The organism is Frankia torreyi, assembly GCF_000948395.1.
GTDB lineage: Bacteria > Actinomycetota > Actinomycetes > Frankiales > Frankiaceae > Frankia > Frankia torreyi.
The window spans coordinates 1-115,343 of sequence record NZ_JYFN01000008.1; the positions used below are offsets into that span (position 1 = coordinate 1).

Sequence of the window (115,343 nt, forward strand, 5' to 3'; positions counted from 1 at the left end):
CGGCATGACTTGTCCTGACCGGCAGAGGGGACGAGGAAGATCTGCCAACACCAGCCTGCCACACCCCAGAACTAAACAGCGACGGTCTACTAGGACACATCGACCCCTCCGTCGATGGGTCGGCTCATCAGGTTCGTGGTGGGATACTTCACGACGCAGTCCGTCCGGCCCGTCCACCGACGCGCTGCGGCCAGGTGCGCCACGGCATCCGGGCCTGCCGCGGACGCCGAGATCGGAGCCTTGATGCCGCTGAACCAGGACTTCGTGGGACGCAGTTTCGTCTCGCCCGTTCCCTTCCAGGTCGGACGCGAGCAGATCCGGCAGTTCGCCCAGGCGATCGGGGACGACAACCCGCTCTACCACGACGTGGAGGCGGCCAAGGCCGCCGGCCACCCCGATCTCGTCGCGCCGCCGACGTTCCTGATCACCGCGATCCCCGGGGCCCTGGGGCTCCCCACCGACGATCCAGCGCTCGGGCTGGACTACGCCCTGGTCGTGCACGGTGAGCAGCGCTTCGCCCTGCGCCGGCCGGTGGTGGCGGGCGACGAGCTGATCACCACCTCGACGCTGACCAGCATCCGCGCGGTGGGCCGCAACGAGGTGCTCGTCACCACCTACCGTTACGACACCACGAGTGGCGAGGAGGTCGCGGTCGGCACGTGCACCCTGGTCTCCCGCGGCACGGCACCGCCGCGGGCATGAGCGCGCGTCCCATGGCGCCCGGTGAGAACCGGGCCGCCGGTCCGGCCGCACCCCCGAAGCCCATCGGGAGTGCCTCACCCTGGGGAGAACAACGATGACGGCGACCGTCGGCTATGACGACGTCGAGGTCGGCACCGAGCTGCCGGAGCGGCTGTTCCCGCTGCGGCGGGTCGATCTCGTCCGCTACGCGGGAGCATCCGGGGACTTCAACCCCATCCACTGGAGCGAGCGGGCCGCCGCGGACGCGGGCCTGCCCGGCGTGCTCGCGCACGGGATGCTGACGATGGCGACCGCCACCCGGCTCGTCACGGACTGGGCCGGGGACCCGGGCGCCGTCCTCGAGGTCGGCGTGAAGTTCTCCGCGCCGGTGGTGGTCCCGGACGACGACGAGGGCGCCTCGGTGTCGGTGCGCGGTGTCGTGGAGAAGAAGCTCGACGACAACCGGGTGGTCGTGAACCTCACCACCCGGTGTCGCGGCGAGAAGGTGCTGATGGCCGCGCGCGCCACCGTCCGACTGAGCTGAGCCGTCAGGCCCGGGTCTCGCTCAGGCGGCCTCGCTGAGCAGGGCGGACAGCCGGCTGACGCCCTTGACCAGGTCCTCATCGCTGAGCGCGTAGGACAGCCGGGCGAAGCCCGGGGTGCCGAACGCCTCACCGGGGACGATGGCGACCCCGGCCTCCTCCAGGATGAGCTGGCACAGCTCGGCGCTGGTCGTGGGCGTCCGGCCGCGAAGGCCGCGGCCGAGCACGCCCTGCAGCGAGGGGTAGCAGTAGAACGCGCCCTCGGGCAGCGGGCAGCTCACTCCCGGGGTCTCGGTGAGCATGCGGTGCATCGTCAGCCGGCGGCGATCGAAGGCGGTGCGCATCGTGGCGACGGCGTCGAGGGGCCCGGCGACGGCGGCGAGCGCCGCGGCCTGGGAGACGTTGGCGACGTTCGAGGTCGCGTGCGACTGCAGGTTCGCCGCCGCGGCGACGACGTCCGTCGGCCCGATCAGCCAGCCGACCCGCCAGCCCGTCATCGCGTAGGTCTTCGCGACGCCGTTGACGATGACGCAGCGCTCGGCGAGCTCCGGCACCTGCGCCAGGATCGAGGCGAACCGCGCCTCGCCGTAGACGAGATGCTCGTAGATCTCGTCGGCGAGCACCCAGATGCCGGCCTGCTCGGCCCAGCGACCGATCTCGCGGACCTCCTCCGGCGTGTGCACGGCGCCGGTCGGGTTCGACGGCGAGTTGAACAGCAGAATCTTGGTGCGTTCGGTGCGGGCCGCCTCGAGCTGCTCGACGGTCACCCGGTAGCCGGCCTCCGGCCCGGTGACGACGTCGACCGGCACACCGCCGGCGAGGCGGATCGACTCGGGGTAGGTCGTCCAGTACGGCGCGGGCAACAGCACCTCGTCACCGGGGTCGAGCAGCGTCGCGAAGGCCTCGTAGACGGCCTGCTTGCCGCCGTTGGTCACCAGGACCTGGCCCGCGGAGACGGTGACACCGGAGTCCCGGGCCGTCTTCTCGGCGATGGCCTGCCGCAGCTCCGGCAGTCCGCCCGCCGGGGTGTAGCGGTGCATGCGGGGTTCGCGGCAAGCCTTCTCCGCGGCGGCGACGATGTGGTCCGGAGTTGGGAAGTCCGGCTCGCCGGCGCCGAAGCCGACCACGTCCTGGCCCGCGGCGCGCATCGCCTTCGCGGTGGCGTCGACGGCCAGCGTCGCGGATGGGGCGATGCCGCCGATGCGGCTTGAGATCCTGCTCATAGTGCCATGCTGCCATGGCGTCCGGATGGGCGTCGTGCGCAGGCGGCCGGGATCCGGCGTCCGTGCGGACCGGTTCCGGGGTGGCCGGTTGACCCCGTCCCGCGGGTCCCATGGACGGCGCGCCGTGGGTCCTGCGGACGTTGCCGCGCGGGTCCTGCGGATGGTGCTCCGAGGGTCCTGCGGACGGTGTCCGGAGGGTGCTCCGTGGGTCCTGGGGACGGTGCCCGGCGGCGCCCACGGACGGTCCGTGGCGGAGTCGGGGCGATGAAGGGGTATGCTCGATCCGCTCGGGTACCCATTCCGGTAACCGGCTCACAGGCTGGACTGTGCGCTATGGTGCAGAAGCGCAGCGTGTGGGTTCGATGCGGTGGCGGGGATCCGGGCGTGTCCAAGGGGCGTGGCTCAATTGGTAGAGCACCGGTCTCCAAAACCGGCGGTTGCAGGTTCGAGTCCTGTCGCCCCTGCGCTGTTCGACGGTTGGCTGGTTCGGCGACGGAGTTGGGTGGAGTTGAGTGGCGACCGATACCCGTGACGCGGCACCGCGTCCCAGGCGGGCCACGCGTACCGCGGGTCGGCGTCGGTATCGGCCGGTTCAGTTCATCCGCGAGGTCATGGCGGAGCTCCGGAAGGTCGTCTACCCCGGCCGGAGCGAGCTGATCACCTACGTGCTGGTCGTGCTCGTGTTCGTCAGCGTGATGACAGCCTTCGTGGCTAGTCTCGACTTCGGGCTCACGAAGGCGGTCCTCGCGATCTTCGGCTGACGGGCCCGCCAGTCGGCGGGGTCGGGCAGTACGGACGGACGGGTCCGGGCGGGTGATCGATGCCGGTACGCCGGCCGGTCGGCTGCCGCCCGTCCGGCACCACGCCCGCGCAGCGCCCGCTCCGCGGAGTCCACAGCAGCAGAAGCGTCCACGAAAGAAGGAACGTCCGCGTGTCCCAGTCGCCCGAGCACGCCTCCTCCGAGCAGGGGGAGGCCCTCGCCCGTCTCGATCTCCTTGCGGCGTTCGAGCACGACGAGGTGGCGAGTACGGACGCCGGCGCCGAGCTCGACGACCCCCACGCCGACTCCGACGACGCCGACGAGTCGAGTGCCGAGGCCACCCCCAGCACCGAGGCCGAGGCCGACGAGGCCGGTTCCGTGACCGACGCGGGCTCCGAGCCCGCCGCGGAGGACGAACCCGCCGCGGCCGCCGAGCCCGCGAGCGCCGCGCCGGTCGCCGCCGCCGACGACACCGATGACGATGACGACGACCTGCGTCGCGCCATCGAGGACGCGCCGGGCGAGTGGTACGTCGTGCACTCGTACGCGGGCTACGAGAACAAGGTCAAGACCAACCTCGAGACCCGTATCTCCAGCCTCAACATGGAGGATTACATCTTCCAGATCGAGGTGCCCACCGAGGAGGTCCCGGTGGTCAAGAACGGCAAGAGGCAGTTGGTCCAGCAGAAGAAGTACCCGGGTTACATCTACGTCCGGATGGACCTGACGGACCAGTCCTGGTCCGCGGTCCGTAACACGCCGGGTGTGACCGGGTTCGTGGGGCTCACCAACCGGCCCTCACCGCTGCGGCGCGAGGAAGTCCTGTCCATCCTCGCCCCGGCGGCGCCGAAGGAGAAGAAGGTCGAGACCGTCCGGGTCCAGGAGTTCGAGGTCGGGGAGTCGGTCACTGTCATGGACGGCCCCTTTGCCACGCTTCCGGCGACCATCAGCGAGATCAACCTCGACGCCCAGCGGTTGAAGGTGCTGGTCTCGATCTTCGGTCGGGAGACGCCCGTCGAGCTGCAGTTCAATCAGGTCGCGAAGATCTGATTCGGTCCGTGGAACTCCGGTAGGAAGACGAGCACATGCCGCCCAAGAAGAAGAAGATCACCGCGATCATCAAGCTCCAGATCAACGCCGGCAAGGCCACGCCGGCGCCGCCGGTCGGCCCCGCGCTGGGCCAGCACGGCGTGAACATCATGGAGTTCTGCAAGCAGTACAACGCGGCGACGGAGTCGCAGGCCGGCAACGTCGTGCCGGTCGAGATCACCGTGTACGAGGACCGGTCGTTCACCTTCGTCACGAAGACCCCGCCGGCCGCGCGGCTCATCCTCAAGGCCGCGGGCGTGGAGAAGGGCAGCGGGACCCCGCACCGGGACAAGGTCGCCAAGCTGACCCCGGCCCAGGTGCGCGAGATCGCCCAGACCAAGCTTCCCGACCTCAACGCCACGACGATCGAGGCGGCCGAGAAGATCATTGCGGGGACTGCCCGCTCGATGGGGATCACGGTCGGCGACTAGCCTTCCGTACCCGCCACACCGAACCGACGCCGTGGGAGGGCGGTCGGTGCCAGCCTCCGCGGCCCGGACGAGATCCGCACCGTGGCGAGCCTGGCCGACCGTCCGCCGGCACCACGAGGAGACAGCATGAAGCGCAGCAAGGCCTACCGGGCCGCCGCCGAAAAGATCAACCCCGAGAACCTCTACAGCCCGCTGGACGCCGTCCGGCTCGCCCAGGAGACCTCGACCACGAAGTACGACGCGACCGTCGAGGTCGCGATCCGCCTCGGGGTCGACCCGCGCAAGGCCGACCAGATGGTCCGCGGCACCGTCAACCTGCCGCACGGCACCGGCAAGTCGCCGCGCGTCGCCGTCTTCGCCGCCGGTGAGAAGGCCGCCGAGGCCACCGCCGCCGGCGCCGACATCGTCGGCAGCGACGACCTGGTCGCCCGCATCCAGGAGGGCTTCCTGGACTTCGACGCGACGGTGGCGACGCCGGACCAGATGGCCAAGGTCGGGCGGATCGCCCGCATCCTCGGCCCCCGCGGGCTGATGCCGAACCCGAAGACCGGCACCGTGACGCTGGACATCGGCAAGGCCGTCGCCGACATCAAGGGCGGAAAGATCAACTTCCGGGTCGACAAGCAGGGCAACCTGCACATCGTCATCGGGAAGACGAACTTCACCGACGCCCAGCTCATCGAGAACTACACGGCCGCCCTGGACGAGATCGTCCGGGTGAAGCCCTCGGCGGCGAAGGGTCGTTACCTGAAGAAGGTCACCTTCGCCACCACCATGGGCCCGGGCATCCCGGTCGACCCGAACCGCACCCGCAACCTGCTCGAAGAGGGCGTCCCCGCCTGAGGTCGCCGTCGCGGGGCCTCGGGCCACGCGCCTGCGCCTGATGTTCGGCGTTCTTGCCTTCTTGCCTTTCCAGAGGTCTCCGTGTCCGTTTCGTCCCTCTGGAAAGGCAAGGTAAGGCGGGTAGGCCGGGNAGGCCGGTGAACGTGTACGCGGGATCATCGCGTACACTTCGTACGAACACGTTTTACGCCGAAGACCGCTGGTCGCCGTCGTCGCCCAGGTGGGGGAGATCCCGCCCGGACATAGCGACGGCCGAAGGCCCGACTTCCCCGGGCGGCCCGCGCAGGTGACGGATGCAAAGGACCGCGGCACTTCCGAGGCGGTCGGCGCAGGTGCGCCGTCCTCCCCGCCCGATGTCGCTCTTCACGCCCCGTGCGCCTGCGCCGGGGCGTTTGTCGTCTCCCGGGGTTGAACGGATGGCCGGCCGACACCCCGAAGGAGCCCCATGGCGAAACCTGAGAAGACCGCCGCGGTGGCGGAGATCGCCGAGGAGTTCCGTGGCGCGACCGCCGCGGTCCTCACGGAGTACCGCGGTCTGACGGTGAGCCAGCTCACCGAGCTGCGGCGCACCCTCGGCGAGGGCGCACGTTACGCGGTGGTCAAGAACACGCTGACCAAGATCGCGGCCGAGCAGGCCGGCGTCACCGGGCTCGACGATCTGTTCGTCGGCCCGACCGCCGTCGCCTTCGTCACCGGCGACCCGGTCGAGGCGGCCAAGGGCCTGCGCGACTTCGCCCGTGCCAACCCGGCCCTCGTGGTCAAGGGCGGCGTCGTCGAGGGCAAGGCGATGACGGCCGACGAGATCCGCAAGCTTGCGGATCTGGAGTCCCGCGAGATCCTGCTGGCGAAGCTCGCCGGCGCGATGAAGGGTTCACTGTCCGGCGCGGTCGGCCTGTTCGCCGCCCCGCTGTCGCAGGTCGCCCGGCTGGCCGAGGCGCTGCGCGAGCAGCGGGCGAGCCAGTCCGCCGCGGAGACGCCCGCCGCGGAGACGCCCGCCGCCGAGGCCGCCGAGGCCCCCGCGGAGTAAGCCTGCGCGCCGCGGGATGACGGTCGCCGGTCCGGCGGCCGCCGCCCGCGGAGCACCCGCGCCGGCCGGGCCACCGCGCCCAGCCGGCACCACCCACGAGCCACCCCGATCACCGGTCGCCCACCCGGCCGGCCGAGATCATCGGCATGACGAGGAAGGAAACGCCATCATGGCGAAGCTGTCGACCGAAGAGCTGCTCGACGCGTTCAAGGAACTGACCCTGCTGGAGCTCTCGGAGTTCGTGAAGCAGTTCGAGGAGACCTTCGGCGTGACCGCCGCGGCGCCCGTCGCCGTGGCTGCGGCGCCGGCCGCCGGCGGCGCGGGCGGCGAGGCTCCGGCCGCCGAGGAGCAGGACGAGTTCGACGTCATCCTCGAGTCCGTGGGTGACAAGAAGATCCAGGTCATCAAGGAGGTCCGGGCGCTGACCAGCCTCGGGCTGAAGGAGGCCAAGGACCTCGTCGACGGGGCGCCCAAGCCCGTCCTGGAGAAGGTCGCCAAGGAGGCCGCGGAGAAGGCCAAGGCGGCCCTCGAGGGCGCTGGCGCGTCGGTCACCGTCAAGTAACACCGCCCGTCTTTCGGGCCCGGCCCGGGCGGCGTTTCCGCGCCGCCGCGGGCCGGTGCGGCCGCTCGACGCGGCCGTGGCGCATCCCGCGTGCCGGGGCACCTCCGAGGTGTCCCGGCACGCGGCGTCTGTGCCTGGCGAATCGCCGAGACACGCTGCAACGTAAGCGGATGAGCAGGTCGGGTCGTTCGTGACGTTTTCCGAAGGGGGTTGACGGCCCCTGTAGATCGGAGTTCCATCATGTCGCGAACGCTCGTCGGGAAGCAGATGCGGTGCTCTACGTTCCCCCCGCGTGGTCCTGCCACGCACGCCCTTGCCAGCGGTGTGCCCTTCGGCTACACTGCTAGTTTGCGCTGCCCTTTTCGTCGCATCGGCTCCGCCGACACCGGTTCTCCGGTGAGGTCGGGCTCTCTGTGGGGGTCCGGTACGCGCCGCCGGGCGGTCTCGACCATGGTGTCGGGGCCGCGCACGCGGTGGGTTCCGGTTCGACGTGAAGGCGCGCTGGCCGTGCTGGTGCGTGGCACGGCTGTATGGCAGCCACACCGAGGACTCTGAGCAGACCTTTGCCCGTGCACCGACCCGTTGTTCTCAGCGGACACCGGCGTTGCCGCGCGCTTGCGCCGCGACGGCGCTTTGGCGTGCCCGCAGTCAGCCGAACGCCTGCCGCGACGGATTTTTGCGGTTCTGCGGACCGACGGACGCCGGATCGGCGGACTTGCTGCGGGACGAGGGCCGACTCCGGCCGCGCGACCGGCCGCCGGAACACCCGGCACCGCCGCACCGATGCGCCTCGCGGTCATCCTCTCACCGACGGGGCACCCCCCGTCGCTGTTCCCGACAACCGTAGCGAGACACTGATCACCTGACCACCCCCCCGACGGATCCTTGACGTCCGCGACGCCAGCCCGACGATCAGGCCACCCGGAAGGACCACCTTGGCCGCCTCGCGCTCTTCCTCCCGCATCTCGTTCGCTAAGATCATCGAGCCCCTCGAGGTCCCGGATCTCCTTGCTCTTCAGACGCAGTCCTTCGATTGGCTGATCGGTAGTGACGCCTGGGCGGAGCGGGTTCAGGAGGCCATCGACTCGGGCCGGGACGATGTTCCGATCACCTCAGGTCTGGAGGAGGTCTTCGAGGAGATCTCCCCGATCGAGGACTTCTCCGGCTCCATGTCCCTGTCCTTCCGGGACCACCGGTTCGAGCCGCCCAAGTACTCCGTGGAGGAGTGCAAGGACAAGGACATGACCTTCTCGGCCCCGCTGTTCGTCACGGCCGAGTTCACCAACAACACCACCGGTGAGATCAAGAGCCAGACGGTCTTCATGGGCGACTTCCCGCTCATGACCCCCAAGGGCACCTTCGTCATCAACGGGACCGAGCGTGTGGTGGTCAGCCAGCTCGTCCGGTCGCCGGGGGTGTACTTCGAACGCAGCCTGGACAAGGCGTCGGACAAGGACCTGTACTCCTGCAAGGTGATCCCGTCGCGCGGGGCCTGGCTCGAGTTCGAGATCGACAAGCGGGACACCGTCGGGGTTCGGATCGACCGCAAGCGCCGTCAGTCGGTGACGGTCCTGCTCAAGGCGCTGGGCTGGGACGAGGCGCGCATCCTGGAGCGGTTCGGCGACTTCCCGTCGATGCGCATCACCCTGGAGAAGGACCACACGGCCAGCCAGGACGACGCGCTGCTGGACATCTACCGCAAGCTGCGCCCGGGCGAGCCGCCGACGCGGGAGTCGGCGCAGACCCTGCTCGAGAACCTCTTCTTCAACCCCAAGCGCTACGACCTGGCGAAGGTCGGCCGCTACAAGGTGAACAAGAAGCTCACTCTGGAGATCGCCCACGACGTCGGCGTCCTCACTGAGGATGACATCGTGCGCACGATCGAGTACGTCGTCAAGTTGCACGCGGGCGCCGACCCGGCCGAGTACGAGGTCGACGACATCGACCACTTCGGCAACCGGCGGCTGCGCACGGTCGGCGAGCTGATCCAGAACCAGGTCCGGCTGGGGCTCGCCCGGATGGAGCGGGTCGTCCGCGAGCGGATGACCACCCAGGACGTCGAGGCGATCACGCCGCAGACCCTGATCAACATCCGGCCGGTCGTCGCCTCCATCAAGGAGTTCTTCGGCACCAGCCAGTTGTCGCAGTTCATGGACCAGACCAACCCGCTGGCCGGCCTGACCCACAAGCGCCGCCTGTCGGCGCTGGGTCCCGGTGGTCTGTCCCGGGAGCGGGCCGGCTTCGAGGTCCGCGACGTGCACCCCAGCCACTACGGCCGGATGTGCCCGATCGAGACGCCGGAAGGCCCGAACATCGGCCTCATCGGCTCGCTGTCGACGTTCGCGCGGGTCAACCCGTTCGGCTTCGTCGAGACGCCGTACCGCAAGGTCGTCAACGGCCGGGTCACCGACCAGATCGACTACCTCACCGCGGACGAGGAGGACCGGCACGTCAAGGCGCAGGCCAACACGCCGCTGAGCCCCGACGGCACGTTCGCCGAGGACCGCGTGCTGGTCCGCCGCAAGGGCGGTGAGGTCGAGTTCATCCCGCCGGACGAGGTCGACTACATGGACGTCTCGCCGCGGCAGATGGTGTCCGTGGCCACGGCCATGATCCCGTTCCTCGAGCACGACGACGCCAACCGCGCGCTCATGGGCTCCAACATGCAGCGCCAGTCGGTGCCACTGCTGCGTTCCGAGGCGCCGCTGGTCGGCACCGGGATGGAGGCCCGCGCGGCCAAGGACGCCGGCGACGTGGTCGTCTGCGTCCAGGCCGGCGTCGTCGAGGACCTCTCGGCGGACTACATCACCGTCATGCACGACGACGGCACCCGGCGTACCTACCGGCTGGCGAAGTTCCGCCGGTCGAACCAGGGCACCTGCATCAACCAGAAGCCGATCGTGTTCGAGGGGGACCGGGTCGAGGCCGGCCAGGTCATCGCGGACGGCCCGTGCACCGACAACGGCGAGATGGCGCTCGGCAAGAACCTGCTGGTCGCCTTCATGCCGTGGGAGGGGCACAACTACGAGGACGCGATCATCCTGTCGCAGCGCCTCGTGCAGGACGACGTGCTGTCCTCGATCCACATCGAGGAGCACGAGGTCGACGCCCGGGACACCAAGCTCGGCCCGGAGGAGATCACCCGCGACATCCCCAACGTCGCCGAGGAGGTCCTCGCCGACCTCGACGAGCGCGGGATCATCCGGATCGGCGCCGAGGTCTCGCCCGGTGACGTCCTGGTCGGCAAGGTCACCCCGAAGGGCGAGACCGAGCTGACCCCCGAGGAGCGGCTGCTGCGGGCGATCTTCGGGGAGAAGGCCCGGGAGGTCCGCGACACCTCGCTGAAGGTGCCGCACGGCGAGTCCGGCAAGGTCATCGGCGTGCGGGTGTTCTCCCGCGAGGACGGCGACGAGCTGCCGCCCGGCGTCAACGAGCTGGTCCGGGTCTACGTCGCCCAGAAGCGGAAGATCACCGACGGCGACAAGCTCGCCGGCCGGCACGGCAACAAGGGCGTCATCGCCAAGATCCTCCCGCAGGAGGACATGCCGTTCCTCGAGGACGGCACGCCGGTGGACATCGTGCTCAACCCGCACGGCGTCCCCCGCCGGATGAACATCGGCCAGATCCTGGAGACCCACCTCGGGTGGGTGGCCAAGACCGGCTGGCAGGTGGACGCCGGCACCGAGGACTGGAAGGAGCGGCTGCGCGGGATCGGGGCGGACTCGTCCACCCCCGGGACCAACGTGGCCACGCCGGTCTTCGACGGCGCCCGCGAGGAGGAGATCACCGGTCTGCTCGACTCCACCCTCCCGAACCGGGACGGGGTCCAGCTCATCGGCTCCTCCGGCAAGGCCACGCTGTTCGACGGCCGCACCGGCGAGCCGTACCCCTACCCGGTGGCGGTCGGCTACATCTACATCCTCAAGCTGCTTCACCTGGTCGACGACAAGATCCACGCTCGGTCGACCGGTCCCTACTCGATGATCACCCAGCAGCCCCTGGGTGGTAAGGCGCAGTTCGGTGGCCAGCGGTTCGGCGAGATGGAGGTGTGGGCGCTGGAGGCGTACGGCGCCGCCTACGCCCTGCAGGAGCTGCTGACCATCAAGTCCGACGACGTCGTGGGCCGAGTCAAGGTCTACGAGGCGATCGTCAAGGGCGAGAACATTCCGGAGCCCGGCATCCCGGAGTCGTTCAAGGTGCTCATCAAGGAGATGCAGTCGCTGTGCCTCAACGTCGAGGTCCTCTCCAGCGACGGTGTGCAGATCGAGATGCGTGACACCGACGAGGACGTCTTCCGTGCGGCGGAGGAACTCGGGATCGACCTGTCCCGGCGGGAGCCGAGCAGCGTCGAGGAGGTCTGAGCGGGCGCCGGGGGCCCGATCCGCCCGCCGTGAGGCGGCGGCGGACCCCCGGCGGTCCATCCGACTCCAGCGTCCCGACCGAGAAAGAGAGAGCAGGCGACAGTCTTGCTGGACGTCAACTTCTTCGACGAACTGCGCATCGGTCTTGCCACCGCGGACGACATCCGTCAGTGGTCGCACGGTGAGGTCAAGAAGCCGGAGACGATCAACTACCGCACCCTGAAGCCGGAGAAGGACGGGCTCTTCTGCGAGAAGATCTTCGGTCCGACCCGGGACTGGGAGTGCTACTGCGGCAAGTACAAGCGGGTCCGGTTCAAGGGCATCATCTGCGAGCGCTGTGGCGTCGAGGTCACCCGCGCCAAGGTGCGCCGTGAGCGCATGGGGCACATCGAGCTGGCCGCCCCGGTCACCCACATCTGGTACTTCAAGGGTGTCCCGAGCCGGCTCGGCTACCTGCTGGACCTGGCGCCGAAGGACCTCGAGAAGGTCATCTACTTCGCCGCCTACATGATCACCAAGGTCGACGCCGAGGCGCGCCACCGCGACCTGCCCACCCTCGAGGCCCGCATGGGCGTCGAGAAGCAGCAGCTCGAGGACAAGAAGAACGCCGACGTCGAGACCCGGCAGAAGCGGCTCGAAACCGACCTCGCGCAGCTCGAGGCCGAGGGCGCCAAGGGCGACGCGCGGCGCAAGGTCCGCGAGTCGGCCGAGCGCGAGATGCGCCAGATCCGCGACCGCGCGCAGCGCAAGATCGATGATCTGGACCGGGTCTTCGACCGCTTCAAGAACATGAAGGTCCAGGACCTGGAGCCGGACGAGCTGCTCTACCGCGAGCTGCGCGACCGGTTCGGCCAGTACTTCGACGGCGGCATGGGCGCCGAGGCGCTGCAGCGCCGGCTCGCCGACTTCGACCTGGCCGCGGAGGCGGAGTCGCTGCGCGAGACCATCCGCAGCGGCAAGGGGCAGAAGAAGGCCCGCGCGCTCAAGCGGCTCAAGGTCGTCTCGGCGTTCCTGAACACCCGCAACTCCCCGATGGGGATGGTGCTCGACTGCGTCCCGGTGATCCCGCCGGACCTGCGGCCGATGGTGCAGCTCGACGGCGGCCGGTTCGCCACGTCCGACCTCAACGACCTGTACCGCCGGGTGATCAACCGGAACAACCGGCTCAAGCGGCTGCTCGACCTCGGCGCGCCCGAGATCATCGTCAACAACGAGAAGCGGATGCTGCAGGAGGCCGTCGACGCACTGTTCGACAACGGCCGCCGCGGCCGGCCGGTCACCGGCCCGGGTAACCGCCCGCTGAAGTCGTTGTCCGACATGCTCAAGGGCAAGCAGGGCCGGTTCCGCCAGAACCTGCTCGGCAAGCGGGTCGACTACTCCGGCCGGTCGGTCATCGTCGTCGGTCCGCAGCTCAAGCTGCACCAGTGCGGTCTGCCCAAGCAGATGGCGCTGGAGCTGTTCAAGCCGTTCGTGATGAAGCGCCTGGTGGACCTCAACCACGCGCAGAACATCAAGTCGGCGAAGCGGATGGTGGAGCGGGCCCGCCCGGTCGTCTGGGACGTGCTCGAGGAGGTCATCACCGAGCACCCGGTGCTGCTCAACCGGGCGCCGACCCTGCACCGCCTCGGCATCCAGGCCTTCGAGCCGCAGCTCGTCGAGGGCAAGGCCATCCAGATCCACCCGCTGGTCTGCACGGCCTTCAACGCCGACTTCGACGGTGACCAGATGGCGGTGCACCTGCCGCTGTCCGCCGAGGCGCAGGCCGAGGCACGGATCCTGATGCTGTCGAGCAACAACATCCTCTCGCCGGCGTCCGGCCGGCCGCTGGCGATGCCCAGCCTCGACATGGTGACCGGCGTGTTCCACCTGTCGACGCTGGCCGAGGGCGCCGTCGGGGAGGGGCGGGCGTTCTCCTCGGTCGCCGAGGCGCAGATGGCCTTCGACGCCCGGGAGATCGCGCTGCAGGCGCGGATCAGCGTCCGGCTGCGCGACACCACCCCGCCGTCGGACTGGGTGCCGCCGGCCGACTGGGTCACCGGGGACGTGTTCACCCTGGAGACCACGTTCGGCCGCTGCCTGCTCAACGAGGCGCTGCCGGAGGGCTACCCCTTCATCAACGCCCAGCTCAACAAGAAGGCCCAGGCCGCGATCGTCAACGACCTGGCCGAGCGGTACCCGAAGATCCAGGTCGCGGCGACCCTGGACGCCCTGAAGAGCGCCGGTTTCTACTGGGCCACCCGGTCCGGGGTCACCGTCGCGATCGAGGACGTCGTCGCGCCGCCGAACAAGGCCGAGATCCTCGACGACTACGAGCAGCGCGCCGACCGGGTGCAGAAGCAGTTCGACCGCGGCTTCCTGTCCGACGAGGAGCGCCGCAGCGAGCTGGTGCAGATCTGGACCGAGGCGACGAACAAGATCGCCGAGGCGATGGAGAAGAACTTCCCGCAGACCAACCCGGTCTACGTGCTGGTCAACTCCGGAGCCGCCGGAAACATGATGCAGATCCGGCAGCTCGCCGGCATGCGTGGCCTGGTCTCCAACCCGAAGGGTGAGATCATCCCGCGGCCGATCAAGGCGAACTTCCGCGAGGGCCTCACCGTGCTCGAGTACTTCATCTCGACCCACGGTGCCCGCAAGGGTCTCGCCGACACCGCGCTGCGGACCGCCGACTCCGGCTACCTGACCCGCCGGCTCGTCGACGTCAGCCAGGACGTCATCGTCCGCGAGGAGGACTGCGGCACCGAGCGGGGCATCCTGACCCGGATCGCCCGGCGCGGCGCGGACGGCGTGCTCGTGCGCGACCGCTACGCCGAGACCTCGGCGTACGCGCGGACGCTGGCCTCCGACGCCGTCGACGAGCACGGCGAGATCATCGTGCCCGCCGGCACCGACGCCGGGGACGTGGCGATCGGCCAGATCATCGAGGCCGGCATCGAGTCGGTCCGGGTGCGTTCGGCGCTGACCTGCGAGTCCCGGATGGGGGTGTGCGCCCAGTGCTACGGGCGTTCGCTGGCCACCGGCAAGCTGGTCGACGTCGGCGAGGCCGTCGGGATCGTCGCCGCCCAGTCCATCGGCGAGCCCGGCACCCAGCTGACGATGCGTACCTTCCACAGCGGTGGTGTCGCCGGCGATGACATCACCCAGGGTCTGCCGCGTGTCGTCGAGCTGTTCGAGGCCCGTAGCCCGAAGGGCAAGGCGCCCATCACCGAGGTCTCCGGTCGGGTGAAGATCGAGGAAACCGAGAAGACCTTCAAGGTCGTGGTGGTGCCGGACGACGGCAGCGAGGAGATCGCCTACCCGGTCTCGCGGCGCTCGCGCCTGCGGGTCCGCGAGGGCGACCGCATCGAGGTCGGCAACCAGGTGGTCGACGGTGCCGTCGACCCGCACGAGGTGCTGCGCATCCTCGGCCCGCGCCAGGTCCAGCTCCACCTGGTCGACCAGGTCCAGGAGGTGTACCGGTCGCAGGGTGTGTCGATCCACGACAAGCACATCGAGATCATCATCCGCCAGATGCTCAAGCGGGTGAACGTGCTGGAGTCCGGCGAGACCAACCTGCTGCCCGGCGAGCTGTGTGAGCGGGCCCGGTTCGAGTCGGAGAACCGCCGGGTGGTGGAGTCCGGCGGCCAGCCGGCCTCGGCTCGCCCGGTGCTGATGGGGATCACCAAGGCGTCGCTGGCCACCGAGTCGTGGCTGTCGGCGGCCTCCTTCCAGGAGACGACCCGAGTGCTCACCGACGCGGCGATCAACGCCCGGTCGGACTCGCTCGTCGGCCTGAAGGAGAACGTCATCATCGGCAAGCTCATCCCGGCCGGTACCGGCATCTCCCGGTACCGCAACATCCGGGTCGAGCCGACCGAGGAGGCGCGCGCCGCGATGTACTCCGTCGGCGCGTACGAGGACGGCGGCAGCGTGGAGTACGGCGCGTTCGGCACCGGCTCCGGCCAGGCCGTCCCGCTGGACGAGTTCGACTACCGCAGCTCGGGCGACTTCCGCTGACCCGGAACCGCTGAGCCGATCCCGCCGGCCCGGTGCCCCCTGTCCGGGGACACCGGGCCGGCGGCGTTCCACGCCCGACTCCACGCCGGGCCCGCGCGCCCGCGCGCCCGCGCCAGCGATGGCTTCTTGCCGTTCTGGGGGACGTTTCGGGCGCGGAGGCCCCCAGAACGGCAAGGAAGTCGGACCGGGATGGCCGAGATGACGATGGCTGACCGACGAGTGGGGGCTGGTGATGGACTGGGCCGCTATCCGGCGCCTGCACACGATCCACGAGGATGAGGCGGTCCTCGCGCTCGACAAGCCCGCCGGCATCTCGGTCATGGGGGAGCGGCACGACACCGACCTTGTGCGGCTCGCCGCCGACGCCGGCGAAGAGCTGTTCCCCGTGCACCGGATCGACAAGGTCACGTCCGGGATCGTGCTGTTCGCCAAGGAGTTGCGCTTCCACGGCGACCTGACCAGGCAGTTCCAGCGGCGCACGGTCGACAAGCGCTACCTCGCCCTGACCCGCACCCGCGGCCTGCCCGCGACGGGGACCATCGACCTGCCGCTCAGCGTCGGCCGCAAGAGCCGGGTCCGGGTGGCCGCGAACCGCGCCGACATCACCGCGTCCCTGTTCGGGTCCGCCGACGCGCCCGCGTCCGGCCATCCGCTCGCGTCCACCGAGGGGGCGGACGAGGGGCACTGGTCCGTCCCGCCCGAGGCGGTCTTCGGCCACGTACGGACCTATCCCTCGGTCACCACGTTCGCCCGACTCCGGGAGGGCGGCGAGCACACCCTGCTCGCCGCGACGCCGCGGACCGGACGGCGCCATCAGATCCGGGTGCACCTGGCCTGGATCGGCCATCCGATCGACGGCGACCCCCTGTTCGACAAGGCGCCGGCGACCCGCACCTTCCTGCATTCCTGGCGGCTCGCCTTCGACGCCGCCTGGGCCGGCGGCGCGCGCATCGAGGTCGAAGCGCCGCCCGACGCCGACTTCCTCGCCCCCGTCGGCGACCGGCTACCCGCCGACCTGCTCGAGGACGCTCGACGCTAGGGCAGCCCCGCAGGGGTTCCTTCCCGTCCGCTTGTCACATTCCGTGACGTCCAGCGGTGTGACGGAGATGGGCGACGGCTCGGGCGATGGGGGCGGATGCGTGGGAGAGCGCCTTCCTGTCTCTTCCACAGGGTTCGGTGCCCGATCTGTCCCTGTGGAAGAGGCAGGTGGGGCCGCTCCCAGGTCACCGGGCCGGTCGTGGTGTCGGCGCGGCGTGCGTGTTGCGGCGCGAGGACGGCGTCGGACCGACGGCTCCGGGACTCCGGCGTCACTGGTCGGCGTAGGCGGCCTCGCGCAGCTCGCCGTACACCCGGACCAGATCGGGCAGCTGGTAGTGGGCGTTCAGACCGCTGGGGTTGGGTAGCAGCCAGACGCCCGCCGGGCCCAGGGTCTCCGGCTGCCGACCGACCTGCGCACGGCGCCGGCCGAAGCCGACCCGGTAGGCGGCCAGGCCGAGGAAGGCCACCCAGCGCGGCGAGATCCGCTCGACGAGCTCGGTGAGCGGGGCGACGCCGGCCCGCACCTCGTCGTCGCTGATCTCGTCGGCGCGTGCGGTGGACCGGTTGACCAGGTTGGTGATGCTGATGCCGCGGCTGGTCAGCTCTGCGGTCTCGCTGGGGTGCAGCCGGCGCGGGGTGAACCCGGCGAGGTGCAGGACCGGCCACAGCCGGTTGCTCGGCGTGCCGAAGTGGAAGCCGGTCGCCCCGGACTCCAGGGACGGGTTGATCCCGCACAGCAGCACGGTGGTCCGCGGGGCGAGGAGGTCCGGGACCGCGGTGTCGTAGGCGGCGAGCAGCTCGGCCCGGGTCGGCCGGGCGGGCGGGGCGGCCGGCGGCGGCGGCGAGCCAACTGCGTCAAACATGTCCTCGAGGACCTCCGGTGCCGGTATCGTGCTGTCTCGTACAGCGTGCCAGGACCAGGACCGTGGATGTACTACGGCCATGGATCCACCAGAACCATGGATGTGCCAGGGCCGAGGGGTACCAGGGACGCGGAGGTCCCGGGTTCCGGTGTCCGGCCCGCTGCCTTCGGTGCTGATGCCGGAGTCCGGCCGCCCCGCCATGCGGGTAGTGGATTGTCGGCTCCGGTGGGCCCGTTCGACGCGGGTCGGTGGGATGCCCGGGCTGTACCGGGTTCTGGTCGATTGCGAGTTTCTGGGCCGCCGGTGTGCTGTGTCGCGCGCGACGGCCGCGCCCGCCGTCCGAGGTCGCGGGCTTGTGGGGCTGCGGTGTCTGCGTCGGACGTCGGCCGATACCCCGTTCGACACGTGACGCGGCCGTGGAGTACTGTTGATTCCTGTGGCCGGAGTCCACGTGACTCCGGCGTGCGTCTTGCACTTCGATGTGGCGCCGTGGTGCCTGGCAGGCTGACGTAAAGTCACCGCCTGGGTGTCCGTCGGCGACTGTCGGGCTCGGTTCCGCGAAGCGGCCGGGCGGGATGGCGCGCTGTCCACCGCAGTTGGATCAATCGAATTTGTGATCCTCTTCGGGCGAAACGGCGCGACACGCCCGACCGCGTGGGTCGGAGAAGCCGGTCGAGGTCACCGCGGTGGCCCTGGTGCGGTTCGCAAGGAAAGCAGGTAGGCCGGCGTACCGGTCTGGTTGCCCAAGGCAGTACGACGAGGCGTCACAGGAACGGGAGCGGCGTTGCCCACGATCCAGCAGCTGGTCCGCAAGGGCCGGCAGGACAAGGTCGAGAAGACCAAGACCCCGGCACTCAAGGGGAGCCCTCAGCGTCGTGGTGTGTGCACCCGCGTCTACACGACCACCCCCAAGAAGCCGAACTCGGCGCTGCGCAAGGTCGCGCGTGTCCGGCTGAACAGCGGGATCGAGGTCACCGCCTACATTCCCGGCGTCGGCCACAACCTGCAGGAGCACTCGATCGTCCTGGTTCGCGGCGGTCGAGTGAAGGACCTTCCGGGCGTTCGGTACAAGATCGTCCGAGGCGCTCTCGACACGCAGGGCGTCCGTAACCGCAAGCAGGCTCGTAGCCGCTACGGCGCGAAGAAGGAGAAGGGCTGATGCCGCGCAAGGGGCCCGCGCCCAAGCACGCCGTCGTGGTTGACCCGGTGTACGGGTCGCCGCTGGTGACCGCGCTGGTGAACAAGGTGCTGATGAGCGGCAAGAAGTCGGTCGCGGAGCGCATCGTGTACGGCGCGCTGGAAGGCGCGAAGAACAAGACCGGCAACGACCCGGTCGTCACGCTCAAGCGGGCGCTCGACAACGTCAAGCCCACCCTGGAGGTGCGCAGCCGCCGGGTCGGTGGCGCCACCTACCAGGTGCCGGTCGAGGTTCGCGCCGGCCGCAGCACGACTCTCGCTCTGCGCTGGATCGTCGGCTACTCCCGGGCTCGTCGCGAGAAGACGATGACCGAGCGGCTGATGAACGAGCTCATCGACGCGAGCAACGGCCTCGGCGCCAGCGTGAAGCGCCGGGAGGACACCCACAAGATGGCGGAGTCCAACAAGGCCTTCGCCCACTACCGCTGGTAGCTCGACATGCCATCTGACGTACGTTCCTCGCTGGCCAGTACCCGCAACATCGGGATCATGGCCCATATCGACGCGGGCAAGACCACCACGACCGAGCGCATCCTCTTCTACACCGGTGTGAACTACAAGATCGGTGAGGTTCACGAGGGTGGCGCGACGATGGACTGGATGGAGCAGGAGCAGGAGCGGGGGATCACCATCACCTCCGCGGCCACCACCTGTATCTGGCGCGACCACACCATCAACATCATCGACACGCCCGGCCACGTCGACTTCACGGTCGAGGTCGAGCGGTCGCTGCGCGTCCTCGACGGCGCCGTGGCGGTGTTCGACGCCGTCGCCGGTGTCGAACCGCAGAGCGAGACGGTCTGGAAGCAGGCCGACCGGTACAACGTGCCGCGGATCGCCTTCGTCAACAAGATGGACCGTGTCGGCGCCGAGTTCCACCGCTGCGTCGACATGATGGTCGAACGGCTCGACGCGACGCCGGCCGTCATCCAGCTCCCCTGGGGCGTGGAGTCCGACTTCCGCGGCGTCATCGACCTGATCCGGATGAAGGGCCTCCTCTGGCAGAGCGAGGACAAGGGCGCTTCCTACGAGACCGTCGACATCCCGCGCGATCACCTCGAGGCCGCGCAGGAGTGGCGCGACAAGCTCCTGGAGACGGTCGCCGAGAATGACGACGAGCTCATGGAGCTTTACCTCGAGGGTGTCGAGCCCTCCGAGGAGCAGCTCGTGGCCGGCCTGCGGCGCGGAACCCTCGCGAGCAAGCTCAACCCGGTGCTGTGCGGCTCCGCGTTCAAGAACAAGGGCGTCCAGCCGATGCTCGACGCGGTCGTCGAGTTCCTGCCGAACCCGCTGGACATCGGCGCCACCGTCGGCCACGCGGTCAACGACGAGGACACCGAGGTTCGCCGCGAGCCCAGCGAGGACGAGCCGTTCTCGGCGCTTGCCTTCAAGATCATGAGTGACCCGTACGTCGGCAAGCTGACGTACATCCGGGTGTACTCCGGCAGGTTGACCGGCGGCTCGCCGGTGCTGAACTCGACGAAGGACCGCAAGGAGCGCATCGGGCGCATCCTGCAGATGCACGCCAACCACCGGGAGGACCGGGACGGCGTCGGTGCGGGGCAGATCGTCGCCGTGGTGGGGCTGAAGAACACCACCACCGGTGACACGCTCTGCGACCCGAACGCCCCGGTGATCCTGGAGTCGATGACGTTCCCGGCGCCGGTCATCCACGTCGCGATCGAGCCGAAGACGAAGGCCGACCAGCAGAAGCTGGGCACCGCCATCCAGCGGCTCGCCGAGGAGGACCCGACCTTCCAGGTCCGGACCGACGAGGAGACCGGGCAGACGATCATCGCCGGCATGGGCGAGCTGCACCTCGACGTGCTGGTCGACCGCATGCGCCGCGAGTTCGGTGTCGAGGCGAACGTCGGCAAGCCGCAGGTGGCCTACCGGGAGACCATCCGCCGCAAGGTGGAGAAGGTCGACTACACCCACAAGAAGCAGACGGGTGGGTCCGGCCAGTACGCCCGAGTGATCATCAACCTGGAGCCCTCCGGCGGCGACGGCGGCGGCTACGAGTTCGAGAACAAGGTCACCGGCGGCCGCATCCCCAGGGAGTACATCCCGTCGGTGGACGCCGGCTGCCAGGAGGCCATGGAGTTCGGCGTGCTCGCCGGCTACCCGCTGGTCGACGTCAAGGTCACCCTCCTGGACGGCCAGTTCCACGACGTGGACTCGTCCGAGCTCGCCTTCAAGATCGCCGGTTCGATGGCGTTCAAGGACGCGGCCCGCAAGGCCGATCCCGTGCTCCTCGAGCCGCTGATGGCCGTCGAGGTGACCACCCCCGAGGACCACATGGGGGACGTCATCGGCGACCTGAACTCCCGCCGCGGACAGATCCAGGCGATGGAGGAGCGGGGCGGCTCCCGAATCGTGCGGGCGCAGGTGCCGCTGTCGGAGATGTTCGGCTACGTCGGCGACCTGCGGTCGAAGACGTCCGGCCGGGCCAGCTACTCGATGCAGTTCGACTCCTACGCCGAGGTTCCTGCGAACGTCGCCAAGGAGATCATCGCCAAGGCGAGGGGGGAGTGACCGCCCTCGTGGCGTGAGCACCTCCCCGACCTGACTACACAGCACGACACCACCCGTCCTTGGAGGGACACCCGTGGCGAAGCAGAAGTTCGAGCGGACGAAGCCGCACGTCAATATCGGCACCATCGGTCACATCGACCATGGCAAGACCACGCTGACCGCGGCGATCACCAAGGTCCTGCACGACGCGCACCCGGAGCTCAACCCCTTCACGCCGTTCGACCAGATCGACAAGGCGCCGGAGGAGAAGGCCCGCGGTATCACGATCTCGATCGCGCACGTCGAGTACCAGACCGACAAGCGGCACTACGCGCACGTCGACTGCCCGGGGCACGCGGACTACATCAAGAACATGATCACCGGAGCCGCCCAGATGGACGGGGCGATCCTGGTGGTGTCCGCGACCGACGGCCCGATGCCGCAGACGAAGGAGCACGTGCTCCTCGCGCGTCAGGTCGGCGTGCCCTACATCGTCGTCGCGCTGAACAAGGCCGACATGGTCGACGACGAGGAGATCCTCGAGCTCGTCGAGCTCGAGGTTCGCGAGCTGCTCAGCTCGTACGAGTTCCCGGGTGACGACGTCCCGGTCATCCGCGTCTCCGCGCTCAAGGCGCTGGAGGGCGACAAGGAGTGGGGCGCCAAGCTCCTCGAGCTCATGGCCGCGGTCGACGACTCGATCCCCGAGCCGCAGCGTGACATTGACCGGCCGTTCCTCATGCCGATCGAGGACGTCTTCACGATCACCGGTCGTGGCACGGTCGTCACCGGCCGCGTCGAGCGTGGAATCGTCAAGGTCAACGAGACCGTGGAGATCGTCGGCATCAAGCCGGAGACCACCACGACGACCGTGACCGGCGTCGAGATGTTCCGCAAGCTGCTCGACGAGGGGCGTGCCGGCGACAACGTGGGCCTGCTCCTGCGCGGCATCAAGCGCGAGGACGTCGAGCGCGGCCAGGTCATCGTCAAGCCCAAGACGATCACCCCGCACACGGTGTTCGAGGCGCGCGTCTACATCCTGAACAAGGACGAGGGCGGCCGCCACACGCCGTTCTTCAAGAACTACCGGCCGCAGTTCTACTTCCGCACCACCGACGTGACCGGCGTCGTGACCCTCCCCGAGGGCACCGAGATGGTCATGCCGGGCGACAACACCGAGATGACGGTCGAGCTCATCCAGCCGATCGCCATGGAGGAGGGTCTGCGCTTCGCCATCCGCGAGGGTGGCCGGACCGTCGGCGCGGGCCAGGTCACGAAGGTTCTCAAGTAGTAGCGGTGGGCGGTGGGTCCGGAGCCCCCGGGCCCACCGCCCACATTGCTGCTCGGGCGGCGCGATTGCCCGCACCACCCGGGCGGCCCGGCTGCCGGCGCCACCCGGCTGCCGACGTGGCAGGTAATCCGGCCCGAGCGTCGATCGATCGACGCTCAGGCCGGCACGAGACAGCGGTAACCGGCAGATTCCCTTCGCCGGCGGCGGGGCACGGGCCTCGCGCCACCGGCGGCGGCGTGGATCTACGGGCGGTGACCCGGTAGCGGTACCGGCCGGACGAGACAGACAGGACAGGCGAAGCCCACCATGGCGGCACAGAAGATCCGCATTCGGCTCAAGGCCTATGACCACGAGGTCATCGACAGCTCGGCGCGGAAGATCGTCGAGACGGTGACCCGGACGGGTGCGCAGGTCGCGGGACCGGTGCCGCTGCCGACGGAGAAGAACATCTACTGCGTCATCCGGTCGCCGCACAAGTACAAGGACAGCCGCGAGCACTTCGAGATGCGGACGCACAAGCGGCTGATCGACATCCTTGACCCGACGCCGAAGACGGTCGACTCGCTGATGCGTCTCGATCTCCCCGCCGGTGTCGACATCGAGATCAAGCTGTAAGAGGGGCCGGCGCAGTCATGCTCATCCGCAACTACAGAGGGCTCCTGGGCACCAAGCTCGGGATGACCCAGGTATGGGACGCGAACAACCGCGTCGTGCCGGTCACCGTCATCAAGGCCGGACCCAACGTCGTCACGCAGGTCAAGACGCCTGACTCGGACGGATACTCGGCCGTCCAGCTCGGTTACGGCGAGATCGACCCGCGTAAGATCAACAAGCCGACCCGTGGGCACTTCGCCACGAGCGGGGTGACGCCGCGGCGCCACCTCGTCGAGCTGCGCACCGCCGATGCCGCGAACTACCGGCCCGGCCAGGAGCTGACCGGCGAGGTGTTCGTCCCGGGGACCGTCGTCGACGTCACCGGCACCTCCAAGGGCAAGGGCTTCGCCGGTGTCATGAAGCGCCACGGCTTCAAGGGCCTGGGCGCCGGGCACGGCGTCGAGCGCAAGCACCGCTCGCCGGGTTCGGTCGGCGGCTGCGCCACCCCCGGCCGCGTCTTCAAGGGCCTGCGCATGGCGGGCCGGATGGGCCACGCGCGCACCACCACGCCGGGCCTGACCATCCACGCCGTCGACACCGAGCGTGGCTTTCTGCTGGTGAAGGGCGCGATTCCCGGCCCGGACGGCGGTCTCGTCTTCGTGCGCAGCGCGGCCAAGCGCCCGGCGCCCGAGGCGATCGCCCCGGCCGCGACGGTCGGCGCCGGTGAGGAGGTCTCGGCATGAGCCCGGTGGCGACCGCATCCGATCCGGATGCCACCACCACGCGCACCGTCTCGGTGCACGCGCCGAACGGCGGTGACGGTGGCAGCGCTGAGCTGCCCGGTGGCGTGTTCGACGTGCCGCTGAACGTCCCGCTGATCCACCAGGTCGTGGTCGCGCAGCTCGCGGCGGCCCGACAGGGCACCCACGCCACCAAGACCCGCGGCGAGGTCCGCGGCGGTGGTCGCAAGCCGTACCGGCAGAAGGGCACCGGCCGCGCCCGGCAGGGCTCACTGCGCGCTCCGCAGTTCACCGGCGGTGGCGTCGTGCACGGCCCGACCCCGCGCAGCTACGACCAGCGCACCCCGAAGAAGATGAAGGCCGCCGCGCTGCGCGGCGCGCTGTCCGATCGGGCGCGCAACAACCGGGTCCACGTCGTGTCCTCGCTGGTCTCCGGCGAGACGCCGTCGACGAAGGCTGCGGTGACGGCGCTGCGCACGGTCGCGGACACCCGCCGCGTGCTGGTGGTCGCGAGCCGCACTGACGAACTGACCTGGAAGAGCCTGCGCAACGTCGCGGCGGTGCACCTGCTCGATCCGGGCCAGCTCAACACCTACGACGTGCTGGTGAGCGACGACGTCGTCTTCACCGAGGAGGCGCTGGCCGCGTTCCTCGCCCGCGACAGCCGTCCGGCGTCGCCCGCCGCGGCCGGGGCGGAGGAGAACAAGTGATTCCCGACCCGCGTGACGTGATCCTGCGGCCGGTCGTCTCCGAGAAGAGCTACGGCCTGCTCGACGAGAACGTCTACACCTTCATCGTGCACCCGGACGCGAACAAGACCCAGATCAAGCTCGCGGTCCAGCAGATCTTCAGCGTGCGCGTCCTGCGGGTGAACACCATCAACCGGCAGGGCAAGCGCAAGCGGACCAAGCACGGCTGGGGACACCGGTCCGCGACCAAGCGGGCCCTGGTGAGCCTGGCTCCCGGTGACACGATCGAGATCTTCGGAGGCCCCGGTGCCTGAGCGCGTGCGCCGCGCCGCGGCGGCGGCCCACCGGTCGACGGGCCAGGGACGGTAGGAAGCCATGGGAATTCGTAGGTACAAGCCGACGACGCCGGGGCGTCGTGGCGCGAGCGTGGCCGACTTCGTCGAGATCACCCGTGACCACCCGGAGAAGTCGCTGGTCCGCCCGCTGCACTCCAAGGGCGGACGTAACGTCCACGGCCGGATCACCACCCGGCACCAGGGCGGCGGCCACAAGCGGGCCTACCGGATCATCGACTTCCGGCGGGACAAGGACGGCGTGCCGGCGAAGGTCGCGCACATCGAGTACGACCCGAACCGCACGGCCCGCATCGCGCTGCTGCACTACGCCGACGGCGAGAAGCGCTACATCATCGCGCCGGTCAAGCTCAAGCAGGGTGACCAGGTCAGCTCCGGGGTGGGCGCCGACATCAAGCCCGGCAACGCCCTGCCGCTGCGCAACATCCCGACCGGCACCGTGGTGCACGCCATCGAGCTGCGTCCCGGCGGCGGCGCGAAGATCGCCCGCAGCGCCGGCGCCAGCGTGCAGCTCGTCGCGAAGGACGGCCCCTACGCCCAGTTGCGGATGCCCTCGGGCGAGATCCGCAACGTGGACGTCCGCTGCCGCGCCACCGTCGGCGAGGTCGGCAACGCCGAGCAGAGCAACATCAACTGGGGTAAGGCCGGCCGGATGCGCTGGAAGGGCCGCCGGCCCACCGTGCGTGGTGTCGCGATGAACCCGGTCGACCACCCGCACGGTGGTGGTGAGGGCAAGACCTCCGGTGGTCGCCACCCGGTCAACCCGAAGGGCCGTCCGGAGGGGCGGACCCGCGCCAACCACAAGTCGTCCGACGCGCTCATCGTGCGTCGTCGCAAGCAGAACAGGCGGCGGTAGTGACCTCACGCACCCGGACCCCGGCGCCCGTGAGCCCGCCGTCCGCCCCCCGTACCCACCGGATCTGAGCAGGAAGGAGGAGACACAGCCATGCCACGCAGTCTGAAGAAGGGCCCGTTCGTCGACGACCACCTGCTCAAGAAGGTGGACGTGCAGAACTCGAAGGGCACCAAGCACGTCATCAAGACCTGGTCGCGGCGCTCCACCGTGATCCCCGACATGCTGGGGCACACGATCGCCGTGCACGATGGCCGCAAGCACGTCCCGGTCTTCATCACCGAGGGCATGGTCGGGCACAAGCTCGGCGAGTTCGCCCCGACCCGGACGTTCCGCGGCCACGTCAAGGAGGACCGGAGGTCGCGCCGTGGCTGACGATCTCGTCGAGGGCGTGACCCGCGCCGGCCTGCCGGGCGCCAAGGCGTCGGCCCGCTACGTGCGGGTCTCGCCGACGAAGGCTCGCCGGGTCGTCGACCTGGTGCGCGGCCGGTCGGTCAGCGAGGCGCTGGACATCCTCCGGTTCGCCCCCCAGGCGGCCAGCGACGACGTCTACAAGGTCGTCGCCAGCGCCGCGGCGAACGCCGAGAACAACCACAGCCTCGACCCCGCCACCCTGTGGGTGGGTGAGGTCTACGTGGACGAGGGGCCGACGCTCAAGCGCATCCGGCCCCGCGCCCAGGGCCGGGCCTACCGGATCCGCAAGCGCACCAGCCACATCACCGTCGTGGTGGAGAGCCGGGAGCCGGTCTCCGCGGCCGGTCGGGGCGCGAAGACGACTAGGAGGGCCCGGTAGTGGGACAGAAGGTCAACCCGCACGGGTTCCGGCTTGGCATCACCTCGGAGTTCACCTCCCGCTGGTACGCCGACAAGCAGTACAAGGCGTACGTCGGCGAGGACGTGAAGATCCGCAAGATGATGTCGCGGGGCATGGAGCGGGCCGGTATCAGCCGGGTCGACATCGAGCGGACCCAGGGTCGACTGCGGGTGGACATCCACACCGCGCGCCCGGGCATCGTGATCGGACGCCGCGGGGCCGAGGCCGACCGCATCCGCGGCGACCTGGAGAAGCTCACCGGCAAGCAGGTGCAGCTCAACATTCTCGAGGTCAAGAACCCCGAGGTCGACGCGCAGCTCGTCGCCCAGGGCGTGGCCGAGCAGCTCTCCAGCCGCGTCAGCTTCCGCCGCGCCATGCGCAAGGCGATGCAGACGGCGATGAAGGGCGGCGCCAAGGGCATCCGGGTCCAGTGCTCGGGTCGCCTCGGCGGCGCCGAGATGAGCCGGTCGGAGTTCTACCGCGAGGGCCGGGTGCCGCTGCACACCCTGCGGGCGGACATCGACTACGGCTTCTACGAGGCCCGGACGAACTTCGGCCGCATCGGCGTGAAGGTCTGGATCTACAAGGGCGACATTGTCCAGAGCCGGGCCGAGCGCGAGGCGCAGGAGGCGCTGCAGCGTCAGACCCGTCGGGACCGTCCGCGCCGCGGGCCGCGTTCCGGCTCGTCCGGCACCACGCAGGGCGGTACCGACGCCGGTCGCGCCGCGGCGCGCAGCGAGCGCCGGGGGCGCGGCGGGAACGCGCCGGCTCCCGAGACCGCTGCTCCCGAGACCGCTGCACCTGAGACGACCGCACCCGAGTCGACCGCACCCGAGACCACCGCGCCCGAGGCCGCGCCGTCGCAGGCCCCGGCGGCCGAGCCGACCGCGCCCGCCACCGCCGCGACCGAGTCGGCCGCCACGCCGGCCGCCGCCGCGACGACGGGCACTCCGGAGAAGGCGGAGGAATAGATCATGCTGATTCCCCGGAAGGTCGCGCACCGCAAGCAGCACCACCCCGGGCGGACCGGTGCGGCCAAGGGCGGAACCCGCGTCACATTTGGCGAGTACGGGATCCAGGCCCTGGAGTCGGCCTACGTGACGAACCGGCAGATCGAGTCGGCGCGTATCGCGATGACCCGCCACATCCGCCGTGGCGGCAAGGTCTGGATCAACATCTACCCGGACCGCCCGCTGACCAAGAAGCCCGCCGAGACCCGGATGGGTTCCGGCAAGGGCTCGCCCGAGTGGTGGGTCGCGAACGTGAAGCCGGGCCGGGTGCTGTTCGAGCTGTCCGGAGTCGCGGAGCCCGTGGCCCGGGAGGCGATGCGGCGCGCGATCCACAAGCTGCCGATGAAGTGCCGTTTCGTGGTTCGTGAAGGTGGTGCGTGATGGCTGTCGCTACCGCGGACGAGCTGCGGAGCCTGTCGGGCGACGAGCTCGTCGACAAGCTCCGGGAGGCCAAGGAGGAGCTGTTCAACCTCCGGTTCCAGGCGGCGACCGGGCAGCTTTCCAACAACCGGCGGCTGCGTGCCGTGCGGCGTGACATCGCCAAGATCTACACGGTGATGCGCGAACGGGAGCTGGGTATCACCGGCGATCCGGCGCTGGTCGCCGGTGCGGCGGACGATGACGCGACGCAGTCGGAACGGGCGTGAGGGCAGTGGCAGACGAGACGGCCTCCCAGGAGGCTTCGCAGAACACCGAGGCGGCGGTCGCGGACCGCGGCTTCCGCAAGGTCCGCGAGGGCCTCGTGGTCAGCGACAAGATGACCAAGACCGTCGTGGTCGCGGTCGAGGACCGCGTGCAGCACCCGCTGTACGGCAAGACGATCCGCCGGACGAAGAAGGTCAAGGCGCACGATGAGCACGGCACCGTCGGTGTCGGCGACCGCGTGCTGCTGATGGAGACCCGGCCGCTGTCGGCCACCAAGCGGTGGCGGGTCGTGCAGGTCCTGGAGAAGGCCAAGTAGTTCCGGGGCGAGGAAGCCCCAGGGGCAAGTCGGCCCCGTGGGCGAACCAGCCCCCGGCGCCCGGGTGACCGGGTCCGATGCAGTACCGGTTGATCAGCGGTACCGGGTGATCAGGAGCGGAAAGTGATTCAGCAGGAGTCGCGACTTCGGGTCGCCGACAACACCGGAGCGCGGGAGATTCTCTGCATCCGGGTGCTTGGCGGCTCTGGGCGTCGTTACGCGGGGATCGGCGACATCATCGTCGGCACGGTCAAGGATGCCCTGCCCGGCGCCGGCGTGAAGCGCGGCGACGTGGTCAAGGCGGTCGTGGTGCGCACCACCAAGGAGCGCCGGCGGCCGGACGGCTCCTACATCCGTTTCGACGAGAACGCGGCGGTGCTTATCCGGGACGGTGGTGACCCCCGGGGCACCCGCATCTTCGGGCCGGTCGGCCGGGAGCTGCGTGACAAGAAGTTCATGAAGATCATCTCGCTGGCGCCGGAGGTGCTGTGACCGTGGCCACTTTGAAGATCAAGAAGGGTGACACGGTCCAGATCATCACCGGCAAGGACCGCGGACTGAAGGGGAAGGTCATCCGGGCCTACCCCGAGCAGAACAAGGTCCTCGTCGAGGGCGCGAACCGGATCACCCGGCACACCCGCGTCCAGCAGAGCGCGCGGGGCTCGCAGTCCGGGGGCATCGTCACCCAGGAGGCGCCGATCCACGTGAGCAACGTGATGATCGTCGACCCGTCGGACGGACGGCCGACCAGGATCGGGTACCGCATCAACGAGGACGGCACCAAGGTCCGCATCTCCCGGCGCACCGGCGCCGAGCTGTAGGCCGAGCGAGCAGTCGAGCAGTTGGGAATCGAGATCAAATGACTGTGACCACCGAAGACCGGACCACCGGTGCTCGCCCGGTCCCACGGCTCAAGCAGCGGTACCGCGACGAGATCACCACGACGCTGCGGGAGGAGTTCTCCTACCGCAACGTCATGCAGATCCCCGGCGTCGTGAAGGTCGTCGTCAACATGGGCGTCGGCGACGCCGCCCGGGACGCGAAGCTCATCGACGGCGCCGTGCGCGACCTTGCCGCGATCACCGGCCAGAAGCCGGCCGTGCGGCGGGCGAAGAAGTCCATCGCCCAGTTCAAGCTGCGCGAGGGAATGCCGATCGGGGCGAAGGTGACCCTGCGCGGCGACCGGATGTGGGAGTTCCTCGACCGCCTGGTCTCCATCGCGCTGCCGCGCATCCGTGACTTCCGCGGACTGTCGCCGAAGCAGTTCGATGGCGCGGGCAACTACACGTTCGGCGTCACCGAGCAGTCGATCTTCCACGAGATCGACATCGACCGGATCGACCGGGTTCGGGGCATGGACATCACGGTCGTCACCACCGCGACCACCGACGACGAGGGCCGGGCGCTCCTGCGGGCGCTGGGCTTCCCCTTCCGGGAGAACTAGACAGATGGCCAAGAAGGCACTGATCGAGAAGTCGAACCGCAAGCCGAAGTACGCGGTGCGCGGTTACACGCGCTGCCAGCGTTGCGGCCGCTCCCGCTCCGTGTACCGGGTCTTCGGACTCTGCCGGGTCTGCCTGCGGCAGATGGCGCACCGCGGCGAGCTGCCCGGCATCACCAAGAGCTCCTGGTAGACACGGGAGCTTCTCGGTAGACACGGGAGCTTCCCGATAGACCGCTCCACCTCCGCACCTCCCCCCGATCGCGGCAGGCCCACACGACGGCTGCCGGGGACGATCCCCGGCGCCGGCGGGAACCGCCGTGAGAAAGGCGTCAAGCCATGACGATGACCGACCCGATTGCGGACATGCTCACGCGTGTCCGCAACGCCAGCCGGGCCTACCACGACCGAGTGGTGATGCCCCACAGCAAGATCAAGACCCACATCGCCGAGATCCTCCAGCAGGAGGGCTACATCTCCAGCTGGCACGTCGAGGACGCGACCTCGGCTGGCGGCGTCGGCCACTCCCTGGTCATCGATCTGAAGTACGGCCCGAACCGCGAGCGTTCGATCGCCGGGATCAAGCGCATCAGCAAGCCGGGCCTGCGGGTCTACGCCAAGGCGACGAACCTCCCCAGGGTGCTCGGGGGACTGGGCGTTGCCATCATCTCCACCTCGTCGGGGCTGCTGACCGACAAGCAGGCGGGCAAGCGGGGCGTGGGCGGGGAAGTCCTCGCCTACGTCTGGTAAGGAAGGCGAGCGATGTCTCGGATCGGGCGCCTGCCCATTCCCGTCCCCAGCGGTGTCGACATCACCGTCGAGGGGGCGACCGTTACCGTCAAGGGGCCCAAGGGCACCCTGAGCCACGTCGTGGTCGAGCCGATCGGAGTCAACCGGGAGGAGGGTCAGCTCGTCGTGACCCGCCCGGACGACGAACGCCGGTCCCGCTCGCTGCACGGCCTGACCCGCACCCTGGTCTCCAACATGGTCACCGGCGTCACCACCGGGTACTCCAAGACCCTGGAGATCGTCGGCGTCGGTTACCGCGTCCAGGCGAAGGGCTCCGACCTGGAGTTCGCGCTCGGCTACAGCCACCCCGTCCCGGTCAAGGCCCCCGAGGGCATCCGCTTCGAGGTGCAGACCCCGACCCGCTTCGTGGTCCACGGGATCGACAAGCAGTTGGTCGGTGAGGTCTCCGCGAAGATCCGCGGACTGCGCAAGCCCGACCCGTACAAGGGCAAGGGCGTGCGCTACCAGGGCGAGGTCGTCCGCCGCAAGGTCGGGAAGACCGGGAAGTAGGAGATAGATCATGGCAGTGAGCCTCGGCGCCAGCGCGCGTCGGCGGACCGCGAAGCTCCGTCGGCATGTCCGCGTGCGCAAGAAGGTGGCGGGCACCCAGTCCCGCCCCCGGCTCGTCGTCACCCGGTCCTCGCGGCACATCTACGCCCAGGTCATCGACGACGCCGCCGGCCACACGCTCGCCTCGGCGTCCACCCTGGACGTCACCCTGCGCGGTGGCGAGGGCGACAAGTCGGCCCAGGCCCGCAAGGTCGGCGAACTGGTCGCCCAGCGGGCGAAGGCGGCCGGGATCGACGCGGTCGTGTTCGACCGCGGCGGCCGGACCTACGCCGGTCGCATCGCCGCGCTCGCGGATGCGGCGCGGGAAAGCGGGCTGGACTTCTGATGACCGCTCAGCCCCAAGCCACCCAGTACAGCCAGCACAGGGAGATGTTGTAGATGCCAGGCCAGCAGCGCCGCGGCGGCGGGTCCGGCGGCTCGGACCGTCGGGAACGCCGGGACCGGTCGGGCGGCGGCCCGGCCCAGGAGAAGAACGCCTACGTCGAGCGGGTCGTCGCGATCAACCGCGTCGCCAAGGTCGTCAAGGGTGGTCGTCGCTTCAGCTTCACGGCCCTCGTCGTGGTCGGTGACGCCGACGGGACCGTCGGCGTCGGCTACGGCAAGGCCAAGGAGGTCCCCGCCGCCATCGCCAAGGGCGTCGAGGAGGCCAAGAAGCACTTCTTCAAGGTGCCCCGGATCGGCTCGACGATCCCGCACCCGGTGCAGGGTGAGGAGGCGGCGGGCGTCGTCCTGCTCAAGCCGGCCTCGCCCGGTACCGGTGTGATCGCCGGCGGTCCGGTGCGCGCCGTGCTGGAGTGCGCCGGTGTGCACGACGTACTGTCGAAGTCGCTCGGCTCGTCGAACCCGATCAACATCGTGCACGCGACGGTGGCCGCCCTGCGCGGCCTCATGCGGCCCGAGGAGATCGCGGCCCGACGCGGTCTGCCGCTCGAGGACGTCGCCCCGCCGGCCATGCTGCGCGCCCGCGCGGCCGGGGCCGGTGTGTGATGGCCAAGCTGCGCATCACGCAGATCCGTTCGGGGATCGGCGGCACCCACAACCAGCGGGCCACGCTCCGGACCCTCGGCCTGCGGAAGATCAACGCCACAACCGTCCGTGACGACCGTCCCGAGGTTCGCGGGATGATCAGGACTGTGACCCATCTTGTCCGGGTCGAGGAGGTGGACTCCTAGCCATGGCCGAACTGACCAAGACCGACAAGGGCGAGACCCCCAAGGGCGAGACCCCCAACGGTGAGACCGCCAAGGGCGACGCCGGCTCGGCGCAGACCGAGCGTGGCCGTGGCCTGAAGGTGCATCACCTGCGTCCGGCGCCCGGCGCCCACCGCAGCCGGATCCGCGTCGGTCGCGGTGAGGGCTCCAAGGGCAAGACGGCCGGTCGTGGCACCAAGGGCTCCAAGGCCCGCAAGCAGGTGCCCGCCCGGTTCGAGGGTGGCCAGATGCCCCTGCACATGCGGCTGCCCAAGCTCAAGGGCTTCAGCAACCCGGCCCGGGTGGAGTACCAGGTGGTGAACCTGTCCACGCTGGCCGAGCTGTTCCCTGCGGGCGGCGAGGTGGCCAAGGCCGACCTCGTGGCCAAGGGGGCCGTGCGCGCCAAGCTGCCGGTGAAGGTGCTGGGCAACGGCGACATCGACGTCGCGCTGCACGTCAGCGCCGACGCGTTCTCGGCATCCGCGCGGGAGAAGATCGCGGCTGCCGGCGGGAGCGTCACCCAGAGTTGAGACCCCGGGCGAGGGGCGGCCCCACGGCCGTCCCTCGCCCTGCTTGTCCGGGCAGCCCGCGCAACAGGCGGCGCGCACCGGCATCAGACTGGTTCTTCCCGGCCACCGCTGCTTACTGGGCGTGATGTCCGGACGAGTGGACCGGGTGTCCTGTTACAGTCGCCTAACCGACGTCGGCCGCCGGCCGCCGTAGGCGCTCCGCACAGGGCAGGATGTCCACTCCCCGTCGGTCCGCAATCCCAGCAGGAGGAGCCGTGCTCACCGCCTTCACGCGGGCATTCCGCACTCCTGACCTGCGCAAGAAGCTGCTGTTCACCGTCGGGATCGTGGTGCTGTTCCGGTTCGGCAGCGTCATGCCGTCGCCCGGCGTCTCAACCCGCGCGGTCAACACCTGCCTCAACAGCGCGAGCGCGGACAGCAGCAACGTCTACTCGCTGATCAACCTCTTCAGCGGTGGCGCACTGCTCCAGCTCTCCATCTTCGCGCTGGGCATCATGCCCTACATCACCTCGAGCATCATCATCCAGTTGCTCGTCGTCGTGATCCCCCGCCTCGAGCAGCTCAAGAAGGAAGGCAGCTCGGGCGAGCAGAAGCTCACCCAGTACACCCGCTACCTGACGATCGCGCTCGGCGTTCTGCAGGCGACCGGCATCGTGGCGCTGGCCCGCAGCGGACGGCTCTTCCCGAGCTGCTCGGCCGCCATCATCCCGGACACGAGCCTGTTCCGGGTCGCGACGATCGTCATCACGATGACCGCCGGTACCTCGGTCATCATGTGGATGGGCGAGCTGATCACGGCGCGTGGCGTCGGCAACGGCATGTCTCTGCTGATCTTTACCTCGATCGCGGCGCGCCTTCCCTCCGAGGGCAGCCGGATCCTCCAGGTCGCCGGCGGCGTGGTGTTCAGTCTGGTGATTCTGCTGGGGCTCGCGATCATGGTCTTCGTGGTGTTCGTCGAGCAGTCCCAGCGACGGATCCCGGTCCAGTACGCGAAGCGGCTGATCGGCCGGCGGATGTACGGGGGCACCTCCACCTACCTGCCCATCAAGGTCAACCAGGCCGGGATCATCCCCGTTATCTTCGCCTCCTCCCTGCTCCAGCTCCCGCAGCTCGCCGGGCAGGTGTGGAGCAACCAGGGCTTTCAGGACTTCGAGCAGAGGTATCTCTCTCGCGGGGACCATCCGCTCTACCTCGTGACGTACTTCGCACTCATCATCGCCTTCACCTACTTCTATGTTGCGATCACCTTCAACCCAACGGAGGTCGCGGACAACATGAAGAAGTATGGTGGGTTCATCCCCGGGATCAGACCGGGTAACCCGACGGCGGAGTACCTCAAACACGTACTAGACCGGATCACTCTCCCCGGCTCGCTGTTCCTCGGAGTGATCACCGTCCTTCCGTTGGCACTGTTGAACCTGACCAAGGACCAGCCGTTCCCCTTCGCGGGCACCTCGGTCCTGATCATGGTGGGGGTGGGGCTGGAAACCGTGAAGCAGATCGAAAGCCAGCTCATGCTCCGCAATTACGAAGGTTTCCTCCGGTAGTGCGCCTCGTACTGGTGGGACCGCCCGGTGCCGGAAAGGGTACGCAGGCCGCGTTCATTGCCCAGGCGCGGTCCATCCCCAAGATCTCGACTGGGGACATCTTCCGAGCGAACGTGCGACAGGGAACCGAACTGGGCGTCAAGGCCAAGACCTTCATGGATGCCGGTGACCTCGTGCCCGACGAGGTCACCATCGGGATGGTTCGCAACCGGCTCGCCGAGGACGACGCGGTCAAGGGCTTCCTGCTTGACGGGTTCCCCCGCAACGTGCCCCAGGCCGAGGTGCTCGGGCAGATGCTCGACGGGATGGGAACCCGCCTGGACGTGGTCCTGGAGCTCGTTGTCGACGACGACGAGGTGGTGCGGCGGCTCTCCGGCCGGCGGACGTGTCGCGCCTGCGGGCACATCTGGCATCTCGACTTCGACCCGCCGTCGGTCGAGGGCCTGTGCGACCGGTGCGGCGGCGACCTGTTCCAGCGCGACGATGACCAGGCCGCGACCGTGCGCCACCGGCTCGAGGTGTACGCGGACCAGACGTCGCCGCTGGTGGCGTACTACGCCGAGAAGGGCATCCTGATCGGCATCGACGCCACCGGCCCGGTGGACAACGTCACCGATCGGGCGCTCGACGCGCTGCGGCACTACGGGGACTGAGACGCCCGCCGCCCAGCGCCTGCCCGCTCTCGCGGTGGGCGGCGGTTTTGCGTCGGTCCTCGGGGTGGGCGTCGGCGGTTCGGATGATCGTCCGTGCTGCCGCCATCGGGTTGACGGTTAGCATCGGGTATCGGATCAGGACACGGACACAGACCGAGGCGAGAGCGTGGCGCGACGAGAGCACGTCCAGATCAAGACCGCGGCGGAGATCGCCAAGATGCGGGTGGCCGGCCTGCTCGTCGCCAAGACGCTCGCCCGGCTGCGCGAGGCGGTCGCCCCCGGCGTGACGACCGCGGACCTCGACGCGCTCGCGGAGAAGACGATCCGCGGCGACGGCGGAATCCCCTCGTTCAAGGGCTATGCCCAGCCGCCGTACCCGGCGTCGATCTGCAGTTCGGTCAACAACGAGGTCGTCCACGCGATCCCGACGCGCAGGCGGGTGCTGCGCGAGGGCGACATCATCTCGATCGACTGCGGCGCGATCGTGGACGGCTGGCACGGGGACGCGGCGATCACCGTCCCGGTCGGTGAGGTGTCCCGCGAGGCCCTCGACCTGATCGCGGCCTGTGAGGGCTCGCTGTGGGCCGGCCTGGCCGCCGCCCAGCTCGGTGGCAAGCTCACCGACATCAGCGCCGCTGTGGAGCGCCACATCCGCCCGCACGGCTACGGCATCGTCGACCACTACGGCGGCCACGGAATCGGCACCGAGATGCACCAGCCCCCCCACGTGCTCAACTACGGCCGGCCCGGCCGCGGCATCCGCCTGGTCGAAGGACTGGCGCTGGCGATCGAGCCGATGATCACCACGGGCTCGCCGGACACGACCGTGCTCTCCGACGACTGGACCGTCGTGACCCAGGACGGCAGCCTCGCCGCGCACACCGAGCACTCGGTGGCGATCACCTCGCGAGGCCCCTGGGTGCTGACCGAGCCCGACGGTGGGGTCGCTCGACTCGCCGCGCTCGGCGTCGCCTGCGGGCAGCCCGCCGATGCCCCGTCCGGCATCGGCTGAGCCTGTGTTGGCCCTTGACGGATGGGCCACGTACACTCTTCAGTTGGCGGTCTCCTCACGCCGGTGTGCTCCACCGCGTCGATAGCAGTCCTGATACGTGGCAGTTGCGGTCGGTGGCAGTGTGGTTGGCGGTCCGTGGTCCCTTCTGGGGTCCGGGCCTCTGACCTGGGTCTTTCCGGACGAATGTCCGGTCAGCTCGACCGGTCGCGGCCGAACCGCCGATTCAGTCGTCGACGTCAGGACAGCGGAGGACATGCCGAAGAAGGACGGGGCCATCGAGATCGAGGGCCGTGTGGTGGAGCCGCTCCCGAACGCAATGTTCCGGGTCGAGCTCCAGAACGGTCATCGCGTTCTCGCCCACATCAGCGGCAAGATGCGTCAGCACTACATCCGGATCCTGCCGGAGGACCGCGTCGTGGTCGAGCTCTCGCCCTACGACCTGTCTCGCGGCCGCATCGTCTACCGCTACAAGTAGTCGATCTCCTCCACATCGCCCGTACCACCATCCCATCGCCACGCGCGGCCCGCGGCTGCGCAGGAGGTCCGCAACAGCCGTGAAGGTCAAGCCCAGCGTCAAGAAGATCTGTGACANGTGCAAGGTGATCCGCCGCCACGGGCGTGTCATGGTCATCTGCGACAACCTGCGTCACAAGCAGCGTCAGGGCTGAAGCCACTGACGGGTGGGCCTCGCCCCGCCGGCGGCGCGCGTACGCGCGCCGCGCGGCCCGGCTGAGGAGCACCGCACCCAAGCGATGCCAGGCGTCCCGCGCGGGACGTCTCACCCCCGGTCGGAGGCCGGGGCCCGGCCGGCACTGCGCCGGTCGGGGCGGCATCGCCCGAGACCTCCGGTTGCAGGAAGGAAACATCCGTACATGGCACGCCTCTCCGGCGTCGACCTCCCCCGCGAGAAGCGGGTCGAGATCGCCCTGACCTACATCTTCGGGATCGGCCGTACCCGCTCCCGGGAGACCCTCGCCGCCACCGGGGTCAACCCGGACACCCGCGTCCGCGACCTGAGCGAGGACGAGATCGTCCGGCTGCGCGAGTGGATCGACGCGAACTACCGGGTGGAGGGCGACCTCAACCGGGAGATCAAGCAGGACATCCGCCGCAAGATGGAGATCGGCTGCTACCAGGGTCTCCGGCACCGGCGGAACCTGCCGGTCCACGGTCAGCGGACGCACACCAACGCCCGCACCCGCAAGGGCCCGCGCCGTGCCATCGCCGGTAAGAAGAAGGCCGGCAAGAAGTAGTCAGGGCGCCCGGCGGGCCGCTCGGCCCGGCCTCGGACGACCACTGATCGACGACCTCGCAGACGGAGACCACACGCGAAGATGCCTCCCAAGACTCGCGCCGCCGGCGCCAAGAAGGTCCGGCGCAAGGAAAAGAAGAACGTCGCCCACGGGCACGCTCACATCAAGAGCACGTTCAACAACACGATCGTCTCGATCACCGATCCCACCGGGAACGTGATCTCCTGGGCCTCCGCCGGCCACGTCGGCTTCAAGGGCTCCCGGAAGTCCACCCCCTTCGCCGCGCAGATGGCCGCCGAGAACGCGGCCCGCAAGGCGCAGGAGCACGGGATGCGCAAGGTCGACGTGTTCGTGAAGGGCCCCGGTTCCGGCCGGGAGACCGCGATCCGCTCGCTGCAGGCCGCTGGCCTGGAGGTCGGGGCGATCCAGGACGTCACCCCGACCCCCCACAACGGTTGCCGCCCGCCGAAGCGGCGCAGGGTGTGACCGTGCGGCGTGGCGATCGCGGCCGGGACGGCGTCCCGGCCGGAGTCGTGGCGTCGCGTTCGAGTTCGCGCCAGGAGACGAGAGAGAAGGACTAGATGGCCCGTTACACCGGCGCGGACTGCAAGCGTTGCCGCCGCGAGAAGACGAAGCTGTACCTCAAGGGCAGCAAGTGCGACACCCCGAAGTGCCCGATCGAGATCCGGCCCTACCCGCCGGGCGAGCACGGTCGGGGCCGCACCAAGGATTCCGAGTACCTGCTGCAGAAGCGCGAGAAGCAGAAGTGCGCGCGGATCTACGGCATCCTGGAGAAGCAGTTCCGGGGCTACTACGACGAGGCGAACCGGCGGGCCGGCAAGACCGGTGACGAGCTGCTGAAGATCCTCGAGTCGCGCCTCGACAACGTCGTCTACCGGGGCGGCTTCGCGCCGTCCCGCGACGCCGCCCGCCAGGCCGTCCGGCACGGCCACGTCCAGGTCAACGGGCGCAAGGTCGACATCCCGAGCTACCGGATCAGCGAGAACGACATCGTCGAGATCGCGCCGAAGGCCCGGGAGCTCACCCCGTTCATCGTCGCCCGGGAGACCGCGGGCCAGGGCCGGGCCGTCCCGGCGTGGCTGGAGTCCATCCCGAGCCAGATGCGGATCCTGGTGCACTCCCTGCCGGCCCGGCAGGTCATCGACACCCAGGTCCAGGAGCAGTTGATCGTCGAGCTCTACTCCAAGTAGTTCCGGACGCCCCCGCCGGTGGCGGGAGGTGGCTCGGCCGCCGGCTCGCCAGCGGCGGGGCGAGCCGTCCTCCCGCCGCCGGGTCGGTGGCACTGTGCCCGCCGCCACCGCCGTGTGGCGGCGAGGCACACTGGAGAAGCGACAACCGGTGCCATGTGCGCCGCCCGGGTGGTTCAGCGGGTGGGCGGGCGGGCATCGGGCCCGCGGGTGGAACGGACCGATGTCCCACCCGCCGGCTCCCGACCCGGGAGCCCGCACCACACGGCGTCATATGGCGGTCGCCGTGGTCGGAAGGACGTACTCATGCTGATCGCTCAGCGTCCCACCCTCGTCGAGGACCCGATCTCCGAGTTCCGGTCACGTTTCGTGATCGAGCCGCTGGAGCCGGGCTTCGGCTACACACTCGGCAACTCGCTGCGTCGGACCCTGCTGTCCTCCATCCCCGGCGCCTCGGTGACCAGCATCCGCATCGACGGGGTGCTGCACGAGTTCTCCACCGTGCCCGGCGTCAAGGAGGACGTGACCGACCTGATCCTGAACCTCAAGGAACTGGTCGTCAGCTCCGACAACGACGAGCCGACGGTGATGTACCTGCGCAAGCAGGGCCCCGGTGAGGTCACGGCGGCGGACATCGCCCCGCCGGCCGGCGTCGAGGTGCACAACCCCGAGCTGCGCCTGGCCACCCTCAACGACAAGGGCAAGCTCGAGATCGAGCTGACCGTCGAGCGGGGCCGCGGGTACGTCAGCGCGGCCCAGAACAAGCAGGCCGGCCAGGAGATCGGGCGGATTCCGATCGACTCGATCTACTCGCCGGTGCTGAAGGTGACCTACAAGGTCGAGGCGACCCGCGTCGAGCAGCGCACCGACTTCGACCGGCTCATCGTCGATGTGGAGACGAAGCCGTCGATCTCCCCGCGCGACGCGATGGCGAGCGCCGGCAAGACCCTGGTTGGCCTGTTCGGGCTGGCCCAGGAGCTCAACGCCGAGGCGGAGGGCGTGGACATCGGCCCGTCGGCCGCGGACGCGGCGCTGGCGGCCGACCTCGCGCTGCCGATCGAGGAGATGGACCTGACCGTCCGCTCCTACAACTGCCTCAAGCGCGAGGGCATCCACACGATCGGCGAGCTGGTCTCCCGCAGCGAGGCCGACCTGCTCGACATCCGCAACTTCGGGCAGAAGTCGATCGACGAGGTCAAGACGAAGCTCGGCGCGATGGGCCTGCAGCTCAAGGACTCCCCGCCCGGATTCGACCCGCGTCAGGCCGTGGACACCTACGGCACCGACGGCTACAACCCGGCGTTCTCCGACCCGTCCGACGACGGCGCGGAGTTCGTCGAGACCGAACAGTACTGACCTTCACGAGGGCCCCCGCCCACCGGCGGGGGCCCTCGACGACCTCCGGTGGCGCATGCCGCCGTCCTACGGGCGGGCAGCCTGGCGGGACAGTGAAAGGAACGAGGAGCACTCATCATGCCCACGCCAACGAAGGGCGCCCGGCTCGGCGGCAGCCCCGCACATGAGCGGCTGCTGCTGGCCAACCTCGCCACCGCGCTGTTCGAGCACGGCGGCATCACCACCACCGAGGCCAAGGCCAAGCGGCTGCGCCCGTACGCCGAGCGGCTGGTGACCTTCGCCAAGCGCGGCGACCTGCACGCCCGGCGCCGCGTCATGCGCCACGTGCGGGACAACTCGGTGGTGCACACCCTGTTCACCGAGATCGGCCCGCGGTACGCCAACCGCAACGGTGGCTACACCCGGATCGTCAAGCTCGGCAACCGCAAGGGTGACAACGCCCCGCTGGCCCGCATCGAGCTGGTGGAGGCGCTGACCGTCGGCCAGCAGGCCGTCGACGAGGCCGAGCGCGCGCGCGGTACCCGCTTCGCCGAGCGGCGCAAGCCGACCGGCGCCACCGCCGAGGCCGCCGAGGACCTGGCGAACGAGTCGCCGACCGCCGCCGCCGTGGCCGCGCAGTCCGCCGAGGAGCAGGCCCCCGCCGCCGAGGAGACCCCCACTGCCCAGGCGTCCGAGTCGCCGGCGGTCACCGCCGAGGCGACGGACGACGACGATTCGGCCGAGTCGAAGTCCTGACCACGGCGATTCTTCGTCGAGGACGCGGACTGCCGCCGCTGCCCGCGTCCCGCCAGTAGCTCCCGCAAGGCCCGCCGCCCATCATGGGCGGCGGGCCTTCGCCGTTCATGTCGCCGCGTTCGTTCCATCGTCGGGGTGCCCGTCGGGGTGCCGTCGGGTCCGCCGCGTCGTGCCCCACCGGCGCGCCGCCGTACCGGGAGAGACAGATGTCCGATGTCGTGGGATCCGGTCCGTGCGTGCCCCACGCGGTGCCCGGCGCCGTGGCGGACGTGACGGCGAGGGCGGCGGGCCTGGTTCGGCTGCGCCTGGACATCGCCTACGACGGCACGCCGTTCGCCGGCTGGGCCCGCCAGCCTGGCCAGCGGACCGTGCAGGGCGACGTGGAGGACGCTCTCATCCGGGTCGCCCGGCTGCCGGCCGTGCGCCTGACGGTGGCCGGGCGCACCGACTCCGGGGTGCACGCCGCCGGGCAGGTGGCCCACGTCGACCTGCCCACGGACGTGCCGCTCGGCGGGCTCGCCCGGCGGCTCAACGGTGTCCTCGACCGGTCGGTCCGGGTCACCGGCCTCGCCCCCGCCCCGGCCGGGTTCGACGCCCGGTTCTCAGCGCTGTCCCGGCGCTACGTCTACCGCATCACCGACGCACCGTTCGGCGCCGAGCCGCTGCGGCGTTTCGACACGCTCGCCTGGCCGCGGCCGCTGGACGTACCGGCGATGGCCTCGGCGGCGCTGCTGCTGGTCGGGGAGCACGACTTCGCGGCCTTCTGCCGTCGGCGGGAGGGGGCGACGACCGTGCGCACCCTGCTTCGCCTCGATGTGTTGCGCCGCCCCGACGGGGTGATCGTCGCCGACGTGGAGGCGGACGCCTTCTGCCACTCGATGGTCCGGGCGCTCGTCGGGGCGCTGCTGGCGGTGGGTGAGGGACGCCGGCCGCCGCAGTGGCCGGCCGCGGTCCTGCACCGTGGACTGCGGGATCCGGCTGTCACCGTCGCCCCCGCGCACGGACTGACGCTGGTCGAGGTGCGTTACCCCCCGGACGCGGAGCTGGCGGCGCGGGCCGAGGTCACCCGGGCCGTGCGCGTGCCCACCACCCCGTCCGGCTGAGGTCCGCCGGGAAGGGCGGTCTCCCGGCGGGCGCTCCCGGCCGTCCGGCTGGTGGTGTGGTGGGCGGCAAGGTCCGGAACGTCAGCGGCGCGGGCCGTGCCCGAGCACCGCCCGGTCGCCCATCGGCTCGGTGGCGAGCGTGGCCAGGTCGGTCTGGGCGTTGCGCAGCGCCGGGTCGGTGGCCGCGCCCGAGGTGCCGTCGACGTACGCGATCTGGGTGTAGACGAGGTAGTGCCCGCGGCTCAGCGCGCTGCGCCAGGAGTTGTTCCCGCCCGGCCCGGTGATCTGCGCGTTCTGGATCGTGCCCGCCGGGATCGGCAGCGGCACGATGCCGCCGCGGCCCTGGTTGAGCACCTGCGCGGCCTGGGTGGCCGTCGCGCTGGTGTCCAGGGAGAACACGGTTGCTCCCGCGAGTACCTGCCGTCCGCCCTGCTGGGGGTGGCTGAGGAACAGCGAGCGCACCACCTGCCGGCAGTGCGGGGCCTTCAACTGGCCGATCAGGTCGCCGGTGAGGTTCGGGCAGCCGGAGTCGAGCTTGCGGGCGAGTCGCTGGTAGCCCCGCCCGTCGACCGCGACGGACGGCTCGGGGAAGAACTCCTCGGGGGTTATCGGATCCGAGTCGACCGCGGCGCTGTCGAGGAAGTTCGCCGGTATCGGCGGCAGTGAGGCCGTCGCGGGCGGCGCGGCGGCGCCCTTGTCGTCCCCGCCGCGCAACGCGACGGCCGCCACGGCCGCGATGAGCACCAGGACGGCCCCGGCGACGATGGCCAGCAGCCGCCGGGAACCGCGGGCCCGGCCCGCCAGGCCAGGCCGCTCGCCCTTCTCGGCCGAGGAAGGAGGACCGGCGTCGGTGTGCTCCCCGCCGCCGGGCTCGTCGGGATACCCGTCCCGGTCGGGATACCCGTCCCCGTCCGCGTATCCGTCGACGGCTGCCTGCTCGTCCAGGTCGCCGAGGTCGGTCGAGGCGGAAGGGGTGGTCGTGCCGGTCGGGGAGCCGGTGGCGGTCCGGGGATTCGGCTCGGTCCGGGGATTCGGGTTGGTCCGGGGATTCGGGTTGATGAGGGGATTCGGGTTGGTGAGGGGAGTGATGCCCGTCAGCTGGCCGGGCGCGCCCGACCAGCCCCGGATCGACCAGCCGCTCGCCGGTTCGGACGGCGCGTGCTCCGTCCCTGGCCGCGGTATCCCGAAGTCCTCGGCCTCGGCGGCCGGCCGGGCCGCCGGACGTTCGTGGCGGCCCGGCCACGCCGCCGTGGCAGCGCCCGGGCGCGTCCCTGCCGCGCCGGTGCCGTCCGTCGGGCTGTGTAGCGCGGCCGACCGGTCCGGGTAAGCCGCCATCGGCCGCTCGGACGACGGCCACCCGTACGACGGCTGCTCGTGCGAGGGCTGCTCGTGCGACGGCTGCTCGTGCGAGGGCTGCTCGTGCGACGGCTGCTCGTGCGAGGCTGCTCGGACGCTGACGACTCGGGCGTCGAGACCTCGGACGAGGTCGACCCGGCCGGGTCCGGATCTGGGCCGGCGGCGGCGAGGTGGTCGAACGAGAACGCGTAGCTGCGTGGGCCGCCGAACAGGGGATCGTCGCTCGGGGGCGTCCAACCGTCGTAGCTGACGTAGCGACCGCGCAGGTCCTGACTTCCGGCCGACGCCGGACTCGGCAGATCGGCCGCGCCGGTGGGAGCCGCTGCGCCATCCCCCGCGGGTCCGGACGGCCTGCCGGCGGAACCGGTCGGGTCGTCCGACCGGGCGGCGCGGTCCGGTCGGTCGCGCCGCGGAGCGCCCGACTCCGCACGCCTCTCGTGTCCCTCGCCACCCAATTCAGTCATCTCGGCCAGAATAGCTAGCTCGCCAGAGGGTGCCAGCCCGTCTGCGGGCATCCCCGCGCGGGCGCCCCGCCCGCTGTCCGCCCGATACACTGACCAGTCAGCGAGGTTTCGACGGGCCGGGTGGGTCGGGCACGCGTGGTGCGGCTGGCATCCTGCCGGCGATGGCTGGTCGGGCCGCTCGACGGTCCGCTCCGATCGCCTGGTAACCTCAAAGACTGCTGCGCGTGACACGTCCCGTCTGCGCGCTCACCATTCTTGACGAGATCCGCCCGAGGCCCCTCGGAGTTCCAGGCGGGATCGTCCGAACGAGAAGGCAGACCTGTGCGCACGTACCAGCCCAAGCCCGCGGATGTCCAGCGTGTGTGGCACGTCATCGATGCCACCGACGTGGTGCTCGGTCGGCTGGCGACCCAGGCCGCCGCGCTGCTGCGCGGCAAGCACAAGCCGTACTTCGCCCCGCACATCGACACCGGCGACTTCGTCATCGTCGTCAACGCCGGCAAGGTCGCGCTGAGCGGGAACAAGCGTCAGCAGGCCCAGTACCACCGGCACTCGGGCTTCCCGGGCGGTCTGCGCAGCACCTCGTACGGCGAGCTGCTCGACACGCGGCCGCAGATCATCATCGAGAAGGCCATCAAGGGCATGCTGCCGAAGAACAAGCTCGGCCGCGCCCAGGGCACCAAGCTGAAGGTCTACGCGGGGCCGACGCACCCGCACGACGCGCAGCAGCCCACCCCGTTCGAGATCATTCAGGTCGCGCAGTAACCGCTGACCTCCTCCAGCCGGTCAGCGGGCGGTGTTGATCCGCCCCGGGCGCCGGCTACGGGAACCACGCATCAACCGAGGAAGGAACGCGACGTGGCTGTCGTGACCGACGTACAGGGCAACCCCCGCGCCACCGGGCGGCGCAAGGAGGCGGTCGTCCGCGTGCGCCTGCTCCCCGGCAACGGGAAGTGGACGCTCAACGGGCGGACGCTGGAGGAGTACTTCCCGAACAAGGTGCACCAGCAGCTCGTCAACGAGCCGCTGAAGGCGCTGGACAAGGCCGAGTCGTACGACATCGTCGCCCGGCTGCACGGCGGCGGGGTGTCGGGTCAGGCCGGCGCACTTCGGCTCGCTCTCGCCCGCGCGCTGACGCTAGCGGAGGAGGAGTCACGGCCTACTCTCAAGAAGGCCGGCTTCCTGACTCGTGACGCGCGGGTCAAGGAGCGCAAGAAGTACGGGCTGAAGAAGGCCCGCAAGGCTCCGCAGTACAGCAAGCGCTAACCTTGCGTCTCCTCCGTGGACGTGTCCCCGCGGTGGGCGCCTCCACGGAGGGGACGGGTGCCGCCGGTGCGCGCCTCGGTCTCCGCCTGAACCTTCGACTTCATGGGGGACCTCAGTGACGAGGCTCTTCGGTACCGACGGTGTCCGGGGCGTGGCGAACGTCGACCTCACCGCGGAGCAGGCGCTGTCGTTGGCCTCCGCGGCCGTGGAACTGCTGGGCGCGGCGGGCCGATCCGCCGGGTCGGCGCGACCCCGGCCGCTCGTGGTCGTCGGCCGGGACACCCGTCCTTCCGGGGAGTTCCTCGAGGCCGCGGTCGTCGCCGGTCTGGCCGCTTCGGGTGCCGACGTTGCCCGCATCGGTGTCGCTCCGACCCCGGCCGTGGCACACGCGGTCGCCGCCAGCGGCGCGACCTTCGGCGTGATGCTCTCCGCCAGCCACAATCCCATGCCGGACAACGGCATCAAGGTGTTCGCCGCCGGTGGTCTGAAGCTCCCCGACGAGGTCGAGGACGCCATCGAGGGGCGGATGGCACAACCACCCGGCCCCCGACCCGTCGGCGCCGACGTCGGGCGGATCCGGGACGAACCAGGGCTTCTCGACCGCTACGCGGACCACCTGCTCGCCGCCCTTCCGGTGCGGCTCGACGGACTGCGGGTCGTCGTCGACTGCGCCCAGGGCGCGGCTTCTGCGCTCGCACCGCGGGTGCTGCGCGCCGCCGGGGCGGACGTCGTAGCGCTGCACGCCGACGGCGACGGCGCGGCGATCAACGATGGCAGCGGCGTCACCCATCTGGACAGCCTGCGGGCGGCGGTAGTGGAACAGGCCGCCGATGTCGGCATCGCCCACGACGGCGACGCGGACCGCTGCCTCGCCGTGGACGCCGCCGGCGACGTCGTCGACGGCGACCAGATCCTCGCCATCTGCGCGCTCGCCCTGGCCGAGCGCGGCGAACTGGCCGACGACACGGTCGTCGTCACCGTGATGTCGAACCTGGGCTTCCACCACGCGATGCGCGAGGCCGGGATCACCGTCGTGACCACGCCCGTGGGCGACCGGTACGTGGTGGAGGCGATGCGTGCCGGCGGCTACGTGCTCGGCGGCGAGCAGAGCGGGCACGTCGTCTTCCTCGACCATGCCACCACCGGCGACGGGCTGCTGACGGCGCTGCGGCTGCTCGGCCGCGTCGCCGAGACCGGCCAGCCCCTCGGTGAGCTCGCCAAGGCCATGACCCGGTTGCCGCAGGTGCTCGTCAACGTGCACGGTGTCGATCGGACCCGGGTGGGCACCTCACCGGAGCTGCGGGCGGCCGTCGCGGCGGCGGAGGCCGAGCTCGGCGACGGCGGCCGGGTGCTGCTGCGGCCCTCGGGCACCGAGCCGCTGGTCCGCGTCATGGTGGAGGCGGAGACCGACGCCGTCGCGCGGGACACCGCCCAGCGCCTCGCGGCCGTCGTACGCGCCGCGTTGCCGGCCCCTCGCTGAGCCCGGCCGCCCGAACCCGCCGGGGAGGCCACGCCAGGACAACTCGCCAGGTGTACGGCCGGCCACGTCCGCCCGCCCGGGGAACCTGCGTACGCTGAGTCGCATGTGCGGGATCATCGGGTACGTCGGTGACCAGTCGGCCCTGGACGTCGCGTTGAACGGCCTGCGGCGCCTCGAGTACCGCGGCTACGACTCCTCCGGCGTCGCGGTCGTCGGTGCCGGGGCCCTGCGGACGGCGCGGCGGGCCGGCAAGCTCGCCAACCTGGAGAAGCTGCTGTCCGAGGGCTCGGAGGCGGATCCGATGCCCGGGACGACCGGGATGGGGCACACCCGGTGGGCCACCCACGGCGGCCCGACCGACGCCAACGCCCACCCCCACACCGACTGCACCGGCGCGATCGCCGTCATCCACAACGGCATCATCGAGAACTTCGCCGCGCTGCGCGCCGAGCTGGAGGCGATCGGGCACGAGCTCGCGAGCGAGACCGACACCGAGGTCGTCGCTCACCTGCTGGAGGTCGAACTGGGCAACGCCGCCGCCGCGCAGGCAGCGGCGGTCCCGGAGGACGTCACCCCCCGGCCGACCCGCCCCGGCACGGGTCCCGCGCCCGGCCCCGGCGTGCCGGCCGACCGCACCGCCGAGCCGGGAGCGCACCCGCTGACCGTGGCGCTGCAGCGTGTCTGCCGCCGGCTGGAGGGTGCCTTCACCCTCGTCGTGCTGCACCGCGACTTTCCCGAGGTGGTCGTCGGCGCCCGGCGCAACAGCCCGCTGGTCGTCGGGTTGGGGACGGGGGAGGCCTTCCTCGCCAGCGATGTCTCGGCGTTCATCGCCCACACCCGCGAGGCGATGGAGATCGGCCAGGACCAGGTGGTCGAGGCCCGCCGGGACGGCGTCACCGTGACCGACTTCGCCGGGGAGGTCGTCGAGGGGCGCCGGTACCACGTCGACTGGGACGCGGGCGCCGCGGAGAAGGGCGGCTACCCGTACTTCATGCTCAAGGAGATCAACGAGCAGCCGACCGCGCTCGCCGACACCCTGCGGGGTCGGCTGTCCGCGGACGGCGCGATCGTCCTCGACGAGGAGCGGCTGTCCGCCCAGGACTTCCGGGACGTCGACAAGGTCTTCATCGTCGCCTGCGGGACGGCCTACCACGCCGGCCTGATCGCGAAGTACGCCGTCGAGCACTGGACGCGGCTGCCCTGCGAGGTCGAGATGGCCTCGGAGTTCCGCTACCGGGATCCCGTGCTGGACCGCTCCACCCTCGTCATAGCGATCAGCCAGAGCGGCGAGACGCTGGACACGCTCATGGCCGTCAAGCACGCCCGGGAGCAGAAGGCCCGGGTGTTGGCGATCTGCAACACGAACGGGTCGACGATCCCCAGGGAGTCCGACGCGGTGCTGTACACCCGCTGTGGGCCGGAGGTGGGCGTCGCCTCGACCAAGACCTTCCTCGGCCAGGTCGCGGCCTGCCTGCTCGTCGGTCTGTACCTGGCGCAGGTGCGCGGCGTGCTCTACGGCGACGAGGTCGCCGCCTACGTCGAACGGCTGCAACGGATGCCCGACCTGGTGGAGCGGACGCTGGGCCGGCTCGAACCGATCCGCGAGCTCGCCCGTGGCCTGGCCGACGCCAAGGCCGTGCTCTTCCTCGGCCGCCACGTGGGCTACCCGGTGGCGCTGGAGGGGGCCCTCAAGCTCAAGGAACTCGCCTACATGCATGCCGAGGGGTTCCCGGCCGGCGAGCTCAAGCACGGGCCGATCGCGCTCATCGAACCGGGCCTGCCGGTGATCGTCGTCGTGCCCTCACCGCGCGGGCGTGCGCACCTGCACGGCAAGATCGTTTCGAACATCCAGGAGGTCCGGGCGCGTGGCGCGCGGACCATCGTGATCGCCGAGGACGGCGACGTCGCGGTGGAGCCCTACGCCGACCATCTCATTCGCGTGCCGGCGACGTCGTCCTTGTTCGCGCCCCTGGTGACGACCCTGCCGCTACAGGTGTTCGCCTGCGAACTCGCCCTCGCCCGCGGCCTCGACGTCGACCAGCCGCGCAACCTCGCCAAGTCCGTCACGGTCGAATAGGGCCTACCCCCGTGAAGCGCCTTCGGCGCTTCACGGGGACCCCTGGCCTCGGGGTGGCTGCCGGGTTTCCGTCAGATCGCCTTCGGCGATCTTCCTGGGATCGGCGGCGGGGCCTTCGGCGCTTCACGGGGAGCCCTGGCCTCGGGGTGGCTGCCGGGTTTCCGTCAGATCGCCTTCGGCGATCTTCCTGGGATCGGCGGCGGGGCCTTCGGCGCTTCACGGGGAGCCCTGGCCTCGGGATAGCTGGCAGGGTCAGGAGGAGGGGGCGGCGCCGTGCTGGCGGCCGTGCCAGGCGACGGTGGCCTCCCAGAGGGCGTCGGCGACCGCCTCGTTGTCGTCTGCGGCGTCGAGCAGGGTTTCCACGAGCTCGGCGCGGGGGACGCGGCTGAGGAACACCCGCATCGCGGCGTGCACCGGGTCGTCGGTGAACAGCGAGCCTTCGCCGATGATCCCGCCGTTCTCCTCGTCGTCGGCATCCTCGTCGTCGTCGGCGAGTCCCGCCGAGCCGGTGGCGACCAGGGCGACGGCGACCGCGTGGCGGCAGAACGAGCCGGTCGCCCCCTCGGGGCACGTGCAGCCGGTGCGCGGCCCGTCGTCGGCCGCCTCCAGGCGGACCTCATGCGGCCCGTCGTCGTCGACCGTGCCCGACGCGTTGGTGGGCCGGATGCGGAGCTGCTCGACACGGCCGAGCAGGGCCAGGTTCACCCCTTCGATGAACACGTCGGTACCCGCGCGCTGTGCGCAGGCACGTTCCTCGAAGGCTGCTTCGAGCGGGGTGACGGCGTCCCCGCCGTGCCCGTTCTCTCCGGACACAGAAATGATCACTGTTCAATCCTACGGAATGCGAGCGCGGATCGTACCGGCCAGGTCCCTGGCATCGCCAAGGCTGTCTTGTCGGACGTAGCATCGCGATATATCGTGAGCGTACGCAATGGCGAATGGATGACTTCCGTTGGTCTTCCATGGAGATGAAGGGAAAGATCGTGACATCACAGGCGATTCCAGGCCCCTGGGGGCCCTGGGGTAAGTGGGGGCGCGCGGCGGGATTCGATCCCGCGCGGCTGTCGGAGTTCTTCGAGACGGTGGCCGGTTGGGCGGAGCGCGAGGCCGGCGGTTGCGGGCCGAGGGAGTCGGCGGCTCACGACCGCACCAGCCGCACGGCGCGGGGCGGACACGGCGGCGGGCGGCATGAGCACGGCGGGCCCGGTGAGGGCCGGCCGCGCGGGCGCCGCGGCGGTGGTCCGGGCTGGCCGCCCTTCGGCGGCTTCCCCGGTCCCGGGTTCGGGCCGGGGTTCGGCCCGGGCTTCGGTGGTCCGGGCGGCTTCGGCCGTGGGCCGCGGGTGGGTCGCGGCGACGTCCGCGAGGCGTTGCTGGCCCTGCTCGCCGAGCAGCCCATGCACGGCTACCAGATGATCCGCGAGCTGGCCGAGCGCAGCGGCGGCACCTGGCGGCCGAGCCCCGGCTCGGTCTACCCGGTGCTGTCCCTGCTCGCCGACGAGGGGCTCGTGCGCGCGGAGGAGGCGGAGGGCAAGCGGGTCTTCCACCTCACCGACGCAGGGCGGGCCCACGTCGAGTCCCGGGTGGGGCAGCGCAAGCCGTGGGAGACCGCCGCGGCCAGCGCCGACGACGAGCTGGCCAGCCTGCGCTCCCTGGCCTTCGCGGTGGGTGCCGCGGTGGTCCAGGTCGCCCAGGCCGGGGACGACGCGCAGATCGCCGCCGCCCGGTCCCTGCTCACCGAGACCCGCCGCAGCCTCTACCGCATCCTCGCCGGCGACGAGGGCGAGCCGGCGACCGCGGAGGGCGCCGACACCGCGGAGCAGACCGACACCGCCGGGAAGGACGCCACCGGCAAGGACGGTGACGGGAAGGCCGACGGCTCCGCGCCGGGCTGGGATGCGAAGTCCTGACCCCGGGGCGGGTCCCGCCGGGCCCGCGGGCCCGGATCCGCCGGCGTGCCACCCCTTCGGGCGGGGCGAGGCCCTGATCCGAGGGGGNGCGCCCGCCCGCGGCGCGATCGGCGCGTCGGGACGAGGCGGGTGCATGGTCCGCCGTGGGCCGCAGCGCCGGTATGGGACGCTTGCCCGATGGCGGTGGTCGGTGTCGGCGTCGACGTGGTGGACGTCGACCGTTTCGCCGCGACGCTGTCCCGGACGCCGGGGATCGCGATGCGCCTGTTCACCCCGGCGGAGCGCGGTCTGGCCCGACCGGAGCGGCTGGCCGCCCGGTTCGCGGCGAAGGAGGCCGTGGCGAAGGTGCTCGGGGCACCCCCCGGGTTGGAATGGCACGACGCGGAGGTCGTCCTGGGCGCGGGTGGGCGGCCGTCGCTGCGGATCCGCGGCACCGTGGCCGCCGCGGCGGCGCGGCTCGACATCGCCTCCTGGCACCTGTCTCTCACCCACGACGGCGGCGTAGCCGTCGCGATGGTCGTCGCCGAGAGCTGATCGCCGGCCGCCCGCCGGCCACCCGGTGTCCGCTGGTCGAACGCCGCCGCTGCGGCGACCCCGGCGTCACGGGGCTCCTGCAGCATCGGCCGCTCGGCGCGGGGCAGCATGGCGGCATGCGGAACGCGCACACGGTCAGCCAGATCCGGGACGCCGAGGCGGGGCTGCTCGCCTGCCTGCCGCCCGGTGCCCTCATGCAACGCGCGGTGTACGGCTTGGTCGCCCATGTCGCCCGCCGCCTCGACCGCGTCCACGGCGCCCGGATCGTCGTGCTCGCCGGGGGCGGTGACAACGGCGGTGACGCCCTGTGGGCCGGCGCACGTCTGGCCGCGCGAGGCGCCCGGGTCGACGCGATCGCACCCGGCCGCACCCACCCGGAGGGCAGCGCCGCCCTGCTCGCTGCCGGCGGCAGACTGCACGGCCCCGCCCCGGAGCTCGACGACGAGACGCTGCGCGGGCTGTTCGGCCGGGCCGAGCTTGTCCTGGACGGGTTGCTCGGCATCGGTGGACGCGGCGGTCTGCGGGCGGACCATGCCCGGCTGGCAGCCCTCGCGCCGCCCGAGCGCACCGTGGCCGTCGACGTTCCCAGCGGCGTCGACGCGGACACCGGCGCCGTCGCCGGACCCGCCGTGCGGGCCAGTGCCACCGTCACGTTCGGCACGTACAAGCGCGGCCTGTGGCTGATGCCGGGCGCGGCCCACACCGGGCGTGTGGAGCTGGTTGACATCGGGCTGGCGCTGCCCGAACCCGACCTGCGGGCGCTCGACGACGCCGACGTCGCCGCGATGTTCCCGGTGCCGGGCCCGGAATCGTCCAAGTACCGCCGAGGGGTCCTCGGCCTCGTCGCGGGCAGCGACGCCTATCCGGGTGCCGCCGTGCTCGCCGTCGGCGGCGCGCTGCGCGGTGGCGCCGGCTACCTGCGGGTCGTGACCGAGGGCCACGCCGTGCCGGAGCGCGACCCGCTGCGCGAGGGCGCCTCTCCGCACGAGGGCGCCTCTCCGCACGAGGGCGACGCGGTGCGGGAGGGCGACGCCGGCGCGGCCGCCGGCGGTTCCGGGACGCCGGTCGCCAGTCGGGCGGGGGATTTCGTCCGGCTGGCGCATCCCGAGGCGGTGGTGACCGCCATCCGGGCCGGGGACCGCGCGGCCATGCTCGCCGTCGGCCGGGTCCAGGCCTGGGCGATCGGCCCGGGCCTGGACCCGGGGCCGGCGGTCCGGGAGCTGGTGGCCGGACTGCTCGGCACCGACCTGCCGGTCGTGGTCGACGCGGGCGCCCTCGACCCGCTGGCGGAGATCCTCACCGCCGATCCCGCGGCGCTGCGCGCCCGGGACGCACCGGTTCTCCTCACCCCGCACGAAGGCGAGTTCGGCCGGCTCACCGCCGCCGCCCTGGGCTGGGATCCCGACCGCACGACGGAGGACCTTGCCGCCGACCGCCTCGCCACCGTCCGGCGGGCCGCCGCGGCGACGGGTGCGGTGATCCTGCTCAAGGGCACCCGCACCCTGATCGTCGAACCGGCCGGGGCGGCCTGGGTGAACACGACCGGTTCCGGGTGGCTGGGTACCGCCGGCACGGGGGACGTCCTGACCGGGCTGATCGGCTCGCTGCTCGCCGCCGGGCTGCCCGCCGCCGGTGCCGGGGCGGTCGGCGCGTACCTGCACGGGCGCGCCGCCGAGCGGGCCGCCGTGCCGCTCGCCGCCGGCGACCTGCCCGACCTGCTGCCTCGGGTCATCTCCGACCTGCTGGCATCGCCGGGTCGGGGGCTCCCGGGTGGTGGTCACGGCGGGTNNNNTGACNNNNANNNNCNNGCAGGGGACCGAGGCATCGGCCAGCAGCGAACCCCGGACGTATGCCGCCGTCGAGCTCGACGCGGTCCGCGACTCGGTGGCCGCCCTCGCGGCCCGCGCGGGCGACGCCGCCACCATGGCCGTCGTGAAGGCCGACGGGTACGGCCACGGCATGATTCCCTGCGCTCGGGCCGCGCTGGACGCCGGGGCGAGCTGGCTTGGCACGGCCGTCCTCGAGGAGGCGCTCGCGCTGCGCGCGGCCGGGATCACCGCGCCGGTGCTGTGCTGGCTCGCCACGCCCGGTGAGCGTTTCGCCGAGGCGATCGCGGCCGGCATCGACGTGTCGGCGTCCGCAGCCTGGACCCTCGCGGAGATCGCCGCGGCGGCGCGGCAGGCAGGCCGGCCAGCCCGGGTGCACCTCAAGGCGGACACCGGCCTCGGCCGGGCGGGGGCGATGCCCGGCGACTGGCCGGGGTTGTGCGACCTGGCTGCGGCGCTGCAGGCCGAGGGCCTGATCGAGGCGTTCGGGGTGTGGAGCCACTTCGCGTTCGCCGACGCCCCCGGGCATGCGACGGTGCAGGCCCAGATCGGTGCGTTCCGGGACGCTGTCGACATCGCCGAGAAGGCCGGGCTGGCGCCGACCGTGCGGCACCTCGCGAACTCCGCGGCGACCCTGGTCAGCCCCGAGGCCCATTTCGACCTGGTGCGGCCCGGGGTGTCCGTCTACGGGCTCTCCCCGGGCCCGGAGGTCGGCCCGCCCGCGCAGTTCGGCCTGCGGCCGGCGATGTCGCTGGTCAGCCACGCCGCGCTGGTCAAGCGGGTGCCGGCCGGCACGGGGGTGTCCTACGCCCACCGCTACACCACGGCGCGGGAGACGACGCTCGCCCTGGTACCGCTGGGCTACGCCGACGGCATCCCCCGGGCCGCCACGAACATCGGAGAGGTGCTGTTCGGTGGCCGCCGGCGGCGCATCGCCGGCACCGTCTGCATGGACCAGTTCGTCCTCGACGTCGGGGACGACGAGGTGGCCGCGGGCGACGAGGTGCGGCTGTTCGGCCCGGGCGACCGCGGCGAGCCGACCGCGGACGACTGGGCCGCAGCGCTGGGCACCATCAACTACGAGATCGTCACCCGGATCGGCCAGCGCGTCCCGCGCGTCTACGTCTAGCCCGCGCCTCTACGTCTGGCCCGCGCCTCTACGTCTGGCCCGCGCGACCGCAGTGCCGGCCCCGCGGGGTCAGCCGCAGCCGCCGGAGGAGCAGCCGCCGCCGCTGGGGGCGCTGCCGCCGAGCGCGCCGCGCTCGATCCGGCGGCGCACCGGACGGGCGGCTGCCTCGGCGGCCTCCCGCTCGGCCTGCTCGATCCTGGAACGGGTCGTCAGCGTCAGCATGACCGGGCCGGGGGCGGCCGGCGCCGCCGCGGCGGGCTCCAGCTCCAGCTCCGCCTCCGGTTCGGACTCCTCGACCATCCCGAGCGCGGCGGCCCGCTCCGGGCCGGTCAGGCCGCGACCGGCGTTCACCGGGATGTCCCTGCTCCTGCGCCACGCCAGCTTCACGATTCCCGCCTCCGCAACGAAACATCCACCGCCCCGGCCGGGCGTCCCGGCCTCGTTCCACGGTAAGGGACACCGCCCGGCTCGGCCCGGCCTGGCGGCCCGGATGTGACCCGGCAGTGCTGTCGGCCAGCCGACCGACCGGACCCCGGGGCACGACGTGACGGGCGCCGTACCGATCTGCGTCAGATCGCCTCCGGCGGTCCTCCCGCGGCGCGCTCTACTGCGTAGGCAGAGGGTTCGGCGTCCGATTCGTCCCTCGGGATACGCGGTGAAGGGGGGCGGTCGGCGGCCGGTGAGGTCGGCCTTGCCGGGGTCCGGGCCGACCGGTGGCTAGACTTGGACGGGAGTCGCGACTGGCGCACAGAGGTGGAACTGACCACCGGGGAGCGATGAGCGGGTCGGTGCCGTGCGCCTGGGTGCCTCCGGCCGGACGAGACCTGCCGGAGGTCGTCATGCACAATCCCCCGCTTCCCGAACTCACCGTCGCCGATCCCGAGCTCGCCGGGCTGGTCGAGGCCGAGGCCGCCCGCCAGCACGCGTCGATCAGGCTGATCGCCTCGGAGAACTACGTCTCCACCGCGGTGCTGGAGGCGTCTGGATCCGTCCTGACCAACAAGTACTCCGAGGGGTACGTCGGCCGGCGGTACTACGAGGGTCAGCAGGTCGTCGACCCGATCGAGACGCTGGCCGTCGACCGGGCCAAGGCGCTGTTCGGCGTCGAGCACGCCAACGTCCAGCCGTATTCCGGCTCGCCGGCGAACCTGGCCGTCTACCTCGCCTTCGCCCAGCCCGGGGACACGGTCATGGGGCTGTCGCTGCCGATGGGCGGCCACCTGACGCACGGTTGGAGCGTGTCGGCGACCGGCAAGTGGTTCCGCAGCGTCCGCTACGGCCTGCGTGCGGACACCGGCCGGATCGATCTGGACGAGGTGCGGGACCTCGCCCGCGCCGAGCGACCGAAGATCATCTTCTGTGGTGGGACGGCGATCCCGCGGACGATCGACTTCCCGGCCTTCGCCGAGATCGCGCGCGAGGTGGGGGCGGTGCTCGTCGCCGACATCGCGCACATCGCCGGGCTGATCGCCGGCGGTGCCCACCCCTCCCCGGTCGGCCACGCTCCGGTGATCTCGACCACCACGCACAAGACGCTGCGCGGCCCGCGCGGGGCCATGCTGCTCACCGACGCCGAGCACGCCACGGCGATCGACAAGGCGGTGTTCCCCGGCCTGCAGGGCGGCCCGCACAACCACACCACGGCGGCCATCGCGGTCGCCCTGCGGGAGGCCTCGACGCCTGCGTTCCGCGACTACGCCCACGCGGTCGTGGCGAACGCCCGCGCCCTCGCCGAGGCGCTGGTGGAGCGCGGGTTCGACCTCGTCACCGGCGGCACCGACAACCACCTCATCCTGATCGACCTCACCGGCAAGGACATCGGCGGAAAGCCGGCGGCGAAGGCGCTCGACGCGGCGGGGATCGAGCTGAACTACAACGCGGTGCCCTTCGACAAGCGCAAGCCGTTCGACCCGTCCGGCATCCGGCTCGGCACCGCCGCGATCACCACCCGCGGCCTGACTCCGGCGCACATGCCGGTGCTCGCCGGCTGGATCGACGACGTCGTCAAGGCCGCCGGCGCCGGCGACACCGCGACGATCGGTCGGGTCCGGGAGCAGGTCACCGAGCTGGTCAGCGGCTTCCCGATGCCCGGTTTCGCCTGATCGTCGCGACGCCCCACGCGCGACCACGCCCCGACCCGCCGGGGCCGGAGCGTGGTTACGCGTGCGTCACGTGACGCCTGCTCCTGGCGCCCCCGCGGTGCATCATCGGTTCAGGGCAGCCCGGAGGAGGGAGCACCGATGGTGAGGACCGTGAGCCCGTTCGCGGGTTCCCGGGCGGCGCGCGCCGCCACGGGATCGGTCGGTGTGGTCGGCGCGGCCGTCGCGGCCGGCCTGGTCGCGCAGCGGCGGGCGATCCACCGCCGCCGCAACCGGCCGGACGCGCCGCCGGAGCCGGAGCTGAGGCCGATCGGCGGCCGGGTCGCCACGGTGATCGCGGCCGACGGCGTGCCGCTGCACGTCGAGGAGACCGGTCCGCCGGACGCGCCGCTGACACTGGTGTTCGTCCACGGGTTCTGCGTGTCCGCCGAGTGCTGGACGCTGCAGCACCGGGCCCTCGCGGACCTCGGGCGAATGGTCTTCTTCGACCAGCGCGCGCACGGGCGCTCCGGGCCGTCCGAGGTCGGCAGCTGCACCATCGACGTGCTCGCCGACGACCTCTACCAGGTGATCCGCGACCGGGTGCCCAGCGGGCCGATCATCCTCGTCGGCCACTCGATGGGGGGTATGGCGGTCCTGGGGCTGGCCGATGCCCATCCCGAGCTCTTCGGCGACCAGATCATCGGGGTGGCGCTGCTGTCGACCAGCGCGTCGGAGCTGGCCCAGGTGACCCTCGGGCTGCCCGCCCTGGCGACGGCGGTGGTGCGTCGGGTGCTGCCCGGCATCGCCGTCGGCATGCGGCACACCTCGGGCCTGCTGGAGCGGGTTCGCGGGCGGGGCAGCGACCTGTCGTGGGAGGTGACCCGCCGGATCGGGTTCGGCGCCACCGATCTGCCGCCGGTGGTGGTCACGTTCCTCGAGACGATGGTCTCGGACACCTCGGTCGCGGTGATCGCCGCGTTCCTGCCCACCCTGCTCGACAACGATCGGCTGGCCGCCGCCGCCCGCCTGGCGGGGATCCCCACCGTGCTCGTCGTCGGCGACGCCGACCTGATCACCCCGGTGGCCCACAGCCGGACGATCGCCGAGATCCTGCCCGACGCGGAGCTGGTCGTCGAGGAGGACGCCGGCCACGCCATCATGTTGGAGCGGCCCGAGGCGGTGAACGCCGCGATCCGCAGGCTGGTGCAGCGGTCACTCGCCGAGGTCTCGCTGCCGCTGCCGCGGTCGCGGACGGGACTCCCGCCCGCCCCGGTCGGCGCCGCCGCGGACGGTGCCCCGTCGGCCGAACGGGCGGCGGTCGCGGACCGCGACGCCGGCGGGACGGCCGCCTGACCGGTCCCGGCGGGCCCAGGCAGGCGAGGAGATGAGGAGGTGATGGGCGTGAACGCCGCACGGCAACGTGACGTGGTCGTCGTGCCCACGGCGGACCGGATGCGGGACTTCGGCGCCCGGCTGAGCGCGTTGCTGCGCCCCGGCGACCTGCTCGTGCTCTCCGGCCCGCTCGGCGCGGGCAAGACGGTCCTCACCCAGGGCATCGCCGCGGGGCTCGGCGTGCGGGAGACGGTCACCTCGCCGACGTTCGTGCTCGCGCGGATCTATCCGGACGGCCGGATCCCGCTCGTGCACGTCGATGCCTACCGGCTCGGCGGGGNGACCGAGGNCGACGACCTCGACCTCGACGCCGACGCCGACACCTCGGTGACCGTCGTCGAGTGGGGCGCGGGGCTGGTCGAGGGGCTCGCCCAGGACCATCTCGAGCTCGTGCTCACCCGGCCCACCGCCGACGAGGCCGGCGAGACCAGGACGGTCCGCCTCGTCGCCACCGGTCCGAGCTGGGCGCGGCGGCTGCGCGATCTCGCCCCGGACTGAGCGCATCGCCTGCGCCGGGCCGCGGTGGGGTGGGTACTCGTCGTGGCTGATGCGGCGGTCCGTAGTCTGGACGAGTGCTGGTGCTGGCCCTCGACACATCCACGGCCGCGTGCGCGGTGGCGCTCGCCGAGCTGACCGCATCCGATCCCGCGCGGCAGGTGAGCGCGGCGGCCGGTGATCCCGCCGGCCCCGGCGTGCACGTCTGGCCCCGGGGGAGCGTGGTCACCGTCGACGCTCGCCGCCACGGGGAGCTGCTCGCGCCGTCGATGCGGGCGGTCCTCGACGAGGCGGGCGCGCGCCCGACGGACCTCGCGGCCGTCGTCGTGGGAGCCGGTCCCGGGCCCTTCACCAGCCTGCGGGTCGGCATGGTGACCGCCGCGGCCTTCGCGGACGCGCTGGACATCCCCGTGCACGGCGTCTGCTCACTCGATGGCATCGGCGCGGCCACGGCCGGCTCGGTCGGCGTGGTCACCGACGCGCGGCGCCGCGAGGTCTACTGGGCCCGCTACGTCGGCGGGGTGCGGGTGGGCGATCCCGCCGTGGGGCGTCCGGCGCAGGTCGCTCAGATGTTGCGGGAGCTCGGCGTCGACGCCGTCACCGGCCCCGGCCGGGCGCTGTACCCGGAGCCGTTCGCCGGGTTCGCCACCACCGACGACGCGGCCGGGGCTGACGGGGCGGGCGCGGACACGCCGGCGGGCGGGTACCCACGCCCGGAGCTGCTCGTCGGTCTCGCCGGGGCGGACCTGCTGGCCGGTCGCGACCCGAGCGTCCTGGCTCCGCTCTACCTGCGGCGGCCGGACGCGACCGAACCGCACGCGCCGAAGCCGGTCAGGGTGTGACGCGGCGGCCACCGCATCCCGACGGCGTGGCGCCGAGCGCCGCCACGCCGATCGAACCGGACTGGAACCGTGTGCAGGACCGGGCCGAGGAGCAGGTCCGGGACCGCGAACAGATCCGGAACCGCGAACAGGAGCTGGGGCAGGAACAGGAGCTGGGGCAGGATCTGGGGCAGGACCGGGATCTGGGGCAGGACTGGGACCTGGTGCTCATCCCGATGCGCTGGTGGCACGTCGCCACCGTTGCCGAGCTGGAACCGACCGTCTTCGCCACCGACCCCTGGACCGCGGAGCTGTTCTGGTCCGAACTGGCCCAGGGCGACCAGCGGCGCTACCTGACCGCGCTGTGGCAGCCCCGAGGGGTGGCCGCCCACGACCTGGCGGCGATCATCGGTTACGCGGGGCTGGCGCTCGCCGACGACGGCGCCTACATCCAGACCGTCGGCGTCGTGCCCCGGGTCCGGGGCCGCGGCGTCGGCGCCCGGCTGATGATCGCCCTGCTGCGCCACGCGCGTCGGGCCGGGGCCCGTTCCTGCGGGCTGGAGGTCCGCACCGACAACCATGCCGCGCGGGCGCTGTACAGCCGGCTTGGTTTCGTCGACATCGGCGTGCGCCGCGGCTATTACCAGCCCTCCGGCGGCGACGCCTACGTCATGCGGGCCCGGCCGATCGACACGGTCGGGTACGCCGCGCTGCTCGACGAGGTCGAACGCGCGCTGCCCGGCCGGGTGCGCCTGGAGCCGTGACCGGCTCGCCGGGGCGCCCCGGCCGGTCGCGCTGACTCAGGCCGCCGCCCGCGCCCGCAGGGCACTCTCGCCCGCGGCCCGGCTGCGCTCGTACACGTCGGTGAAGTCGGCCAGCGCCGGGTTGACCGGGGCGAGCGTCATCTCCACCCGGACCAGCTCGACGTCGGTCGCCCCGAGCGACTCGAGAACGTGGGCGATGAAGGGGAGCTGGTGGTCCCAGCCCTCCTTGGGCGTGCCCACCCCGTACGAACCGCCCTGGGTGGCGATGACCGTGACGCGCTTCCCGGTGAGCGCCGACTCCTCCGGCGGCTGCCGCAAGGTGCGTCCGACCAGGATCACCTGGTCCACCCACGCCTTGAACGTGGACGGCACCGAGTAGTTGTACATCGGCAGCGACAGCAGGAGCTCGTCCGCCGCCTCGAGCTCGCCGATCAGCTCCTCGCGCAGCTTGACGCCCTCGGTCTGCTCCGGGGTGTGCTGCTCGGGCGGGGTGAAGCCGGCCGACAGGGTGGCCCAGTCGAGGTGCGGCGGGGGCGTGAGGGCGAGATCGCGGTAGGTGACGGCGCCCTCGGGATGGGCGGCGCGCCAGGCGTCGATGTAGGTGGCGGCCAGCGATCGGGAGGTCGAGCCCTCCTGAGCCAGGCTCGCGTCCACGTGCAGCAGGTTGGGCATTGCGGCGCCTCCGTTTGTTCCACAGGTCGTCGGGAATCGAGATCTTCTGCTGTCGCGAAGATCTGCAGAGAGACTATCTGATGGATAAATCGTCTCTGCAAGCACTCATCTGGGGGGAGATTACTCTGACCGGGACGGGTACCCTGAGGCGGTGAGCGACGCCGCAGCGGCCGCGGAGCCCGAGTTCGGGCCCGACGGCCTGCCCGAGGACCTCGGGCAGGATCTGGGCTGGCTGCTGGGCCAGGTGCAGTACGGCTACCTCGCGGCCTCGGCCGCCGCGGTCGGCGAGCTGCCGGGCGGCCTGCGCGCGCTGCACGTCCTCGGAGCCGCCGTCGGCGGCGAGGCGCGAAACCAGATCGAGGTGGCCCGCCGGTTCGGCATCGACCGGACGGTGATGGTGCGCCTCGTCGACGAGCTCGAACGGGCGGGCCTGGTCGAGCGCCACCCCGACCCGGCCGACCGGCGGGCCCGCATCATCACCGCGACCGACCAGGGGGCACGGCTCTACGCGTCGACCCAGGAGGACCGCCGCCTCGTCGACCAGCATGTGCTCGCCGGGCTGGAGCCGGAGGAGCGGGAGCGGTTCGTCGCGCTGCTGCGCCGGATCGCCGCGCGGCTGCTGGCCGTCGATCCCACGCACGGCGCGGCCGCCTGCGACGCGGCTCGGCGGGAGATCGAGGCCCACGAGGCCGCCGGGTGCCCGCCGCAGGACGACTGCCCCACGGGCGGCGAACCCGCGCCGGGCGGCGACCGCGGGCAACGGGCGGCTGCTGCCGGCTGACCGCGGACCAGGCGGCGGCCGCCGAGGCAGACACCTGGACGGTCGGAAGTGGGACCCGGGCGGGCCCGGCTCACCGGGGCGCGCTGGGCTCGGTGAGCCGGGCCGGGTTGGGCTCGCCGGCCGGGTTGGGCCTAGCCGGCGGGGTTGGGCTCAGCCGGGCGTGACGGACTGGGCCGGGTGGGTGGACTCGGCGGGGCGGGGTGGACCTGGCGGAAGGGCCAGGCGTGGGGGGCGCCGGCGACCAGTCCCTCGGGTGGCGCGGGCAGCGGGGCCGTGGCGGGCCCCTTGGTGGTGCTGTCCGGGTCGGCGGGAGCGGCGGTCGCCGCGTCGGCGTCCACGTCGGTCGGCGGCGGGTCGGGCAGCCGGAGGATCACCACGACGAGGTCACCCCCCGGCTGGTGACTGAGATATACCTCACCTTCGCGGCCGTCGAGCGCGTCGATCGCCCAGTCCCGTAGGTCCGCCAGGCGGCCGGGGGTCGCCCTGGCCTCCCACATCCAGATCATGTCCGGGTCCCATCCTGCGTGGCCGAAGGCGGTCGGGGGCGGTTGCGCGGCCGCCCGCCGGGAAGGGGCCGGGGCGAGTCGGCGCGGCCGGCGCGGTCGGGCGGGCGGTGCCCGAATCCCGGCCGTCTTGACAGATCCGACCTTGTTGGTTGACGTGTGTGGTGCGGGTGCTAGGTTGGCACTCGGCACGTGAGAGTGCCAGCGACAACAGGCGCCTGTTCACCCGCGACGGCAGGCCGCCAGGGTCGCTCTCTCATCCAGCGCAGGAAGGGGGAGGTCGATCGTGACGACCGCCACCAAGGTTGCTATCAAGCCTCTCGAGGACCGCATCGTTGTGCAGCCCTCCGACGCCGAGCAGACCACCGCATCCGGCATCGTGATCCCGGACACGGCGAAGGAGAAGCCCCAGGAGGGCACCGTCCTCGCGGTCGGCCCGGGTCGGTTCGAGGACGGCAAGCGCGTCCCGCTCGACGTCAAGGTCGGCGACGTGGTGCTCTACAGCAAGTACGGCGGCACCGAGGTCAAGTACTCGGGCGAGGAGTACCTCGTGCTCTCCGCTCGCGACGTCCTCGCGATCATCGAGAAGTAGACCGCTCGCCGGTTAGCAACGCAAGGGGCGCGCCCCGCTGGCGGCCGTCCGGTTTGCGCCGGGCCCGCCAGCGGGGCGCGCTCTTGCGGTTTCCCACCGGTCATCGGTGTCGGGAGGACAAGCAGGTATGCCGAAGATTCTCACGTTCAACGAGGACGCCCGCCACGCGCTCGAGCGCGGCGTGAACGCGCTGGCCGACGCGGTCAAGGTGACGATCGGCCCGCGCGGGCGCAACGTCGTCATCGACAAGTCCTACGGCGCGGCGACGATCACCAACGACGGGGTGACGATCGCCCGGGAGATCGAGCTGGAGGACCCGTACCAGAACCTGGGCGCCCAGCTCGCCAAGGAAGTCGCCACCAAGACCAACGACGTCGCCGGCGACGGCACCACCACGGCGACGGTGCTCGCCCAGGCAATGGTCCGCTTCGGTCTGAAGCAGGTCACCGCCGGGGCGGCGCCGCTGTCGCTGAAGCTGGGCATCGAGGCCGCCGTCGAGGCCGTCTCCGCCGCCCTGCTGGAGCAGGCCCTCGAGGTCAGCTCCAAGCAGACGATCGCCCAGGTCGCCGCCATCTCCGCCCAGGACACCCGGGTCGGGGAGCTGATCGCCGAGGCGATCGACAAGATCGGCAAGGACGGCGTCATCACGGTCGAGGAGAGCCAGACCATCGGTCTGGACCTCGAGCTGACCGAGGGTCTGCAGTTCGACAAGGGCTACATCTCGCCGTACTTCGTCACGGACGCCGACTCGCAGGAGGCAGTCCTCGAGGACGCGTACGTTCTGCTCTACCCGGGCAAGATCGCGGCGCTGAACGAGATCCTGCCCATCCTCGAGCAGGTCGTGCAGGAGCGTAAGCCGCTGCTGATCATCGCCGAGGATGTCGAGGGCGAGGCGCTGTCCACCCTGGTCGTGAACTCGATCCGCAAGACCTTCCAGGTCGTCGCGGTGAAGGCGCCCGGCTTCGGGGACCGCCGCAAGGCGCAGCTGCAGGACATCGCCGTGCTCACCGGCGGCCAGGTGGTGGCCGGCGAGGTCGGGCTCTCGCTCGACGCGGTGACCCTGGCGGACCTCGGCCGGGCCCGGCGCATCGTGGTGGACAAGGACAACACCACCATCATCGACGGCGGCGGCGAGGCCGGCGCGGTCGCCGACCGGGTGCGCCAGATCAAGGCGGAGATCGAGGGCAGCGACTCGGACTGGGACCGCGAGAAGCTCCAGGAGCGGCTTGCCAAGCTCGCCGGCGGGGTCGCGGTCATCCGGGTGGGTGCCCACACCGAGGTGGAGCTCAAGGAGAAGAAGCACCGCCTCGAGGACGCCGTCTCGGCGACCCGTGCGGCGATCGAGGAGGGCATCGTCGCCGGCGGCGGCGCCGCCCTGGCGCACGTTGCCTCCGTCCTCGACGACGGCCTCGGGCGCACCGGGGACGAGCTCGCCGGTGTCCGGATCGTGCGTACCGCCCTCGACGCCCCGCTGAACTGGATCGCGCGCAACGCGGGCCTGGAGGGCGCGGTCATCGTCGCCAGGGTCAAGGACCTCGAGCCGGGTCACGGCTACAACGCCGCGACCGGCGAGTACACCGACCTGATCGCGGCCGGAGTCGTCGACCCGGTCAAGGTCACCCGTTCGGCGGTGGCGAACGCCGCCTCGATCGCGGCGCTGCTCATCACCACGGAGAGCCTCGTCGTCGAGAAGCCGGCGGATCCGGAGGGCGACCACGGGCACTCCCACGGGCACTCCCACGGGCACAGCCACCCGCAGGGCCCCGGTTTCTGATCGCCGAGCCGTCCCGAGAGGCCCGGCCGGGCGACTCCGGCCGGCGCCCCGCCCGCGGCAGCGAAGCGGCCCGCTCGGTCCCCGGTCAGGGGTTCGAGCGGGCCGCTTTCGTTCCCGGGTGTTCCTCTGACGACCGGCCGTTCGATGGTGGCCGGCCGGCCGGCGGGCGCCACCCGAACGGCTGGGCGAGACCGGCCGGTGGGCCTGCTCACCCGTCGCGGGTGATCGCCGTGGTCGGGATCGGATGTCCGGCCATGTCGCCACCTACCGCCGGGCCGGTCAGCAGGCCGGCGCGAGCCCCGGCCGGGCGGGGACGCGGCGAGCCGCCCCCCGCCGCGAGCGGCCGGTGAGGATCGCCTCCCGTTCCGATTCGCTGAGCCCTCCCCAGACGCCGTACGGCTCCCGGGCGGTCAGTGCGTACTCCCCGCAGGCGCGGATGACCGGGCATCGGGCGCAGATCGCCTTGGCCGCGGCCTCGCGGGCGGCCCGGGCCGGCCCGCGTTCGCCCTCCGGGTGGAAGAACAGCTCGGTGCTCTCCCCGCGGCACGCGCCATGTAGTTGCCACTCCCACTTCTCCGCGCCGGGGCCGGGAAGTCGTCGGACGTCGGTCATCGGCCTGAGCCCCCCTTTCGACCTGAGCGGCAAGCGCCGCGGGCTCACCGTAGTACCGGTCACCCACCCGGTGATCTTGAAAAATTCACCCGGGCGACCCCGCGTCGCCTGCCGTCAGGTCTGGTGTGCCGCGCCGGCACAGCCCCCGCCCGGACGCGGCGCGGATCCACGGGTTTGTCCGATCGCTCCGTGACCGGGCCGACCCCTCCCGTTCGGTGCCACCGGCTGCCCGGACGGACCCGGGATCGGGAGGGACGTCCAGTCCGCGGGTCCGGCGGACAACTTCGTGGACGGTGATTCGCCTACCCCGGCGATCGCCTGGTCACACGGCCAGGCCGGGAACGTCGCCAGCGAATGCTTCCACTCGGGGCCGCCGGGGCGGCCTTCGCCGCCCGGCGGGTCGCCGACAGGGTCGCCAAAACGGACGAACAGGACGAACAGGACGAACGGGACGAACGATCGGGATGGCCGACAGGCGATGGCCGGGAGCGCCCCGGGTCGGCCCCGGCTGGCAGGGATCTGCCAACGGATGGCGGGCGGCGTCGGTCGGCCGGCTCGGACTGTCCGGGAACGGACTGTTCGGGCTAGCCCGAAAGTCGTATCGGCGGCGGGCCGGCGGAAGACGCGCGGCGGCGCTGGGACGCCGCCCGGGGCCAAACCCGACCGCCGAGGTCGACGAGACCCGGGCTCGGGCGGCCCAAGACGATCGTGCTGGAGGAGGGTCGTGCGGCGCAGGCGTGCCTCAGTGATCGGCCGGGTGGGCGCCGCCGACCTCGCTCGCGACCGCGATGGCCGCTGCGAGTCCGCGGAAGTGATCATGGCGGCACGGGTGTGCCCAGGCGGCCCGAAGGATGCCGTCCAGCCCGCAGGCGCCATCCGGCCGCGGGCGCCGTCCACCTCCGCCCGCGGGGCTCCAGCCTAGCCCGGGACGGGCCCGGCGCTCAGCGGGAGTCGGCCTCCGAGGCGGCTGACGCCTCGTACACGCCGTCGGCGAAGCCGCGGGCGTACTCCCAGCTCACGTAGCACGACGGGTCGGGAGAGAAGGCCGGCTCATGGACGCGAGTCCGCCCCTCGTTGAGGAGGTTGCGCAGGTTGCCGGCCAACAGCTCCCAGTCGAAGTAATGAGGCTCGGCGCAGCCCTCGCAGTCGACGACGAGGCCGCGGTAGCCGCGCGGCTCGAGCAGCGTGCGGAAGACGTCGAGGTCTCCCAGCTCGGCGAGGACCTCCTCCCGCTCGTGCAAGGACAGCGGTTCGAGCAGGTCGAGGTCGTCGACGGAGTCGAGGCGCGCGAGCTCGGCGGCCGGATCCTCGGGGTCACCCGCGAAGGGGTCGACAGGCTCGTCGCTCACGTCGACCACGCTACGCTTGCCCGGACTGCTAAGTGGTCCCGATCAGGAGTATCGGCACCGTTGTGCGGTGCTTGTGGACAGGTCCGTGTAGGTCCGTCTCCTGTTGCGTAACCCGCGTGGCGCTGGTCGGCCGCCGGAAAGGCCCGCTCCCGTCGGCTGCGGCGCGATCTCCGTCACGCCGCAACCGCCCATAAGCGCCGCCGACCTCTACGATGGGGTACATGCCGCCGCCCGGCGACCGGCTCGCCGGTAACGGGTTGATGCTCCGTTCCGCCTGGTGGGCGGCCGGGCCGGCCGCCCACGGGAACCCGGCGGGGCCGTGGCCGCCGGGCGGGTATCCCCAGCGCCGCGGCACCGGTCATCGCGGAACGGAAGGTGCCATGAACGCTCCCGTCGCCACCGATCACTCCACGTCGGCTCCCCGCACGTCGGCTCGCGCGGCGTCGGCGGGCGGCTCCGCCGACTCCCAGGTGGACCTCCTGGGAGCCGACGCACCGGTGCCGCCGAAGCTGGCGATGCTGGGCCTGACCTTCGACGACGTCCTGCTGCTGCCGGCGGCCTCCGATCTCGTGCCCGCCGAGGCCGACACCACGACCCGGCTGTCGCGGTCCATCTCCCTCGCCGTGCCCCTGGTGTCCTCCGCCATGGACACAGTGACCGAGGCGCGGATGGCGATCGCGATGGCGCGCCAGGGCGGCGTCGGGGTGCTGCATCGCAACCTCTCGATCGAGGACCAGGCGCAGCAGGTCGACATGGTGAAGCGGTCCGAGTCCGGGATGATCACCGCGCCGGTGACCTGCGGGCCCGAGGCCACCCTCGAGGACGCGAACGTGCTCATGGCGCGTTACCGCATCTCGGGTGTTCCGGTGACCGAGCCGGGTGGCCGGCTCGTCGGCATCGTGACCAACCGCGACATCCGCTTCGAGAGGGACTACTCCCGCCGGGTGCAGGACGTCATGACGCCGATGCCGCTGATCACCGCGCCGGTCGGCGTGTCGCCCGAGGACGCACTGGATCTGCTGCGCCGACACAAGATCGAGAAGTTGCCGATCGTCGATGACCAGGGCCGGCTGCGGGGGCTGATCACGGTCAAGGACTTCACCAAGCGTGAGCAGTACCCGCACGCCACCAAGGACGCCGACGGCCGGCTGATGGTCGGTGCCGCGATCGGGGTGGGCGAGGACGCCTACAAGCGGGCGCAGGTCCTCGTCGCGGCGGGCGTCGACTTCCTCATCGTGGACACCGCACACGGTCACCAGCGGGCGGTGCCGGACATGGTGCGCCGGATCAAGACCGACATCCCGACCGGGGCCGACGGTCGGCCGCTGGACGTGATCGGCGGCAACGTCGCGACCGGCGCGGGCGCCGCGGCGCTCATCGCCGCGGGCGCGGACGCGATCAAGGTCGGCGTGGGTCCCGGCTCGATCTGCACCACCCGGGTGGTCTCCGGGGTCGGTGTCCCCCAGGTGACGGCGATCTACGAGGCGTCCCGGGTCGCCCGGGAGCACGGGGTGCCGGTGATCGGGGACGGCGGCCTGCAGTACTCCGGTGACATCGCGAAGGCCATCGCGGTCGGGGCGGACACGGTCATGCTGGGCAGCCTGCTCGCCGGCGTCGACGAGAGCCCGGGCGAGCTGATCTTCATCAACGGCAAGCAGTACAAGGCCTACCGCGGCATGGGGTCGCTCGCCGCGATGCGCAGCCGGGGTGGGGCCCGTTCCTACTCGAAGGACCGCTACTTCCAGGACGACGTGCTCTCCGACGACAAGCTCGTCCCGGAGGGCGTCGAGGGGCAGGTGCCCTACCGCGGCCCGCTCGCGGCCGTGGCGCACCAGCTCGTCGGCGGGCTGCGGGCCGCGATGGGGTACACCGGCTCGCCGACCATCCGGCGGCTGCAGGACGATGCGCAGTTGATCCGGATCACCTCCGCGGGCCTCACCGAGAGCCACCCGCACGACATCCAGATGACCGTCGAGGCGCCGAACTACAACTCCTCGCGCTGAGCCGCCGCCGCGGTTACGTCCGTCGTCACTGCCGGCCGTCCCGACACCGGCGATCAGGTGCCCGGGACGGGTCGGCGCGCGCGGGCGACGTGGAGCAGGTACGTCAGTATCCGGCCGGCGTGAGCCCGCCGGCCCAACCAGGAGGCGCCAGCAGTGGCAGAGGTCGAGATCGGTATCGGCAAGAGCGCGCGGGTCGCGTACGGTCTCGACGCCGTCGGCATCGTCCCGTCGCGTCGGACCCGTGATCCGCAGGACGTCTCGCTGGCCTGGGAGATCGACGCCTACCGCTTCGACCTGCCGCTGGTGGCGGCCGCCGCCGACGCCGTCACCTCGCCGGCCTCGGCGATCGCACTCGGCCGGCTCGGCGGGCTCGGCGTCCTGCACGTCGAGGGGCTGTGGACCCGATACGAGCAGCCCGAGAACCACATCGCCGAACTCAGCGAGATCGGTGACAAGGAGGGCCAGCAGGCGGCGACCGAACGGCTGCGCGCGCTGTACGAGTCGCCGGTGCGCCCGGAGCTCATCGCGCGGCGTCTCGGCGAGCTGCGCGACGCCGGGGTGGTCGTCGCCGCGGCGCTGCGCCCGCAGAAGGTCCGCGCGCTGAGCCAGCACGTGCTGGCGGCCGGCGTCGACCTGTTGGTCATCCACGGCACGGCGGTCTCCGCCGAACACCAGTCCCGGCGCAGCGAGCCCCTCAACCTCAAGCGGTTCATCGGCGAGCTGGACGTCCCGGTGCTGGTCGGCGGGTGCGCGTCGTTCTCGACCGCGCTGCACCTGATGCGGACCGGCGCCGCCGGGGTCATCGTCGGCGTCGGTTCGGGCCTGGGCGACCGGACCCACGACGTGCTCGGCGTGGGAGTCCCGCTCGCCACCGCCATCGCGGACGCCGCCGGAGCCCGCATGCGCTACCTCGACGAGTCGGGCGGCCGCTACGTCCACGTCGTCGCGCACGGCGACCTGCAGACCGGCGGCGACCTGGCGAAGGCGATCGCCTGCGGCGCCGACGCGGTCATGGTGGACGCGGCGCTGGCGGCGGCGCAGGACGCGCCGGGCCAGGGCGGGATGTGGCCGATGGACGTGCTGCACTCCGACCTGCCGCGGGGCAGGTGGGCGCCGGTCACCCCGACGGGCACCCTGGCGCAGATCGTCACAGGGCCCGGCGCGGCCACCGGAACGGGCCTGCTCAACCTCGCCGGCGGTCTGCGGACCGCCATGGCGACGACCGGGTACGCGACCCTCAAGGAGTTCCAGAAGGCCGAGATCATGGTGACCGCCGCCTCCTGACCGGCCCGGGGGCCGTTGCCGCCGGAGCTGGCCGCGGCCGTCCCGGCGGGCGATCGGCCGCGCGGTGGGCCGATACCCGACTCCGGCAGAACAGTCCACGCCCCGACGGTGGCGGCGGTACCCGGCCGATCCGGACCCGTGGTGGACATGGCACCCTGGGAGCGTCCGTCTCCGGCACGAAGGACGACAGATGCGCCTCGACGAGCACGGCCGCTGGGTCAGCGATGACGGCGCCTACCTCTGGGACGAAGCCGCCCAGACCTGGCAGCCGTCTTCCGCCGTGCCCCCGGCCAGCTCCGGCGGCGATCCAGCGCGGGCGCAGACGGCCGGCACCCTCGACGCCGGGCCGCACGACGGCGGCGATGCGCGCACGGGCGGCCTTCCCGACGCCGCCGCGGCGAGTCCCTCGGCTTACCCAAGTTCGGGCTTCGGGTCCGGCCCGGACGGCGCGCCGGACGGTGGGCGGGACGCCGCCGCCCCGGCGCGCGGTGCGGGGCTCGGATCGCCCGCCGTGGTGCGGCACGAGGTCCGTCCCGGGGCGCCGCGTCCCGGCGGCCCGGTCGCGGCCGAACCGCCGGGCGGTGCGACCCCGCCGGGCGGTGCGACCCCGCCGGGTGTCCGTGGCCTGTTCGGTGACTCCGGCCTGACCGGCGGCGTGCGCTCGGCGGGCGGCGCGGGTTCGGCCGGTGGCCTCGGCGAGAGCGGAGCTGGCGGCCCGGCCGCCGGCTCCGGTGCGGCCGCCGGCTCCGGTGCGGCGACGGGGGAACTGGCGTCCTACGGCGGCACGGGGCAGTTTGGGCGATGGGCGTCGCCAGGTGCCGCGCCGGACGGCGACGCAGCCAGGCCGAGCGCCTCGCCGCACATCACCGCACCGACCGCGGCTACCGGGACGACCCTGGCCGGCACCACGGGCGCCGGCCCGGCCGGGCCCGCCGGTACTCCCGGGGGCTGGCACGACGGCGACTCGACCGGCGAGTTCCGGCGCGCCGGCGCACCGGCGGGCACCGGCGCCCCGCCGGCGCGGGCCACCGGCGTGGCGCACTGGGATGATGACCTCGACGACGAGGCCGACTCCGACAACGACCCTTCCCGCGACAGGGAGTCGTTCGGCGACAGGGAGCCTTTCCGCGGCGCGGAGTTCGGTCGCGGCACCGAATTCGACGGCGAGCCCGAGTCCGGCTGGGCACCGTCGGGACCGCGCAGGCCGGCGTCGGCGGTGGGCCGCCCGGTCGCCGCGGGAGGTCTGGCCGGCCGCGTCGGCGGGTTCCTCCGGCAGGCCCGCGAGCGTCCCCCACTGCTGATCGCGGCCATCGTCGTGCTGGTCTGCGTGGGCCTTGGGGTCGCGGGATTCCTCGCCTTCGGGGGCGGCGGCTCGGACGGCGGGTCGGCCGTGGGCGCCGCGGCAGCCGGCAAGGGCCACTACACCAAGGCCGTCCGCGAGGCGTACCTGAGCTCCTGCCTGGATGTCAGCAACGGCAACGAGGGCTACTGCACCTGCACGCTGGACAAACTGGAGGCCACCTACACGGAGGAGGAGTACAAGCGGTTCAACGCGAGCGTCCAGTCGGAGTCATCGCGGCGGATCGTGCGCGAGATGTACGCCGCCTGCCGTGACAAGCGATGACCACAACCCGTGTACAATGGTCAGTCGGAGCTAATACCCCATATTCTTCCGGGCTTGTGGGCGACCCGCCAGAGAGCTATTGCTTTTTTGTCGGCCGTACGGTAGGACGTCCATCACGCATAGCCACACGATCGCGGCGAGGCGGTGCACGGGGCCGCAGGCCGGGATCATACGTCTCCGAGCGGCGCTGCTCCCGACCGACTGATCTGGCTGGGTGCGGGTTGCGACGACACGGTTCAGACAATGCACGTCCACACGATGGCTGCCCACATCGTGCTGATCTGGGGGGCAGGAGATGCCGCCCGATGACCATGCACCGTAGCCCGGAGCTCGAGGGTCCTGCGTCGACCGTCCCGTCCACCCGCGCGCCAAGGCGGGGGGCAGCCCGGTGACGACCCACGATGCCGATGTGAACGGGCCGGCCCGGCCGGCTCCGCCCCGCCGCGACGACGACTTCTTCGCCGTCGAGCGGGTCGGCGAGCCCGAGTCCCGCCCGTCCGCCGCGCCCGCCCAGGTCTCCTTCGCGCCGACCCCCTGGCCACCGCAGTTCGCCGCCCCGCCGAACTCCGCCCCGCCGAACTCCGGGCCGCCGAATTCCGGGCCGCCGAATTCCGGGCCGCAGAACTCCGCCGCGGTGCCGCCCGCCGGGCCGCCGCGCCGCGCCGATCCCTTCGACGTCACCAGCACCTGGGATGGTCCGGCGCCGCGACCCGGGGGCGGGTCCTCGGCGATCTCCGTGGCGCCTCCGGTCGAGGCCGCCTCGCCGGCCGGTTCCCGGCCGATGACCAACCTGCCGTCGATGTCGCCCCCGGCGCCGCCCGCACCCGCCGGCACCACCCCGGCTGGTCCGTCCGCCCGACTGGACCCGGGCAGCGACCGGGTCGGATCGCCGGTGGCCGGTGGCCGGACCGGGCCCGGTGGCCAGCAGGCGTGGGGTGGTCCGTCCGCGGACTCGGTGCGCGTCGGTGACTCACCCCGGCCTGCCGCGCCCGCGGCGGACCGGTCCGCCGGCGGCTACTCCGACCCGTTCACCGGCGGTTTCCCCATCTCCGCCCGTCCGGTCCCCGCCACCGGTCCCCGCACCGGTCCGATCCCGCTGTCGTCCCAGCCCCAGGCGCCCTACCCGGCCGCGGCACCGCGACAGGCCGCGTNCCCGCCGCCCGCACCCGCCGGCTCGCCGGCGTCCACGGGCTTTTCCGCGGCCTCCGCCCTGCCCGTGGCTGGAGCCGGGCCTGCAGCCGCAGCCACGCCGCCGGGAACGGCCGGTCGGCCAACCGGCTCGCCGTTCACGCCGGCACGCCAGCCGCAGCCCGGGACGCAGCAGCGAGTGGGGCCGGACGGCTTCGGCGTGACCGGCGCCGGCCCGCAGCCGGCTCGGCCGGCGGCGCCCGGCGGTCGCGGCACGGGTTGGACCGGCCCCGGCGGCTACGGGCCGCCGGGCGGGGCGGACCTGCCCGCCACCGCGGGCAGCGGGCGGGAGGCCCCCCGGCAGACGGACCCGTGGAATGGCCACAGCTCGCCGCGGCTACGGCTGCCGGCGTCACCCGCGGCCGACCCGGCCCAGGCGGGCTGGGAGACGGGCGGGCAGGCCCCCGACTACCCGTCGGTGCCGCCGCGCGGCTTCGGCGGGGTGGGCGCCTACCCGGCTGCGCGGGAGTCCGTCCCCGGAGCCGCGGGCGCCGGCAGACCGGGGGACCCCGGGGGGCGCGGCCAGACTGCCGGCGAGGCGTTCGCCGCCGGCGCGGCGGCGGCGCCCGTGAGCGGAGGGTTGTACGACCGCGCGGGTTCCGGCCCCCTTCTCAGCGCCGGTGCGGAGCCGGCAAGCCTGTCGGGACCCGCCGCCGGGAACGGGCAGAGGCCTGCGGTCGGCCGCGGGCGGTCCGGCGCCGCCGCGGCGCCCACCGCTCGACCGGAACGCCCCCGGGATGCGCCGCAGGGCGCGCCCGGCGCTTCGGGCTGGCGCAACCCGTTGGCCGATACCGGCAGCTTCGTCCGCCCGCTGCCGCCGCCCGGCATCCCCGGGTCGCTCGCCGATCGGGACGATCCCCTGTCCGGGCCGTTGCCGACGGCACGCCGCCGCCGCGGGCCCGGAACCGGGGCGCCTGGAGCTGGGGGAGCCGGCACCGGCTGGCGCGCGCCCGCTGCCTCGCCAGCGGGGGAGCGTCTCGTCCCCCCCGCCCGGGAGGGGGCCTCGACGGGCGCAGACCGGTCCGGTGCCGCCCCGGTTGCGCCGGACGCGGCCCCGGTCGGCCTGCGAGCCGCCGACCCGCCCCCGCGGCGGATCGAGGAGACGATGACGACGGCCCGGCCGCTGTACCGGCCGGATGCGCCGGCTACCGGCGGGCAGCCCGCCGGCAGTCCCGGGCAGCCCGGCAAGGCGGGCGGGCGCGGCGCCGGCACGGCCGGTCCGACCGGGCGGCGACCCGAGACGCCGGCCGAGATGACCTCCCTGGTCACTCGGCGAGCATCGGGCCGGGGGCGGGGCAGCGCGGCGGACCCGGCGGGGGAGGACGACAGCGGTTGGCAGCCGTCCCGGACCGTGCGGAAGCCGAGCGGCCGCAGCGTGCCCGCTGATCGCCGCCGCACGCCGAATCCGGTGACCGACACCGACAGCCTGCAACCGGTCTCCGCCCCGTCTGCGGGACGGTCCACCGCCGACGGCCGCGCGGACGGCCGCTCCGACACCGGCGAGCGGCGGCGGCGCACGGCGGCTGACCGGGCGGCCCGGGGCGGTGCGACCGGGCCGGGGGCCCGCCGCGCCACGGGTCGGCGAGCGGATACCACCGGCGGCCATGCGGGTCCGCAGCGGCGGTCCGCACGCGCGGCGACGTCCTCGGGTCTGCTGGAACCGACCGACCACCGGGACGCGACGCCCGACGACGAGCCGCCGTTCGAGGACCGGCTGGCCTGGCTCCGGCAGGGCTGGATCGGCCCGCTGGCGGTCGCGCTGGTCGTGGCGCTGCTGGCGGTCGGCGGCTATGTCCTGCTGCGCGGTGGCGGCAACGGGGGTGGCGGGACGGCCGCTCCGAGCCCGACGGCCGACACGTCGTCCGGCCCGGCGACGACCAACCCGGACGCCCTCACCGGCAAGGCGATGATCGACGGTAGCTGGCAGTGCCGCCTGGTCACCGTCACCGACCCGATCAGTCTGTCCCACGACGTGGTGGGGGTGCTGGTGGTCGCACGCACGGCCGGTGACTACACCTGGAACGGTACTGCCGGCCAGTACACGATCACTCCCGTGGCCGGCAACGACGGCGGGAATGTGATCGGCGACGTGCGGTTCACCAGCGGTCCGCTGAAGGATCTCTCGGCGATGCACATCGCCAAGCCGGGGGACGGAATCCGCGGCAAGGCGCAGGGCACCCTGGATCTCAAGGCTGGCGGGACTGCACCGCATCGAATCTGCGGAGTGAACTGAGAACATCCGTCCCTATGCTGACTGTAAGCGGGAACGGCGAAATGTCTGTTCTAACCGGGGGGTCGGCGATGCCGGCCGGTCGGCTACCTACCCCGGTTGTCGGGTTTAGACGGCGGTGCGGCAGGATCAGGTGCCATGCTCAGGTCTGACCGTGGTATGGGTGGCTGGCGGCGTTCAGCCGCCGGCAACGAGAAGGATGTGGCTGGCGGGGTGGGCGGCGGCGTCCCGGCGGCTGTCGGGACCGGTCGACCGGCCGTCGACCGGCGCAGTCTGCTCCGCTGGGCCGGAACCGCCGCGGTGGCCGCGCCGGCCGCCGGGCTGCTCGCCGCCTGCGGCGGGTCGTCGTCCTCCGATGGCCCGCGCAAGGTGCGCCTCGGGTACGTGACCTCCCGCACCGGGCCGCTCAGCTCCTACAGCGTGGTCGATTCGTACGTCGTCCAGACGATGCAGTCGCTCCTCGCCGACGGGGTCAAGGTGGGCGGCCGCAGCTACCCGGTGGAGATTTTCGTCCGCGACTCGGAGTCCGACCGGCACCGGGCCGGGATCGCCGCGACCGACCTGATCTTCAAGGACAAGGTCGACATCGTCCTGGTCGGTGGAACCTCGGACACGGCCATTCCGGTCGCCGATCAGTGCGAGATCAACCAGGTTCCCTGTATCTCGACGAACGCCCCCTGGCAGTCCTGGTGGAACGGGCGCGGCGGTAACGTCGACATGCCCTTCCACTGGACCTACCACTTTTACTGGGGGATGGAGGACGTCGTCGCCACCTATGTGGCCATGTGGCGCCAGCTCGGGATCACCAAGGTGGGGCTGATGTATCCCGCGGACGATGACGGTCAGGCATTCGCCAATCCAGACTTCGGAATTCCCACCATCCGCAACTTCGATTTTCAGCTGATCTCGCCGGCGAGCTCGGGCTACCAGCCGGGAGCGGCGTCGTTCGAGTCGTACCTGACCGCGTTCAAGGCCGCCGGCGTCCAGGCCGTCGTCGGGATCGCCCAGGCCGCGGACTTCGCCGCCTTCCGGCGCCAGACCCGGACCGCGGACTTCACCCCGAAGGCGCTGACCGTGTCGAAGGCGCTGATCTTCCAGGAGGACGTCCGGGCGCTCGGGTCCAACGGCAACGGGCTGACCACCGAGGTCGCCTGGTCGCCGTCACATCCCTACCGCAGCTCGCTGACCAACAAGACCTCCCAGGATCTGGCCAGTGACTTCGCCAGCGCCCGCGGTCGTGGCTGGACGCAGGCGCTGGGCTTCACCTATGCGCTGTTCGAGGTGGCGGTGAAGGCACTCGGCGGCGCCGCCTCGCTGGACCGGGAGGCGATCGCCGCGGCCGTCAAGGAGGTCGACGCCCAGACGATCGTCGGCCCGGTGGCGTTCGGATCCCAGTCGAACGTGCCGAAGAACGTGGCCCGTACCGCCCTGGTCGGCGGGCAGTGGGACCAGGTCGACAACGACTTCGCGCTCAAGGTCGTGAACAACAGCGGCAACAGCAAGGTCGGGGTGGACGCGCAGTTGAGCCCGCTCCCGACGCCGGTCTGAGCGGCGGCCCGCCGACGCACAACGCGAGGGGCCCCGGGACGCGCGTCCCGGGGCCCCTCGCGTTGTAGCGGGTCAGGCGTTGTAGCGGGTCAGGCGCGAGCGGCTGCCCGCGACATCGTGTGCTCGACCACGGCGATCAGCGCGCTCTTGGTCGAGTCCCGGTTGCGGGCGTCGCAGGTGATGATCGGCACGGTCGGGCTGATCTGCAACGCCTCGCGGACATCCTCGATGGAGTGCCGAAGGATTCCGTCGAAGCAGTTGACGCCGATGACGAACGGCAGTTGACGCTGCTCGAAGTAGTCGACGGCGGCGAAGCAGTCCGCCAGCCGGCGGGTGTCGGCCAGGACGATCGCGCCGATGGCGCCCCGGACGATGTCGTCCCACATGAACCAGAAGCGGTACTGCCCAGGCGTCCCGAACAGGTACAGGATCAGGTCCTCATCGAGAGAGACGCGGCCGAAGTCCATCGCGACCGTGGTCGTGGTCTTGTCGGACAGGTGGGTGAGGTCGTCGACGTGGGCTCCCGCCTCGGTCATGACGGCCTCGGTACGCAACGGGACAATTTCTGACACCGAGCCCACAAAGGTGGTCTTCCCGGCGCCGAATCCTCCCGCCACCACGATCTTCACCGAGGTCGTGGCGACGGAGGAGTTGACCCGTCTGTTGTCAGAGCTTTCGAAGGCCACTGAGAACCCTTTCGAGCAACGCGAGATCCGGTGCCTCGTCGCGGTCAGGCTGCTGGTGGACGCGGACGAAGCCTTCGTCCGCCATGTCGCCGACCAGCACACGGGCGACGCCCAGAGGCACCCGGAGCCCGGCGGCGATCTCCGCGATGGATCGCACCTGCCGGCACATGGCGGCGATGGTCTGTTGCTCGAGGTTGAGGCCGATGGCCCGTTCCTCGCCGAGCGGCGTCGTGAAGACGAGCGCCTCGATGGCGAGCTCGTAGCGTGACCGAGTACGCCCGCCGGTCATCGCGTAGGGACGGACGACCGGACCGGGCGCGTTCTCGGGATCGATACTCACCCTGACTCCCTGTGCTGCCGCTCGTTCACCGCGGAAGCGTTCCCTGCAGCTCGGCGCGCAGCGCCGGGGTGAGGACATCCTTCGCCCGGCTGACCAGCAGGGCCATCTCGTAGCCGACCAGGCCGATGTCGCACGACGGCGCTGCCAGCACGGCCATGCTCGCCCCGTCGCTGATCGACATGATGAACAGGAAGCCGTGTTCCATCTCGACGACGCTCTGCGTCACGGCGCCCGCCTCGAACACGCGCGCCGCCCCCTGGGTCAGGCTCACCAGCCCGGAGGCCACCGCGGCGAGCTGGTCGGCCCGGTCGCGGGGGAAGCCGTCGGAGACGGCCAACAGCAGCCCGTCCGCGGACACCACCACGGTGTGGGCGACACCCGGGACGCGATCGACAAAATTGTTGATCAACCAGTTGAGGTTCTGAGCCTCAGAACTCACGGGTGTCACCGTTCCTCCTGCGGGTCACGTCGAGGATTCCTCGTGGTGTCGACTCCGACATCACGTCCCTGCCGCACGCCCTGGTAGAAGCTGGCAAGCCGGCCACCGACGGCCTCGGGAGACCTGGTCGAGGTTTCGGCGGGACCCCGGCTTGGCGCGGGTTCGGCGCTGCCGGGCACGAGATGGGTCATGGGAACTCGCACCGGCAGGCCCGATCGCGTCACGCCACCGGTGCTGGGCTGGCGCAACGACTCGGCTGCCTGCCAGCCGGCGTCCCCGGGAGAGCTCCAGCCTCCCCGGTCCGGCGGCTGTGCCGACTGGTGCTGTGGCACCGACTGGTGCTGTGCCGGCGGCTGGTGGGACTGGGCCGCCGCGGGCTGGGGCTGCGGGCCGGACCCCGGCCGCAGCGGGCCGCCGGGAGGCGGGGACTGGTGCGGCGCCGCGAACGCGGGTACCGGCGCCGGGGCGGCCGGCTCGGCCGCCGGCGCCGGGCGGGCACCCGTGCCGGGCTCGGCGGCCGGACGGGCCGGACCACGCTGCCCGAAGGCCCCGCCGATGCCGGGACGCCCGACCGGCCGGGCCGGGACCGCAGCCGGCGGCTCACCGGCCGCACGCGCGGCGGCCGCGGCGGCCGCGGGGGTCTTGCGCTGGGCCGATGCCGCGTCAGCCGGCGTCCGGCGCTGGAACCACGCGGATACGGAGTCGAAGATCGGCGAGGTTTCGACGTCGTCGGTCTCCGACTCGGCCGTGGCCTGCTCGCCGGTGATCTCGGCAGGCGCCGGCTCCGCGACGCGGCCGGGCGCGGTCGGCGTCTGCGGTCCTGCCTGTGGCTGGGGACCGGTCCGTGGCTGGGGACCGGCCGGCGTCTGCGGGCGGATCGGCGGCCGCAGGCCGGTCGGTGCCTGCGATCCGGTGGCGGGCTCGGGGCGCGGCCGTGCCTGTGGTTCGGGCCGGTCCTCAGCCCGGGCGAACACGTCGCCCGGGCGTGTGATGACCGGCTCGACCGGCTGCCGGGGTGCGTCGTGATCGGCGCGGTCCCGGAGGTTCGGGCGCTCCCGGACGGGGAGCTTCGGCGCCGCCTCGGGCTGCTCGCCCGTGGCGGGCTCGGTGTCCGCCGGCCGGGGGCGGGTCGGCCAGCGGTTGTCCCCGAACGACACGGGGCTCGTGATGTCCGGTGCGGGCTGGTCGCGCCGGGCCGCCGGCCCGCGCCGGTCGATGGCCTCGGTGTCGGGGGTGACCCCACCGGGTGACGCACCGCGGGGAGCCGCGCCGCCGGTGGCGGCACCGCCGGGCGGTGTCGCCGCGCGGCCGCGTGGCCCGGTGTCGTGGCCGGGCCGGACGCCGAGGTCGATCTCCTGGCTGTCGAAGTCCCGCGGGTCGCGGTCGTCGTCGGGGCCGTCTGGCGCCCGGTCCTGCGGCGCAGTACCCGGGAACTGGGCAGCCCGGCGTGGGGTGCCGCCGTCGACCTCGCGTGGCGCGGTCGACGGGGTCGGCGCCGTGCCGCCGGTCTCGTCGTTGCGGTCGTTGCGGTCGTCCAGGCCGGGGGAGAACTCCTCCAGACCGAAGTTGCGCCGGTCCGTGGTGGGCATCGGGCCGGTTCGGTCGGAGCCGAGCTGCGCGGCCAGCGGGCCGGTCAGCGGAAACGGGCCGGTGTTGGGGAAGCGCCGCGGACCGCTGGAGTCGTCGAAGACGTTCTCCCGCGTCGCGGGTTCCGACTCGGGCCGGTGCCCGTTGCTCATCCCGTTGCTCGCGCCGGTACCCGCCGGGGTCGCCGCCCCGTTCGCGCGGTCGGGCGCCACGCCGTTACTCGGTCGCTCGGCACTCGGTCGCTCGGCGCGTTCCGCGGGCCGTCCGCCGGGGCCGGGGCCGCCGATCGCCGGGGCGGTCGAGGGCCGGTTCAGGGCCGGGGGACGGCCGGGCGCGGTGCCGGCGGCACTGTCGCCGGTGACCAGCTTCGCGGGCAGCCGGACGACGGCGGTGATGCCGCCCGACGCCGACTCGCGCAACTGGACGCGAATACCGTGCCGGCCGGCCAGCCGGCCGACGGCGAACAGGCCCATCGTCCGCGACACCGACACGTCGACGACCGGGGGATTGGCCAGCCGCTCGTTGACCCGCTCGAGCTCCTTGGCCGGCATGCCGATGCCCTGGTCCTCGATCTCGATCATCGCGCCGGCGCCGGGGCCGAGTGAATGGCTGGTCACGAGCACCTCGGTGACCGGCGGCGAGTACGAGGTGGCGTTCTCCAGCAGCTCGGCGACGAGGTGGACGACGTCGCTGACACCGTTGCCGGCGATGGACACCGGCGCGGCCGAGGTCTGCTTCACCCGGGTGTACTGCTCCACCTCGGAGATGGCGGCCAGGACCACCTCGTTGAGGGGCACGGGGTGCGTCCAGCGGCGGGCGGTGTCCGTGCCGGCGAGGACCAGCAGGCTCTCGTTGTTCCGCCGCATTCGAGTGGCGAGGTGGTCCAGCTTGAACAGGTTGGAGAGCTGGTCGGGGTCCTGCTCGCGGTTCTCCAGGTCGTCGATCAGGCGGAGCTGGCGTTCGACCAGCCCCTGGCTGCGCCGGGAGAGGTTCACGAACATCGCGTTGACGTTGTTTCGCAGCGACGCCTGCTCGGAGGCCAGCCGGATCGCCTCACGGTGGACCTCGTCGAAGGCCCGGGCGACTTCACCGACCTCCTCGTCGGTGTTGATACCGACCGGTTCGATCGAGTCGTCGATGTCCTGGTCGGTGGAGTCACGCAGGCGGCGGACGGCCTCCGGCAGCCGGCGGTCGGCGATGTCGAGCGCCGCGGTCCGTAGCGCCAGCAGCGGTCGGACCAGCGACCGCGCCACGACGAGCGCGGACAGCAGGGCGGCGGCGAGGATGAGCACGATGAGCAGACCGGACAGCAGCGCCCGGTGCTGGATGTTGCCGCGCAGGGTGTCGACCCGGTCGTCGACGAGCGCCAGGAGCTTGTCCGTGGCGGCGGTGCTGGTGTCGATGGTCTCCTGGGTCGCCCGGTTCCACTTCTCCGACTCGATGACGGTCAGCGGCTGGCCGATGGGCGCGTCCAGGACCTCCTCGACGTAAATCTGGGTGTTGCGGATGTCGCCATTGTTTTCGGTGTCGATTGTCGGGTTGTAGATGGCGTGCTGGGCTGGTCCGGCGACGTTTTCGAGGTCGTCCCGCTCCCGTGCTCGCTGCGTCTCGGCCGAGAGGAACTCGCGATAGTCACCTTCAGTGAAGAGCTGGTTGCTGCCGCGCGGAAGCAGGCTGTAGACGAGGGCCTGCTGCTGCGCGAGGAGTTCCGTCCCCGACATGAGGAAGTAGGCCGTATTGACACCGTCGTCGAGCTGCTGGTCGTCATTTCCCTGTGGGATGAGCTGGACCAGGTTGACCAGGGAGTCGATGATCGGCTGAAAGGTCGTCTGGACGGCTTTCGGGTCGACAACTCTTTGGATCGTCTGCCGCTTCGCGGGCAGCGAGTCCATCCGGGTCTGGACGTCGTCGAGGGCTCGCCGAACCTCGCTGCCGAAGGAACCACGCCGTCCGTTGGCCACCGCCTTGTAGGCCTGGTAGGCATCGTTCACCGCCGCCTGGCTGGGCGGGACGGCGGCGGCGTCGCGAGAACCGACCGGGCCGCTCGCCACGAAGCCGGTGCTGTACGTCCGTTCCGTCTGCAGGGCATGGGCGAGCGTCGACGCGGACCGGCTGATCTCGGTGAGATCCGAGATTCGGTTCACGTCACGGGTGCTGGTCAGCACCGCGCTGGCCTCGATGGAGGAGTAGACCAGGATCGCGACGACCGGCACGGCCAGAATCGCGATCAGCTTGGTGCGGACCCGCCAGTTGGTGGGGTTGGTGGCGGCGCGACGAAGGCGCGCCAGACCGGACCCCGCGGGGTCCGGTGGCGCCGCGGGGCGATCGTCGCGCTGCCCGCCGTCTTCGGTGTCCACGGGCAAACCCGGCGCCGAGGTCGGCTCCGGATCTGCGGCGATGCCCGTGCTGCTGGCCATCGGTTGTCTGCGCACGTACCTTCGCAACCTCTCCGCCAGCCTCCCGGAACACGTCGTACCAGGATGGCTCGGTATCGGGCCCTGATGTCCCTTGCCAGGCACCATAGCGGTACGAAGTCGGCATCCGAAAGGCGCCTACCGTAAGCGCGTTGGTGGCTGCACGCCAGTTGTGGTCACGGCGCACGGAGTCACCGTCTGCGTAACCCTCGCGAAGCCCGACAACGTACGCCCATCGTGACGTAGCGGTTGTCCCAGTGAGTGGCACTGAAGGCGCAAAGCAGGCATCTGCGACATCCGTCCTTACGGGTCTTCGGGGGGTGCCCGCGATGCGCCGCCCGCTCGCGTGAACGACGCCCACGGGCGGCGGCCGGGCCCGGAAGGCCGCCCGAGCAGGCCTGGCCCACAGGTGCCGCGGGGTCCGTAGGCTTGCGGGGTGAGCGAGTTGCAGCGCAGCGATGCTGGTCACGATGCGAGACCGGGGGCCGTGGGCCCGGCGGGGGGCGCCCCGACGGCGCCGGTGACCAGGCCCGGCACGCCCGTGGGCGCCGGTGCGCCGGGGCATCCCGGATACGACACGGTGTTGGTGATCGATTTTGGCGCGCAGTACGCCCAACTGATCGCTCGGCGGGTTCGTGAATGCCATGTGTACTCGGAGATCGTGCCGTGGGACATGCCCGTGGACGAGATCCTCGCCCGCAGACCGTCCGCACTGATCCTTTCCGGTGGGCCGAAGTCGGTGTACTCGCCGGGAGCGCCTCGGGTCGACCCCGCGTTGTTCGACACCGGGCTGCCCATTCTCGGCATCTGCTACGGCCACCAGGTGATGGCCCAGGCGCTGGCCGGCTCGGTCGCCCGCACCGGAACAGCGGAGTACGGAGCGACTCGCCTGTCGGTGACCGAGCCAGGCGTCCTGTTCGACGGCCTTCCGGTCGCCCAGCAGGTGTGGATGTCGCACGGTGATTCCGTGACCGCGGCGCCGCCCGGCTTCCGGGTGACGGCGTCCACCCCGTCGACCCCCGTCGCCGCCTTCGAGGATCCGGCCCGCCGCCTCTACGGCGTCCAGTTCCATCCGGAGGTGGTGCACAGCGAGCGCGGACTCGACGTGCTGCGGCACTTCCTGCTGGTGGGCGCGGGCTGCCGGNCGACCTGGACCATGGTGAACATCGTCGACGAGGCGGTGGCGGCGGTGCGCGCCCAGGTCGGCTCGGGCCGGCTGATCTGCGGGCTGTCCGGCGGGGTGGACTCCGCGGTCGCCGCGGCGCTCGTGCACCGCGCCGTTGGTGACGCCCTGACCTGCGTTTTCGTGGACCACGGCCTGCTGCGGGCGGGCGAGGCCGAGCAGGTCGAGCGGGACTTCGTCGCGTCCACCGGCGTCGATCTCGTTCACGTGAAGGCGGCCGACCGGTTCGCCGCGGCGCTGGCCGGTGTGACCGACCCGGAGCGCAAGCGGAAAATCATCGGTCGGGAGTTCATCCGGGTCTTCGAGGAGTCGGCCCGCGAGCTGGAGGCCCGCGCCGAGGCCGAGGGTGCGACGATCGAGCACCTCGTGCAGGGGACGCTGTACCCCGACGTGATCGAGTCCGGTTCCCCGACCGCCGCGAAGATCAAGTCGCACCACAACGTCGGTGGCCTGCCGGAGGATCTGCGGTTCGGGCTGGTCGAGCCGTTGCGCACCCTGTTCAAGGACGAGGTCCGCCGCCTCGGCGAGGAGCTCGGCCTGCCCGAGGAGATCGTCTGGCGCCAGCCGTTCCCCGGCCCGGGACTCGCCGTTCGCATCATCGGTGAGGTCACCCCCGAGCGGCTCGACGTGGTCCGGGCTGCCGACGAGGTGGTCCGCGACGAGATCCGCCGGGCCGGGCTGGACCGGGAGATCTGGCAGGTCTTCGCGGTGCTGCTCGCGGATGTGCGGTCGGTCGGCGTGCAGGGCGACGAGCGCACCTACGGGCACCCGGTGGTTCTGCGCGCGGTCACCAGCGAGGACGCGATGACCGCCGACTGGGCGCGACTGCCCTACGGGCTGCTCGAACGCATCTCCAACCGGATCGTCAACGAGGTGGGGCAGGTCAACCGGGTCGTCTACGACATCACCTCGAAGCCCCCGGGCACCATCGAGTGGGAGTAGGCCCGACCGCTCGCCGGCAGGGGGCCGGCCCGGCGGCCTGACCGCCGCCGGGCGCCCCCGGTTTGACGTCCCGGCAAGTCCGGAGCACGCTGGGAATCGTGACCGTGCACAAGATGGCCATTACTTAGGCGCGCACCCGAGCTCCGGGTCCGCGCGCCATGCCTTCCGCCTGCTCGGCGGGGGGCTTTTTTGTTGCCGCGGTCACGGCGAGGTGGCCGCACAGCCGCCGGGAGAGGCATCATGACCGCACCAGCCGCAGACGACCAACCCACGCCCGGGGGCGGTGACCCCGGGCCTGGCGAGGCGGACCTGAGCATTGAGGCGGACCCAGGTGCCGCGGCGGATCCGGGTGCCGCGGCGGATCCGGGTGCCGCGGCGGATCTGAGTGTCTCGGCCATCGAGGCGGCGGCCGGGGTGCTCGACGGCGTGGCGCGGCGCACCCGGGTCGTGCATGATCCCGGCCTGTCGGCCGCGCTTGGCACGCCCGTGTGGTTCAAGTGCGAGCACGAGCAGCACACCGGCTCGTTCAAACTGCGTGGCGCCTACCACCGAGTGGCGACCGCGGACCCGGCGGCGCGTGCCCGAGGGGTCGTCGCGGCCAGTGCCGGCAACCACGCCCAGGGGGTGGCGTTCGCGGCGGCCGCCTTCGGCGTCCCGGCGACGATCTTCGTGCCGGCGGGGGCGAACCCCGTCAAGGTCGCCCGGACCCGCCGGTGGGGCGCGCGGGTCGAGGAGGTGCCTGGAGGCGTGGAGGCCGCGCTCGCGGCGGCCGCCGACTTCGCCGCTCGCGGCGGGCGCCTGCTCGTGCATCCCTTCGACGACCCGGCTGTGGTGGCTGGGCAGGGCACGATCGGCCTCGAGCTGCTGGACCAGGTGCCGGACCTGGGCACCGTCCTGGTCGGCGTGGGCGGCGGCGGGCTCGTCAGCGGGGTTGCCGCGGCACTGCGGGCCCGCCGACCCGGGGTGCGCGTGATCGGGGTGCAGTCGGTGCTGGCCCCCGCCTTCGCCATATCGCTGCGAGCCGGTCGGCGGCTCACCGCGGTGGTGGGCGCCGATCTGCCGGGCGCCGTCCCGCTGACTGCCGATCTGCCGGTCACCGATCTGTCGGTCACCGATGTGCCGGGCGCCGCGGCTCGCGGCCGGGTCATCCCGGTCATCCCCGGCAGCCGGCTGTCAGGGCGGCCGATGCTGCCCCGCTCGGCGGCGAGGCCCCGCACGATCGCCGACGGTATGGCGGTGAGCGAACCGGGCGCGCTGACCTTCGCGCTCGCCACCAGGCTGGTCGACGAGGTGGTGACCGTGGACGAGGCCGCCTTCTGGGAGGCGATGGTGCTGCTGCGGCGGGCCGGCCTCGCGGTGGAGCCGGCCGGAGCCGCGCCGATCGCGGCGCTGCTGCGCCACGGCGGCCTCGCCCAGGGGCCGACCGTGGCGATCCTGTCGGGAGGCAACATCGATCCCGGGGTGGCCAGCCGAGTCAAGTCGCTGGCCGCGGTCGCGACCGACGACGTCGGCGAGCTGCGGACCACGGCCTGAGCCGGCCCGCCGGGCGGTGGGCGGCCGAGGTGACCATAAGGTGGCGATACGTGGGTCGGTGACGTCGCGGCCGGGTGGCACTTCGCGACGGGCCGCCCCGCGGCAGGCCGCCGCCCGGCCCGTCCGGGAGGCGGCACATCCCCGGCGAGCCCGGCTCCGACCAGTCCGGCGTCGAACGTATGATCGAGGTCTGATGAGCACTCTGTTCGGTGAGTCCCCCCGCGCCTTCGGCGAGTCGGCCGCGGGTGTCGGCGGCGGCGTGCCCTACGACCTGTTCGGCCCGGCGGTGCTCGCCTCGCCCGCGGGTGGCGACGCGGGCGGCGGGGCACCCCGGCTCGACGCCGAAGGCCTGCTCGACGGGCTCAACCCGCAGCAGCGGGCCGCCGTGGTGCACATCGGCGCGCCGTTGCTGGTCGTGGCGGGCGCGGGCTCCGGCAAGACCCGGGTGCTGGCTCATCGCATCGCCTACCTGCTGGCGGCCCGGGGCGTCCGGCCCGGGGAGATCCTGGCGATCACGTTCACGAACAAGGCCGCGGCCGAGATGCGGGAGCGGGTCGGCGCGCTGGTGGGCCCGCGGGCGCGGGCGATGTGGGTCAGCACGTTCCATTCGGCCTGTGTGCGCATCCTGCGGTCAGAGGCGAAGCGGCTCGGCTACGGGTCCTCCTTCTCCATCTACGACGCCGCGGACGCGCAGCGGCTGATTACGCTGGTCACCCGGGATCTCGACCTCGACCCGAAGCGGCACCCGGCACGCGGGCTGGCCGCGCAGATCAGCAACCTGAAGAACGAGCTGATCGACTGGGAGGCCGCCCGGGACCGGGCGAGCAGCCACCAGGAGCGCACCGTCGCCGAGGTCTACGCCGCCTACCAGCAGCGGCTGGCCCAGGCCAACGCGCTCGACTTCGACGACCTGATCATGATGACGGTCAATCTGCTCCAGGCGTTCCCCGACGTCGCCGAGCACTACCGGCGCCGGTTCCGGCACGTGCTGGTGGACGAGTACCAGGACACCAACCACGCCCAGTACGTCCTGGTGCGGGAACTCGTCGGCCAGCCCGCGCACGGTGAGGCCGACGTGCCGGGGTCGGGGGCGTCGGCGGACCCGCCGGTCTCGACCGTCACGTGGGCGTCGGGCGCCGTGCCGCCCGCGGAGCTCTGCGTCGTCGGTGACGCCGATCAGTCGATCTACGCCTTCCGCGGGGCGAACATCCGCAACATCGTGGAGTTCGAGGAGGACTTCCCCGACGCCGCGGTGATCCTGCTGGAGCAGAACTACCGCTCCACCCAGACCATCCTGTCCGCTGCGAACGCGGTGATCGCGCGCAACAACCAGCGCAAGGCGAAGCGGCTGTGGTCCGACGCGGGGGACGGGGAGAAGATCGTCGGCTTCGTCGCCGACAACGAGCACGACGAGGCCGCCTTCGTCGCCGAGGAGGTCGACCGGCTCACCGACGCGGGGCTGGCCCGGCCCGCGGACGTCGCGGTGTTCTACCGGACCAACGCGCAGAGCCGGGTCTTCGAGGAGATCTTCGTCCGGGTCGGGCTGCCCTACCGGGTCGTCGGCGGGGTGCGCTTCTACGAGCGTCGCGAGATCCGCGACCTGCTCGCCTACCTGCGGGTGCTGGCCAACCCGAACGACACGGTGAACCTGCGCCGCATCCTCAACGTGCCGCGGCGCGGCATCGGGGACCGTGCCGAGGCGGCGCTCGCCGGCTTCGCCGAGGTCGAGCGGATCGGGTTCGCTGCGGCGCTGGAGCGCGTCGGCGAGGTGCCGGGGATCGCCACCCGCTCGGCGAAGGCCGTGCGCGAGTTCGCGGCGTTGCTCGCCGAGCTACGCGCGATCGAGGCGGACGGACCGGTGGCCGTCGTCGAGGCGGTCCTCGAACGCACCGGCTACCTGTCCGAGCTTCTCGCGGAGGACACGGTCGAGGCCCAGGGGCGGGTGGAGAACCTGCAGGAGCTGGTCGGCGTCGTCCAGGAGTTCACCGAGCGCAATCCGGAGGGCACCCTCGCCGAGTTCCTCGAGCAGGTCTCGCTGGTCGCCGACGCCGACCAGGTCCCCACCGACGACGGCTCCGACGGCGTCGTCACCCTCATGACCCTGCACAGCGCCAAGGGCCTGGAGTTCCCCGTCGTCTTCCTCACCGGCCTGGAGGACGGCGTCTTCCCGCATCTGCGGACCCTGGGCGACCCCACCCAGTTGGAGGAGGAGCGCCGGCTGGCCTACGTGGGGGTCACCCGGGCCCGCTCCCGGCTGTACCTGACCCGCTCGGTCGTCCGTAGCGCCTGGGGGCAGCCGGCGTACAACCCACCGTCGAGGTTCCTCGGCGAGGTGCCCGACGCGCTGGTCGACTGGCGCCGTCTCGTCGAGGCGGCGCCGGAGCCGGCCGCCCGGCCCTGGGGCGGCTCCGGCACCGGCGGGTTCGGGTCGGGCGGGTTCGGGTCGGGCACGGCCGGGCAGGGCGGCGGCCGTGCGGGCGGCGGGGGCACACCGGCCCGCAAGGCGCTGCCGAACTCACCGTTCGCCGGCCGCGGCCGCCCCTCGGCGCGGCCCGTGCTGGAGCTGCGCCAGGGCGACCGGGTGACCCACGACAGCTTCGGCCTCGGCGTCGTCGTCGCCACCGGCGGGGNGGGGGNTTCGGCCGAGGCGACGATCGATTTCGGCGCGGACGCCGGGACCAAGCGTCTGCTGTTGCGTTACGCCCCGGTCGAGAAGCTCTGAGTCCCGGTCGAGAAGCTCCGACCGCTCCGGCGCCGTCGTCCCGGCCAGCCACCCGGCAACCCGGCGCGTCACCGCCCCGTTGAACGCCAGCGAGTGATGACCGAGCCCGGGGACGGTGACGTTCACCGCGTCCAGGTCCGGATGGTTAAGCGCGGCCTGGGCCGGGCGGACCACCGTGTCCCGCCCGGCGGCGACCGCGACGAACCGCGTCCGGCACCCCGGCGCTGGGCGGTCGAGCTCGACCAGCAGCGGCGAGCCCGGCCGTAACTGGGCGAGCAGGGGATAGGGCAGCGCTCGGGGTACGAGCTCGGCCAGCCGGGTGCCGCCGTGCGGGGTGGCGAGGGTGATCAGCGTGTCGACCTGCCGGTCGCCGCCCATCCGCTGGACGTGGTAGCGGGCCACCAGGCCGCCCAGGGAGTGGGCGACGATGTGTACGCGGCCGCCGTCGCCCGCCGCGGCCGCCACCGCATCGGCGAGCACCCGGGCTCCCTCCTCGACGGTGGTGGTCCACAGGGGCAGCTCGACCGCCCGCACCCGGCGAAAGCCCCGCCGGCGTAGCTGATGGTGCAGGCGGACGAAGACCGATCGATTGTCGACCAGCCCGTGGACCAGCAGGATCGGCGTCCCGGCCGCATCGGGCGCGCGCACCAGCAGGCCGCGCTGCAACGGCGGCAGACCGTCGAGGGAGTACGGTTCGTCGTCTCGGTCCGGCTGGCGGCGCAGCGCGCTCGCCGGGTAGAGGGCCAGATGAGCGGCGATCCAGGCGGTCTCGACGGCGAGTCCGCGGGCGCTGTCCCCGGTGGCGCGTAGACCCGCGACGAGCGCGCGGCGGGTCGGTGCCTGCCTGGGTGCTGGTGGTAGCGGCTCGCCGATGGCCGATCACCCTCCTTGGTCGCGCCGTCACGCCGTCGCGGGGTGGACCCGTGCGCGTTCGCCCGATCTCGCCGGGACCGGATCGAGAAACGCAAAAAGATTACAGACTGTCACGTAGTTCTGTCGACCATCGCTGCTGGCGCCACTCCCGCCGCTGTGTCGGGTCCTGCCAGGAGAGCTCGGCGAGCAGCCCCGCGGCCGCCTGCGCCACCTGATCCGAGGTGGTCGCGGGCAGCAGGCAGTCGGCGAAACCGAGCCGGTGCAGATCCGTCGGGCGCAGCCCCGCCCGGTCCGCCGCCTGCTCGACCGGGATGCGCAGGGTCGTCGCGGCGCCTTCCGGTGAGAGCGCCGTGAAGTAACTGTTCGGAGTCATGGCGACCATATCGGTGACTGTTGCGGCGAGGGCGCCGCCCGACCCGCCTTCGCCGAGCACCACAGACACGGTCGGGGAGGGGCAGGCCAGGACCGCCGCCATCGCGTCCCCGATCGCCGCGGCGATCCCGGCGGACTCGGCGTGCGCGCCGCCGGCCGCGCCCGGGGTGTCGACGAGCGTCACCAGCCCGACCCCGAGCTTGCCCGCCAGCCGGGCGGCCCGGGCAAGCAGCCGGTACCCCGCCGGGCCCGGCGCGCTGCCGCGCCGGGCCCCGACCGCAACGACCACCGCGCGGATCCCGCCACCGCCGTGCGGGGCGGTCCCGCCACCGCCGTGCGGCGCGGTCCCGGCACCGAGCAGGGCACCGATGCGGGCACCGACCAGCGAATCGGGCCCGACGAGATCGACCCCGTCGGGCAGCAGCGCGCGCAGCACCGTCGCACCGTCCGCACGCTCGCCGGTCCGGGCCGCCACCACCTGTTCCCAGCCGGAGCGAGCGGCCACCTTCTCGAAACCCGCCGGTAGATCGGCCCGCACCGTGCGTACCGGCGGCGCCAGCGGCCTCGACGGCCTCGGCGGCCTCGGCGGACTCGCCCGTGCCGCCGGCTCGATCGGGCTCGGTGGGGTCAGCGCGATCAATGCCCGGTGCAGCCAGTCGGTGACGCCGTCGGGTGCGGGCGCGGCGTCGACGAGGCCGGCGGCGAAGGCGGACGCCGCGGTGTGGCTGCCGGCGGGCGGCGGCGCCCCGGTCGTCGCCGCGACCACGCGGGGACCGGCGAAGCCGACCGTCGCCCCGCCGACCGCGCAGCGCAGGTCACAGCGCGAGCCGATGGTGACCCAGACTCCGCCGGTCGTCGGCTGGTCGGCGATGGCCACGTGGCCGACCCCGGCCGCATCGAGCGTCGCGAGCGCGAGGGCCGCGCGGGGCAGCCCGACGAGCCCGGCGACGCCCTCCTGCAACCGGGTACCGCCGCTGCGCAGGAACGACACCAGCGGCCGGCGGCTCGCGACCGCCGCGGCCGCGGCCTCGGCGAAGCCGGCGGCGTCCGCCTCGCCGAAGCTGCCGCCGTGGACGGCGAAGTCCCAGACCGCCGCGACCGCCGGCACTCCCGCGATCGGGCCGGCACCCCACCTAAGCGCCGGCCGTCCGTCGTAGTCCGGCCAGCCGAGACGGTTGACCGCGGGGGCCGCCGCCGGCCTCAACGTGATGCCGGCGAGCAGGTCTGCCCGCCAGTCGGCGGACGTCTGCCGCCCCGGTCGGCTGTCACTGTCCATCTCCGCATCTTGGGGCCGGCAACGGCCGGAGCGGTGGCCCGGGCGGAGGCGGTGTTGCAGGACACGCCGCATCGGGACGCTCACTGGCCGCACCCCGGGCGATGCTCGGATGTCTCCCGACGCCAGAAGGGAAGGGACATCTGTGACCTACCGTGCAGTCTGCTTCACGGCAGTCAGCGACATACCCTTTCGTTCACAGCCCCCTGAGCGGGTGGGTGCCCGCACCACACCCGCGAGATCAGTACCCGCGAGATCAGTACCCGCGAGATCAGTACCCGCGAGATCAGTGGAGTGAGGAGAGGGATGCTCACACCGCTGCTGGAGGACGACCCCCGCCAGATCGGCCCGTACCGCCTGCAGAACCGCATCGGCGCCGGGGGGATGGGGACCGTCTATCTCGGCTTCACCCCGGAACAACATCCGGTCGCGGTGAAGGTGGCCGCCGAGGAGCTCGCCGAGGACGCCGAGTTCCGCAGCAGGTTCGAGCGCGAGGTGCATGCGGCGCTGCGGGTGCGGGGCAACGCGGTCGCCGCCGTGCTCGACGCAGACACCGACGCCCCGGCACCGTGGATGGTCACCGAGTACGTCGAGGGCATCAGCCTGGCCGAGGCGGTCCGGGCCCGCGGCCGGCTGGAGAACCACCTCGTCCGCGGCCTCGCGGTCGGGTTGGCCGACGCGCTGGTCGCCATCCATGCCGCGGGCGTCGTGCACCGTGATCTGAAGCCGTCGAACATCCTGCTGGCGTGGGACGGGCCGAAGGTGATCGATTTCGGTGTCGCCCACATCAGCGACAGCAGCACGCTGACCCGCACCGGGCACGTGATCGGGACCCTGGCGTGGATGTCGCCCGAGCAGATGCGAGGGGATGCGTCGGACTCCTCGGCGGACATCTTCGCGTGGGCGAGCTGCGTGACCTACGCGGCGACCGGCCGCCACCCCTTCCACGCCGAGACACCGGACAAGCTCGCCCTGCGCGTACAACGGGACACCCCGGACCTCGACGCACTGCCTGCCTACCTGCTCACGTCGGTGGCCGGGGCCCTTTCCAAGATCCCCCGGCAGCGGCCGACCGCCTCCGCCCTGCTTGCCTCGCTGGTCGGCCGGGAGGTCCAGGGGGTGACCGAGGCCGATGCCGTCGCGGGTGACTTCCTCGAACGCACCTGGACCGGCACGGCCCGGGCGGCGAGCGAGGGTCTCACCGTCCTGCCCGTCGGCGAGTGGACCGGCGGGGACCGCGAGCGTGCCGCCGACGGGCCCGAGGGGGACGGGCGGTCCGACCCCGCCGTGTCGGGCGACGGCCGACCGTCCACCGCGGGTGGTTGGTCGCCCGCCGTCCAGGGGCCGCCACCCGCCTCAGGTCCCTGGCCGGTCGGCCCGCCGCCGCCCGCGTCCGCGTTCCGGCCCGCCGTCTCGCCGCCGCCGACGATCCCGCCGCCACCGCCGTTGCCGGCCTCCCGGCTGACCCCGCTGCCGCCCTCGCCACTGCCGCCGTCGTCCTCCGCGCCCTCGTCCTCCGCGCCGTCGTCCTCTGTGCCGTCGTCCTCTGTGCCGTCGACCCCGAGCCCTCCGGCCGGCAGGGTCCCCCCTGGGCCCTCGACGCCCGCCGGATCCCAACCGGTCGTCTCGCCCTGGACCTACGACATCGACGAACCGGACTCGCGGGCGCCCGTCCGGCCCCGGCGTGAACCTCGGCCTGACCCGCGCGCCGCGGGTGCGGGGCGGCCCGGGGAACTCCCGGCTCGTCCCGCGCCCCAGGAGATCCGTCCCGCGCCACCCGAGATCCGTCCCGGATCGCGCCCGGACGGTCCTGGCCCGGGGGAGAGTCGGGCACCGGATCGGGGCGCCTGGCCCGCGTCTCGCGAGACGCGCCCGCGGCCGCGGGCGGACCAGGCGGAGGACACCATCCGGCCGCCGGACCCGACCCCGCCGGCGAGGCCGCCGGATCCGTCGGAGTTCCAGGTGTGGATCAGGCCCGCGAGTTCGGCTCCCTCCTCAACCCCGGCGCCGTCGACCCCGGCGTCGTCGAGCCGGGCGTCGTCGGCTCGCCCGGCATATGCGCCGCTGCCCGCCCCACCGCTGCCCGCTCTGCCGCCGCGCCGGGCGGCCGCAGCCGCGCCGGGCGGGACCGTCGCGGCGCCGGGCGGTCGCGGGCGTCGCCTTCCCGTGACGGTGGGTGGTGGCGGGGACGGGGAGGGCTCGGACGCTCGGCGGTTCCCGCCCACCACCCCGGTGGAACACGGCCTCAACGGCCGGGCGCTGCTGTCGGTTGTCCTGGCATTGGGTTGGCTTTTCGGGCTGGGCAGCGTCGCCGCGATCGTGGTCGGCTCGGTGGCCCAGGCTCAGATTCGGCGGCACAACCAGCGGGGGCGGCGGCTCGCCGCCCTCGGGATCGCGCTGGGTTGGACCGGAATCGGGCTGACGGTCGTCAGCCTGCTGATCGTCCTCGCGGTGCGGTGAATTCCGTGCCGAGCCGGCGGGAACAGCCAGAAGGTCGACCACGATCGGTGTTGTTCCCGTGTGATTTCTGACATATATCCGATGGTCAACTCCGTGACCTCGGCCACGGCAGCTCGCGGTGCCGCGTGCGGTGGTCACGCTCAGCGTCTTTTCTCGTACGCGCGATCCGGCCCCGCGCGACGTGCCGGCGCCGCTCGGGGCGCGATGTGCACCTCATTTGTCCTGTATCGATGGGCCTGACGTGGGCACCCGGCCGGCCGGGCCCGGGCGATGGCACCATTGGCGGCACCGGCCGGCCCCTGTGTCGCCCGGCTCGTCGCCGCCGGCGGCTGCGCACGGGGGCACTCCGCGTGACGCGCGCCGTAACCGCCTCGTCAGTAGGCTCGCAGGCGTTCTGTGCCCCCCTACGTAACCCAACCCGTACGACCGCATCCGACTGGACGGACCGTGGATCTCTTCGAATACCAGGCGAAGAAGCTGTTCGCCGAACATGGCGTTCCGGTGCCCACCGGGAAGACGGCGACCACCCCTGAGGAGGCGCGCGCGATCGCCACCGAACTCGGTGGCAAGGTGGTCGTCAAGGCGCAGGTCAAGGCCGGCGGCCGAGGCAAGGCCGGCGGTGTCAAGGTGGCCGATGGGCCGGATGACGCCTTCGCGAAGGCGACGGCGATCCTCGGGATGGACATCAAGGGCCACACGGTCCATTCGGTGCTCGTCGAGGAGGCCAGCAACATCGCGGAGGAGTACTACGCCTCCTTCCTGCTGGACCGGGCGAACCGGACCTTCCTTGCCATGGCCTCCCGTGAGGGCGGCATGGAGATCGAGGAGGTGGCCGCGACCAACCCGGACGCGCTGGCCCGCATCGCGATCGACCCGCTGACCGGCGTCGACGCGGCGAAGGCTCGCGAGATCGCGGTCGCCGCCAAGCTGCCCGAGTCCGCGCTGGACGGGGCCGCCGAGCTGCTGGCGAAGCTGTGGACCGTCTTCGTGAAGTCCGACGCGACGCTGGTCGAGGTGAACCCGCTCATCCTCACCGCCGACGGCCGTGTCGTCGCACTCGACGGCAAGGTCAGCCTCGACGAGAACGCTGATTTCCGGCACCCGGAGAACGCCGCGTTCGTCGACGTCTCCGCGGTGGATCCGCTCGAGCAGAAGGCCAAGGAGAAGGGCCTCAACTACGTCAAGCTCGAGGGCGAGGTCGGGATCATCGGAAACGGTGCCGGCCTGGTCATGTCGACGCTGGACGTGGTGACCTACGCCGGCGAGGAGTTCGGCGGCAAGCGCCCGGCGAACTTCCTCGACATCGGCGGCGGCGCCTCGGCCGAGGTGATGGCGAACGGCCTGTCGATCATCCTCGGCGACCCGTCGGTCAAGAGTGTCTTCGTCAACATCTTCGGCGGCATCACCTCGTGCGACGCCGTGGCCAACGGCATCGTGCAGGCGCTGAAGATCGTCGGTGACGTCACCACCCCGCTGGTGGTGCGCCTCGACGGCAACAACGCCGAGGAGGGTCGTCGCATCCTCTCCGAGGCGAACCTCCCGGTGGTCAAGCCGGTCGACACGATGGACGGCGCGGCGAAGCTCGCCGCCGAGCTCGCCGCGGCCGCGGCCTGACCAGGGCGAAGGGATTGCGAACCGATGGCTATCTGGCTTGACGAGAACAGCCGGGTCGTGGTGCAGGGCATCACCGGCTCGGAGGGCACCAAGCACACCAAGCGGATGCTCGCCGCGGGCACGAACGTCGTGGCCGGGGTGAACCCGCGCAAGGTCGGCCAGCAGGTCGAGGGCGTGCCGGTGTTCGGCTCCGTCGCGGACGCGATCGAGCAGGCCGGCGCGAACGTATCGGTGATCTTCGTTCCGCCGAAGTTCACCAAGGACGCGGCGATCGAGGCGATCGACGCGGCCATCCCGCTCGCGGTGGTCATCACCGAGGGTGTGCCGGTCCACGACACGACCGAGTTCTGGGCGTACTGCCAGTCCAAGGGCACCACCCGGATCATCGGGCCGAACTGCCCGGGCATCGCCAGCCCCGGCCTGTCCAACGCCGGCATCATCCCGGCGGACATCACCCCCGGCGGCCGCATCGGCCTCGTCAGCAAGAGCGGCACGCTGACCTACCAGATGATGTACGAGCTGCGCGAGTTCGGCTTCTCCACCTGCGTCGGCATCGGTGGCGACCCGGTCATCGGCACCACCCACATCGACGCCCTCGACGCCTTCCAGGCAGACCCGGGCACCGACGCGATCGTGATGATCGGTGAGATCGGCGGCGACGCCGAGGAGCGGGCCGCGGCCCACATCGAGGCGCACGTGACGAAGCCGGTCGTCGGCTACGTCGCCGGCTTCACCGCGCCGGAGGGCAAGACGATGGGCCACGCCGGCGCCATCGTGTCCGGCTCGTCCGGAACCGCGCAGGCCAAGAAGGAAGCCCTCGAGAAGGCCGGTGTGCGGGTGGGCAAGACCCCGTCCGAGACCGCCCGCCTGATGGCTGACATCATGCGGTCGTTGTAGATCTGTTTAGATGATGAGCCTCCGCGCCCCGCGGCGGCTCGTCATCCAGACGGTCCAGGGGTCGTGGGTCGTGGGGAGGTGAGGGACGCGGATGTCTTCCCTCACCTCCCCACGACTGCAAGACTCCTGCATCGGTGCGTGGGCGAACCGGCGTCGTCGTGCCGACCGACCTGACGAAGTGGGGTTCCCGTCGTGGCACAGATCGGCGGTCGTAGCGTCGCGACCAACGACATCGGCGTGATCGCCTCCGGGCTGGTCATGTTCATCGTGAGCTTCCTGCCGTGGTACTCGGTGAGCTACGCGTTCTTCGGCCGCAGCACGGAGTTGCACGAGAACGGCTGGGGGCTCGGGTTCAACTCGTGGTTCCCGGTGCTGCTGGTGCTCGCGGTAGCCGGTCTGCTCGTGGCGCGCCTGTTCGCCGACCTCCGCATCCCGGATGTCGGCCCGGTGTCGGCGCTGTGGATTCTGCCGGCTGCCTCGGCGTTCGCCGCCCTGCTCCTGCTCATCCGGTGGATCAGGTTCCCCGATGTGGCGAAAGGTCTGGATGCCGGGCCGAGCTACGGCTTCTATCTCGCCCTCGTCGCCGCCATCGCCCAGACGGTCTTCGGTGTCCTGTCGGCGCTGTCGAACGGTGCAACCATCCCCGGCCGCGGCCGACCGGGTGGCCCTGGCGTGCCCGGTGCCTGGCCGCCTCCTGGCCAGCCTCCCTACGGCCAGCCCTATGGCCAGCAGCCGACGCCCGGCTACGGCGCCCCGACGGGCGGTTACGGCCAGCCCGGCTATGGCCAGCCCGGCTATGGCCAGCCCGGTTATGGCCAGCCCCAGCAGGGCTACGGCCAGCCTCCTGTCGGTTATGGGCAGCCGCCTCAGGGTGGTTATGGCCAGCCGCAGCAGAGCGGCTACGGTGCGCCGCCCACCAGCAACTACGGCCAGGCGCCTCAGGGTGGCTATGGCCAGCCGCCCGCGGGCTACGGCCAGCCGCCTGCGGGTTATGGCCAGCCGCCTGCCTACGGCCAGCCGCAGCCTGGTTATGGCCAGCCATCCCAGCCGCAGGCGCCCCAGCCTCAGGCGCCCCAGCACCAGGAGTCCCAGCCCCAGGCGCCGCAGCCTCAGCAGCAGCCTGGTTATGGCCAGGCGCAGCCTCCGGGCGCCTACGGTCAGCAGCCGCCGGCGGACCGTTAGCCGCTGCGCCTGGCGTCCCGCCGCCTGACGCCGGGCGGCGCGGACGTTCGGGATGTTCCCGGCATTTCCGGGATCCGGACGGCGTGTTGTCCGGGATGGCGTGCAGCCGCGTGCGAGCGTCCTACCGTGCCCGCCTTCCCCCACCGTCCCGGCCCCGCCGGCCAGCTTCTCGACCGGTTGTGGCAGCGGGTTGGCCGGCCGGCGGCGGCGGCGATCGCCGCGTCGGCGGCCGGACTGGTCTTCATCGAGTTCATCGTCCTGGTCGTGTGGGGTGCGGACACCGGCTCGTCGACCGGGCCCGCCGCGGCCCTGCGCGTCGGGGCCGACCTGTGGCTTGTCGCCCACGGCACGACGCTGCGGCTGCCGGACGGGGTCATCTCCTTCCGGCCGCTCGGGCTGGCGCTGTTCCCCCTGGCCGCGGCGCTCAGCGCCGCGCACCGGCGGGCGGCGGCCGCCCCCGCGCCAAGCGGTTCCGCACTGCTGCGCCCAGGTCGGGGCGGCGAGGGCCGCGGGCGCGAGGGCGGCGAGGGCCGCGGCCGCGAAGGTCGAGCGGGCCGGAGCCGCCCTGGTTGGAGCCCGTCGAGCTGGGGCCCACCGGGTTGGGGGCGACCGGGTTGGGGGCGGCCAGGTGGGCCCGGATCCCCCTGGGACGGGACGGATCGGACGCCGGACGCCGCCGGCGGCGGTGCGGCCGGCGCAGGCAGTGACCCGACCGGCCGGCAGGCGCCGGCGACGGGCCGGGCTTTCGGTGCCGGCGGCACGGGCGGTTCCGGCGAGGCGGTTGGGGCCGACAACCGGGGCCGGCGCGGCGCGCTCATTGGCGTCCCCTGGGGGGCGGTGATGGCCGACATCGTCGGCGTTGTCGGCGCGCAGACGTTGTTCGTCGTACTCGTCGCGCTTGTCGTGCGTTCCGGCCCGGCGCGGCCGACCCTGCTGTCCGCGGCGCTGGGCACGATCGCGCTCGGTCTGCCCGCCGCGCTGCTCGGCACCCTCGCCGGTCGCCACCGGCTGCGGACCGCCTGGCGCACGCTGCCCGGGATGCTGCGCAGTTCCCTGCTGTGCGGGGCGGGTGCGTTCGCGTCGCTCATCGCCATCGCCGCCTTCGGCGTCGCCCTGGTGCTCGCCGCTACGCTGCCCGAGGTGGCCGGGGCGGAGCGGGCGCTCGACGTCGGGGTGCTCGGTGGGATCGGGCTCGCGGCGACGCAGCTCGCGCTCGTCCCCAACCTGGTGCTGTGGGGCCTGGCCTACGCCCTGGGGCCCGGCTTCCGGACCGGACCCGGCCTGGTCCGGGTCGATGCGGTCCATCCCGCCGAGCTGCCCGACCTCCCGGTGCTGGCGGCGCTGCCCCCGAACGCGCTGCCGCGGCCCGGGTGGGTCGTCCTGGCCCTGGTGCCGATCGTCGCGGGCATCGTGCTCGTGGCGATGGTCCACCGGTCCACCGCCGGGAGCCGCTCGCGCTACCGGCTCGCGACCGTGCTGCTCGCGGGCGTGACCTGCGGTCTGCTCACCGGGCTGGCGATCCAGGCGTCGATCGGGCGGGTCGGCGGGGTCGACGGCCACTACGGGCCGACCGCCGGCTGGGTGTGCGGGCTGCTCGCCGGGGGCGAGGTCGCCGCCGTCGGCCTGCTGCTGCTCGGCGGCATCGATCTGGCCGCCCGGCGCGCCGAGCGGCCGTTCCTGGCCGAGGACGCGGAGCCGTCGTTCTGGCGGCGCCGGATGTCGCTGCCCGGGTCCGGGCTCTCGGCGCGGCCGTCGCGGCGTACCCAGTGAGCGGCGCACCCAGTGAGCGGCGCACCTGGTAAGCGGCGCACCCGGTGAGCCGCGTCGGCCGGTGTCGGCCGGCGGGATCGTCGCCGGAAAATGTCCGTGGCGTGGGTTAGTGTGCCGGCGTTGGATCATCCTTACGGAGGTCGTCGTGCCGGTCGCGGTCGCCCACATCCGAGCCGAGGCCAGGCGCCTGCGGGCACTCGGCTGGTCCTACCGTCGCATCGCCCACAGGCTCAAGGCTCGTCATCGGCTCGGTGCGTTGGTGGCGTTCCGTCTCGCCCATGGCTGGACCCAGGAGGAGGCGGCGCGCCGGTGGAACGAACGATGGCCGGAACGGGGACCGGCCAAGACCGGTAAGACCTGGTCGTACTGGGAGAGCTGGCCGGGTAAGGGCGGTCGGGCGCCCTCGGCCACGGTGCTGGCCCGGCTGGCCGAGCTTTACCTGTGCCGGCCCGGCGACCTGCTCGACGGGCCCGACTTCGGCCAGCTCGACCCGGGGGCGGACAGCGCCGGCGACCAGACCGTCGCTGGCTGCTCGTGCGGGGCGGGCGCCGGTGGGGACGACGACGACCGGCTGGCGGGGCTGCTGTCCATGACCGCGCCGCTGGCCGCCCCGGCGGGCCGCGACATCCCGTCCGCCACGGCGATCGAGGCTCGGCTGGCCGAGTTCGTGACGGGGTGGGCACCGGCGGCGTGATCGCGGCGGCGGGGTGCTCCTGGGCTGTCCCGTGCGGCGCAGGTGGTCCAGTCAGTACAGTCGGACGCGTCGTCCTTCGCCGCGGTCGGGGACGTGAGCGTCGCGCGGTGGCGGTCAGCGCGCGGTGGCGGCCCGTCCCCCTGGCGTCCGCGGCGTGCCGACGCTCCGGTCGCTCGGGGCGTCCGGCCCGGGTCCATCGGGCCGTCCCATTCTGGTCACGGAGGGTGAAGTGTCTGCTCGCCTCGTCGTACTCGCCTCGGGTGCGGGAACCACCCTGCAGGCGGTTCTCGACGCGACCGCGGATCCCGAGTTCGGCGCGACCGTCGTGGCGGTCGGCACCGATCGCCACGACACCGGGGCAGAGCGGCGGGCCCGAGGCAGTGGCGTCGCGGTGTTCACCGTCCGGCTCGAGGATCATCCCGACCGGGAGGCCTTCAACGCGGCGACCGCCGAGCGGATCGCCGGGTTCGAGCCCGATCTGCTCGTCCTGGCGGGCTACATGAAGATTCTCAGTCGGCAGGTGATCGGCCGGTTCCGGACCATCAATACCCATCCCTCGCTGCTGCCCGCCTTCCCGGGCGCCTCCGCGGTCCGCGACGCGCTCGCCGCCGGGGTGAAGGTGAGCGGGGTGACGGTGCACTGGGTCGACGAGGGGGTCGACACCGGGCCGATCATCGCCCAGCGTCCGGTTCCGGTCGAGCCGGACGACAGCGAGCAGACCCTTCGCGCCCGGATCCAGGGCGTCGAGCGGGGACTGTTCGTCGCGACGATCGGCGAGATCGTGCGGTCGGGGAGCGCGCAGGCGGTTCCGGCCGGGGACCGGCGCGCCCCCGACCTGCGCGCGTCGGTGCGAGGTTCAGGTACCGGCAGAGGCTCAGCTCACGTCCAGGAGGAATCATGACGTCATCGGGCGAAGGCACGGCGGGCGCAAGCGGCGCCGCCCGGGGATCCGAGTCCGCTGAGGTGATCCCCACCGGGCGACGGCCGCTGCGCCGGGCGCTCGTCAGCGTGTACGACAAGAGCGGGCTTGACGTCCTCGCCGAGGCCTTCCTGGCCGCGGGCGTCGAGGTCGTCTCCACCGGGTCGACCGCGGACGTGCTGGCTCGCCACGGGCTGGCGGTCATTCCGGTCAGCACCGTCACCGGCTTTCCGGAGGTGCTCGGCGGGCGGGTCAAGACGCTGCACCCGCACGTCCATGCCGGTCTGCTCGCGGACCTGCGCAACGCCGAGCACGCGGCCGTCCTGGCCGAACTCGACATCGCCCCGTTCGATCTGGTCGTGGTCAACCTCTACCCGTTCGCCGCGACGGTGGCCGGCGGCGCGAGCGAGGACGAGGCGATCGAGCAGATCGACATCGGTGGCCCGGCGATGATCCGCGCGGCGGCGAAGAACCATGCGTCGGTCGCCGTGGTCGTCTCGCCGGACGAGTACGCGGAGCTGGCCGGGGCGGTCCGCGGTTCGGGCTACGATCTGCCGGCCCGCCGCCGCCTCGCGGCGAAGGCGTTCGCCCACACCGCCGCCTACGACGTCGCGGTGTCCTCGTGGTTCGCCGGGGTCGTCGCCCCCGACGAGGTCGCCCGGGAGACCGGCTGGCCCGACGTGCTGTCCGCGCAGTGGCACCGTTCGGACGTGCTGCGCTACGGCGAGAACCCGCACCAGCGCGCCGCCCTCTACGTCGAGGCGGGTGGCCAGGGGCAGCCAGGCCTCGCCACGGCTCGCCAGTTGCACGGCAAGCAGATGTCGTACAACAACTACACCGACACCGACGCGGCCCGCCGCGCGGTGTACGACTTCGCCGAGCCGGCGGTCGCCGTGATCAAGCACGCCAACCCGTGTGGCATCGCGATCGGCGCGACGATCGCCGAGGCCCACCGCAAGGCGCACGCCTGCGACCCGGTCTCCGCATTCGGCGGGGTGATCGCCACCAACCGGCCGGTCTCGGTGGAGCTCGCCGAGCAGATAGCGGAGATCTTCACCGAGGTCGTCGTGGCGCCGTCCTACGAGGATGGTGCCGTGGAGATCCTCGCCCGCAAGCCGTCGATCCGCCTGCTGGAGTGCCCCGCGCCCCCGCATCAGCGCGGGATCGAGCTGCGTCAGGTCAGCGGCGGACTGCTGCTGCAGTCGCGGGACGCGGTCGAGGAACCGGGCGACGAGCCGTCGGGCTGGACGTTGGAGGCGGGATCCCCCGCGGACGAGGCGCTGCTGGCGGACCTGCGCTTCGCCTGGCGCGCGGTGCGTGCGGTCAAGTCCAACGCGATCCTGCTCGCCGGCGACGGCGCCACCGTGGGCGTCGGGATGGGACAGGTCAACCGGGTCGACGCGGCACGACTCGCGGTGACCCGGGCGGCGGACCGCGCCAAGGGCGCGGTAGCGGCCAGCGACGCCTACTTCCCGTTCCCGGACGGGTTCGAGGTGCTCGCCGAGGCCGGAGTTCGGGCCGTGGTCGAGCCGGGCGGATCGGTGCGCGACGAACTCGTCATCGCGGCTGCCCGGGAGGCCGGCGTGACGCTCTACTTCAGCGGGGTACGCCACTTCGCGCACTGACGCCGGGCCCCTCGACGGGGCGACGGGGAAGCCGGCGGGCAGGTTCAACGGAACCGCCGGGGGGCCCACCGCGCCGGTGGCGCCGGCCGCGGATGCTCCGGTTCGATGACCGCTTGACCCGGGGGCTGGGGAGCCGGCGCGTTCGGCGCCGACGCCGGCCGTGGTTCGTGGGCGTCGGCGGGCCGTTCGGGTGGGGGATCCGGCGGCGGCCCCGGCCCGTCCGGCCCCTCCGGCGCGCCGGACGACGGGTCCGGGCGTCGGGCGGCGTCCGGACCCGCGCGCGCCGGCTCGGGCGCGGCTGGAGCACCGTGCGGGGACGGCCCGGCGCGCTCCACCGCCGGGTCCGCGGCCTCGGGTGGGTCCGGTCCGGCCGGCGGAGGCAATGAGCCCGTCGGGTGAGGCGATCCCGGCGGGTCCGGCCCTGGCCGGCCGTCGGCCGGGTTCGAGGACGCGACCGCCGCCGTGCCGTGCTCGGCGGACCACCCGCTCCCCGAGGGGACCCGCGCACCAGGCGGCCGTGGATCAGATCCCGGCGCCGATGGGCCCCGGGATGACTCGTCGGTGGCGCCGCCCAGCGGCGCGTCGCGCCGCCCGGTGCCACCGCTTCAGGACGCGGCGTTCGCCTCCGCGGCGGCGGAGCCCCGCCGGCCGCTCGCGCTGCCGTTCGCCGTGGTGGCCGTCGGCGCGCTCGCCGCCGCCGTCCCGCCCGGCTGGTCACCGTTGGGCACGTAGCGCTGCGCGACCCAGTCCAGGGCGTCGCGCCAGCTCGCGCCGTACAGCACCGAGATCCGATCGGCCGTCTGCCGCGCCAGCGCCTGGACGAACACCCTGTCGTCGCTGTCCAGGTGCCGGGCGTCACCGAAGGTTTCCCAGGCTCTGAACATCAGTTCCTGAAGCTTCTTGCTGTGAGGCGATTCGTCTGCCACGTCGAACTCCCTCCAAGTGGGCACCGCGGCCGGAAGTCTGCCCTAAGCGCGTGGGACGCCCACAGGTGGGGGTGTTGAGCATTGTGTTCCCGATGTGGCCGAATGGGGTGATGACCTGCTTGCATACCCGCATGTGATATAAGGGCCGCCTCCCCGGCGCCTGCTGCTCGGGGAACTCAGGAGTGCTGCATCGGCTCCGCCACGTCCAGGCGAACGATCCCGAGGCGCATCACCTCGTTCGCCAACCGTCCCCGCCGGTTGGGTCCCGGCGCGATGTCGAACTTGCGGTAGAGCCGCAGCAGGTGTTGCTTGACCGCTCCCTCGGTGACGACGAGATCCTCGGCCACCTCGCGAGTCGACGACGGGATGACGAAGGCACCCGGCGCGCCGGCCGGGCGGGACAGGGCGCGCAGTACGTCCCATTCCCGGCGGGTGAGATCGGGCGGGTCGGGGACGCGCAGTTCGGCGGTCCGGTCCCGGGCCGTCGCCCCGCTGCCCGCCTCGATGGTGAACTCGATCAGCGGACGCCGATCCTGGAAGCGCACGCCCGCCGCACCGAACCGGATGACATCGCCGTCGCGGAGGATCCGCCGGCCTACGGGCTGACCGTTGACCCGGGTGCCGTTGCGGGACAGCCCCTGATCCCAGACGTAGAGATACGGGCCCCGCCGCACGATTTCGGCGTGCAGCCGGGAGACGCTGGAATCGGCGAGCGGCACGTCGACGCCCGGCCCCCGCCCCACCGTCGTGACCTCGGTGCGCAGAGAAAAGACCTCGCCGGTGATCTCGATCCGCAGACTCGGCCCGTCCACTTCTGTCCAACCTCGCTTCCATCGATCCACGCTCGTCCCTGACCTGCCCGCGCCCGTCCCTCGCGCCGGCTCCCGCACGACCACAGGTGACCGGCTCCGGGGCGCTGGGGCAATCCTTTGGCCAGTGATCCCCGGTTGGGGGTCAGTAACACGCGACTTTTGGACGATCTGGACGCTTCAGATCCGGCGGGTGGCGGGTGGATGGCCGGGGCACGGCCTACCGTGTGTCCTGAGGATCCGTCGTGCTGGTTGGATGAGTGCTCTGCACCGTCCTGTCGCGGTGGGACCGCCGGTGACGGCGGCGCATCGCCACGATCAGCACGGCAGGCCCGTCCGAAAACGAAGCTGACCGGCGCCGGAGGTGGGGGTGACCGACGCGCCACGCCGGCCCGACCCGCCCCGGCCCGAGGACCTGCCCCGGCCCGACGCCGGCCAGGGCGAGCATGACGTGACCGCCCGGCCGCACTGGCCCGAGCAGGATCCGGCCGGGGCCGATGGCCCGTACGACGCTCGGAGCCGTCCCGTCGGCGCCCGCTTGCCCGGCGATGCGGATTGGCCCGGCGATGCGGGCTGGCCCGTGGAGGGGGGCTGGCCCGTGGAGGGGGGCCGGGGGGATGCGCGGGGCGGCGCGGGACCCGGTCGGCAGGGTGCGGTGTCGGGGCACCGATCGGCGCGCGTCCGGCCGCAGCCGTGGTACCCCGACGATCGCAGCCGCGGCGACGCTGACCGCCACCGCGAGCCGCGCCGCCGGGACGACCGACCCGTGCCGCCGGTGCCGCCGGTGCCGCCGGTGCCGCCGGCCGACCCTGCGTCCACTCGTGTCGCGCGCGGCGGGCCGCGCCGCGGCGGGGAGCAACGCAGGGCGGCCCGTGAGGTCGATACCCGTCCGAGACTCGGGGCGCGGGGTCCTGCTGTGGACCGGCGACCGTCCGCCCGGCGTGCGGCGGGAGCAGCCGGGCCGGATCCGACGGAGCTGCCCGCATCTGCCTGGCCACCCGACGCCTCCGCGGACCGTGGACCGCTCGTGGCACCCGTGGCCTCGAGGCCTGATGCCCACGCTGGGCCTGGTTTTTCGGTCGAGCCTGATGCCCTCGCGGGGTCCGGTGCTCTCGCTGGGCCCGGTGCACCCCTGGGGCCGGATGCACTCGGGGAGCCCGGTTCGACTGCTGGGCCCACCGCACCTGCGGTGGCCGGCGCGACCGGAGCCGGCCGGTCCGGCATCGTCGGCTGGCTGCGGCGCGAGATGGTGTTCGCGTCGGTGCTGGTTGGCGTTGCGGTCGGATTGACGCTCGTCTACCAGGACCGGTGGCGCCGCGGAATGCTGGTGGTCGGGGCTGTGCTGGCCCTGGCGGGACTCGCCCGCCTTGCGCTGCCCACGCGGCGGGTCGGCCTGCTCGCCGTGCGCGGGCGGGCGTTCGACACCGTGATCCTGGCGCTGCTCGGGGCATCGGTGATCATGCTTACCTCCGCGGTGCCCTACCTGGGACCTTGACGTCCTCCCCCGCCTGGAAGGCGGTCCCGCGGTGGCGCGGACGGCGTCGGGCCGGTCCGGGTGGGGCTGGTCCGGGTGGGGCCGGCTGCGGTCAGCGCCGTCCGGACATGGTGCGTCGAACGGCGAGCCGGGTGAGGGAACTGGCCGGGATCGTGCCCCGGCCGAGCCCGATCTCGACGAGGGTGTCGTAGAGCTCGGTGCGGGTGCGGGCGGCCCGCACCGCGGCGTCCATCATCGTGCGGCGCCGGCCGACGAGCCCGGCGAGCAGCGCGGTGTGCCGCAGGTGCCGACCGAGCTCAGCGTCGAGCGAGCGTCGGTATCGCCGTCCGGCGCCGGCGGGGTTCGCCGCCCCGACCGCCGCCTGCCCGGCCAGGGAGCCGGACAGCAGGGCGTAGTAGATGCCCTCTCCGGTCAGGGGATTGATCAGCGAGGCGGCGTCGCCGGCGAGGAGAACCGGACCGTTGGGCTGGCGCGGCCGATGGGTCGACAGCGGCAGGTGGTGGGCCCGCAGCGTGGTCGGGTCCGCCGGCGTCTGTGGCAGCATCCGGGCCAGGGTGCGGTGCAGGACCGTCTTCGCGCTCGTCCCGTCGTCGCCGCCGGTCAGGCGGGAGCGCAGCATGCCGTAGCCGATGTTCGCCCGGCCGTCGCCGATCGGGAACGACCACGCGTAGGCCGGCCAGCCGTCGTCGGTCATGTGGATGAACTGCTCGGGCGGACGCTCGTCGGCGGGGAGGTCGGCATACGCCCGCACCGCGATCGCCATGGCTTCCGGCGGGTTCGCCGCCAGGTTCAGCCCGCGTCGCACAACCGAGTTCGCGCCGTCCGCGCCGATGACGACCCGGGCCGTCAGCGCGCCGTTGACGACGACGACCGGTTCGCGCCCCCGCCCGTCGGGCCGCGGCCGGTCGGCGAACTCCAGGGTCCGCACCCGGCGTCGCACCAGGTGGGCGCCGCGGGCACGGGCCGCGGCCACGAGACGGGCGTCGAAGACCTCCCGGGGGACCACGTAGCTGGCCCGAGCCGACGGGGTGGCCACCTCGGCGCCCCCCGGCGTGCGCAGCCGCATCCGGTCGACCGGCTGGTAGCCGGCGACGGCGTCGGTGACGCCGAGGTCGCGCAGCACGTCCAGGCCGTGCGGGGCGATGCCGTCGCCGCACGTCTTGTCCCGGGGGAACGCGGCGGCGTCCGCGATGACGACGCTGGCCTCGGGGCGTTCCCGCAGCGCCGCCAGCGCCGCCGCGCAGCCGGCCGGACCGCCACCGACGATGAGCACGTCGATCGTGCGGTCGGGCAGATCCGCCGACTCGTCGACGCGCACGATCGGGGTCGCCGTCGTGATGGTGTCGATGTCCTTCGCTGGTCCCGCCGGGATCGGACGTGGGCCGGACGGGGTGGGCGCTGAGGACGGGGTCTGCACGCCCGCCAGTCTCGCAGCCGACCATGGGACGGTGCGCCAGCGCCCCCGGTGCCTGCCGTGGCCGTTCGTCGTCCGGTCCGGGTCGTCCGGGTCCGTCCGGGTCCGGCGGGGACCACGGCCCGGCGGAGGAGTTCGTACAGTGCGTGGCGTGGACGCACTGGTTCAGGTTTCGCAGTGGCCGGTCAGGACGGTGGCGGTCACGGTCCTCGGCCTCGACGACGCTCCCGACGCCGGGACGGTCCGAGAGCTCGGCCGGACGGGGCCGGACGATCATCCGTTCCGGCTTGCCTCGGTGTCGAAGTTGCTCAGCGCCTATGCGGTGCTCATCGCCGTGGAGGAGGGCGCGATCGGGCTGGCCGACCCGGCCGGCCCCGAGTCGTCCACCGTGGCGCACCTGCTCGCCCATGCCTCCGGGCTGGCGTTCGAGGGCGACAAGGTCCTCGCCGCGCCGGGCACCCGCCGGATCTACTCCAATGCCGGCTTCGACCGGCTGGCCGAGGTGGTAACCCGGGCGACGGGGATCGCCTTCGCCGACTACCTCGCCGAGGCCGTGTTCGAGCCGCTGGGGATGCGGCGGGCCAGCCTCACCGGCTCGGCGGCCGCCGGGGTGACGGCGACCCTGGCCGATCTGCGCAGCTTCGCCGCCGAGCTGCTCGCCCCCACCCTCCTGTCGGCCGCGACGTCGGCCGCCGCGACCTCGGTCGCCTTCCCGGGGCTGGCCGGCGTCCTGCCTGGCTTTGGCCGCCAGGACCCGAACGACTGGGGGCTGGGCTACGAGATCCGCGGGAGCAAGAACCCGCACTGGACCGGCCGCACGAACGCCCCGACGACCTTCGGCCATTTCGGCCAGGCCGGAACGTTCCTGTGGGTGGATCCGGTCGCCCGGCTCGCCTGCGTCACGTTGTGTGATCGAGACTTCGGGGACTGGGCGCGCCGGGTGTGGCCACCCCTGTCGGATGACGTGCTGGCGCAGGCCCGCCCCCAGATGGTGAATCCCTCGGCGTGACCGGACCGCGGTGCGACGGGCGGGCGGCGTCCGCCGGTTGCCCTTGTCGGAATCCTCCCACGATCGTCCCTGTCCATATGGCGGGTTGTCGCTGTTTTGGCCGGATCTGCGGGTGAGCGGGTCGCGGTCTTCTGGTCCGCGGGAGACAGGCGGGGTCCGTGGGCCATGATGTCGGCATGCTTTCCTCGGCGACACCGACCCCGACGGCCGGTCACCGACCCGGTGATGGCGCGCCCGTGAGTACCGAGAGTTACGATCTTCGGCTAGGATGCCGCGGGCGCCGCGCGTGCCACGGTGCCGGTCGCGCATGACTGAAAGGTCACTCGAACCAGGCGCCGTCGTGCGCGCGGCGGATCCGGCCCGTCCGGTCGACGCGGTGGACCTGGCCGACATCGGCGTCGCGATCGGCATTCCGGAGCCCTACCGGACCGAGCTCCAGGACTGGCGGGAGCGGCTCGGGGATCCCAATGCCGCTCTCATCGTTCCGCATGTCACCCTGCTGGGGCCGACGACGGTCAGACTGGCCGACCTGCCGGCGATAGAACGTCATCTCGCGCATATCGCCCCGCCGAACGCTCCGTTCACGATTCGTCTGCAGGGCTCGGGGACCTTTCGTCCACTGTCGCCCGTTGTCTTCGTCGCTCTCGTCGCCGGTGCGGCCCGCTGCGCGACGCTGGCGGCGGCGGTGCGGTCCGGCCCGCTGGACCGGCCGCTGAACTTCGCCTACCACCCGCATGTCACCGTGGCTCACGACATCGCCGAGGACGGCCTCGACCGCGCCTACGAGGCGCTGGCCGACTATCAGGCACAGTTCGAGGTGCGGGGGTTCGGACTCTACGAAAGAGGGGCCGACCTCCGCTGGCGGCAACTACGCTTCTACCCGTTCGGTCAGCAGGGGGACGAGTCCGAACCGAATGGCGACGGAGGACGACGCGCCGGCCTCGGTTCACAAGAATGACCAGGCGTCGTCGGGGGGACATCGACGGGTGTGACAAAACCTCGTGAGGCGGTTCGAGCCGGCGTCGGCACGGTTTCCGACACCGCCGGGGCGGTAAGGGCGAAACGTCCGTTTCTTGACCACATCATTCGGGCGTACTCCCGCTACACGGCCGACGGCGGGGACCGGCTGGCGGCGTCGGCGACGTACTTCGCCTTCCTGTCGTTCTTTCCGATCGTCGCGCTCGCCTTCGCGGTCACGGGGTTCGTGGTCGACGCCTACCCCGACGTGCAGGACAGCCTGACCAGGCAGATCAACGACTACCTGCCGGGGTTGGCGGACAGACTCGACGTCACGTCGATCGGCAACGCCAAGGTCGGTGTCGGCATCATCGGTCTGCTCGGGTTGCTGCTCGCCGGTCTCGCCTGGATCGACGCGCTACGCGACGCCCTGCGGTTGGTCTGGCACCAGGACATCGACGCCGGCAACATCATCATGCGGCGGCTGCGGGACATCACCGTCCTCGCCGGCCTGGGGCTGACACTGCTGGCCTCACTCGTGGTCACCAGCCTGTCGACCTCGGCAACCGGGACGTTTCTGGACTGGATCGGGCTGTCCGGCAGCACGGCCGCCGCGTGGGTCACCGGCATCCTGGCCCTGCTCGTCGCCCTCGCGATCGACACCGCGGTGTTCCTCTACCTGTTCTGGCGGTTGCCCGGGCAGACCGACCGGAGCCGGTCGGTGCGCGGCGCAGTCCTCGGCGCGGTCGGGCTGGAGATCCTCAAGGTCGCGGGGACCTGGCTGATCGGCAAGACCACGGGCAACCCGGTCTACGGCACGTTCGCGGTCATCGTCGGGCTGCTCATCTGGATCAACATCGTGATGCGCTGGACGCTGTTCGTCGCCGCCTGGACGGTGACCGCGCCCTACGCCTCGGACGTGTACCCCTCGGGGACGGCCGTGCCCCCCGAGGCTTACCGGCCGAACGGGTCGCCGAACCGGGACGCCTCGCGGCCCGCCGAGCCCCACGGGGCCGACTCTCCGTCCGCCCGGGGCACTGCCCCGCCGGACCCGCCCGGGTCGAACCCGTCGCCGTCGAACCGGTCGGAGCCGAGCTCCACGACGCCGTACTCCTCCGTCGGGTCCGTGACCACCGGCTCGGGCGCGACGCTGGCCGCCAGGCTGCGCGCATTGCTGCGCCGACGCCACCCGTCGGAGACCTCCGGCGGTTCTGGCTGAGGGGGCACGGCTCGGCGTGGCCGCGCGCCGAGCCGATGCGCGGCGCCGGTCGGTGGAACAGCCGACGAGGTGCCCACCACCGGCGGGCCGGGCCCGCGGTGCCGCCGACGCCCGCGGGCCGCGCGTCGGGTGAGGGCCGTCACGACGCAGGCGCCCGCCGTGAGCGTGAGCGCGATCCAGGTCATCGGGCCGATGTCGCCGACGAGACCGCCCGAGTGGTCCGCTCGGTGGACAGGCGCCGCCGCGGGCCGCGCGACCGCCTGCGCGGCGGCCGCGGGCCGGGTCGCGTCGCCGGCCACGGACGCCGCGGGGTTCGGCAGGTAGCCGACCGGCGTCACCTGTCCGGCGTGCGCGAATCCCCAGTCGAGCAGGGCGCGGGCGTCGGTGCCGTAGGCGGGGGCCGCGCGCAGCAACGCGACGATGAGTGTCCGACCGCCGCGGGNGGCGGCCCCGACGAACGTCGCGCCGGCCGCCACCGTGTAACCGTTCTTCACCCCGACGGCGCCGTCGTAGGTGCGGAGCAGCGAGTTGTGGTTCTGGATCTCGAAGCGCTGGTCGCCGCGCCCGGCGAGGGACGCCCGCGGGATGGTGAGATACCCCCGCACGCTCGGGTCGTTGAGCGCGGCGCGGCCGAGCACGGCGAGGTCGTAGACGCTGGTGACCTGCCCCGGACTGTCCAGCCCGGTCGGATCGCCGGCGACGGTCTCGCGCGCGCCCAGAGACCTGGCCAGCGCGTTCATCCGGGCCAGGACCGCCGCGGTGCCGCCGGCGGCCTCGACGAGGGTCACCGCCGCGTCGTTCCCGCTGGAGATCATCATCGCCGTTGCCAGATCCCGGACGGTGTACCCGACGCCGGGCACCAGACCGACCTTGGTGCCGTCCACCCGGGGGGCGTTCTCGTCGACGGTGATGACCCGGTCCGGTGGCAGGCCGGGAAGCACGGTCAGCGCGGTGAGGATCTTCATGGTGCTGGCCGGCAGATCCGTCGCGTGCGGGCGGGAGGCGGCGAGGACGGCGCCGCTGCCGGCGTCCGCGACCAGCCAGGCCTGCGCGGTCAGCCCCGCCGGTGCGGGCGGGGCGGGGGNGCCCTCGGGCGCCGGCTCGGGGGNGACCGTCGGATCCGCCGGGGCGCCGACGCCCGCCNGGCCGCCCGCTTCCGTATGGCCTCCNGTTCCGGCCTGAGCACCGCCGATGGCCTGACCCCCCGCCCCGGGAGCCGTCGGCGTCGCGGCTGCGGCGGCGGCAAGGGTCGGGGCAAGCCACGCCACAGGGGCGAACAGCAGGCCCATGGTCGTGAGGGTGAGGATCAGGGCGCGGCGGGCTGGCAGGCTTGAACCGGCTGGCAGGCTTGAACCGGCTGGCAGAGTTGAACCGGCTTGCAGGGTTGGACGGGAGCGACACGACCGGCCGGCACGCACCTACAGAACGCTACTGGCTCGGGCCGCTCCCGCGCGGGCGGTCACGAGACGTGTCGCGAAGTGGCGTTCACCGTGGGTGAATCGCCCGATTTCGGGCGTTCCGCCGATCGGCGGGCCGATCCAGCGTGCAGCGGGGAACGATGATGTCCGCGACTGGGCACCGCCCGGCCCGCCCGGTGGGTGGCGGAGCCGCCGGCGTCCGTGTCCGCCCTGGCTGCGTCGGCTGCCATCGGGTCGGCCGCAACCGGATCGGCCGCCACCGGCGCGCCCGCGATCCCCGCGGCGGCGGGGCGGAAACCGTCGACCGCGTTCGCGACGAGGTGCGCCGGCGTCGACCCGGGGCCGGCGTCGACCGGTTCGGTCTCATCGGTCTCATCGGTCCGGGAGATACCACCGGCGTGCCCGGCCTGGCTGACTCCGACGGGTGACGGGGAGATCTCGCTCGCGCCGTCGCGGCTCGCCGTGTCTGCCGGCGATCCTTCGGTCGGGGAGCCGCTGCCCGTCGGGGCGTCGACGGGCGTGTTCGTCAACGCGATCTTTGCGGCTCGGGCGCGCTTGGCACCCTTGGGGCGCTTCGGCGCCCTGGGGCGGGCGAGGGCGGGCCCGTCGGCATCCTCGGCGGAATCCGCACCGCTGTCGCGGGCCGCGGGCGGTGAGGCGGCCGAACCGGTCGACTCACGGTCGTCCGCGCCGGAATGAGCCGACGTACCCGGCTGGGTGATCGCGCCGGGCTGGGCGGTCTCGCCGGATCGCCGGGCGGCCTGGGGCTGACGGGGGAGCTCGACGGCCTCCCGGAGCAGGCTTTCGAGATCTCCGCGCAGTGCTTCGAGCTGGCCAGCCAGCTCCCCCCGGACGTACTGGCGCGTCGCCGCCTCGCTCTGAGCGAGCCGCAGGGCCGCGACCTCGCGGGTCAGGAACTCCGTGTCCTCGCGCATGCGGCCGGCGACGGCCCGGTCCTCGGTGAGGGAGGCCCGGTCGCGGTCGTCCTGACGGTTCTGGGCGAGCAGGATGAGCGGTGCCGCATAGGCCGCCTGGGTCGAGAAGGCCAGGTTCAGCAGGATGAACGGGTAGGGATCCCAGCGCAGCAGCGGCACCGCGATGTTCAGGGCGATCCAGACGATGACGATGCCCGTCTGGATCGCGAGATAACGCCCGGTGCCCAGGAAACGGGCGATGGTCTCCGCGAAGCGGCTGACCGTCTCCCGATCCACCCGGGGAAGTAGCGCGACCCGGCCGGAGACCGGCAGATCGAGACGATCGGTGCCCAGACCTCGACGGTCCGTCGTTCGCGTTGCTGAGATGGTCATGGAAGCTCCCCACCCGCGCGCAGGCGGCCAGCGCCGGTTCGCGCGCGCTCCTCGAGCAGGCCGCACGCGCTGTCGCCACGGCGGCCTCAGGTCGACACGACATCAATCGACCGCACCTGCTCGTGCACTGCCCGATCAGATCCCGTGGCCGAGGGCCACACGGATCCGGAAGTCGGCACCGGCGCGCAGACGCGCCGGCCAGGCCGCGGCGGGACAGGTGAACGTCACCCCGGGCCGAAGAAGCGGCGGTCGACCATGCGGCGCCCCGAGTGGGGGCCGGGGCCGGACCTCGGCCGACTTCCGAGCAGTGCCCCGGGAGTCGTCAACCCCGGGTTCGTGGACGCGGGCCGGGCGCGCGGGGCGCTCCGGCCGGAGCTCAACGCCGGCTGGCGTCCACTAGCAGGAAGCGGCCGTTACTGGAGCACCCGCCAGGACTCACAGCGGCCACCTCCTCGCGTTGGTCCTCCGTGGAGGATTTTTCGGGGGCTTGTCAAGGATAACTGCCCGATCCGTGACCGGACCTACCGGGGTATCCGTGACGTCCGTCGCGAAGGCATCACCTGCGGCGCCCGGTCGACCCGGTCCGGGATGCCGAATCTCCATCGGGTTTCTGGACGGTTACCGGCGGTGGGGTCATTCGGGGTGAGGCGGTGCGGTGCCCGCCCCGGACCTCGTGATGTCGGCGGTGGATCCCGGGTCCGTGCGGGCTGGGCGCGCGGCGGGAAATGTGGTGCGTGCGGCGGGTGCGGCGGGGTATGCCGTGGCCAATTGGCGCCGGTACACCGCGGATCCGGGGACTTTGTCCCGTTGCCGCCCGCGGGCCGGCGCCGTGCGACGAGGGGAACCCGGTGAAGGTCAACGGATGCGCTCGGTGCGGGCAGCTCGTCTTCTTCGAGAACACCGCCTGCCTGCGATGTGGGGCGCCGCTCGGTTTCGAGCCGGACCGTGGCCGGGTTCTCACGCTGGTGCCCGACTCGCCGCCGGCGGCAGGCGCCGCGGACCGTGACGACGTCCACGAACCTGCGACAGAGTTCTTCGAGCTGCCACCGGTCGCGGAGGTGGGGGCCGGGCTCGGCGCCGGGCCGGCGACGGATGGCCCGGCGGTCCCGCAGCCCTTCGCGGCACCGCGCGCCGGTGCCGGGACGGACCCGATCGCCCGAGATCTTCTCGAGGCCGTTCCGGCGTCGCGTCGGCGCCGCTACCGGCGCTGCGCCAACGCGCGGCTGGCCGGCTGCAACTGGCTCATCGCCGTGCCGGCGCCCGTGAACCGGCTGGCCGAGGCCGCCAGGGCCGCCGAGGCTGCTGCCGGACGCCCCGCCGTGGGCGGATCCGCGCCCCCGGCGGACCCCGCCTCGCCCGGTGGGCTGTGCGTCTGCTGCCGGCTGACGCGGACGCGGCCGGCGGACACGGATCCGGTGGGCAAGGAGCAGTTCGAACGGGCGGAGGCGGCCAAGCGCCGGCTCGTGGCCCAACTGCTCGAACTCGGCCTGCCCGTCGTCTCCCATGCCGACGACCCGGCGACCGGGCTCGCGTTCGACCTGCTGAGCAGCACCGAGCAGAAGGTGGTGACCGGGCACAGCGACGGCGTCATCACGCTGGACCTGGCCGAATCCGACGACGCCCATCGCGAGACGGTCCGAACCCAGCTCGGGGAGCCCTACCGCACGCTGCTCGGGCACTTCCGGCACGAGACCGGTCACTACTACTGGTCCTCGCTGGTCGACGCCGATCCCGGGCGCGCCGCCCGGTTCCGGGACCTGTTCGGCGACGCGGGCCTCGACTACTCCGCCGCCCTCGACCGGCACTACGCCGACGGTCCCCCGCCGAACTGGCGCGAGACCCATGTCAGCGCCTACGCCACGATGCACCCGTGGGAGGACTGGGCCGAGACCTTCGCCCACTACCTGCACATCCGCGACACGTTGCGAACCGCCGCCGAGTTCGGTCTGCGGGTGGCCGGCCCGGATCTCGACTCGTTCGGGGTCGCGCCGCGCAGCCTCGCCGCCGAGCCCGCCGANCTGCCGCGGCCAGGCACGGACGGGCTCGACCGGAGCTCGCCGGAGCTTGCCGAGATCATCGCCCAGTGGCTGCCGCTGACCTACGCCCTCAACGCGATCAACCGCAGCATGGGGCGCGACGACCTCTATCCGTTCGTCCTGACGCCCGCGGTCCAGGCGAAGCTCTCCTTCGTCCACGACGTCATCGCCGCCGCCCGGCCCGAGGAGGGTGGAGCGGCCGCAGCATCGGGACGAACGTCTTGACCGCCGGATCGTCCGTGACCGGTCGCGGACCGCCGAGGACAACGAAGCCGTTGCGGATATACAGCCGTCGCGCCGGCAGGTTCGCGGGAGCGACCCACAGCTTCACCGCCTCGGCGCCGGCCCGGGCGGCCCAGGTCACCGCGGTCGCCAGCAGGACGTCCGCGGCGCCGGTCCCCCGGGCCGCGGGTGCGACCCACATGGCACCCAGCTCACGTAACCAGGGCCGGCCGGTCGGGGTGAACCCCTGCACCATGCCGACCGCCTCGGCGGCCCGTTCCACGATCGCCACCAGCTCCGTCGGGGAGTCCGCCCCGGCGCCGGCACGCCGCGCCCATTCGGCCGCCGGCTGCGCCCGCGCCGCCTCGAGGGTCTGCCAGAAGGCGGCGGGCGAGTCGGCGAGCGCGGCCAGCCGCAGCCGGCGCAGCAACGGCCCCTCATCCGGCCGGATATGACGACCATGGCTGCCGTCCGTCACGGTGTTCGACTCCTCTGTCGTGGCGGTGTCTCGTGTCGTGCGGTGTCTCGCGCACGATCGGCGCCGGCCGGATCGTCCCGACATCCCGCGATCGGCGTGTCCGCCGGCGTGATTGTTGCGCGGGGAAAGAGCCGTGTTGGGCGTAATCGGCACGACCTTTAGCTCAAACGGCTCCCAGGCGCCCCCGCGAGCGCGGATACTGATCAAAGCGGCGGGACGGCGGAGGAGTTCGCTGGAGATGATCCATCGTGGGTAGGCCCGTCACACTCATCGTGCGCCAGGACGGCCCCTCGTGGTCGGCCTGGTCCCCGCAGTACCCGGGGCTCGCCATGGTGCAGCCGGCCGCGGCGGACCTGCGGGCCGTGCTGCCCGAGGTCCTCGCCTGGTACTTCGGCGAGGACGCCGTGATCGAGCCCCAGATCCACTGCGAGCGTGAGCTGCACGGTGTCATCGTCCGGCTGGCGCAGGACGCCTCGCTTTACGAACGCGAGCGGGTCGCCGAGCGGCTCGGTGCCGCCCTCGGCGTCGCGAGCCAGCGGGCGCAGTTGCGCTCCAATCCCGTCAGCGGCGCGGGCGAGGTCACCTTCGTCTGCGCCCTTCAGTCCGACCGGATCGGCTGGCTGACCGCCCAGATGGAGGACGACAACGACGCCGTCGTCGCCCTCCTGCCGGTCGCGGAGACGATGTTGTGGGCCATCCGGTTCGGTCCGGCCGGCGACGGTTCCGCCGCCGCGGTCCAGCCCTCGGCCTACCCACCCGACACCACGCTGGGCGAGGTCATCCACACCTTCGCCGGCCTCCGCCAGCAGCTACGCACCTGAGCCCTCGAACACCTGGCCGCCCGGCCGGGGGCCCGTCGGCGGGCCGCTCGCCGGTCGGGCACACGTGGCGTCAGGCCTGCGGCGCCGGCGCTGACGGGGTAGGGCTCGACAGGTTCGCGAGTTCGGCCAGGTAACGGGC

Annotated in this window: 105 protein-coding genes, 1 tRNA gene, 6 pseudogenes and 1 riboswitch (1 of these 113 running past the window's edge); of the genes and pseudogenes, 90 read left to right on the plus strand and 22 right to left on the minus strand. The window is 72.3% G+C overall.

Features of this window, described 5'->3' with window-relative positions; genetic code table 11:
* The first annotated feature begins 243 nt into the window (after positions 1-243).
* Positions 244-702: a MaoC family dehydratase N-terminal domain-containing protein gene (locus FF36_RS07040; RefSeq protein WP_044884295.1), complete on the plus strand. Its 459-nt coding sequence runs from the start codon at positions 244-246 to the stop codon at positions 700-702.
* Positions 703-796: 94 nt separating this feature from the next.
* Complete coding sequence (locus tag FF36_RS07045; RefSeq protein ID WP_044884192.1) at positions 797-1,225, plus strand: MaoC/PaaZ C-terminal domain-containing protein; 429 nt, start codon at positions 797-799, stop codon at positions 1,223-1,225.
* A gap of 21 nt (positions 1,226-1,246) precedes the next feature.
* On the opposite strand, the gene FF36_RS07050 is transcribed toward FF36_RS07045, so the two are convergent.
* Entirely contained in the window at positions 1,247-2,446 is a 1,200-nt protein-coding gene (locus tag FF36_RS07050; RefSeq protein WP_044884193.1) for a pyridoxal phosphate-dependent aminotransferase, read from the minus strand.
* A gap of 391 nt (positions 2,447-2,837) precedes the next feature.
* Between FF36_RS07050 and FF36_RS07055 the strand changes: the two genes are divergently transcribed.
* The 10 genes from FF36_RS07055 to FF36_RS07100 all read left to right on the plus strand — a co-directional run bounded on the left by FF36_RS07055 (position 2,838) and on the right by FF36_RS07100 (position 16,554).
* Positions 2,838-2,910, plus strand: a tRNA-Trp gene (locus tag FF36_RS07055).
* A gap of 48 nt (positions 2,911-2,958) precedes the next feature.
* The gene (gene secE, locus FF36_RS39895) at positions 2,959-3,207 is read left to right on the plus strand and encodes a preprotein translocase subunit SecE (protein WP_035921129.1); all 249 of its coding nucleotides are present in this window, start codon (positions 2,959-2,961) and stop codon (positions 3,205-3,207) included.
* 170 nt (positions 3,208-3,377) lie between these two features.
* Complete coding sequence (gene nusG, locus FF36_RS07065; protein ID WP_052680995.1) at positions 3,378-4,256, plus strand: transcription termination/antitermination protein NusG; 879 nt, start codon at positions 3,378-3,380, stop codon at positions 4,254-4,256.
* 35 nt (positions 4,257-4,291) lie between these two features.
* Complete coding sequence (gene rplK / locus FF36_RS07070) at positions 4,292-4,726, plus strand: 50S ribosomal protein L11 (RefSeq protein WP_009740540.1); 435 nt, start codon at positions 4,292-4,294, stop codon at positions 4,724-4,726.
* 126 nt (positions 4,727-4,852) lie between these two features.
* Complete coding sequence (rplA, locus tag FF36_RS07075; RefSeq protein ID WP_044884194.1) at positions 4,853-5,569, plus strand: 50S ribosomal protein L1; 717 nt, start codon at positions 4,853-4,855, stop codon at positions 5,567-5,569.
* Between the two features lie 445 nt (positions 5,570-6,014).
* On the plus strand, positions 6,015-6,596 hold the full coding sequence (gene rplJ / locus FF36_RS07080; protein WP_044884195.1) for a 50S ribosomal protein L10: 582 nt from the start codon (positions 6,015-6,017) through the stop codon (positions 6,594-6,596).
* Positions 6,597-6,765: 169 nt separating this feature from the next.
* Positions 6,766-7,158, plus strand: coding sequence for a 50S ribosomal protein L7/L12 (gene rplL, locus FF36_RS07085; protein ID WP_044884297.1), 393 nt, complete (start codon positions 6,766-6,768; stop codon positions 7,156-7,158).
* A 935-nt stretch (positions 7,159-8,093) separates the two neighbouring features.
* On the plus strand, positions 8,094-11,519 hold the full coding sequence (gene rpoB / locus FF36_RS07090; RefSeq protein ID WP_011602294.1) for a DNA-directed RNA polymerase subunit beta: 3,426 nt from the start codon (positions 8,094-8,096) through the stop codon (positions 11,517-11,519).
* A 105-nt stretch (positions 11,520-11,624) separates the two neighbouring features.
* Entirely contained in the window at positions 11,625-15,515 is a 3,891-nt protein-coding gene (locus tag FF36_RS07095; protein WP_044884196.1) for a DNA-directed RNA polymerase subunit beta', read from the plus strand.
* 232 nt (positions 15,516-15,747) lie between these two features.
* Positions 15,748-16,554: an RluA family pseudouridine synthase gene (locus FF36_RS07100; RefSeq protein WP_044884197.1), complete on the plus strand. Its 807-nt coding sequence runs from the start codon at positions 15,748-15,750 to the stop codon at positions 16,552-16,554.
* A gap of 268 nt (positions 16,555-16,822) precedes the next feature.
* Here FF36_RS07100 and mug read toward each other — a convergent pair whose 3' ends face one another.
* Complete coding sequence (gene mug, locus FF36_RS07105) at positions 16,823-17,416, minus strand: G/U mismatch-specific DNA glycosylase (RefSeq protein ID WP_044884198.1); 594 nt, start codon at positions 17,414-17,416, stop codon at positions 16,823-16,825.
* Between the two features lie 784 nt (positions 17,417-18,200).
* Here mug and rpsL point away from each other — a divergent pair.
* The 36 genes and pseudogenes from rpsL to truA all read left to right on the plus strand — a co-directional run bounded on the left by rpsL (position 18,201) and on the right by truA (position 41,816).
* Entirely contained in the window at positions 18,201-18,575 is a 375-nt protein-coding gene (rpsL, locus tag FF36_RS07110; RefSeq protein WP_009740532.1) for a 30S ribosomal protein S12, read from the plus strand.
* Positions 18,575-19,045: a 30S ribosomal protein S7 gene (gene rpsG / locus FF36_RS07115; RefSeq protein ID WP_044884199.1), complete on the plus strand. Its 471-nt coding sequence runs from the start codon at positions 18,575-18,577 to the stop codon at positions 19,043-19,045. The genes rpsL and rpsG overlap by 1 nt, the downstream gene beginning before the upstream one ends.
* Positions 19,046-19,051: 6 nt before the next feature.
* Positions 19,052-21,148: an elongation factor G gene (gene fusA, locus FF36_RS07120; RefSeq protein WP_044884200.1), complete on the plus strand. Its 2,097-nt coding sequence runs from the start codon at positions 19,052-19,054 to the stop codon at positions 21,146-21,148.
* 73 nt (positions 21,149-21,221) lie between these two features.
* On the plus strand, positions 21,222-22,415 hold the full coding sequence (tuf, locus tag FF36_RS07125) for an elongation factor Tu (RefSeq protein WP_044884201.1): 1,194 nt from the start codon (positions 21,222-21,224) through the stop codon (positions 22,413-22,415).
* Positions 22,416-22,721: 306 nt separating this feature from the next.
* Positions 22,722-23,030 (plus strand): 30S ribosomal protein S10, encoded by a 309-nt coding sequence (gene rpsJ / locus FF36_RS07130; protein ID WP_007514815.1) that lies wholly within the window; start codon positions 22,722-22,724, stop codon positions 23,028-23,030.
* A 17-nt stretch (positions 23,031-23,047) separates the two neighbouring features.
* The gene (rplC, locus tag FF36_RS07135; RefSeq protein ID WP_044884202.1) at positions 23,048-23,752 is read left to right on the plus strand and encodes a 50S ribosomal protein L3; all 705 of its coding nucleotides are present in this window, start codon (positions 23,048-23,050) and stop codon (positions 23,750-23,752) included.
* Entirely contained in the window at positions 23,749-24,459 is a 711-nt protein-coding gene (rplD, locus tag FF36_RS07140; protein ID WP_044884203.1) for a 50S ribosomal protein L4, read from the plus strand. The genes rplC and rplD overlap by 4 nt, the downstream gene beginning before the upstream one ends.
* The gene (gene rplW, locus FF36_RS07145; protein ID WP_009740526.1) at positions 24,456-24,752 is read left to right on the plus strand and encodes a 50S ribosomal protein L23; all 297 of its coding nucleotides are present in this window, start codon (positions 24,456-24,458) and stop codon (positions 24,750-24,752) included. The genes rplD and rplW overlap by 4 nt, the downstream gene beginning before the upstream one ends.
* Before the next feature lie 61 nt (positions 24,753-24,813).
* On the plus strand, positions 24,814-25,647 hold the full coding sequence (rplB, locus tag FF36_RS07150) for a 50S ribosomal protein L2 (protein WP_009740525.1): 834 nt from the start codon (positions 24,814-24,816) through the stop codon (positions 25,645-25,647).
* A 90-nt stretch (positions 25,648-25,737) separates the two neighbouring features.
* Entirely contained in the window at positions 25,738-26,019 is a 282-nt protein-coding gene (gene rpsS / locus FF36_RS07155) for a 30S ribosomal protein S19 (RefSeq protein ID WP_009740524.1), read from the plus strand.
* Positions 26,012-26,437: a 50S ribosomal protein L22 gene (rplV, locus tag FF36_RS07160; RefSeq protein WP_044884204.1), complete on the plus strand. Its 426-nt coding sequence runs from the start codon at positions 26,012-26,014 to the stop codon at positions 26,435-26,437. The genes rpsS and rplV overlap by 8 nt, the downstream gene beginning before the upstream one ends.
* Positions 26,437-27,429 carry a 30S ribosomal protein S3 gene (gene rpsC, locus FF36_RS07165; protein ID WP_044884205.1) on the plus strand — a complete coding sequence of 331 codons (993 nt, stop codon included), beginning with the start codon at positions 26,437-26,439 and terminating at the stop codon, positions 27,427-27,429. Before rplV ends, rpsC begins: the two co-directional genes overlap by 1 nt.
* A 3-nt stretch (positions 27,430-27,432) precedes the next feature.
* Positions 27,433-27,849 (plus strand): 50S ribosomal protein L16, encoded by a 417-nt coding sequence (gene rplP, locus FF36_RS07170; protein ID WP_009740521.1) that lies wholly within the window; start codon positions 27,433-27,435, stop codon positions 27,847-27,849.
* Positions 27,849-28,115: a 50S ribosomal protein L29 gene (rpmC, locus tag FF36_RS07175; RefSeq protein WP_197537247.1), complete on the plus strand. Its 267-nt coding sequence runs from the start codon at positions 27,849-27,851 to the stop codon at positions 28,113-28,115. The genes rplP and rpmC overlap by 1 nt, the downstream gene beginning before the upstream one ends.
* A 5-nt stretch (positions 28,116-28,120) precedes the next feature.
* The gene (gene rpsQ / locus FF36_RS07180) at positions 28,121-28,429 is read left to right on the plus strand and encodes a 30S ribosomal protein S17 (protein WP_044884206.1); all 309 of its coding nucleotides are present in this window, start codon (positions 28,121-28,123) and stop codon (positions 28,427-28,429) included.
* 123 nt (positions 28,430-28,552) lie between these two features.
* On the plus strand, positions 28,553-28,921 hold the full coding sequence (rplN, locus tag FF36_RS07185) for a 50S ribosomal protein L14 (protein ID WP_009740518.1): 369 nt from the start codon (positions 28,553-28,555) through the stop codon (positions 28,919-28,921).
* Between the two features lie 2 nt (positions 28,922-28,923).
* Positions 28,924-29,250, plus strand: a complete 327-nt coding sequence (rplX, locus tag FF36_RS07190; protein WP_085949702.1) for a 50S ribosomal protein L24 — start codon at positions 28,924-28,926, stop codon at positions 29,248-29,250.
* Positions 29,251-29,288: 38 nt separating this feature from the next.
* Positions 29,289-29,873 carry a 50S ribosomal protein L5 gene (gene rplE, locus FF36_RS07195; RefSeq protein WP_044884207.1) on the plus strand — a complete coding sequence of 195 codons (585 nt, stop codon included), beginning with the start codon at positions 29,289-29,291 and terminating at the stop codon, positions 29,871-29,873.
* Positions 29,874-29,877: 4 nt separating this feature from the next.
* A complete protein-coding gene (locus tag FF36_RS07200) occupies positions 29,878-30,063 on the plus strand; it encodes a type Z 30S ribosomal protein S14 (RefSeq protein WP_011602308.1) in 186 nt (61 codons plus the stop codon).
* A 146-nt stretch (positions 30,064-30,209) separates the two neighbouring features.
* Positions 30,210-30,620 (plus strand): 30S ribosomal protein S8, encoded by a 411-nt coding sequence (rpsH, locus tag FF36_RS07205; RefSeq protein ID WP_044884208.1) that lies wholly within the window; start codon positions 30,210-30,212, stop codon positions 30,618-30,620.
* 12 nt (positions 30,621-30,632) lie between these two features.
* Positions 30,633-31,169: a 50S ribosomal protein L6 gene (rplF, locus tag FF36_RS07210; RefSeq protein ID WP_044884209.1), complete on the plus strand. Its 537-nt coding sequence runs from the start codon at positions 30,633-30,635 to the stop codon at positions 31,167-31,169.
* Between the two features lie 10 nt (positions 31,170-31,179).
* The gene (gene rplR, locus FF36_RS07215; protein ID WP_044884210.1) at positions 31,180-31,554 is read left to right on the plus strand and encodes a 50S ribosomal protein L18; all 375 of its coding nucleotides are present in this window, start codon (positions 31,180-31,182) and stop codon (positions 31,552-31,554) included.
* 53 nt (positions 31,555-31,607) lie between these two features.
* Positions 31,608-32,216, plus strand: a complete 609-nt coding sequence (gene rpsE, locus FF36_RS07220) for a 30S ribosomal protein S5 (protein WP_009740511.1) — start codon at positions 31,608-31,610, stop codon at positions 32,214-32,216.
* Positions 32,216-32,401, plus strand: coding sequence for a 50S ribosomal protein L30 (gene rpmD, locus FF36_RS07225; protein WP_011602312.1), 186 nt, complete (start codon positions 32,216-32,218; stop codon positions 32,399-32,401). Before rpsE ends, rpmD begins: the two co-directional genes overlap by 1 nt.
* A gap of 2 nt (positions 32,402-32,403) precedes the next feature.
* Positions 32,404-32,949, plus strand: a complete 546-nt coding sequence (gene rplO / locus FF36_RS07230; protein ID WP_110431424.1) for a 50S ribosomal protein L15 — start codon at positions 32,404-32,406, stop codon at positions 32,947-32,949.
* A gap of 254 nt (positions 32,950-33,203) precedes the next feature.
* Entirely contained in the window at positions 33,204-34,496 is a 1,293-nt protein-coding gene (gene secY / locus FF36_RS07235) for a preprotein translocase subunit SecY (RefSeq protein ID WP_011602314.1), read from the plus strand.
* Complete coding sequence (locus tag FF36_RS07240) at positions 34,496-35,149, plus strand: adenylate kinase (RefSeq protein ID WP_044884211.1); 654 nt, start codon at positions 34,496-34,498, stop codon at positions 35,147-35,149. The genes secY and FF36_RS07240 overlap by 1 nt, the downstream gene beginning before the upstream one ends.
* A gap of 166 nt (positions 35,150-35,315) precedes the next feature.
* Positions 35,316-36,161, plus strand: coding sequence for a type I methionyl aminopeptidase (map, locus tag FF36_RS07245; RefSeq protein ID WP_044884212.1), 846 nt, complete (start codon positions 35,316-35,318; stop codon positions 36,159-36,161).
* A gap of 253 nt (positions 36,162-36,414) precedes the next feature.
* A complete protein-coding gene (gene infA / locus FF36_RS07250; protein WP_006541558.1) occupies positions 36,415-36,636 on the plus strand; it encodes a translation initiation factor IF-1 in 222 nt (73 codons plus the stop codon).
* Between the two features lie 117 nt (positions 36,637-36,753).
* Positions 36,754-36,829 (plus strand): annotated as a pseudogene (gene rpmJ, locus FF36_RS07255) (50S ribosomal protein L36); the annotation flags it as partial.
* Between the two features lie 204 nt (positions 36,830-37,033).
* Positions 37,034-37,414, plus strand: a complete 381-nt coding sequence (rpsM, locus tag FF36_RS07260; RefSeq protein ID WP_009740504.1) for a 30S ribosomal protein S13 — start codon at positions 37,034-37,036, stop codon at positions 37,412-37,414.
* A gap of 81 nt (positions 37,415-37,495) precedes the next feature.
* Entirely contained in the window at positions 37,496-37,900 is a 405-nt protein-coding gene (gene rpsK, locus FF36_RS07265; RefSeq protein WP_009740503.1) for a 30S ribosomal protein S11, read from the plus strand.
* Between the two features lie 95 nt (positions 37,901-37,995).
* A complete protein-coding gene (gene rpsD, locus FF36_RS07270; protein WP_044884214.1) occupies positions 37,996-38,625 on the plus strand; it encodes a 30S ribosomal protein S4 in 630 nt (209 codons plus the stop codon).
* Positions 38,626-38,928: 303 nt separating this feature from the next.
* The gene (locus FF36_RS07275) at positions 38,929-39,978 is read left to right on the plus strand and encodes a DNA-directed RNA polymerase subunit alpha (protein WP_044884215.1); all 1,050 of its coding nucleotides are present in this window, start codon (positions 38,929-38,931) and stop codon (positions 39,976-39,978) included.
* Between the two features lie 117 nt (positions 39,979-40,095).
* Entirely contained in the window at positions 40,096-40,713 is a 618-nt protein-coding gene (gene rplQ, locus FF36_RS07280) for a 50S ribosomal protein L17 (protein ID WP_044884216.1), read from the plus strand.
* Between the two features lie 206 nt (positions 40,714-40,919).
* Positions 40,920-41,816, plus strand: a complete 897-nt coding sequence (gene truA / locus FF36_RS07285) for a tRNA pseudouridine(38-40) synthase TruA (RefSeq protein ID WP_236705496.1) — start codon at positions 40,920-40,922, stop codon at positions 41,814-41,816.
* Positions 41,817-41,897: 81 nt separating this feature from the next.
* Here truA and FF36_RS07290 read toward each other — a convergent pair whose 3' ends face one another.
* Complete coding sequence (locus FF36_RS07290; RefSeq protein WP_044884217.1) at positions 41,898-43,151, minus strand: hypothetical protein; 1,254 nt, start codon at positions 43,149-43,151, stop codon at positions 41,898-41,900.
* Positions 43,152-43,190: 39 nt separating this feature from the next.
* Here FF36_RS07290 and FF36_RS35350 point away from each other — a divergent pair, with 39 nt between their 5' ends.
* From FF36_RS35350 to glmS, 5 genes are all read left to right on the plus strand, one after another.
* Positions 43,191-43,364, plus strand: a complete 174-nt coding sequence (locus tag FF36_RS35350; RefSeq protein ID WP_157871706.1) for a hypothetical protein — start codon at positions 43,191-43,193, stop codon at positions 43,362-43,364.
* Positions 43,365-43,957: 593 nt separating this feature from the next.
* Positions 43,958-44,401, plus strand: coding sequence for a 50S ribosomal protein L13 (rplM, locus tag FF36_RS07295; protein WP_009740497.1), 444 nt, complete (start codon positions 43,958-43,960; stop codon positions 44,399-44,401).
* Between the two features lie 93 nt (positions 44,402-44,494).
* Entirely contained in the window at positions 44,495-44,902 is a 408-nt protein-coding gene (gene rpsI / locus FF36_RS07300) for a 30S ribosomal protein S9 (RefSeq protein ID WP_044884218.1), read from the plus strand.
* 115 nt (positions 44,903-45,017) lie between these two features.
* The gene (gene glmM / locus FF36_RS07305; RefSeq protein ID WP_044884219.1) at positions 45,018-46,382 is read left to right on the plus strand and encodes a phosphoglucosamine mutase; all 1,365 of its coding nucleotides are present in this window, start codon (positions 45,018-45,020) and stop codon (positions 46,380-46,382) included.
* A gap of 103 nt (positions 46,383-46,485) precedes the next feature.
* On the plus strand, positions 46,486-48,459 hold the full coding sequence (gene glmS / locus FF36_RS07310; RefSeq protein ID WP_044884220.1) for a glutamine--fructose-6-phosphate transaminase (isomerizing): 1,974 nt from the start codon (positions 46,486-46,488) through the stop codon (positions 48,457-48,459).
* Positions 48,460-48,711: 252 nt separating this feature from the next.
* Here glmS and FF36_RS07315 read toward each other — a convergent pair whose 3' ends face one another.
* Positions 48,712-49,284: an SWIM zinc finger family protein gene (locus FF36_RS07315; RefSeq protein WP_044884221.1), complete on the minus strand. Its 573-nt coding sequence runs from the start codon at positions 49,282-49,284 to the stop codon at positions 48,712-48,714.
* A 158-nt stretch (positions 49,285-49,442) separates the two neighbouring features.
* Between FF36_RS07315 and FF36_RS07320 the strand changes: the two genes are divergently transcribed.
* The 4 genes from FF36_RS07320 to alr all read left to right on the plus strand — a co-directional run.
* Positions 49,443-50,366, plus strand: a complete 924-nt coding sequence (locus tag FF36_RS07320) for a PadR family transcriptional regulator (protein WP_370657179.1) — start codon at positions 49,443-49,445, stop codon at positions 50,364-50,366.
* 177 nt (positions 50,367-50,543) lie between these two features.
* Positions 50,544-50,900 (plus strand): holo-ACP synthase, encoded by a 357-nt coding sequence (locus FF36_RS07325; RefSeq protein ID WP_044884223.1) that lies wholly within the window; start codon positions 50,544-50,546, stop codon positions 50,898-50,900.
* A gap of 116 nt (positions 50,901-51,016) precedes the next feature.
* Positions 51,017-52,688: bifunctional ADP-dependent NAD(P)H-hydrate dehydratase/NAD(P)H-hydrate epimerase (locus tag FF36_RS07330; protein ID WP_055406406.1), on the plus strand; the 1,672-nt coding region annotated here is incomplete at its 3' end.
* 20 nt (positions 52,689-52,708) lie between these two features.
* Positions 52,709-53,855 (plus strand): alanine racemase (gene alr / locus FF36_RS07335; RefSeq protein ID WP_128423269.1); only part of this gene is annotated, 1,147 nt, incomplete at its 5' end.
* Positions 53,856-53,924: 69 nt separating this feature from the next.
* Here the strand turns inward: alr and FF36_RS07340 are convergent.
* Positions 53,925-54,206: a hypothetical protein gene (locus FF36_RS07340; RefSeq protein WP_339325595.1), complete on the minus strand. Its 282-nt coding sequence runs from the start codon at positions 54,204-54,206 to the stop codon at positions 53,925-53,927.
* A gap of 375 nt (positions 54,207-54,581) precedes the next feature.
* A riboswitch (ZMP/ZTP riboswitch) is annotated at positions 54,582-54,667 on the plus strand.
* 27 nt (positions 54,668-54,694) lie between these two features.
* Between FF36_RS07340 and FF36_RS07345 the strand changes: the two genes are divergently transcribed.
* The 6 genes and pseudogenes from FF36_RS07345 to rimI all read left to right on the plus strand — a co-directional run bounded on the left by FF36_RS07345 (position 54,695) and on the right by rimI (position 59,408).
* A complete protein-coding gene (locus FF36_RS07345; protein WP_044884303.1) occupies positions 54,695-55,957 on the plus strand; it encodes a serine hydroxymethyltransferase in 1,263 nt (420 codons plus the stop codon).
* A gap of 138 nt (positions 55,958-56,095) precedes the next feature.
* Entirely contained in the window at positions 56,096-57,289 is a 1,194-nt protein-coding gene (locus FF36_RS07350; RefSeq protein ID WP_044884224.1) for an alpha/beta fold hydrolase, read from the plus strand.
* Between the two features lie 99 nt (positions 57,290-57,388).
* Positions 57,389-57,608: tRNA (adenosine(37)-N6)-threonylcarbamoyltransferase complex ATPase subunit type 1 TsaE (tsaE, locus tag FF36_RS37335; RefSeq protein ID WP_242422365.1), on the plus strand; the 220-nt coding region annotated here is incomplete at its 3' end.
* Positions 57,609-57,618: 10 nt separating this feature from the next.
* A pseudogene (locus tag FF36_RS37340) lies at positions 57,619-57,826 on the plus strand (tRNA (adenosine(37)-N6)-threonylcarbamoyltransferase complex ATPase subunit type 1 TsaE); the annotation flags it as partial.
* Positions 57,827-57,900: 74 nt separating this feature from the next.
* On the plus strand, positions 57,901-58,665 hold the full coding sequence (gene tsaB, locus FF36_RS07360) for a tRNA (adenosine(37)-N6)-threonylcarbamoyltransferase complex dimerization subunit type 1 TsaB (protein WP_044884225.1): 765 nt from the start codon (positions 57,901-57,903) through the stop codon (positions 58,663-58,665).
* Between the two features lie 215 nt (positions 58,666-58,880).
* A complete protein-coding gene (gene rimI / locus FF36_RS07365; protein WP_052681001.1) occupies positions 58,881-59,408 on the plus strand; it encodes a ribosomal protein S18-alanine N-acetyltransferase in 528 nt (175 codons plus the stop codon).
* Between the two features lie 36 nt (positions 59,409-59,444).
* Here rimI and FF36_RS07370 read toward each other — a convergent pair whose 3' ends face one another.
* Positions 59,445-60,080, minus strand: a complete 636-nt coding sequence (locus FF36_RS07370; protein ID WP_044884226.1) for an FMN-dependent NADH-azoreductase — start codon at positions 60,078-60,080, stop codon at positions 59,445-59,447.
* Positions 60,081-60,231: 151 nt separating this feature from the next.
* On the opposite strand from FF36_RS07370, the gene FF36_RS07375 reads away from it, so the two are divergent.
* The gene (locus FF36_RS07375; protein WP_044884227.1) at positions 60,232-60,861 is read left to right on the plus strand and encodes a MarR family winged helix-turn-helix transcriptional regulator; all 630 of its coding nucleotides are present in this window, start codon (positions 60,232-60,234) and stop codon (positions 60,859-60,861) included.
* Between the two features lie 131 nt (positions 60,862-60,992).
* Here FF36_RS07375 and FF36_RS07380 read toward each other — a convergent pair whose 3' ends face one another.
* Positions 60,993-61,367 carry a hypothetical protein gene (locus tag FF36_RS07380; protein ID WP_242418470.1) on the minus strand — a complete coding sequence of 125 codons (375 nt, stop codon included), beginning with the start codon at positions 61,365-61,367 and terminating at the stop codon, positions 60,993-60,995.
* Positions 61,368-61,650: 283 nt separating this feature from the next.
* On the opposite strand from FF36_RS07380, the gene groES reads away from it, so the two are divergent.
* Together groES and groL are read left to right on the plus strand one after the other, a co-directional pair.
* On the plus strand, positions 61,651-61,956 hold the full coding sequence (groES, locus tag FF36_RS07385; RefSeq protein WP_009740479.1) for a co-chaperone GroES: 306 nt from the start codon (positions 61,651-61,653) through the stop codon (positions 61,954-61,956).
* A gap of 127 nt (positions 61,957-62,083) precedes the next feature.
* Positions 62,084-63,730 (plus strand): chaperonin GroEL, encoded by a 1,647-nt coding sequence (gene groL / locus FF36_RS07390; RefSeq protein WP_044884228.1) that lies wholly within the window; start codon positions 62,084-62,086, stop codon positions 63,728-63,730.
* 279 nt (positions 63,731-64,009) lie between these two features.
* Here the strand turns inward: groL and FF36_RS07395 are convergent, their stop codons facing one another.
* Together FF36_RS07395 and FF36_RS07400 are read right to left on the minus strand one after the other, a co-directional pair.
* On the minus strand, positions 64,010-64,342 hold the full coding sequence (locus tag FF36_RS07395) for a WhiB family transcriptional regulator (protein ID WP_009740477.1): 333 nt from the start codon (positions 64,340-64,342) through the stop codon (positions 64,010-64,012).
* A gap of 941 nt (positions 64,343-65,283) precedes the next feature.
* Positions 65,284-65,700: a DUF5319 domain-containing protein gene (locus FF36_RS07400; RefSeq protein WP_009740476.1), complete on the minus strand. Its 417-nt coding sequence runs from the start codon at positions 65,698-65,700 to the stop codon at positions 65,284-65,286.
* Between the two features lie 371 nt (positions 65,701-66,071).
* On the opposite strand from FF36_RS07400, the gene guaB reads away from it, so the two are divergent.
* The 4 genes from guaB to FF36_RS07425 all read left to right on the plus strand — a co-directional run bounded on the left by guaB (position 66,072) and on the right by FF36_RS07425 (position 75,568).
* Entirely contained in the window at positions 66,072-67,694 is a 1,623-nt protein-coding gene (guaB, locus tag FF36_RS07405; protein ID WP_044884307.1) for an IMP dehydrogenase, read from the plus strand.
* A gap of 153 nt (positions 67,695-67,847) precedes the next feature.
* Positions 67,848-68,978, plus strand: coding sequence for a GuaB3 family IMP dehydrogenase-related protein (locus FF36_RS07410; RefSeq protein ID WP_044884229.1), 1,131 nt, complete (start codon positions 67,848-67,850; stop codon positions 68,976-68,978).
* A gap of 190 nt (positions 68,979-69,168) precedes the next feature.
* Positions 69,169-70,602 carry a hypothetical protein gene (locus FF36_RS07415; RefSeq protein ID WP_044884230.1) on the plus strand — a complete coding sequence of 478 codons (1,434 nt, stop codon included), beginning with the start codon at positions 69,169-69,171 and terminating at the stop codon, positions 70,600-70,602.
* Positions 70,603-74,158: 3,556 nt separating this feature from the next.
* Positions 74,159-75,568, plus strand: a complete 1,410-nt coding sequence (locus tag FF36_RS07425) for an ABC transporter substrate-binding protein (protein ID WP_044884232.1) — start codon at positions 74,159-74,161, stop codon at positions 75,566-75,568.
* Positions 75,569-75,657: 89 nt separating this feature from the next.
* On the opposite strand, the gene FF36_RS07430 is transcribed toward FF36_RS07425, so the two are convergent.
* From FF36_RS07430 to FF36_RS07445, 4 genes are read right to left on the minus strand one after another with little or no spacing between them, the layout of a single operon-like run.
* Positions 75,658-76,254, minus strand: coding sequence for a GTP-binding protein (locus FF36_RS07430; RefSeq protein ID WP_044884233.1), 597 nt, complete (start codon positions 76,252-76,254; stop codon positions 75,658-75,660).
* Positions 76,235-76,594, minus strand: a complete 360-nt coding sequence (locus FF36_RS07435; protein WP_011602350.1) for a DUF742 domain-containing protein — start codon at positions 76,592-76,594, stop codon at positions 76,235-76,237. Before FF36_RS07435 ends, FF36_RS07430 begins: the two co-directional genes overlap by 20 nt.
* A gap of 25 nt (positions 76,595-76,619) precedes the next feature.
* Positions 76,620-77,042 (minus strand): roadblock/LC7 domain-containing protein, encoded by a 423-nt coding sequence (locus FF36_RS07440; RefSeq protein WP_009740465.1) that lies wholly within the window; start codon positions 77,040-77,042, stop codon positions 76,620-76,622.
* Complete coding sequence (locus FF36_RS07445) at positions 77,039-81,037, minus strand: sensor histidine kinase (protein ID WP_044884234.1); 3,999 nt, start codon at positions 81,035-81,037, stop codon at positions 77,039-77,041. The genes FF36_RS07440 and FF36_RS07445 overlap by 4 nt, the downstream gene beginning before the upstream one ends.
* Positions 81,038-81,554: 517 nt before the next feature.
* Between FF36_RS07445 and guaA (FF36_RS37345) the strand changes: the two genes are divergently transcribed.
* The 5 genes and pseudogenes from guaA (FF36_RS37345) to FF36_RS37355 form a co-directional block, all read left to right on the plus strand.
* On the plus strand, positions 81,555-82,178 hold a 624-nt coding region (gene guaA / locus FF36_RS37345), incomplete at its 3' end, for a glutamine-hydrolyzing GMP synthase (RefSeq protein WP_422615078.1).
* A 1-nt stretch (position 82,179) separates the two neighbouring features.
* Positions 82,180-83,159: pseudogene (guaA, locus tag FF36_RS37350) on the plus strand (glutamine-hydrolyzing GMP synthase); the annotation flags it as partial.
* A gap of 240 nt (positions 83,160-83,399) precedes the next feature.
* Positions 83,400-84,692 (plus strand): threonine ammonia-lyase, encoded by a 1,293-nt coding sequence (locus FF36_RS07455; RefSeq protein ID WP_128423507.1) that lies wholly within the window; start codon positions 83,400-83,402, stop codon positions 84,690-84,692.
* A 193-nt stretch (positions 84,693-84,885) separates the two neighbouring features.
* A partial coding sequence (gene pcrA, locus FF36_RS07460; protein WP_242422359.1) for a DNA helicase PcrA occupies positions 84,886-87,322 on the plus strand: 2,437 nt, incomplete at its 3' end.
* Between the two features lie 7 nt (positions 87,323-87,329).
* A pseudogene (locus FF36_RS37355) lies at positions 87,330-87,414 on the plus strand (hypothetical protein); the annotation flags it as partial.
* A 291-nt stretch (positions 87,415-87,705) separates the two neighbouring features.
* Here the strand turns inward: FF36_RS37355 and FF36_RS40340 are convergent.
* Positions 87,706-88,062, minus strand: a pseudogene (locus FF36_RS40340) (esterase/lipase family protein); the annotation flags it as partial.
* A gap of 325 nt (positions 88,063-88,387) precedes the next feature.
* Positions 88,388-89,935 (minus strand): carboxyl transferase domain-containing protein, encoded by a 1,548-nt coding sequence (locus FF36_RS07475; protein WP_044884239.1) that lies wholly within the window; start codon positions 89,933-89,935, stop codon positions 88,388-88,390.
* 303 nt (positions 89,936-90,238) lie between these two features.
* On the opposite strand from FF36_RS07475, the gene FF36_RS07480 reads away from it, so the two are divergent.
* The 8 genes from FF36_RS07480 (at position 90,239) to purH (ending at position 101,093) form a co-directional block, all read left to right on the plus strand.
* Entirely contained in the window at positions 90,239-92,392 is a 2,154-nt protein-coding gene (locus FF36_RS07480) for a protein kinase domain-containing protein (RefSeq protein WP_044884240.1), read from the plus strand.
* A 447-nt stretch (positions 92,393-92,839) separates the two neighbouring features.
* Positions 92,840-94,006 (plus strand): ADP-forming succinate--CoA ligase subunit beta, encoded by a 1,167-nt coding sequence (sucC, locus tag FF36_RS07485; RefSeq protein ID WP_044884241.1) that lies wholly within the window; start codon positions 92,840-92,842, stop codon positions 94,004-94,006.
* A gap of 24 nt (positions 94,007-94,030) precedes the next feature.
* Complete coding sequence (gene sucD, locus FF36_RS07490) at positions 94,031-94,903, plus strand: succinate--CoA ligase subunit alpha (RefSeq protein WP_044884242.1); 873 nt, start codon at positions 94,031-94,033, stop codon at positions 94,901-94,903.
* 192 nt (positions 94,904-95,095) lie between these two features.
* On the plus strand, positions 95,096-96,085 hold the full coding sequence (locus tag FF36_RS07495) for a single stranded DNA-binding domain-containing protein (RefSeq protein ID WP_044884243.1): 990 nt from the start codon (positions 95,096-95,098) through the stop codon (positions 96,083-96,085).
* 126 nt (positions 96,086-96,211) lie between these two features.
* Positions 96,212-97,855, plus strand: coding sequence for a cell division protein PerM (locus FF36_RS07500; RefSeq protein ID WP_044884244.1), 1,644 nt, complete (start codon positions 96,212-96,214; stop codon positions 97,853-97,855).
* Positions 97,856-98,000: 145 nt separating this feature from the next.
* Positions 98,001-98,549 (plus strand): helix-turn-helix domain-containing protein, encoded by a 549-nt coding sequence (locus FF36_RS07505; protein ID WP_044884309.1) that lies wholly within the window; start codon positions 98,001-98,003, stop codon positions 98,547-98,549.
* Positions 98,550-98,778: 229 nt separating this feature from the next.
* The gene (gene purN, locus FF36_RS07510) at positions 98,779-99,450 is read left to right on the plus strand and encodes a phosphoribosylglycinamide formyltransferase (RefSeq protein WP_044884245.1); all 672 of its coding nucleotides are present in this window, start codon (positions 98,779-98,781) and stop codon (positions 99,448-99,450) included.
* The gene (purH, locus tag FF36_RS07515) at positions 99,447-101,093 is read left to right on the plus strand and encodes a bifunctional phosphoribosylaminoimidazolecarboxamide formyltransferase/IMP cyclohydrolase (protein ID WP_044884246.1); all 1,647 of its coding nucleotides are present in this window, start codon (positions 99,447-99,449) and stop codon (positions 101,091-101,093) included. The genes purN and purH overlap by 4 nt, the downstream gene beginning before the upstream one ends.
* A 605-nt stretch (positions 101,094-101,698) precedes the next feature.
* Here the strand turns inward: purH and FF36_RS07520 are convergent.
* Together FF36_RS07520 and FF36_RS07525 are read right to left on the minus strand one after the other, a co-directional pair.
* Entirely contained in the window at positions 101,699-102,019 is a 321-nt protein-coding gene (locus FF36_RS07520; RefSeq protein ID WP_044884247.1) for a hypothetical protein, read from the minus strand.
* A gap of 176 nt (positions 102,020-102,195) precedes the next feature.
* Positions 102,196-102,831, minus strand: a complete 636-nt coding sequence (locus FF36_RS07525) for an FHA domain-containing protein (protein ID WP_044884248.1) — start codon at positions 102,829-102,831, stop codon at positions 102,196-102,198.
* Positions 102,832-104,017: 1,186 nt separating this feature from the next.
* Between FF36_RS07525 and FF36_RS07535 the strand changes: the two genes are divergently transcribed.
* Positions 104,018-104,323: a DUF3017 domain-containing protein gene (locus FF36_RS07535; RefSeq protein ID WP_082121748.1), complete on the plus strand. Its 306-nt coding sequence runs from the start codon at positions 104,018-104,020 to the stop codon at positions 104,321-104,323.
* A 91-nt stretch (positions 104,324-104,414) separates the two neighbouring features.
* Here FF36_RS07535 and FF36_RS07540 read toward each other — a convergent pair whose 3' ends face one another.
* Positions 104,415-105,740 carry an NAD(P)/FAD-dependent oxidoreductase gene (locus FF36_RS07540; RefSeq protein ID WP_052680997.1) on the minus strand — a complete coding sequence of 442 codons (1,326 nt, stop codon included), beginning with the start codon at positions 105,738-105,740 and terminating at the stop codon, positions 104,415-104,417.
* A gap of 148 nt (positions 105,741-105,888) precedes the next feature.
* Here FF36_RS07540 and FF36_RS07545 point away from each other — a divergent pair, with 148 nt between their 5' ends.
* From FF36_RS07545 to FF36_RS32485, 3 genes are all read left to right on the plus strand, one after another.
* Positions 105,889-106,746: a serine hydrolase domain-containing protein gene (locus FF36_RS07545; RefSeq protein WP_044884250.1), complete on the plus strand. Its 858-nt coding sequence runs from the start codon at positions 105,889-105,891 to the stop codon at positions 106,744-106,746.
* A 340-nt stretch (positions 106,747-107,086) separates the two neighbouring features.
* Positions 107,087-107,704 carry a 2'-5' RNA ligase family protein gene (locus FF36_RS07550; RefSeq protein ID WP_044884251.1) on the plus strand — a complete coding sequence of 206 codons (618 nt, stop codon included), beginning with the start codon at positions 107,087-107,089 and terminating at the stop codon, positions 107,702-107,704.
* Positions 107,705-107,734: 30 nt separating this feature from the next.
* A complete protein-coding gene (locus tag FF36_RS32485) occupies positions 107,735-108,922 on the plus strand; it encodes a YihY/virulence factor BrkB family protein (protein WP_339325596.1) in 1,188 nt (395 codons plus the stop codon).
* Positions 108,923-109,365: 443 nt separating this feature from the next.
* Here the strand turns inward: FF36_RS32485 and FF36_RS37370 are convergent.
* Positions 109,366-109,980 (minus strand): annotated as a pseudogene (locus FF36_RS37370) (D-alanyl-D-alanine carboxypeptidase family protein); the annotation flags it as partial.
* A 401-nt stretch (positions 109,981-110,381) separates the two neighbouring features.
* Positions 110,382-111,647: a DUF1003 domain-containing protein gene (locus FF36_RS37375; protein ID WP_044884253.1), complete on the minus strand. Its 1,266-nt coding sequence runs from the start codon at positions 111,645-111,647 to the stop codon at positions 110,382-110,384.
* A 755-nt stretch (positions 111,648-112,402) separates the two neighbouring features.
* On the opposite strand from FF36_RS37375, the gene FF36_RS07565 reads away from it, so the two are divergent.
* On the plus strand, positions 112,403-113,664 hold a 1,262-nt coding region (locus tag FF36_RS07565; RefSeq protein ID WP_242422360.1), incomplete at its 3' end, for a zinc-binding metallopeptidase family protein.
* A 1-nt stretch (position 113,665) separates the two neighbouring features.
* Entirely contained in the window at positions 113,666-113,908 is a 243-nt protein-coding gene (locus FF36_RS37380) for a putative zinc-binding metallopeptidase (RefSeq protein ID WP_242422362.1), read from the plus strand.
* Here FF36_RS37380 and FF36_RS07570 read toward each other — a convergent pair.
* Positions 113,847-114,383: a GNAT family N-acetyltransferase gene (locus tag FF36_RS07570; RefSeq protein ID WP_044884255.1), complete on the minus strand. Its 537-nt coding sequence runs from the start codon at positions 114,381-114,383 to the stop codon at positions 113,847-113,849. The genes FF36_RS37380 and FF36_RS07570 overlap by 62 nt on opposite strands.
* Positions 114,384-114,631: 248 nt before the next feature.
* On the opposite strand from FF36_RS07570, the gene FF36_RS07575 reads away from it, so the two are divergent.
* Entirely contained in the window at positions 114,632-115,204 is a 573-nt protein-coding gene (locus FF36_RS07575; RefSeq protein WP_044884256.1) for a hypothetical protein, read from the plus strand.
* Positions 115,205-115,274: 70 nt separating this feature from the next.
* Here FF36_RS07575 and FF36_RS36330 read toward each other — a convergent pair.
* Positions 115,275-115,343, minus strand: part of the annotated coding region (locus FF36_RS36330; RefSeq protein WP_206778446.1) for a tetratricopeptide repeat protein (this coding region is incomplete at its 5' end). 636 nt of the annotated region lie beyond the right edge of the window; 69 of its 705 annotated nt are in view.

Bases quoted from the DNA above. Each gene is read 5' to 3' on its own strand.
- rplD (WP_044884203.1), top strand. From the start codon at position 23,749: ATGAGCCCGGTGGCGACCGCATCCGATCCGGATGCCACCACCACGCGC.
- rpsD (WP_044884214.1), top strand. From the start codon at position 37,996: ATGGCCCGTTACACCGGCGCGGACTGCAAGCGTTGCCGCCGCGAGAAG.
- FF36_RS07425 (WP_044884232.1), top strand. From the start codon at position 74,159: ATGCTCAGGTCTGACCGTGGTATGGGTGGCTGGCGGCGTTCAGCCGCC.
- rpmC (WP_197537247.1), top strand. From the start codon at position 27,849: ATGGCTGTCGCTACCGCGGACGAGCTGCGGAGCCTGTCGGGCGACGAG.
- rpsE (WP_009740511.1), top strand. From the start codon at position 31,608: ATGCCAGGCCAGCAGCGCCGCGGCGGCGGGTCCGGCGGCTCGGACCGT.
- rpmD (WP_011602312.1), top strand. From the start codon at position 32,216: ATGGCCAAGCTGCGCATCACGCAGATCCGTTCGGGGATCGGCGGCACC.
- sucD (WP_044884242.1), top strand. From the start codon at position 94,031: ATGGCTATCTGGCTTGACGAGAACAGCCGGGTCGTGGTGCAGGGCATC.
- rplE (WP_044884207.1), top strand. From the start codon at position 29,289: ATGACTGTGACCACCGAAGACCGGACCACCGGTGCTCGCCCGGTCCCA.
- fusA (WP_044884200.1), top strand. From the start codon at position 19,052: ATGCCATCTGACGTACGTTCCTCGCTGGCCAGTACCCGCAACATCGGG.
- rplP (WP_009740521.1), top strand. From the start codon at position 27,433: ATGCTGATTCCCCGGAAGGTCGCGCACCGCAAGCAGCACCACCCCGGG.
- rplB (WP_009740525.1), top strand. From the start codon at position 24,814: ATGGGAATTCGTAGGTACAAGCCGACGACGCCGGGGCGTCGTGGCGCG.
- FF36_RS07455 (WP_128423507.1), top strand. From the start codon at position 83,400: ATGACCGCACCAGCCGCAGACGACCAACCCACGCCCGGGGGCGGTGAC.
- FF36_RS07325 (WP_044884223.1), top strand. From the start codon at position 50,544: ATGGCGGTGGTCGGTGTCGGCGTCGACGTGGTGGACGTCGACCGTTTC.
- rplQ (WP_044884216.1), top strand. From the start codon at position 40,096: ATGCCCACGCCAACGAAGGGCGCCCGGCTCGGCGGCAGCCCCGCACAT.
- FF36_RS07290 (WP_044884217.1), bottom strand. From the start codon at position 43,151: ATGGCGGCTTACCCGGACCGGTCGGCCGCGCTACACAGCCCGACGGAC.
- FF36_RS07445 (WP_044884234.1), bottom strand. From the start codon at position 81,037: ATGGCCAGCAGCACGGGCATCGCCGCAGATCCGGAGCCGACCTCGGCG.
- FF36_RS07050 (WP_044884193.1), bottom strand. From the start codon at position 2,446: ATGAGCAGGATCTCAAGCCGCATCGGCGGCATCGCCCCATCCGCGACG.
- infA (WP_006541558.1), top strand. From the start codon at position 36,415: ATGCCGAAGAAGGACGGGGCCATCGAGATCGAGGGCCGTGTGGTGGAG.
- rpsG (WP_044884199.1), top strand. From the start codon at position 18,575: ATGCCGCGCAAGGGGCCCGCGCCCAAGCACGCCGTCGTGGTTGACCCG.
- rplC (WP_044884202.1), top strand. From the start codon at position 23,048: ATGCTCATCCGCAACTACAGAGGGCTCCTGGGCACCAAGCTCGGGATG.
- rplR (WP_044884210.1), top strand. From the start codon at position 31,180: ATGGCAGTGAGCCTCGGCGCCAGCGCGCGTCGGCGGACCGCGAAGCTC.
- mug (WP_044884198.1), bottom strand. From the start codon at position 17,416: ATGTTTGACGCAGTTGGCTCGCCGCCGCCGCCGGCCGCCCCGCCCGCC.
- FF36_RS37375 (WP_044884253.1), bottom strand. From the start codon at position 111,647: ATGACCATCTCAGCAACGCGAACGACGGACCGTCGAGGTCTGGGCACC.
- rpsM (WP_009740504.1), top strand. From the start codon at position 37,034: ATGGCACGCCTCTCCGGCGTCGACCTCCCCCGCGAGAAGCGGGTCGAG.
- FF36_RS07100 (WP_044884197.1), top strand. From the start codon at position 15,748: ATGGACTGGGCCGCTATCCGGCGCCTGCACACGATCCACGAGGATGAG.
- rplK (WP_009740540.1), top strand. From the start codon at position 4,292: ATGCCGCCCAAGAAGAAGAAGATCACCGCGATCATCAAGCTCCAGATC.
- rimI (WP_052681001.1), top strand. From the start codon at position 58,881: ATGCGCTGGTGGCACGTCGCCACCGTTGCCGAGCTGGAACCGACCGTC.
- groL (WP_044884228.1), top strand. From the start codon at position 62,084: ATGCCGAAGATTCTCACGTTCAACGAGGACGCCCGCCACGCGCTCGAG.
- glmS (WP_044884220.1), top strand. From the start codon at position 46,486: ATGTGCGGGATCATCGGGTACGTCGGTGACCAGTCGGCCCTGGACGTC.
- rpsK (WP_009740503.1), top strand. From the start codon at position 37,496: ATGCCTCCCAAGACTCGCGCCGCCGGCGCCAAGAAGGTCCGGCGCAAG.
- rpsH (WP_044884208.1), top strand. From the start codon at position 30,210: ATGACGATGACCGACCCGATTGCGGACATGCTCACGCGTGTCCGCAAC.
- FF36_RS07415 (WP_044884230.1), top strand. From the start codon at position 69,169: ATGCGCCTCGACGAGCACGGCCGCTGGGTCAGCGATGACGGCGCCTAC.
- rplF (WP_044884209.1), top strand. From the start codon at position 30,633: ATGTCTCGGATCGGGCGCCTGCCCATTCCCGTCCCCAGCGGTGTCGAC.
- FF36_RS07350 (WP_044884224.1), top strand. From the start codon at position 56,096: ATGGTGAGGACCGTGAGCCCGTTCGCGGGTTCCCGGGCGGCGCGCGCC.
- purH (WP_044884246.1), top strand. From the start codon at position 99,447: ATGACGTCATCGGGCGAAGGCACGGCGGGCGCAAGCGGCGCCGCCCGG.
- rpsS (WP_009740524.1), top strand. From the start codon at position 25,738: ATGCCACGCAGTCTGAAGAAGGGCCCGTTCGTCGACGACCACCTGCTC.
- rplL (WP_044884297.1), top strand. From the start codon at position 6,766: ATGGCGAAGCTGTCGACCGAAGAGCTGCTCGACGCGTTCAAGGAACTG.
- guaB (WP_044884307.1), top strand. From the start codon at position 66,072: ATGAACGCTCCCGTCGCCACCGATCACTCCACGTCGGCTCCCCGCACG.
- rpsJ (WP_007514815.1), top strand. From the start codon at position 22,722: ATGGCGGCACAGAAGATCCGCATTCGGCTCAAGGCCTATGACCACGAG.
- FF36_RS07395 (WP_009740477.1), bottom strand. From the start codon at position 64,342: ATGACCGACGTCCGACGACTTCCCGGCCCCGGCGCGGAGAAGTGGGAG.
- truA (WP_236705496.1), top strand. From the start codon at position 40,920: ATGTCCGATGTCGTGGGATCCGGTCCGTGCGTGCCCCACGCGGTGCCC.
- FF36_RS07380 (WP_242418470.1), bottom strand. From the start codon at position 61,367: ATGATCTGGATGTGGGAGGCCAGGGCGACCCCCGGCCGCCTGGCGGAC.
- FF36_RS07040 (WP_044884295.1), top strand. From the start codon at position 244: ATGCCGCTGAACCAGGACTTCGTGGGACGCAGTTTCGTCTCGCCCGTT.
- FF36_RS07480 (WP_044884240.1), top strand. From the start codon at position 90,239: ATGCTCACACCGCTGCTGGAGGACGACCCCCGCCAGATCGGCCCGTAC.
- FF36_RS07370 (WP_044884226.1), bottom strand. From the start codon at position 60,080: ATGCCCAACCTGCTGCACGTGGACGCGAGCCTGGCTCAGGAGGGCTCG.
- FF36_RS07045 (WP_044884192.1), top strand. From the start codon at position 797: ATGACGGCGACCGTCGGCTATGACGACGTCGAGGTCGGCACCGAGCTG.
- rplO (WP_110431424.1), top strand. From the start codon at position 32,404: ATGGCCGAACTGACCAAGACCGACAAGGGCGAGACCCCCAAGGGCGAG.
- FF36_RS07345 (WP_044884303.1), top strand. From the start codon at position 54,695: ATGCACAATCCCCCGCTTCCCGAACTCACCGTCGCCGATCCCGAGCTC.
- rplJ (WP_044884195.1), top strand. From the start codon at position 6,015: ATGGCGAAACCTGAGAAGACCGCCGCGGTGGCGGAGATCGCCGAGGAG.
- FF36_RS07275 (WP_044884215.1), top strand. From the start codon at position 38,929: ATGCTGATCGCTCAGCGTCCCACCCTCGTCGAGGACCCGATCTCCGAG.
- rplA (WP_044884194.1), top strand. From the start codon at position 4,853: ATGAAGCGCAGCAAGGCCTACCGGGCCGCCGCCGAAAAGATCAACCCC.
- FF36_RS07200 (WP_011602308.1), top strand. From the start codon at position 29,878: ATGGCCAAGAAGGCACTGATCGAGAAGTCGAACCGCAAGCCGAAGTAC.
- FF36_RS07475 (WP_044884239.1), bottom strand. From the start codon at position 89,935: ATGGACAGTGACAGCCGACCGGGGCGGCAGACGTCCGCCGACTGGCGG.